Origin of the sequence: Pseudomonas sp. PSE1(2024), from assembly GCF_050990555.1 — a bacterium.
GTDB lineage: Bacteria > Pseudomonadota > Gammaproteobacteria > Pseudomonadales > Pseudomonadaceae > Aquipseudomonas > Aquipseudomonas aphyarum.
In genome coordinates this window covers 4,376,317-4,467,500 of the sequence record NZ_CP158967.1, presented here as the reverse complement: position 1 = coordinate 4,467,500, position 91,184 = coordinate 4,376,317, and the positions used below count along the sequence as shown (strand labels likewise).

74 protein-coding genes and 2 rRNA genes (2 of these 76 only partly in view) are annotated in these 91,184 nt (G+C 60.6%); 52 read left to right on the top strand and 24 right to left on the bottom strand.

Features of this window, described 5'->3' with window-relative positions:
- The 3 genes from ABTV87_RS20210 to mrdA all read left to right on the top strand — a co-directional run.
- Window positions 1–2,707, top strand: a 23S ribosomal RNA gene (locus ABTV87_RS20210); it begins 184 nt to the left of the window's first position.
- Window positions 2,708–2,876: 169 nt separating this feature from the next.
- Window positions 2,877–2,992, top strand: a 5S ribosomal RNA gene (gene rrf, locus ABTV87_RS20205).
- 215 nt (window positions 2,993–3,207) lie between these two features.
- Window positions 3,208–5,100 carry a penicillin-binding protein 2 gene (mrdA, locus tag ABTV87_RS20200; protein WP_433898254.1) on the top strand — a complete coding sequence of 631 codons (1,893 nt, stop codon included), beginning with the start codon at window positions 3,208–3,210 and terminating at the stop codon, window positions 5,098–5,100.
- A 12-nt stretch (window positions 5,101–5,112) separates the two neighbouring features.
- Here mrdA and ABTV87_RS20195 read toward each other — a convergent pair whose 3' ends face one another.
- A complete protein-coding gene (locus ABTV87_RS20195; protein WP_007953130.1) occupies window positions 5,113–6,072 on the bottom strand; it encodes a LysR family transcriptional regulator in 960 nt (319 codons plus the stop codon).
- Between the two features lie 144 nt (window positions 6,073–6,216).
- Here ABTV87_RS20195 and ABTV87_RS20190 point away from each other — a divergent pair, with 144 nt between their 5' ends.
- The 3 genes from ABTV87_RS20190 to ABTV87_RS20180 are packed head-to-tail and all read left to right on the top strand — an operon-like array spanning window position 6,217 to window position 9,196.
- Window positions 6,217–7,518: an MFS transporter gene (locus ABTV87_RS20190; protein ID WP_433898253.1), complete on the top strand. Its 1,302-nt coding sequence runs from the start codon at window positions 6,217–6,219 to the stop codon at window positions 7,516–7,518.
- Window positions 7,515–8,270 carry a class II aldolase/adducin family protein gene (locus tag ABTV87_RS20185; protein WP_085608183.1) on the top strand — a complete coding sequence of 252 codons (756 nt, stop codon included), beginning with the start codon at window positions 7,515–7,517 and terminating at the stop codon, window positions 8,268–8,270. Before ABTV87_RS20190 ends, ABTV87_RS20185 begins: the two co-directional genes overlap by 4 nt.
- Complete coding sequence (locus ABTV87_RS20180; RefSeq protein ID WP_221533852.1) at window positions 8,267–9,196, top strand: 2-hydroxyacid dehydrogenase; 930 nt, start codon at window positions 8,267–8,269, stop codon at window positions 9,194–9,196. Before ABTV87_RS20185 ends, ABTV87_RS20180 begins: the two co-directional genes overlap by 4 nt.
- Here the strand turns inward: ABTV87_RS20180 and ABTV87_RS20175 are convergent.
- Window positions 9,190–10,125: a LysR family transcriptional regulator gene (locus ABTV87_RS20175; RefSeq protein WP_007953119.1), complete on the bottom strand. Its 936-nt coding sequence runs from the start codon at window positions 10,123–10,125 to the stop codon at window positions 9,190–9,192. The genes ABTV87_RS20180 and ABTV87_RS20175 overlap by 7 nt on opposite strands.
- A 162-nt stretch (window positions 10,126–10,287) precedes the next feature.
- Between ABTV87_RS20175 and ABTV87_RS20170 the strand changes: the two genes are divergently transcribed.
- From ABTV87_RS20170 to qhpG, 7 genes are all read left to right on the top strand, one after another.
- Window positions 10,288–11,598, top strand: a complete 1,311-nt coding sequence (locus ABTV87_RS20170; protein ID WP_433898252.1) for an MFS transporter — start codon at window positions 10,288–10,290, stop codon at window positions 11,596–11,598.
- A 22-nt stretch (window positions 11,599–11,620) separates the two neighbouring features.
- Window positions 11,621–12,859: a Zn-dependent hydrolase gene (locus tag ABTV87_RS20165; protein ID WP_221533853.1), complete on the top strand. Its 1,239-nt coding sequence runs from the start codon at window positions 11,621–11,623 to the stop codon at window positions 12,857–12,859.
- A gap of 3 nt (window positions 12,860–12,862) precedes the next feature.
- Window positions 12,863–13,888 carry a histone deacetylase family protein gene (locus ABTV87_RS20160; RefSeq protein WP_221533854.1) on the top strand — a complete coding sequence of 342 codons (1,026 nt, stop codon included), beginning with the start codon at window positions 12,863–12,865 and terminating at the stop codon, window positions 13,886–13,888.
- Window positions 13,889–14,011: 123 nt separating this feature from the next.
- Complete coding sequence (locus ABTV87_RS20155) at window positions 14,012–15,916, top strand: sigma-54-dependent Fis family transcriptional regulator (RefSeq protein ID WP_085608188.1); 1,905 nt, start codon at window positions 14,012–14,014, stop codon at window positions 15,914–15,916.
- Entirely contained in the window at window positions 15,916–17,634 is a 1,719-nt protein-coding gene (locus ABTV87_RS20150) for an ABC transporter ATP-binding protein (RefSeq protein ID WP_085608189.1), read from the top strand. The genes ABTV87_RS20155 and ABTV87_RS20150 overlap by 1 nt, the downstream gene beginning before the upstream one ends.
- On the top strand, window positions 17,624–18,301 hold the full coding sequence (gene qhpE / locus ABTV87_RS20145; protein ID WP_433898251.1) for a subtilisin-like serine protease QhpE: 678 nt from the start codon (window positions 17,624–17,626) through the stop codon (window positions 18,299–18,301). Before ABTV87_RS20150 ends, qhpE begins: the two co-directional genes overlap by 11 nt.
- Window positions 18,298–19,593 (top strand): flavin-dependent monooxygenase QhpG, encoded by a 1,296-nt coding sequence (gene qhpG / locus ABTV87_RS20140; RefSeq protein ID WP_433898250.1) that lies wholly within the window; start codon window positions 18,298–18,300, stop codon window positions 19,591–19,593. The genes qhpE and qhpG overlap by 4 nt, the downstream gene beginning before the upstream one ends.
- Window positions 19,594–19,609: 16 nt before the next feature.
- Here the strand turns inward: qhpG and ABTV87_RS20135 are convergent, their stop codons facing one another.
- Window positions 19,610–21,100, bottom strand: coding sequence for an aldehyde dehydrogenase family protein (locus ABTV87_RS20135; RefSeq protein WP_433898249.1), 1,491 nt, complete (start codon window positions 21,098–21,100; stop codon window positions 19,610–19,612).
- Window positions 21,101–21,456: 356 nt separating this feature from the next.
- Between ABTV87_RS20135 and ABTV87_RS20130 the strand changes: the two genes are divergently transcribed.
- The 5 genes from ABTV87_RS20130 to peaD all read left to right on the top strand — a co-directional run bounded on the left by ABTV87_RS20130 (window position 21,457) and on the right by peaD (window position 26,833).
- Entirely contained in the window at window positions 21,457–21,654 is a 198-nt protein-coding gene (locus ABTV87_RS20130) for a hypothetical protein (protein WP_007953098.1), read from the top strand.
- A 603-nt stretch (window positions 21,655–22,257) separates the two neighbouring features.
- Window positions 22,258–23,838, top strand: a complete 1,581-nt coding sequence (gene peaA / locus ABTV87_RS20125) for a quinohemoprotein amine dehydrogenase subunit alpha (protein ID WP_433898248.1) — start codon at window positions 22,258–22,260, stop codon at window positions 23,836–23,838.
- A gap of 94 nt (window positions 23,839–23,932) precedes the next feature.
- On the top strand, window positions 23,933–25,363 hold the full coding sequence (gene peaB / locus ABTV87_RS20120; RefSeq protein WP_085608195.1) for a quinohemoprotein amine dehydrogenase maturation protein: 1,431 nt from the start codon (window positions 23,933–23,935) through the stop codon (window positions 25,361–25,363).
- A gap of 1 nt (window position 25,364) precedes the next feature.
- On the top strand, window positions 25,365–25,688 hold the full coding sequence (gene qhpC, locus ABTV87_RS20115; protein WP_008016081.1) for a quinohemoprotein amine dehydrogenase subunit gamma: 324 nt from the start codon (window positions 25,365–25,367) through the stop codon (window positions 25,686–25,688).
- Window positions 25,689–25,711: 23 nt separating this feature from the next.
- Window positions 25,712–26,833 (top strand): quinohemoprotein amine dehydrogenase subunit beta, encoded by a 1,122-nt coding sequence (peaD, locus tag ABTV87_RS20110; protein ID WP_433898247.1) that lies wholly within the window; start codon window positions 25,712–25,714, stop codon window positions 26,831–26,833.
- A gap of 122 nt (window positions 26,834–26,955) precedes the next feature.
- Here the strand turns inward: peaD and ABTV87_RS20105 are convergent, their stop codons facing one another.
- Both ABTV87_RS20105 and ABTV87_RS20100 read right to left on the bottom strand, forming a co-directional pair.
- Complete coding sequence (locus tag ABTV87_RS20105) at window positions 26,956–27,360, bottom strand: lysozyme inhibitor LprI family protein (RefSeq protein WP_085608197.1); 405 nt, start codon at window positions 27,358–27,360, stop codon at window positions 26,956–26,958.
- A gap of 58 nt (window positions 27,361–27,418) precedes the next feature.
- Entirely contained in the window at window positions 27,419–28,336 is a 918-nt protein-coding gene (locus tag ABTV87_RS20100; protein ID WP_085608198.1) for an ADP-ribosylglycohydrolase family protein, read from the bottom strand.
- 196 nt (window positions 28,337–28,532) lie between these two features.
- Between ABTV87_RS20100 and ABTV87_RS20095 the strand changes: the two genes are divergently transcribed.
- Entirely contained in the window at window positions 28,533–29,021 is a 489-nt protein-coding gene (locus ABTV87_RS20095) for an SRPBCC family protein (protein WP_007953087.1), read from the top strand.
- Window positions 29,014–29,829, top strand: a complete 816-nt coding sequence (locus ABTV87_RS20090) for an aminoglycoside phosphotransferase family protein (protein WP_085608375.1) — start codon at window positions 29,014–29,016, stop codon at window positions 29,827–29,829. The genes ABTV87_RS20095 and ABTV87_RS20090 overlap by 8 nt, the downstream gene beginning before the upstream one ends.
- Before the next feature lie 289 nt (window positions 29,830–30,118).
- Here ABTV87_RS20090 and acnA read toward each other — a convergent pair whose 3' ends face one another.
- Window positions 30,119–32,860, bottom strand: coding sequence for an aconitate hydratase AcnA (acnA, locus tag ABTV87_RS20085; protein WP_433898246.1), 2,742 nt, complete (start codon window positions 32,858–32,860; stop codon window positions 30,119–30,121).
- 222 nt (window positions 32,861–33,082) lie between these two features.
- On the opposite strand from acnA, the gene rlmM reads away from it, so the two are divergent.
- Window positions 33,083–34,156 carry a 23S rRNA (cytidine(2498)-2'-O)-methyltransferase RlmM gene (gene rlmM / locus ABTV87_RS20080; protein WP_102688096.1) on the top strand — a complete coding sequence of 358 codons (1,074 nt, stop codon included), beginning with the start codon at window positions 33,083–33,085 and terminating at the stop codon, window positions 34,154–34,156.
- Window positions 34,157–34,221: 65 nt separating this feature from the next.
- Window positions 34,222–34,473, top strand: coding sequence for a sulfurtransferase TusA (gene tusA, locus ABTV87_RS20075; RefSeq protein WP_007953079.1), 252 nt, complete (start codon window positions 34,222–34,224; stop codon window positions 34,471–34,473).
- A gap of 50 nt (window positions 34,474–34,523) precedes the next feature.
- On the opposite strand, the gene ABTV87_RS20070 is transcribed toward tusA, so the two are convergent.
- The gene (locus ABTV87_RS20070; protein ID WP_433898245.1) at window positions 34,524–35,933 is read right to left on the bottom strand and encodes an MATE family efflux transporter; all 1,410 of its coding nucleotides are present in this window, start codon (window positions 35,931–35,933) and stop codon (window positions 34,524–34,526) included.
- Between the two features lie 179 nt (window positions 35,934–36,112).
- Here ABTV87_RS20070 and pdxB point away from each other — a divergent pair, with 179 nt between their 5' ends.
- Entirely contained in the window at window positions 36,113–37,255 is a 1,143-nt protein-coding gene (gene pdxB / locus ABTV87_RS20065; protein ID WP_258712117.1) for a 4-phosphoerythronate dehydrogenase PdxB, read from the top strand.
- 57 nt (window positions 37,256–37,312) lie between these two features.
- On the opposite strand, the gene ABTV87_RS20060 is transcribed toward pdxB, so the two are convergent.
- Window positions 37,313–37,492 carry a PA1571 family protein gene (locus tag ABTV87_RS20060; protein WP_085608203.1) on the bottom strand — a complete coding sequence of 60 codons (180 nt, stop codon included), beginning with the start codon at window positions 37,490–37,492 and terminating at the stop codon, window positions 37,313–37,315.
- 259 nt (window positions 37,493–37,751) lie between these two features.
- Between ABTV87_RS20060 and ABTV87_RS20055 the strand changes: the two genes are divergently transcribed.
- Window positions 37,752–39,545 (top strand): ABC transporter transmembrane domain-containing protein, encoded by a 1,794-nt coding sequence (locus ABTV87_RS20055; protein ID WP_433898244.1) that lies wholly within the window; start codon window positions 37,752–37,754, stop codon window positions 39,543–39,545.
- A gap of 105 nt (window positions 39,546–39,650) precedes the next feature.
- Here the strand turns inward: ABTV87_RS20055 and ABTV87_RS20050 are convergent, their stop codons facing one another.
- Complete coding sequence (locus ABTV87_RS20050; RefSeq protein WP_007953066.1) at window positions 39,651–41,579, bottom strand: transglycosylase SLT domain-containing protein; 1,929 nt, start codon at window positions 41,577–41,579, stop codon at window positions 39,651–39,653.
- Window positions 41,580–41,794: 215 nt separating this feature from the next.
- On the opposite strand from ABTV87_RS20050, the gene ABTV87_RS20045 reads away from it, so the two are divergent.
- Window positions 41,795–43,717, top strand: coding sequence for an ATP-binding cassette domain-containing protein (locus tag ABTV87_RS20045; RefSeq protein WP_011335198.1), 1,923 nt, complete (start codon window positions 41,795–41,797; stop codon window positions 43,715–43,717).
- Between the two features lie 76 nt (window positions 43,718–43,793).
- On the opposite strand, the gene ABTV87_RS20040 is transcribed toward ABTV87_RS20045, so the two are convergent.
- On the bottom strand, window positions 43,794–44,231 hold the full coding sequence (locus ABTV87_RS20040; protein WP_007953063.1) for a universal stress protein: 438 nt from the start codon (window positions 44,229–44,231) through the stop codon (window positions 43,794–43,796).
- A gap of 103 nt (window positions 44,232–44,334) precedes the next feature.
- Between ABTV87_RS20040 and ABTV87_RS20035 the strand changes: the two genes are divergently transcribed.
- From ABTV87_RS20035 to ABTV87_RS20005, 7 genes are all read left to right on the top strand, one after another.
- Window positions 44,335–44,772, top strand: coding sequence for a hypothetical protein (locus ABTV87_RS20035; RefSeq protein WP_085608204.1), 438 nt, complete (start codon window positions 44,335–44,337; stop codon window positions 44,770–44,772).
- A 540-nt stretch (window positions 44,773–45,312) separates the two neighbouring features.
- The gene (fadB, locus tag ABTV87_RS20030) at window positions 45,313–47,460 is read left to right on the top strand and encodes a fatty acid oxidation complex subunit alpha FadB (protein ID WP_085608205.1); all 2,148 of its coding nucleotides are present in this window, start codon (window positions 45,313–45,315) and stop codon (window positions 47,458–47,460) included.
- Window positions 47,461–47,489: 29 nt separating this feature from the next.
- The gene (gene fadA / locus ABTV87_RS20025) at window positions 47,490–48,665 is read left to right on the top strand and encodes an acetyl-CoA C-acyltransferase FadA (RefSeq protein ID WP_085608206.1); all 1,176 of its coding nucleotides are present in this window, start codon (window positions 47,490–47,492) and stop codon (window positions 48,663–48,665) included.
- Between the two features lie 99 nt (window positions 48,666–48,764).
- Window positions 48,765–49,001: a DUF1653 domain-containing protein gene (locus ABTV87_RS20020; RefSeq protein WP_007953059.1), complete on the top strand. Its 237-nt coding sequence runs from the start codon at window positions 48,765–48,767 to the stop codon at window positions 48,999–49,001.
- A 114-nt stretch (window positions 49,002–49,115) separates the two neighbouring features.
- Window positions 49,116–51,746 (top strand): type I DNA topoisomerase, encoded by a 2,631-nt coding sequence (topA, locus tag ABTV87_RS20015; RefSeq protein WP_085608207.1) that lies wholly within the window; start codon window positions 49,116–49,118, stop codon window positions 51,744–51,746.
- 171 nt (window positions 51,747–51,917) lie between these two features.
- On the top strand, window positions 51,918–52,442 hold the full coding sequence (locus ABTV87_RS20010; RefSeq protein ID WP_085608208.1) for a DUF6586 family protein: 525 nt from the start codon (window positions 51,918–51,920) through the stop codon (window positions 52,440–52,442).
- Between the two features lie 106 nt (window positions 52,443–52,548).
- A complete protein-coding gene (locus tag ABTV87_RS20005; protein WP_007953047.1) occupies window positions 52,549–52,782 on the top strand; it encodes a hypothetical protein in 234 nt (77 codons plus the stop codon).
- An 86-nt stretch (window positions 52,783–52,868) separates the two neighbouring features.
- On the opposite strand, the gene sulA is transcribed toward ABTV87_RS20005, so the two are convergent.
- Together sulA and lexA are read right to left on the bottom strand one after the other, a co-directional pair.
- A complete protein-coding gene (gene sulA / locus ABTV87_RS20000; RefSeq protein ID WP_085608209.1) occupies window positions 52,869–53,342 on the bottom strand; it encodes an SOS-induced cell division inhibitor SulA in 474 nt (157 codons plus the stop codon).
- Window positions 53,343–53,352: 10 nt separating this feature from the next.
- On the bottom strand, window positions 53,353–53,961 hold the full coding sequence (gene lexA, locus ABTV87_RS19995; RefSeq protein WP_007953044.1) for a transcriptional repressor LexA: 609 nt from the start codon (window positions 53,959–53,961) through the stop codon (window positions 53,353–53,355).
- A gap of 230 nt (window positions 53,962–54,191) precedes the next feature.
- Here lexA and ABTV87_RS19990 point away from each other — a divergent pair, with 230 nt between their 5' ends.
- The 3 genes from ABTV87_RS19990 (at window position 54,192) to ABTV87_RS19980 (ending at window position 56,818) form a co-directional block, all read left to right on the top strand.
- The gene (locus ABTV87_RS19990; RefSeq protein ID WP_007953037.1) at window positions 54,192–54,899 is read left to right on the top strand and encodes a TetR/AcrR family transcriptional regulator; all 708 of its coding nucleotides are present in this window, start codon (window positions 54,192–54,194) and stop codon (window positions 54,897–54,899) included.
- A 158-nt stretch (window positions 54,900–55,057) separates the two neighbouring features.
- Window positions 55,058–56,068 (top strand): beta-N-acetylhexosaminidase, encoded by a 1,011-nt coding sequence (gene nagZ / locus ABTV87_RS19985; RefSeq protein ID WP_433898243.1) that lies wholly within the window; start codon window positions 55,058–55,060, stop codon window positions 56,066–56,068.
- 12 nt (window positions 56,069–56,080) lie between these two features.
- Window positions 56,081–56,818, top strand: a complete 738-nt coding sequence (locus ABTV87_RS19980; protein WP_085608210.1) for an S-methyl-5'-thioinosine phosphorylase — start codon at window positions 56,081–56,083, stop codon at window positions 56,816–56,818.
- 114 nt (window positions 56,819–56,932) lie between these two features.
- Here ABTV87_RS19980 and ABTV87_RS19975 read toward each other — a convergent pair whose 3' ends face one another.
- From ABTV87_RS19975 to mfd, 3 genes are read right to left on the bottom strand one after another with little or no spacing between them, the layout of a single operon-like run.
- The gene (locus tag ABTV87_RS19975) at window positions 56,933–59,623 is read right to left on the bottom strand and encodes a DEAD/DEAH box helicase (RefSeq protein ID WP_085608211.1); all 2,691 of its coding nucleotides are present in this window, start codon (window positions 59,621–59,623) and stop codon (window positions 56,933–56,935) included.
- Window positions 59,624–59,634: 11 nt separating this feature from the next.
- Entirely contained in the window at window positions 59,635–60,201 is a 567-nt protein-coding gene (locus ABTV87_RS19970) for a CsiV family protein (protein WP_085608212.1), read from the bottom strand.
- Between the two features lie 10 nt (window positions 60,202–60,211).
- Entirely contained in the window at window positions 60,212–63,661 is a 3,450-nt protein-coding gene (gene mfd / locus ABTV87_RS19965) for a transcription-repair coupling factor (protein WP_433898242.1), read from the bottom strand.
- Window positions 63,662–64,015: 354 nt separating this feature from the next.
- Between mfd and ABTV87_RS19960 the strand changes: the two genes are divergently transcribed.
- Window positions 64,016–65,479: a glyceraldehyde-3-phosphate dehydrogenase gene (locus ABTV87_RS19960; RefSeq protein WP_007953026.1), complete on the top strand. Its 1,464-nt coding sequence runs from the start codon at window positions 64,016–64,018 to the stop codon at window positions 65,477–65,479.
- Between the two features lie 65 nt (window positions 65,480–65,544).
- On the opposite strand, the gene ABTV87_RS19955 is transcribed toward ABTV87_RS19960, so the two are convergent.
- Window positions 65,545–66,837: an MFS transporter gene (locus ABTV87_RS19955; protein WP_433898241.1), complete on the bottom strand. Its 1,293-nt coding sequence runs from the start codon at window positions 66,835–66,837 to the stop codon at window positions 65,545–65,547.
- Between the two features lie 53 nt (window positions 66,838–66,890).
- Here ABTV87_RS19955 and ABTV87_RS19950 point away from each other — a divergent pair, with 53 nt between their 5' ends.
- Window positions 66,891–67,940, top strand: coding sequence for an FAD:protein FMN transferase (locus ABTV87_RS19950; protein ID WP_433898240.1), 1,050 nt, complete (start codon window positions 66,891–66,893; stop codon window positions 67,938–67,940).
- A gap of 197 nt (window positions 67,941–68,137) precedes the next feature.
- A complete protein-coding gene (gene sthA, locus ABTV87_RS19945; protein ID WP_007953019.1) occupies window positions 68,138–69,532 on the top strand; it encodes a Si-specific NAD(P)(+) transhydrogenase in 1,395 nt (464 codons plus the stop codon).
- A gap of 42 nt (window positions 69,533–69,574) precedes the next feature.
- Here the strand turns inward: sthA and ABTV87_RS19940 are convergent, their stop codons facing one another.
- Both ABTV87_RS19940 and ABTV87_RS19935 read right to left on the bottom strand, forming a co-directional pair.
- A complete protein-coding gene (locus tag ABTV87_RS19940; RefSeq protein WP_007953017.1) occupies window positions 69,575–70,297 on the bottom strand; it encodes a glycerophosphodiester phosphodiesterase in 723 nt (240 codons plus the stop codon).
- A 14-nt stretch (window positions 70,298–70,311) separates the two neighbouring features.
- Window positions 70,312–70,893: a PilZ domain-containing protein gene (locus ABTV87_RS19935; protein ID WP_007953015.1), complete on the bottom strand. Its 582-nt coding sequence runs from the start codon at window positions 70,891–70,893 to the stop codon at window positions 70,312–70,314.
- A 94-nt stretch (window positions 70,894–70,987) separates the two neighbouring features.
- Between ABTV87_RS19935 and ABTV87_RS19930 the strand changes: the two genes are divergently transcribed.
- From ABTV87_RS19930 to ABTV87_RS19920, 3 genes are all read left to right on the top strand, one after another.
- Window positions 70,988–72,238: a lipoprotein-releasing ABC transporter permease subunit gene (locus ABTV87_RS19930; protein ID WP_007953013.1), complete on the top strand. Its 1,251-nt coding sequence runs from the start codon at window positions 70,988–70,990 to the stop codon at window positions 72,236–72,238.
- A gap of 7 nt (window positions 72,239–72,245) precedes the next feature.
- A complete protein-coding gene (lolD, locus tag ABTV87_RS19925) occupies window positions 72,246–72,929 on the top strand; it encodes a lipoprotein-releasing ABC transporter ATP-binding protein LolD (protein ID WP_162831788.1) in 684 nt (227 codons plus the stop codon).
- A 63-nt stretch (window positions 72,930–72,992) separates the two neighbouring features.
- Window positions 72,993–74,237, top strand: a complete 1,245-nt coding sequence (locus tag ABTV87_RS19920; protein WP_064381083.1) for a lipoprotein-releasing ABC transporter permease subunit — start codon at window positions 72,993–72,995, stop codon at window positions 74,235–74,237.
- A gap of 30 nt (window positions 74,238–74,267) precedes the next feature.
- On the opposite strand, the gene ABTV87_RS19915 is transcribed toward ABTV87_RS19920, so the two are convergent.
- Both ABTV87_RS19915 and ABTV87_RS19910 read right to left on the bottom strand, forming a co-directional pair.
- Complete coding sequence (locus ABTV87_RS19915) at window positions 74,268–75,608, bottom strand: heavy metal sensor histidine kinase (RefSeq protein WP_433898239.1); 1,341 nt, start codon at window positions 75,606–75,608, stop codon at window positions 74,268–74,270.
- Window positions 75,608–76,288 carry a heavy metal response regulator transcription factor gene (locus ABTV87_RS19910; protein WP_433898238.1) on the bottom strand — a complete coding sequence of 227 codons (681 nt, stop codon included), beginning with the start codon at window positions 76,286–76,288 and terminating at the stop codon, window positions 75,608–75,610. Before ABTV87_RS19910 ends, ABTV87_RS19915 begins: the two co-directional genes overlap by 1 nt.
- Before the next feature lie 154 nt (window positions 76,289–76,442).
- On the opposite strand from ABTV87_RS19910, the gene copI reads away from it, so the two are divergent.
- Window positions 76,443–76,976, top strand: a complete 534-nt coding sequence (gene copI / locus ABTV87_RS19905; protein ID WP_433898237.1) for a copper-resistant cuproprotein CopI — start codon at window positions 76,443–76,445, stop codon at window positions 76,974–76,976.
- 61 nt (window positions 76,977–77,037) lie between these two features.
- Window positions 77,038–77,868, top strand: a complete 831-nt coding sequence (gene queF / locus ABTV87_RS19900; protein ID WP_433898236.1) for an NADPH-dependent 7-cyano-7-deazaguanine reductase QueF — start codon at window positions 77,038–77,040, stop codon at window positions 77,866–77,868.
- 63 nt (window positions 77,869–77,931) lie between these two features.
- Here the strand turns inward: queF and ABTV87_RS19895 are convergent, their stop codons facing one another.
- Both ABTV87_RS19895 and ABTV87_RS19890 read right to left on the bottom strand, forming a co-directional pair.
- Window positions 77,932–78,195, bottom strand: coding sequence for a DUF4404 family protein (locus ABTV87_RS19895; protein ID WP_179694268.1), 264 nt, complete (start codon window positions 78,193–78,195; stop codon window positions 77,932–77,934).
- Between the two features lie 108 nt (window positions 78,196–78,303).
- Window positions 78,304–78,924: an HAD family phosphatase gene (locus ABTV87_RS19890; protein WP_433898235.1), complete on the bottom strand. Its 621-nt coding sequence runs from the start codon at window positions 78,922–78,924 to the stop codon at window positions 78,304–78,306.
- A gap of 185 nt (window positions 78,925–79,109) precedes the next feature.
- Here ABTV87_RS19890 and ABTV87_RS19885 point away from each other — a divergent pair, with 185 nt between their 5' ends.
- The 3 genes from ABTV87_RS19885 (at window position 79,110) to rssC (ending at window position 81,785) form a co-directional block, all read left to right on the top strand.
- On the top strand, window positions 79,110–79,799 hold the full coding sequence (locus tag ABTV87_RS19885) for an MlaA family lipoprotein (RefSeq protein ID WP_085608221.1): 690 nt from the start codon (window positions 79,110–79,112) through the stop codon (window positions 79,797–79,799).
- Window positions 79,800–80,121: 322 nt separating this feature from the next.
- Window positions 80,122–81,303 (top strand): two-component system response regulator RssB, encoded by a 1,182-nt coding sequence (gene rssB, locus ABTV87_RS19880; RefSeq protein ID WP_273900299.1) that lies wholly within the window; start codon window positions 80,122–80,124, stop codon window positions 81,301–81,303.
- Window positions 81,303–81,785 carry an anti-sigma factor antagonist RssC gene (rssC, locus tag ABTV87_RS19875; RefSeq protein WP_003226553.1) on the top strand — a complete coding sequence of 161 codons (483 nt, stop codon included), beginning with the start codon at window positions 81,303–81,305 and terminating at the stop codon, window positions 81,783–81,785. Before rssB ends, rssC begins: the two co-directional genes overlap by 1 nt.
- Window positions 81,786–81,858: 73 nt before the next feature.
- Here the strand turns inward: rssC and tal are convergent, their stop codons facing one another.
- Both tal and ABTV87_RS19865 read right to left on the bottom strand, forming a co-directional pair.
- Window positions 81,859–82,785, bottom strand: a complete 927-nt coding sequence (gene tal / locus ABTV87_RS19870) for a transaldolase (RefSeq protein WP_258712109.1) — start codon at window positions 82,783–82,785, stop codon at window positions 81,859–81,861.
- Window positions 82,786–82,975: 190 nt separating this feature from the next.
- Window positions 82,976–83,920: a glycosyl hydrolase family 5 gene (locus ABTV87_RS19865; protein WP_433898234.1), complete on the bottom strand. Its 945-nt coding sequence runs from the start codon at window positions 83,918–83,920 to the stop codon at window positions 82,976–82,978.
- 291 nt (window positions 83,921–84,211) lie between these two features.
- On the opposite strand from ABTV87_RS19865, the gene ABTV87_RS19860 reads away from it, so the two are divergent.
- The 6 genes in view from ABTV87_RS19860 to ABTV87_RS19835 are tightly spaced (at most 41 nt apart) and all read left to right on the top strand, a layout consistent with a single transcriptional unit that may run on beyond the window.
- Window positions 84,212–84,652 carry a low molecular weight protein-tyrosine-phosphatase gene (locus ABTV87_RS19860; RefSeq protein ID WP_258712107.1) on the top strand — a complete coding sequence of 147 codons (441 nt, stop codon included), beginning with the start codon at window positions 84,212–84,214 and terminating at the stop codon, window positions 84,650–84,652.
- Between the two features lie 38 nt (window positions 84,653–84,690).
- On the top strand, window positions 84,691–86,913 hold the full coding sequence (locus ABTV87_RS19855) for a polysaccharide biosynthesis tyrosine autokinase (protein ID WP_433898233.1): 2,223 nt from the start codon (window positions 84,691–84,693) through the stop codon (window positions 86,911–86,913).
- A gap of 41 nt (window positions 86,914–86,954) precedes the next feature.
- The gene (locus ABTV87_RS19850) at window positions 86,955–88,031 is read left to right on the top strand and encodes a glycosyltransferase (protein ID WP_433898232.1); all 1,077 of its coding nucleotides are present in this window, start codon (window positions 86,955–86,957) and stop codon (window positions 88,029–88,031) included.
- A gap of 14 nt (window positions 88,032–88,045) precedes the next feature.
- A complete protein-coding gene (locus tag ABTV87_RS19845) occupies window positions 88,046–89,158 on the top strand; it encodes a polysaccharide pyruvyl transferase family protein (RefSeq protein ID WP_007951622.1) in 1,113 nt (370 codons plus the stop codon).
- On the top strand, window positions 89,155–90,387 hold the full coding sequence (locus ABTV87_RS19840) for a polysaccharide biosynthesis C-terminal domain-containing protein (protein WP_433898231.1): 1,233 nt from the start codon (window positions 89,155–89,157) through the stop codon (window positions 90,385–90,387). Before ABTV87_RS19845 ends, ABTV87_RS19840 begins: the two co-directional genes overlap by 4 nt.
- Window positions 90,378–91,184, top strand: the 5' portion of a protein-coding gene (locus ABTV87_RS19835; RefSeq protein ID WP_007951624.1) for a hypothetical protein. It continues 297 nt past the right edge of the window; only the first 807 of its 1,104 coding nucleotides appear in the window; its start codon is at window positions 90,378–90,380; the stop codon falls past the right edge of the window. Before ABTV87_RS19840 ends, ABTV87_RS19835 begins: the two co-directional genes overlap by 10 nt.

Genomic DNA, 91,184 nt, shown 5'->3' with positions numbered 1-91,184 from the left:
AGGGGAACTGAAACATCTAAGTACCCTGAGGAAAAGAAATCAACCGAGATTCCCTTAGTAGTGGCGAGCGAACGGGGACTAGCCCTTAAGTGGCTTTGAGATTAGCGGAACGCTCTGGAAAGTGCGGCCATAGTGGGTGATAGCCCTGTACGCGAAAATCTCTTAGTCATGAAATCGAGTAGGACGGAGCACGAGAAACTTTGTCTGAATATGGGGGGACCATCCTCCAAGGCTAAATACTACTGACTGACCGATAGTGAACTAGTACCGTGAGGGAAAGGCGAAAAGAACCCCGGAGAGGGGAGTGAAATAGATCCTGAAACCGTATGCGTACAAGCAGTGGGAGCAGACTTTGTTCTGTGACTGCGTACCTTTTGTATAATGGGTCAGCGACTTATTTTCAGTGGCGAGCTTAACCGAATAGGGGAGGCGTAGCGAAAGCGAGTCTTAATAGGGCGTCTAGTCGCTGGGAATAGACCCGAAACCGGGCGATCTATCCATGGGCAGGTTGAAGGTTAGGTAACACTGACTGGAGGACCGAACCGACTACCGTTGAAAAGTTAGCGGATGACCTGTGGATCGGAGTGAAAGGCTAATCAAGCTCGGAGATAGCTGGTTCTCCTCGAAAGCTATTTAGGTAGCGCCTCATGTATCACTGTAGGGGGTAGAGCACTGTTTCGGCTAGGGGGTCATCCCGACTTACCAAACCGATGCAAACTCCGAATACCTACAAGTGCCGAGCATGGGAGACACACGGCGGGTGCTAACGTCCGTCGTGAAAAGGGAAACAACCCAGACCGTCAGCTAAGGTCCCAAAGTTATGGTTAAGTGGGAAACGATGTGGGAAGGCTTAGACAGCTAGGAGGTTGGCTTAGAAGCAGCCACCCTTTAAAGAAAGCGTAATAGCTCACTAGTCGAGTCGGCCTGCGCGGAAGATGTAACGGGGCTCAAACCATACACCGAAGCTACGGGTATCACGTAAGTGATGCGGTAGAGGAGCGTTCTGTAAGCCTGTGAAGGTGAGTTGAGAAGCTTGCTGGAGGTATCAGAAGTGCGAATGCTGACATGAGTAACGACAATGGGTGTGAAAAACACCCACGCCGAAAGACCAAGGTTTCCTGCGCAACGTTAATCGACGCAGGGTTAGTCGGTCCCTAAGGCGAGGCTGAAAAGCGTAGTCGATGGAAAACAGGTTAATATTCCTGTACTTCTGGTTATTGCGATGGAGGGACGGAGAAGGCTAGGCCAGCTTGGCGTTGGTTGTCCAAGTTTAAGGTGGTAGGCTGGAATCTTAGGTAAATCCGGGATTCCAAGGCCGAGAGCTGATGACGAGTTGCCTTTAGGCGACGAAGTGGTTGATGCCATGCTTCCAAGAAAAGCTTCTAAGCTTCAGATAACCAGGAACCGTACCCCAAACCGACACAGGTGGTTGGGTAGAGAATACCAAGGCGCTTGAGAGAACTCGGGTGAAGGAACTAGGCAAAATGGCACCGTAACTTCGGGAGAAGGTGCGCCGGTGAGGGTGAAGCACTTGCTGCGTAAGCCCACGCCGGTCGAAGATACCAGGCCGCTGCGACTGTTTATTAAAAACACAGCACTCTGCAAACACGAAAGTGGACGTATAGGGTGTGACGCCTGCCCGGTGCCGGAAGGTTAATTGATGGGGTTAGCTAACGCGAAGCTCTTGATCGAAGCCCCGGTAAACGGCGGCCGTAACTATAACGGTCCTAAGGTAGCGAAATTCCTTGTCGGGTAAGTTCCGACCTGCACGAATGGCGTAACGATGGCGGCGCTGTCTCCACCCGAGACTCAGTGAAATTGAAATCGCTGTGAAGATGCAGTGTATCCGCGGCTAGACGGAAAGACCCCGTGAACCTTTACTATAGCTTTGCACTGGACTTTGAATTTGCTTGTGTAGGATAGGTGGGAGGCTTTGAAGCGTGGACGCCAGTTCGCGTGGAGCCATCCTTGAAATACCACCCTGGCAACTTTGAGGTTCTAACTCAGGTCCGTTATCCGGATCGAGGACAGTGTATGGTGGGTAGTTTGACTGGGGCGGTCTCCTCCTAAAGAGTAACGGAGGAGTACGAAGGTGCGCTCAGACCGGTCGGAAATCGGTCGTAGAGTATAAAGGCAAAAGCGCGCTTGACTGCGAGACAGACACGTCGAGCAGGTACGAAAGTAGGTCTTAGTGATCCGGTGGTTCTGTATGGAAGGGCCATCGCTCAACGGATAAAAGGTACTCCGGGGATAACAGGCTGATACCGCCCAAGAGTTCATATCGACGGCGGTGTTTGGCACCTCGATGTCGGCTCATCACATCCTGGGGCTGAAGCCGGTCCCAAGGGTATGGCTGTTCGCCATTTAAAGTGGTACGCGAGCTGGGTTTAGAACGTCGTGAGACAGTTCGGTCCCTATCTGCCGTGGACGTTTGAGATTTGAGAGGGGCTGCTCCTAGTACGAGAGGACCGGAGTGGACGAACCTCTGGTGTTCCGGTTGTCACGCCAGTGGCATTGCCGGGTAGCTATGTTCGGGAAAGATAACCGCTGAAAGCATCTAAGCGGGAAACTTGCCTCAAGATGAGATCTCACTGGAACCTTGAGTTCCCTGAAGGGCCGTCGAAGACTACGACGTTGATAGGTTGGGTGTGTAAGCGCTGTGAGGCGTTGAGCTAACCAATACTAATTGCCCGTGAGGCTTGACCATATAACACCCAAGCAATTTGCATGCTCCGAGCTGAAAAGCGAGAGAGACCAGATTGCGGTGTGTGAAGACGAAAATGAACCGAAAGTTCGACGCTCACAAAACACCGAAAGCTGTCACATACCCAATTTGCTGAAGCGAGGCCTCTGGTCACGACTCAGTACCCGAATTTCTTGACGACCATAGAGCGTTGGAACCACCTGATCCCATCCCGAACTCAGAAGTGAAACGATGCATCGCCGATGGTAGTGTGGGGTTTCCCCATGTGAGAGTAGGTCATCGTCAAGATTAAATTCCGAAACCCCAATTGCGAAAGCAGTTGGGGTTTTGTTTTGCCCGCAGGAAAGTTCCTGGAGAAACCCCCAGCCGTCGCGATCGCGACCATTGGGGAAATCCCTCTGAAATGACCGCCCGGTTTTTGGTATGGTGCAGCTCGTTTTTTAACGGACTGATGTCACGCCCAAGGATCGGCGCTCATTTTTTGTCAAAGAGTGGCTGCAGAAATGCCCGAACCCATCCCTATCAAGGATCACGAAAAAGAGACGCGACTGGTCAACAAACGCCTGATCGCCTGCGCCTTGTTCGTCTTCGCCGTCAGTTGCGCTCTGGTTGTGCGCCTGTACATCCTGCAAGTCGTCGAGTTCGACTACCACTCGACCATCTCCGAAAACAATCGCGTCCATGTACTGCCGATCCCGCCGACTCGCGGCCTGATCTACGATCGCAATGGCGTATTGCTGGCCGACAACCGTCCCAGCTACAACCTGACCATCACCCGCGAACGCGCGACCGACGTCAACCATGAGCTGGATGAAGTCATCAGTCTCCTGCACCTGCCCGCCGAAGACCGCACAGTCTTCGACAAGGCCATGAAGCAGTCGCGTCACCCGTTTACACCTGTAACGCTGTTCTATGAGCTGACCGAAGAACAGATCGCCATACTCGCCGTCAACGAGTTCCGTCTACCCGGCCTGGATGTCGAGCCACAATTCGTTCGTAACTATCCGCTGGGCGCGCACTTCGCACACTCGATCGGCTACGTCGGCCGCATCAACGAGAAAGAATCCAAGACCCTCGATTCCGTCGAATACCGCGGCACACAATCCATCGGCAAGACCGGTATCGAACGCTTCTACGAGCCACAACTGCACGGCCACGTCGGTTACGAGGAAGTAGAGACCAACGCTCAGGGCCGCGTACTGCGCGTGCTGAAACACACCGATCCGATACCAGGCAAAAACATCGTCCTGAGCCTCGATATCAAGCTCCAGGAAGCCGCCGAAGCCGCTCTGGGCGACCGTCGCGGCTCAGTCGTTGCGCTGGACCCCTCGACCGGCGAAGTACTGGCCATGGTCAGCAACCCGAGCTTCGATCCCAATCTGTTCGTGACCGGTATCAGCTCCAAGGAATATTCAGCGCTGCGCGACTCCATTGACCGTCCACTGTTCAACCGCGTGCTGCGCGGCCTGTACGCACCCGGTTCGACGATCAAGCCGGAAGTGGCCATCGCTGGCCTTGATGCCGGCGTAGTCACGCCTCAAACCCGAGTCTTCGATCCGGGCTATTACCAACTGCCGGACTTCGACCACAAGTACCGCAACTGGAACCACAGCGGCGACGGCTGGGTGGACATGGATGCAGCGATCATGCGTTCCAACGACACCTACTTCTACGACCTGGCGCACAAGCTCGGCATTGATCGCCTGCACGATTACATGGCGATGTTCGGCCTCGGCGAGAAAGTCTCGCTCGACATGTTCGAGGAGTCGCCCGGCCTGATGCCGTCCCAGGCCTGGAAGCGCGCTACGCGCCGGCAAGCCTGGTTCCCCGGCGAAACCGTGATCCTCGGCATCGGTCAGGGCTACATGCAGGTCACGCCGCTGCAACTGGCTCAAGCCACCGCGCTGATTGCCAACAAGGGCATCTGGAACCGTCCGCACCTGGCCAAGACTGTCGACGGTGTGGCGCCGGTGGACGAACACCCGATGCCGAACATCCTGCTCAAGGATCCGCGTGACTGGGAACAGGTCAACCACGGTATGCAGATGGTGATGCACGATGCCCGAGGCATTGCTCGTGCGGCGGCGGCCGGTGCGCAATACCGCATCGCCGGCAAGAGCGGTACGGCGCAAGTGGTGGCGATCAAGCAGGGGGAGCGCTACAACCGCGAGAAAACCCTCGAACGTCACCGTGACAACGCCTTGTTCGTCGGCTTTGCGCCCGCCGAACATCCAAAAATCGCGATCTCGGTGATGATCGAAAACGGCGAGGCCGGTGGCCGGGTCGCAGGTCCGGTGGTGCGGCAGATCATGGACGCCTGGCTACTCGACCAGGACGGTCACCTCAAGCCGCAATACGCGGCGCCGACCAAAGCGCCGGGCGATCCCCACGTGTAATCCGCTGCAGCTTCACAGCACAGGCTCACGCAAGCTGAGCATGTGCTGGAAGCTGTCGATGAACACCGTTTCCGCCTGAGTCATCTTCTGTTCGCGATTCCACAGCAGCTGGATATCGAAATCCACTACCCCATCCTCTGGCGGCAAGCGCCACAGCAAGCCTTGTTCGACATCTCGTCGCACCAGGTGAATCGGCAGACAGCCAATTCCGAACCCCGCACAGATCAGACGATAAATCTCTTCGAAACTGGTGGAGGAGGCGACGATCTTGCCGGTAAATCCCTGCTGGTCACGAAACAGCGTCAACGGCGAAAGATTGCCGCCGAGCTGATCGCTGGTGAAGCTGACAAAGTTCTCCGCGGCAAGCTGTTCCAGCGTCAGATTCTGCTGTCCGAACAGTCGATGCCGCTGCCCGCAAAAGTACGCATAGCGCTCACGAAACAATACTCGTTGTTCCAGCCTCGGCTGCGGTAGACGACACAATCCGACTCCCACCGTAGCGGTCTTCTGCAGCAATGAACTGATGATGTTCGAGCTACCCATCACCTCGACTTCCAGCTCGATTTTCGGGTGAGTTTCGTGGAAGTCCGCAAGAAACTCATCGTAATGCCGCGCCTGAACGCCACTCACGGTGAGGATACGGATCTTGCCCACCACGTCGTCATGGCGGTTTTCGACCACGGTGCCCAAACGAGAAATATCGCCGTAGATATCCGCCGCAATCCGCAGGACTTCTTCCCCGGTTTCCGTCAGATCAAAGCGCCGTCCGCTGCGGGCAATCAACACACAATCCAGTTGTTCTTCGAGACGTTTCAACGCCTGGCTGACCGCCGACTGAGTGATGTGCAGCCGGGCAGCGGCGCGGCTCATGCTGCCTTCCTGACCGATCACCAGATAGGTGCGCAGCAGGTTCCAGTCCAGCCGGTCATTTAGAAAACGCCGGCCGACCCAAGGATTAGCGGATGAGGTCATGTAGTAGCCACGCTAATAGTAAAGATAAGTTATTGAAAATTGACTAATCCTGTCACGGAAGCGATAAAGCCCACAAGCGCCACAGAGCGCGACCGTCAGCCGCCTCGACACCTGCCCAAAACTATAAATACACAGGGTTCTTGCATGCACACCACCGCTCAGCCGCGTCGCGCCGCGGCCGCTGCCTTCATTGGCACGACCATCGAGTTCTACGATTTCTACATCTACGCCACCGCCGCCGCACTGGTGCTCGGGCAAGTGTTCTTTCCCAGCAGCGACCCGGTGACAAGCACGCTCGCCGCGTTCGGCAGTTTCGCCGTCGGCTTCATCGCCCGCCCGATGGCCGGGATGGTGTTCGGTCATTTGGGCGATCGTCTCGGCCGCAAGAAAATGCTGCTGGTGACCATGGCGCTGATGGGGCTGGCTACCGCAGGTATCGGTCTGTTGCCGAGCTACGCCAGCGTCGGCATCTGGGCGCCGATCGGGCTGATCGTGTTGCGCCTGATCCAGGGCATCTCCGTCGGCGGCGAGTGGGGCGGGGCGGTGTTGATGGCCAGTGAACACGCGCCGGCCAAACGCAAAACCTTCTACGCCTCGTTCGCCCAGCTCGGCAGCCCGGCGGGTTTGCTGCTGGCGTTGATCGCGTTCCGACTGGTGACGTCGCTGTCGCCGGAAGACTTCCTCGCCTGGGGCTGGCGTCTGCCGTTTCTCGCCAGCGGCGTGCTGATGATGGTCGGTCTGATGATTCGTTCCGGGGTGCATGAATCACCGGAATTCGCCAAGGCCAAGGACAACAACGAAACCGCCAAATACCCGGTGAAAGACGTGATCCGTCAGTGCTGGCGGCAGATCCTGTTTGCTGCCGCCGCCGTCACCATCGGTTCGGCCGGCTTCTTCTTCACCAACACCTTCATGATTACCTACGTCACCCAATATCAGGGCATCCCACGGGCGACCATTCTCGACTGCCTGTTCCTGGTGACGGTCATTCAACTGCTGTCGCAACCGGTGTCTGCGCTGCTCGCCGAACGCATCGGCGAAGGTCGATTCCTGATGCTGGTGGCGTTGCTGTGCATGGTCACGCCGTACCCGATGTTTCTGCTGGTCGGCACTCAGAACATCCTGCTGATGACCCTCGGCATCGCCGTCGCGGTGGTGATTCTCTCGGCTTTGTACGCGGTGATCGCCGGATACATGACGCAGGCCTTCCCGGTGCATCTGCGCTACTCGGGGATCTCCATCGCCTACCAATTGAGCTGCGCGTTGGCCGGCGGCACCACGCCGCTGATCGGCACGCTGCTGGCCAGCAAGTTCTCCGGACAGTGGCTGCCATTGGCGGTGTTCTTCACGCTGCTGTCTGCCCTGTCTCTGATCGGTGTCTGTGGCCTCGCGCGTCTGCGGGCCAACCCGGTCGTCCTTCATACCAACAAAGAGGTGTATTCGTGAGTAAGCCCGCCCACATTGATCCGATCGAATGGCAAGCCCGTTGCGAGCTCGCCGCGCTGTACCGCTTGATCGCACACTTTCGCATGACCGACCTGATCGACACCCACATCACCCTGCGGATTCCGGGGCCTGAACATCATTTCCTGATCAACCGCTACGGCGTGATCTTCGACCGCATGCGCGCCTCCGATCTGGTGCGCATCGATCAGGACGGACGCATCGTCGACCCAGAATACGCCGGGCATCGGGTCAACGCCGCCGGCTTCGTGATCCACTCGGCGATCCACATGGCGCGCCCGGATCTGAACTGCGTGATCCACACCCACACCGCCGCCGGCATGGCTGTCGCCGCGCAGAAACAAGGCCTGCTGCCGATCAGTCAGCACGCACTGAAGTTCTACGGAAAACTCGCGTACCACACCTACGAAGGCATCGCGCTGTCGCTGGACGAGCGCGATCGGTTGATCGCCGACCTTGGCCCGCATCGCGCCATGATCCTGCGCAATCACGGCCTGCTGGTCGGCGGTTCCGGCGTGGCCCAGGCGTTCCAGGAAATCCATTTTCTGGAGCGTGCCTGCCAGGCCCAAGTGCAGGCGTTGGCCGGTGGCTGCGAACTGCATTTCCCCTCGCCGGAAGTCTGCGCCCACACCGCCGAACAGTTCGACCGCGATGAGCAGGACAACATCATCGACCTGGCCTGGGAGGCCGCACTGACCCTGATCGAATCCCAGCGCGAGTCCTATCTGTCATGAACACCGTTGCACTGATGTCCCGCGACACGCTGTTGCTCAAACAATTGCAGGAAGCCTTTGCCCGCCGCGCGCCGCAGCTTTCGGCGGTGCTGGCCGACGATCCCCGGGCAGTGAATGCGCAGATCGCAGCATGCTGGTTTCCGCTGGCGGACAGTCTCGCCGCGTTGCCCAATCTGCAAGTGATTCACTCGGTCGCCGCCGGTATCGATCACTTGGAACACGATCCTTCATGCCCGGATCTGCCGGTGTGCCGGGTGGTCGATCCCGGTCATCGGCAAGGCATGACCGAGTACGTACGCTGGGCGGTGATTCACTATCATCGCGGCTTCGATCAAGTGCTCGAGCAACAGCGCCAACAGCATTGGGAGCGACCGCTGCAACGCCCGGCACATGAGTTCCGGATCGGTGTGATGGGCCTCGGCTCGCTCGGCAGCGCGATCGCTCAAGACCTGGCCAACGCTGGTTACGAGGTGCGTGGCTGGGCGCGCAGCAAAAAGGATTTACCGGGCGTGCAGACCTTCGCCGGCACCGATACTTTCAACCCGTTCCTCGACGGCGTGGAGTTGCTGATCAATCTGTTGCCGCTCACCCACGAGACTCGCGGCATCCTCAATCACCAGACGTTCGAGCACTTGGCCAACGGTGCGGCACTGGTCAACGTCGGGCGCGGCGGGCACCTGAACATCGAGGATCTGCAACAAGCGCTGGCCCGGGGAAAACTGCGCGGTGCACTGCTCGATGTCTTCGAACAGGAACCGCTGCCCGCCGATCATTCGCTGTGGAAAACCCCGGGCGTGACCATCACCCCGCACATGGCTTCGGCGGCCTCCCACGATTGCATCGCCGAGCAGATCGCCGAGAACTTCCGCCGTCTGAATGCCGGTGAGCCATTGCTCAACAGCGCGGATCGACTGCTCGGTTACTGATCCGCCAGACAGGCCTGCAAGCGTTCGATGAACAGCGTCTCGGCGCGGCTCATGCGCTGGTCGCGGTTCCACAACAGATGAATGTCGACATCGGCAATTCCCTCGTGGGGCGGCAGGCGCCAGAGCAATCCGGCCTCGACGTCCGCCGCCACCACGTGCTCCGGCAGGCAACCGATACCGAACCCGGCGATCACCAGTCGCCGGACTTCTTCCAGGCTTGGCGAGGAGGCAACAATGCGTCCGCTGAAGCCCTGCTGATCGCGAAAAATCGTCAGCGGCGAGAGCATTCCACCAATCTGGTCACTGGTGAAACTGACGAAGTTCTCCCGCTGTAGATCGCCTTCGCCGATGTCCTGTCGGCCAAACAGCGCGTGGTGCTTGCCACAGAAAAACGCATAGCGCTGACGCAGAAACAGACGCTGTTCCAGACGCGGTTGCGGGCGGCGATTGAGGCTCAGGCCGAGGGTCGCGGTTTTCTCCTGAAGGGCGCTGACGATGTCCGAACTGCGCATCACATCCACCTCCAGATCCACCCGTGGATACTGCCGATGAAAGTCGGCGAGAAAGTCATCGAAGCGTTCGGAAAAGATCCGGCTGATGATCAGCAGCCGCACCTTGCCGATCACTTCGTCGGCCGGTTGCTCCAGCAGGCTGCTGACCTGGGACATCTGCCCGTAGATCTCGCCGGCCAGTTCGAAGATCTGCTCGCCGACTTCGGTGAGGGCAAAGCGCGGACCGCGTCGGGCAATCAACTGGCGACCCAGTTGCTCCTCCAGACGCTTGAGCGCCTGGCTCACTGCCGGTTGGGTCAGGTGCAGACGCGCGGCGGCGCGGCTGATGCTCAGCTCCTGGCCGATCACCCGGAAGGTGCGCAGCAGGTTCCAGTCGAGGCGGTCGTTGAGCAGGCGTTGCACATCACGTTCAGCCATGGCGGCTCTCGATTATAAGGTGAGTTAATACTCGGAATAATAAATAGAAAATTGACTAATCATAGCCCCGGGACGATAAATCACCCCACGACAGGCGCCGCCAGAGCGCCTCGGATTTGCGTTTTCCTCCTGCCAAAAAAACAATCAAAGGAGCCCGACCCCATGAAGCCCCACGCTTCGAACCAGCCGCGCCGTGCGGCGGCCGCAGCCTTCATCGGCACCATGATCGAGTGGTACGACTTTTACATTTACGCCACCGCCGCCGCGCTGGTGTTCGGCGCGCTGTTCTTTCCTTCCGACGATCCGCTGTTCAGCACCATGGCTGCGTTCGGCACCTTTGCGGTGGGCTTCTTTGCCCGGCCGTTGGGCGGGATCATTTTCGGTCATATCGGCGACCGAATCGGCCGCAAGAAATCGCTGATCATCACGCTGTTGATGATGGGTGTGGTCACGGTGTGCATCGGTCTGCTGCCGACCTACGCGCAGATCGGCGCGGCGGCACCGGTGCTGCTGATACTGTTGCGTATCGTCCAGGGCATCGCCGTCGGTGGCGAGTGGGGCGGGGCGGTGTTGATGGCCGGCGAGCATGCGCCGAAGGGCCGGCGCAATTTCTTCGCGTCGTTCGCGCAACTGGGAAGCCCGGCGGGTTTGATCCTGTCGCTGCTGGCGTTCAGCGCGGTGACCCGTTTGCCGGAAGAAGACCTGATGAGTTGGGGCTGGCGTTTACCGTTCCTCGCCAGTGCGCTGTTGCTGCTGGTGGGCCTGGCGATCCGACTGGGCGTGAACGAGTCGCCGGAATTCCTCGCCAGCCGCGAGCAGGCCACAAAACAGATCAAGAAAGAACAGGCGCCGGTGATGGAAGTGTTGCGCACCGCGTGGCGTCCGCTGTTGCTGTGCATCGGTGCCAACACGCTGGGCATCGCCGGGGTGTATTTCACCAACACTTTCATGATCGCCTACACCACTCAGCAACTGGCGCTGCCACGTTCGTTGATTCTCGAATGCCTGTTCTTCGTCGCGATTATCCAGTTCTGCATTCAACCGCTGGCGGCGTGGACGGCGGAGAAGATCGGTGCGACGCGTTTCCTGTGTCTGGTGTCGCTGCTGGCGATGGCCTCGCCGTACCCGATGTTCGTGCTCGTGAGTACCGCCCAGGCGCCGCTGATCATCCTCGGCATCGCGCTGGCGGTGGTGTGCATGGCCTCGTTCTATGCGGTGATCGCCGGTTACGTCAGTGGCATGTTCGAGACTCGTGTGCGCTACACCGCGATCTCGCTGGCCTATCAGATCTGCGGCGCGGTGGCCGGTGGGCTAACGCCGCTGATCGGCACGATGCTCGCGCACAAGTTCACCGGGCAGTGGTGGCCGATGGCGGTGTTTTACAGCCTGATCGCCGGCATATCGCTGGTCTGCGTGCTGTCCCTCGCCCGTCGTCACGCCAGTGCCCATCGCGCGGAAATGGCCCGTGCCTAACCCGGAATTTCAGGAGAACCTCATGTTGAAAATCAATGGCGAACGCCTGTGGGCGAGCCTGATGGCCATGGCCGAAATCGGTGCGACAGCCCGGGGCGGCAGCTGCCGTCTGGCATTGAGCGACGAAGACAAGGCCGGTCGCGAACTGTTCGCCCACTGGTGCCGCGAAGCCGGCATGACCCTGAGCGTGGACGCCATCGGCAACCTGTTCGCCCGTCGCGCCGGCACCGATCCGGACGCCGCGCCGGTAATGATGGGTAGCCACCTCGACACCCAACCCGAGGGCGGGCGTTTCGATGGTGTCTACGGGGTACTCGCCGGGCTGGAAGTGGTGCGTTGCCTCAACGACCTGAACATCCAGACCCGCAAACCGCTGGAAGTGGCGGTGTGGACCAACGAAGAAGGTGCACGCTTTACGCCCGCCATGTTTGGCTCGGCAGTGTTCACCGGGATCATGGAGCTGAACGCGGCGCTGGCGGTGCGCGATGTCGATGGCATCAGCGTTGCCGAGGCCTTGCAGCGTACCGGTTACGCCGGTGAACGCCCGTTGGGCGGCGCGGTGGACGCGTATTTTGAAGCGCACATCGAGCAAGGCCCGATCCTTGAAGACAACGCCAAAAGCATCGGCGTGGTCACGGGCGGTCAGGCGATCCGCTGGCTCGACGTGCGCGTGGAAGGCATGGCCGCCCACGCCGGCACCACGCCGATGTCGCTGCGCAAAGATGCGCTGTACGGTGTGGCGCGGATGATTCAGGCGATTGAAGGTCTGGCCGCAGATTTTGCCCCCGAAGGCCTGACCACGGTCGGCGAGTTGAGTATCAACAAATCTTCGCGCAACACCATTCCGGGGCTGGTGAATTTCACCGTCGACCTGCGTCATCACTGCGACGACGCCATTGCCGCCATGGAGCAACAGGTCCGCGCCCGCTTGCAGGCCATCGCCGATGGCCGAGGCCTGAACCTGACGATCACCCCGCACTGGATCAGCCCGGCCACGCCGTTCGACGCCGAATGCGTGGCAGCCGTGCAAGAGGCGGTGGATGCGCTGGGCTACGCTCAGCAGTCGATTGTCAGCGGCGCCGGCCATGACGCGATTCACCTCGCGCGTTACTGCCCGACGGCGATGGTGTTCATCCCGTGCGTGGGTGGCTTGAGCCATAACGAAGCCGAAGATGTGTTGCCCGCAGACGTGAAGCAGGGCACCGACGTATTGCTCAACGCCGTGCTGGCCCGCGCCGGTCGAATCGAACAGGGAGTCTGAACCATGCGCAGTTTTTTCCACCCCGAACAATTGCTCCACCATCCACGCAGCTATTACTCGCGCGGGCAGATGCGTACGCCGCAGGAAGTCCCCGAGCGTGCGCAACGTCTGGTGCAGGCCGCCCATGGCTTGGGTTTCAGTGTCGAGCAACCCGCCGATGCCGGTCTCGCGCCGTTGCTGGCGGTGCATGGCGCGCCGTATCTGACCTTTCTTCAGGAAGCGCATGCACGCTGGAAGGAAATCCCCGAAGACTGGGGCGATGAGGTGATGTCGAACATCTTCGTCCGCGAGCCCAATGCATTGCGCGGCATCCTCGCCCAGGCCGCGCGCTATCTGGCGGACGGCAGTTGCCCGGTCGGCGAGCAGACCTGGCGCTCGGCGTACTGGTCGGCGCAAAGCGCAGTGGCCGGGGCTCAGGCGCTGATCGACGGCGAGCCGGCAGCCTACGCCTTGTGCCGTCCGCCGGGGCATCACGCTCGGGCCGAAGCGGCGGGCGGTTTCTGCTACGTGAACAACGCGGCGGTGGCGGCGCAGGTGCTGCGTGACAAGTTCGATAAAGTCGCGGTTCTCGACACCGACATGCACCACGGCCAGGGCATCCAAGATATTTTCTACGATCGCGATGACGTGCTTTACGTCTCGGTGCATGGCGATCCGACCAACTTCTATCCGGGCGTCGCCGGGTTCGCCGACGAACGTGGCAGCGGCGCAGGGGAGGGCTTCAACCTCAACTTGCCGATGGCTCATGGAGCAAGCGAAGCGGATTTCCTCGGGCAACTGGAAGTCGCATTGAACGCGGTACGCGAGTTCGGCGCCGAGGTGCTGGTGTTGTCGTTGGGCTTCGATATCTATGAGCTGGACCCGCAAAGCAAAGTCGCCGTCACTCGTGAAGGCTTTGCAGCACTGGGCGAGCGGATTCGCAGCCTGGGCCTGCCATGCTTGATCGTGCAGGAAGGCGGTTATCACCTGGAAAGTCTCGAAGACAACGCCCGGGCGTTTTTCGTGAATACCGAGGTGTGGCAGCGCTGAGGCAATCCGCCTGCCGGAACACAAGCGCCCTACGGTGCTTGCCATCGCCCTGACGTTAACGTAAACATTGGCGTCAGGGCGCTGATGTAAAAAAGCGCAAAGCGGACCGCTCCGGAGCGCTTGATGACTCTTATAAAAACAACCGATCCCAAGTCTCACCACGAAGCCCGGCTGGCCCGGGAAAAACTCCATCTCGAAGGGCAGGTCCCGGATGGCGTGTTGCGTGCGGAGATCGATGCTTCGTGGCGGCGCAGCCTGAGCCACGGCGTGCATTTCAATGGCAAACATGAGCTGGCGCTGGAATCGAGCGCGAGTCTCGATGTGTTGCTGGCGAGCAATCGCCTGCTGATCGATGCGGCGATACCGGCCATCGATTACCTGGCCGAGCGTCAGGGCAAGGAAGGCCTGATCATCCTCGCCAATTCCGACGCCACCATCCTCGCGGTGGAGGGACGTGCCGACCGGCTCAAGGGCAGCGGTCTGCAGGACATCACCCTCGGCGCCTGCTGGAGCGAAGCCGCTCGTGGTACCAACGCCCTCGGCACGGCACTGGTCGAAGCGCGGCCCACCCTGATCGACTGCGGCGAACACTACCTCGACCGCCTCACCGATTTTTCCTGCACTTCGGTGCCGATCCATTGCCCCCAAGGCGAAATTCTCGGCGTCCTCGACCTGACCCGCGAAGGCCCGCTCGGCCGCGTCCATGACAGCACCGCGCTGCTGAGCATGGCGGTCAGCCAGATCGAGAGTCGGGTGTTCAACAATAGTTTTCCCGATCAGATTGTCCTCGCCTTCCACAGTCGCCGGCAGTATCTGGAATCGCCATGGCAAGGCTTGCTGGCGGTGAGTCTCGGCGGGCAGATTCTGGCGGTCAGCGCCCAGGCCTGCCAGTTGCTGCGGGCCGAACGTTCGGCGCTGGTCGGACGGCGTTGCGAAGAGTTTCTCGGGGTCGATGGCGTGCAATTGCTGACCCGTCTGCAACAGGGTGGCGTCGGCAGTGTGCAGACCGCCAAGGGTGAATTTTTCTACAAGACCCTGCGAGCCCCGGCGCGTTCGGTCAACCTCGGCGGCCCGCCGCGCAGCGTGGCGAAAACCGCCAAGGCACAGCCGGATCTGGAAGCCCTGGCCGGCAACAACGCTCGCTACGCCCGAGCCCTGCGCATGGCTCGCCAAGGTCTGGCCAATGAATTGCCGGTGCTGTTGCTCGGCGAAACCGGCACCGGTAAAGAAGTGATCGCCCGCGCCCTGCACCTGGCCGGCAGCCGCAGCGACAAACCGTTTGTGGCCGTGAACTGCGCGGCAATTCCCGAGGGCCTGATCGAGTCGGAACTGTTCGGCTATCGCGAAGGCGCGTTCACCGGATCGCGTCGGGGCGGCATGATCGGGCGCCTGCAACAGGCCCACGGCGGCACGCTTTTCCTCGATGAAATCGGAGACATGCCGCTGGCCTTGCAGGCGCGTCTGCTGCGGGTTTTGCAGGACCGCAAAGTCGCGCCGCTGGGTGCCGGGGAAGAGCAGGACATCGACGTCGCGCTGATCTGCGCCACCCACCGCGACCTCAAGCGTCAGGTCGAAGACAAGCAATTTCGGGAAGACTTGTTCTATCGGGTCAACGGCATCAGCGTGATGCTCCCGGCCCTGCGCGAGCGCGATGATTTCAGCGCGCTGGTCACTCGGCTGCTGGGCAAACTCGACGCGCCGAACGCCGTGCTGCACGACGACCTCAATCGCCTGCTCGGCGCTTATCACTGGCCGGGCAACATCCGTCAACTGGAAATGGTCTTGCGCACCGCTTTGGCCATGCGCGAACCCGGTGAAACGGTGCTGACCCTCGATCACCTGCCCGACAGCATGCTCGACGAACTGTCCGTCACCGAGAAACCCCAGACCGGCAGCATTCGCGAGAACGAACTGGAGATGATCCGCCAGTCCCTCGACACCCATCAGGGCAATGTCTCGGCCGCGGCCGACGCCCTCGGCATCAGCCGCGCGACTCTGTACCGCAAACTCAAACAGTTGCGCTCGTGATGCAGCGCCTGTTCGTGCGGCTGATCGACAGCCAGAACCCCGCCGCACTGCAAGCGTCGTTGCGTTGGCTATACGGTTTCGTGCGGCCGCAGCGTCTGGCCATTGCCGGCCTGCTCGGTCTGTCGGTGTGCGCGTCGCTGCTGGTGCTGGTGCAGCCGTGGCTGGTCAAGCTGTTGATCGACGATGGCTTGCTGGCGCGCAATTTTCCGGTTCTGGTGATGATCGCGATGCTGATGATTATCGCGGGACTGCTCGGCACCGCGTTGTCGGGGATCAACCGCTATCTGCACACGCGACTGTCCGGGCGGATTCTGTTTGCCCTGCGCGATGACCTTTACCGGCATTTGCAGAAGCTCTCGCCAAGCTTCTACGGCCAACGGCGGATCGGCGATCTGATGTCGCGGCTCGACGGCGATGTGGCGGAGATTCAGCGCTTTGCCGTGGACTCGTTGTTCTCGGCGGTATCGAGTGTGATCGGCCTGGTGGTGGCGATCGCGATGTTGTTCACGCTGTCGTGGAAACTGTCATTGCTGGCGCTGGTGCTGATCCCGCTCGACGTGCTGTGGCTGCGCTGGATGCGGCGCAAGGTCGAGCGCGATGTGCGGCAGTTGCGCGAGCGTTCGGCGGACATGTCGTCGTTCATGGTCGAGACCCTGCCGGTGATGAAGTTCATCCAGTCCGCCGGCCAGCAACAGCGTGAAGCGCGACGTCTGGAAAGCCTCGGGCAGGGCTACATGAACCAGTTGCTGCGCCTGCAAGTCACCGAGTTTTTCACTCAGGCCGTGCCCGGTACGTTGACCTCGCTGTCCCGCGCCTGTGCGTTTCTGATCGGCGGATATTGGGTGGTGCAGGGCACCTGGCAACTCGGCGCGCTGATCGCGTTTTCCACTTATCTGGGGATGGCGGTCGGGCCGGTGCAGAGCCTGTTGGGGTTGTACGTGGCGATCCAGCGGATGACCGTCAGTCTTGGGCGAGTCATGGAGTTGCGTGGCGAAGAACCCACGGTGTTTTCACCGGTCACGCCGAAACCGTTTCCGACTTCGGGCGAGCTGCGTTTCGACGCGGTGCACTTCAGCCATCCGGGCCGCCCAAGTACGTTGAGCGGGATCGAAGCGACGATTCCCTACGGTTTGAAAGTCGCCTTGAGTGGCGGCTCCGGCGTTGGCAAATCGACGCTGATCGATCTGCTGCAACGGCATCACGATCCGCAGTCCGGGCGGGTGTTGCTCGGCGAAGTGGACCTGCGTGAACTGGAACTGTTCGAACTGCGCCGACGCATCGCCGTGGTCAGTCAGGACATCGTGCTGTTTCGCGGCAGCCTCGCCGACAACCTGGCTTACGCGGTGCCGGACGCCAGCCGCGAAGCCATCGCCGAAGTCGCACGGCTGGCGCAACTCGACAGCCTGATCGCGTCGTTATCCGAAGGCCTCGACAGCCCATTGGGCGAGCGCGGTCAGCAGTTGTCCGGCGGACAGAAACAGCGGATCGCGATTGCCCGGGCGCTGTTGCAGGATCCGCTGATTCTGGTGCTCGACGAGGCTACATCGGCCGTCGACGAAACCACCGAGCGCGAAGTGATCGAAGCCATCGACCGGTTGTTTGCCGGGCGCACGCGGATCCTCATAAGCCATCGTCCGTCGACCCTGGCCGATGCCGATCTGCGCTTTGAATTGCTCGACGGTGTGCTCATTTCGAAAACGGTGCTGCATGAAGCCTGAATTGCGGATTGGTGTGGTCGACAGCGGGCACTCGGCGGCGCAGCGAGTGCAAGTGATTGTCGGGCGGCGGTTCTCGTTGCTGGAGGATGGACTGGCCGAATCCGATCTGCGCGACGATCCCCTCGGGCATGGCAGCGCGGTGATCGAAGCCATCAGTCGTCGGGCACCGGCCGCACAGATTTGCGTGGCCCAAGTGTTCGATCAGCGCGGCGTTACCAGCGCCTTGCAGATCGCCTCGGCCATCGACTGGCTGGTGGCGCAGGACGTGCGGCTGATCAATCTGAGCCTCGGCCTGCGCCAGGATCGCAGCCTGTTGCGCGAGGCCTGCGCGGCGGCGGTGGCCCATGGAGTGTTGCTGTGTGCATCGAGCCCGGCGCAGGGCGCGGCGGTGTTTCCGGCGAGTTATTCGCAGGTGCTGCGGGTGACCGGCGATGCGCGTTGTACCGATGAGCAATGGTCATGGCTCGACAGTGCGCAGGCGGATTTTGCCGCGTGCGTTCGCGGCACTTATCCGGGGCAGTCCGGGGCCAGTCTGGGGTGTGCAGCGTTGAGCGGGCATATTGCCGGCTATCTGCTGGAGCATCCGCAGGCGAGCAATGTCGAAGTTATTGACTGGCTGAAACAGCACGCTAGTTATCGCGGCCCTGAACGGCGTTTCGATCCATGACTTCGATCCTGATTCTCGGTGCCGGACCGGCCGGCGCGGCAGTGACGCTGGGATTACGGCGGTTGGGTTACTCCGTGACGCTGGTCAGCGAATGGCGGCGATTTGCGGCGCTTGAAGGTGTGTCGCAACGGGTGCTGGAGGCGTTGCGTGGGGCCGGATTGAATCACGCTTTGGCGAAAGCCATATTGCCGTCCCAGCGAGAGGTTTCATGGAACGGCCAGCAGCATGCGCAGAACATCGAATTTCTACTGGATCGTCCGACCTTCGATCGCGGCTTGCGTGAAGATTTGCGGGTGGCCGGGGTCGAGGTGATTGAAGGGCGAGTCCTGAATGTTCATTCCTCGGCTGTGGGGCATCGGGTTGAACTCGATGGCGGCCAGACGCTAACGGCGGATTTTCTGGTGGAAGCCCGTGGGCGACAGGCGCCGGCGTCCGGTAAAGGTCTGCGCGGGCCGGAGACGGTCAGCCTGCTCAATCGCTGGCAAGGCGCGCCAAGTGTGACTGCCAGCGCCGTGGAAAGCCTTGAAGACGGCTGGGCGTGGATGGCCCGACGGGACGATGGCCAGTGTTATTGGCAGTGGACGGTGGATGTGGCCAGCGCCCAATTACCGGGCAAGGCGCAGTTGCTCGACTACTGTCGCGCGCGGCGTAAGGCCTCGGATTTTGCTCAAGCCTTCTTTGCCGGCGGGCAGGAGTTGGAGTTGCAACTGCACGCTCGCAGCAGCACGGCGATTCTTGCGCCACAGGTCTGCGGTGATAACTGGATTCGCGTCGGCGATGCCGCGATGGCGGTGGACCCGCTTTCCGGCAACGGGATTTTTCAGTCGCTGTCCTCGGCGTTGCAGGCGCCGGTGGTGATCAACACGCTGTTGCGCAAACCGGAACGAGCGGCGCTGGCCCAGCGTTTTCACCGTCAGCGTGTGGAGCAACTATTCCTGCGTTTTGCGCGGATCGGCCGGGACTTTTATGCCGATGAACAGCGTTGGCTCGATCAGCCGTTCTGGCAGGCGCGGCGGCAGTGGCCAGACGCTGAAGTGGCTCATGCGCAAGCGGACTTTGCCGCGTTGCGCATCGAGCGGATGCCGGTGTTGCGTGACGGGTTTGTCGATGAAGCCGAGGTGGTGATCACGGCGGATCAACCGCTGGGGATCTGGCATGTGCAAGGTGTCGAGCTGGCTCCGCTGGTGCGGCGGCTGCGCGATGAGCCGGCGGATCAGGTGTTGGCGGGATTGACGCTTGAGCAGGGGCGAGCCGTTCGCGGGTGGCTGTTGGCTCAGGGTTTCAAACCCTGAGCCGCAAGCGCAGTCATTACAACTTGATCAACACCGACTTCAACTCGGTGTAATGCTCGATCGCCGCATACCCCATCTCGCGCCCGACCCCGGACATCTTGTAGCCGCCAAACGGCAACGCCGGATCCAGCGCGCTGTGGCAGTTGACCCACACCGATCCCGACTTGATCCGCGGAATCATCCGGTGTACCGCCGCCAGATCGTTCGACCAGATGCTCGCGCCCAAACCGTAAGGGCTGTCATTGGCCATGCGCAGCGCATCGGCCTCGTCATCGAACGGAATCGCCACCAGCACCGGCCCGAAGATCTCTTCCTGCACCAGTGAATGCCGCTGATCGACATCGACAATCACCGTCGGCTTGACGAAGAACCCCGGCCCGAACTGCTCACCGCCGCAGGCGATGGTCGCGCCGCTTTCCCGGCCCATTTCGATGTAGTTGTAGACCCGCTCCTGCTGGCGCGCGGAAATCAGCGGGCCCATATCGATGCTCGGGTCGAGGCCGTTGCCGAGTTTCATCGCATTGGCGATATCGCTGATATCAGCCACCACATTGTCGAAATGCTTGCGCTGCACATACAGCCGCGAACCGGCGCAGCAGACCTGGCCCTGGTTGAAGAAAATCGCACTGGCCGCACCCGCCGCGGCGGTTTTCAGGTCGGCGTCGGCCATGACGATGGTCGGTGATTTGCCGCCCAGTTCCAGGGTGACCCGGGTCATCGAGTCCATGGCGATCTTGCCGATTTGCTTGCCCACGGCGGTGGAGCCGGTGAAGGTCAGTTTGTCGACCAGCGGGTTGTGAGTCAGGGCGGATCCGGCGGTGATGCCGGTGCCGGTGACGACGTTGAACACGCCATCCGGGTAACCCGCCTCCAGCACCAGCTCCGCCAGTTTCAGCGCGGTCAGTGGGGTTTCGTCGGCCGGTTTGAGCACCACGGTGCAACCGGTGGCCAGCGCCGGGCCGAGCTTCCAGCAGGCCAGCAGCAACGGAAAGTTCCAGGCGACGATGGCGCCGACCACGCCCACCGCCTCGCGCCGGATGAAGCTGTGGAACTGATCGCCGGGCATCAGCGGCAACGAAACGTCGACGCTGGAACCTTCGATCTTGGTCGCCCAACCGGCCATGTAACGCAGGAAGTCGATGGCCAGTTGCACGTCCATCACCTGCGCCACCGCCGCGCTCTTGCCGTTGTTCAGGCATTCCAGTTGCGCCAGCAGTTCGGCGTCACGCTGCATCAGGTCAGCGAGTTTCCACAGCAGGTTCTGCCGCTCGCGCGGACGGGTGCGGCTCCAGGCTGAATCATCGAAGGCTTGCCGGGCGGCGAGCACCGCGCGGTCGACATCTTCCGGCGTGGCTCGAGGCACCACACACAGCACTTCACCGGTGGCCGGATTGTGCAGCGGCATGGTCTGGCCGTCGTTGGCTTCGACCCAGTCGCCGCCGATCAGCATGCGTGGCGGGCGCTGGATAAAGGCCGAAGTGGCAGGGAGCAGATAAGGCAGGGGCATGGCGAAACCTCTTGTTGTTCGATGGGGTCGAGAGGGGCTTTCGCAATGGTTGTGCCAAATGCTCGAAGGTGGCGCACAGCCCGGTTGCACGGGCGGAAGGAGGAAGAGTTTGAGTGGCAATGAGGGTGAATTTGTCTCAAAACGCGACACCCGTTGAGATGCAGGATACGCATCCTACAAAGCCAATCCAGCTGTCACGGGGCCTTGGCGAAATCGGGCCGTTTCAGGTGTAGGAAAAGTCGCGCGTCTGACAGTTTTTACCGACTGGTGGAGGCATGAGGTACGAGCTAAGTTGCTTGGTGTATAGGGTTTTCCTGCCATGGATTTGGCGGGTCAGTGTCTTCACAGGGATGTCGATGAACAACTTAACCATTCGATGGCTAACCAATTTTACGATGGGCGTGGGGACTGGATTTCTGGTGACAGGGATTGCGGCGCTATTGATCGGCGACTTGACCGATGTCGATACGATTCGGGCAGGTGCGTGGATGGCTTCAACCAGTTTTTTCGTAATCGTTACCTCATTCGGTGTTGCCATGATGGAGGGGAAATGATGGCGGCTTTAATTGTGGGACTGTGGTGTATGGGCGTCAGTATGCTGCTCATGTACGTGTATCACCGGGATCGTCGAATTCAAGCGGCCCAGCGTGATTCCGCGGCATTGGCAGCCAAGGCCGGCGCCCACTGTGAATGCTCGATGGTTTGCAACCATTGTGGGCGTTACAAGGTTCACCCGGACAACTCCGTTCGCTAGGCGCGGGTCAACAACCAATACAAGAGCCCCGTCATTGGCGGGGCTTGTTTTCGTGTGGGTTCGGCAGGCGTCACTCTCCTGGAGGTTTTTCATGGGGGATGCTGTTAGCTCCGGGTCATCTGTCGCGCGACGCAATGTCGCTGATGCCGCAACAACTATGCTTGTCTCAGACTGCAACAGCTGTCGCGAAATTGGACGCCGGCAAGCACCGCCCGCACCGCCACTTCGCCTTGATCTTCACGTAACTGCTTGATTGAAAAGCTTATCGGCAAGCTGGCACGCTCCGTGTATTGCTCACAGCAGACGTTTCGCTTGCCTCCGTTCGTGCATCGCCACGAACGGCAGAAACCATAAAAACGATAAGCCACAACAATAAGAAAGCACCGTGCGAGGTTCGACGTTGATGAAGAGAAAACTCCGATCAGGCATGAGCGCCAGCCTGCTGGCCGTGGCCGCTTGCGTGGCCCTGCATTCGCCGTACAGCCTGGCAGCCCGCGATGCCCAGACCATCCTCAAGGAAACCTGCCAGGGCTGTCACACCCCTGAAACCGGCGACCAGTTGAGCCGCATCAGCCACCAGCGCAAGACCCCGGAAGGCTGGCTGATGAGCATCGCCCGGATGCAGACCATGCACGGTTTGCAGATCAGCGATGACGACCGTCGCACGCTGGTCAAATACCTCGCTGACACTCAGGGCCTGGCGCCCAGCGAAACCGATGGCGTGCGTTACGCGCTGGAGCGGCGGTTGAACACGGTCGAGCAGTTCGACGAGAAAACCGCGCAGATGTGCGGCCGCTGCCACTCCGGTGCGCGGATCGCCCTGCAACGGCGTCCGGCTCAGGAATGGGAACGACTGGTGAATTTCCACCTCGGTCAATGGCCGTCGCTGGAATATCAGGCCATGTCCCGCGATCGTGACTGGTTCGATATTGCCCGCAAGGTAATGGTCCCGCTGCTGGCCAAGCGTTATCCGCTGGATAACCCGGCATGGCAGTCCTGGATCAAAACCGCACCGAAAGCCGAGGCGCTGGTGGGCGACTGGAGCTTCAGCGGCCATTTGCCAGGCAAGGGTGAACTGGCCGGCACCATGAGCGTCACCGCCGATGGCAGTGACACCTTTAAGGTCGCCGTCAAAGGTCAGTACGCCGACGGCAGCCCGTTCAACGGCGACGGCAGTGCGATCCTCTACAGCGGCTACGAATGGCGCGGCAACGTGACCGTCGATGGCGTGACCATGCGTCAGGTGTTCGCCGCACAAGGCAACGCCATGCAGGGCCGGATGTTCGAGGCCGAGCACGATGAGCGCGGTTTGGACTTTGTCGCCGCCAAACAGGGTTCGCAGCGCTTGCTGGCGGTGCAGCCAGGTTATGTGAAGGCAGGCAGCGAAACCGAAGTGACCCTGATCGGCAGCGGTCTGAGCGGCAAACCGAACTTCGGCAAAGGCGTGGACGTGGTCGAAGTGGTCGAGCAGAACGCCGACCGGATCAAGGTCAAAGTCAAAGCGGCAGCCAATGCCCAGCCGGGTCTGCGCGCGGTCAGCGTCGGCAGCCTGAAAGGCCCGAATCTGTCGGTGTACAACAAGATCGCCTCGGTCAAAGTGGTGCCGGAATTCTCGGTGGCACGGATCGGCGAGGGCGGCGGTTCGACGCCGAAAGTCCAGGGCCGCTTCGATGCCGAAGCCTGGGGCAAGGGTGCGGGCGGCAAGCCGTATCGCATCGGCGTGTTCCCGGCGCAATGGAAAGTCGAAGCCTTCGACGAGCGTGCCAAAGAGGACGAGGACGTCAAGTTCGCCGGTACCATGCAGACCGACGCGGGCGTGTTCACTCCGGGCGATGCCGGGCCGAATCCAGCACGCAAGATGTCCACCAACAATGCCGGCAACCTCAAGGTGATCGCCGCCGTCGACGACGCAGGGAAATCCCTGACCGGCGAAGGCCACCTGATCGTCACCGTGCAACGCTGGAACAATCCACCCATTCCCTGATGTTGAAACGTGAGTTGAGCTGAGCGACAGCGATTCAGACACTTTTCGGAATGACCGCAAGTCCCCCAAGCGGGGCTTGCACAGGAGGTTTGCAATGGGCGCTATCTTGAATCTGGTCGAACGTAATCTGCACGAGGTGCACGTCGACGCCGACCGCATGCTGTTCCACATCCCCAGCAGTTCGCTGTTTGCCAGCGATGAACTGACCGGCACCATCATCGATGCGTTGCGCGGCCCCGGTTGCTCCTCGGAAGACCTGATCCAGCGCCTCGGCGCGCGGTTCAACGGCGAGGAAATCAACGAGACCCTGCGCGAGCTGATCTCGCTGGAGCTGGTCAGCGACGGCTCGCCGCTGACGCCGGACATCGCGGTCAAACGCGTCGAGCGCACGGCGATCAACACCGTGGTGCTCAACGTCAACACCGGCTGCAACCTGAGCTGCACCTACTGCTACAAGGAAGACCTCGACAAGCCGTCCGCCGGCAAGAAGATGGACGTCGAAACCGCCATCGCCTCGGTGGAAATGTTGCTGCGTGAGTCCCCCGACGAAGAACGGTTCACCGTGGTGTTTTTCGGCGGCGAGCCGCTGAGCAATCGCAAGCTGATCGAGTACATGGTCGATTACTGCGAGAAGCGTTTTGCCGAGGCCGGCAAGTTCGTCGAATTCGTGATGACCACCAATGCCACGCTGCTCACCGAAGAAACCGTGGACTACCTGAATGCACACCGCTTTGGGCTGTCAGTGAGCATCGACGGGCCGAAAACCGTGCACGACCGTAATCGCATCACGGTGGGCGGGCAGGGCACCTATGACGTGGTGCGGCGCAAGGCCGAAATGCTGCTGTCGCGCTACAACAGCCGTCCGGTCGGCGCGCGGGTGACCCTGACCACCGGCGTCACCGACGTTGAAACCATCTGGGATCACCTGTTTAACGAGTTGGGGTTTGCCGAGGTCGGATTTGCTCCGGTGACCTCCGGCGATATCAGCAGCTTCAACCTGACCACTGACGAATTGATCGAAGTGTTCGCCAGCATGAAACGCCTCGGTCGGCGTTATCTGGAGGCTGCGCTGGAACACCGCAACATCGGTTTTTCCAACCTGCATCAGTTGATCACCGATATCCACGAAGGCCACAAAAAAGCCCTGCCGTGCGGCGCCGGACTGAAGATGCTGGCGGTCGATCACAAGGGCGAACTGAACCTGTGCCATCGCTTCACCGGATCGTCGCTGCCGACCTTTGGCAACGTCCACAGCGGCGTTAAACAGGTCGAGTTGAACGACTTCCTGTCCCAGCGCCTGGATCGCACCAACACCGGTTGCCATGACTGTCAGATCCGCAACCTGTGCTCCGGCGGTTGCTACCACGAGAGTTATGCCCGCTACGGCGATCCGGCCCACCCGACTTATCACTACTGCGAACTGATGCGTGACTGGGTCGACTTCGGCATCGAGGTCTACACCCGGATCATGGCCAACAACCCTGCGTTCATCAGCAGCTACATCACTCCGCGCAAGGCTCACTGATATGAAACATCTCAAGGCAATCAATAACAAAGCGTTGAAGCTGGATCAGGCCGCGGACGAGAACCGCATCGAAGAAGTGGTGGCGATGAGCTCCGTTGCCGGCTGCGCCTCGACCACCGACCCGGGTTGGGAAATCGATGCCTTCGGCGGAGTGTCGTCGCTGTGCCAGCCGATGGAAGCTGACCTCTACGGCTGCTCCGATCCGTGCTGGTGGCCGGCCCAGGTGCCGGACATGATGAGCACCTACCCGGACTGGAACAAGGATGCCCAGGCGTCCAACGACAACTGGCGCAACCTCGGCACTGTCTTCCCGAAAGACAAGTGATCCCCAAGAAGAAGGATTCCAGCATGCCTAGCCTCAACAAAGCCTGCGGCCTTGCCGCACTCGCGGTTCTGAGCGCCTGTTCGCTCGCGGTTCTGGCCGATGAAAACACCGCGCTGCAAGACGGTCACGAGTACATGTTGACCACCAACTACCCGAACAACCTGCACGTCATCGACCTGGCGACCGACAGCCTGTACAAGTCCTGCAAGATGCCCGATGCCTTTGGCCCCGGCACTGTGCAGCTTTCGCCGGATCGCAAGACCGCGTATGTGCTGAACAACCATTACGCCGATGTCTATGGTGTCGAACTGGACAGTTGCAAGCAGGTGTTCCACGCCAGCATCACCCAGCAGCCGGGGGAAAAGGCGCGGTCGATGTTCGCCTTCACCGTCAGCCATGACGGCAAGGAGCTGTACACCATCGCCAACCCGACCCAGATGCTCAATGACCGATACGAGGTCAAACAGCCGCGTCTGGACGTGTACGCCACCGACGCCGGGATGGACGCCAAACCGGTGCGCAGCTTCCCGGCGCCACGGCAGTTGACGATCATGCAGAGCGGCGATGACGGCACGCTGTATGTGGCCGGTGCTGATGTGTACAAGGTCGATGTGAAGAGCGGCAAGTTCGACGTGCTGATCCCCAGCCGTCACTGGAAACGCCCGAACTACAGCGCGCCGGACGTGCTTTACGTGTGGAACCAGCAGACTTACCGCCACGATTTCTCTCTGCTGTACACCGCCGCCAAGTTCAAGGACAAGAGGCAGGACCCGGCCACCGCTGAATACCTGTACGGCTTGTTCAGCGTCGATCTGAAAACCGGCAAGACCGAAACCACCGATTTCGGCCCGCTGACCGAGATCTACTTCAGCGGCATGCGCTCGCCGAAGGATCCGAACCTGATGTTCGGTGTGCTCAATCGTCTGGCCAAGTACGACATCAAGCAGAAGAAGCTGATTCAGGCGGCGACACTGGACCATTCCTACTACTGCATTTCGTTCAACAAGGAAGGGAGCAAGATCTATTTGGCCGGGACCTTCAACGACGTGGCGATCTTTGATGCCGAGACCATGAAACAGACTGGCAGCATCAAATTGCCGGGTGGGGATATGGCGATTACCACGGCGCAGATTTTTGTTCGGTAATTAGCGGCGTCAGGGATGACGCCTTCGCGAGCAAGCTCGCTCCCACAGGGAATTTGTGAACGGCACAAAACCAATGTGGGAGCGAGCCTGCTCGCGATCAGGCCTTCAAAGGCTCGGAAAAATCAGGCCCCGGGCACCGGGCAGCTCATGTCACCTTCCTCACATTTCAAATATTGCTTGAGCGCCTCGGTTCGCGTCTTTGTCACCGAGGCGATGCAATTGTTGTAGATCAACGGATAAACACTCCCGCCTGCCACGCCGGATGCCGAAAACTTGCACTCGGCATCGCGAAACCCGATCCACGCCCGTTGCGCGCTCACCAGCAGTTTTTTGCCATCAGGGTTGTCCTTCAACCGGGCGGTAATCTGCTGATAAACCGTGTTCAACTCCTTGTCCGCCGCTTTGTTTTCCTGCGCGGCGCACTGATTCATCGTCGCCTGATCGCTGGCATTGGCGCAGTCCACGGCAGCGTGAGCAATAGAAGTGAAAAGAAAGGGTGTCAGGGCCAGAAGCAGACGTGGGGACATGAGTCATCTCGCTTTGATGAATGAACGTGCCGGGCAGTTTAGCGACTTCGTAGCGCCATCAGGGTTTGTGCTGTCTCGATGCGTTGAGCAAGCGTTCGGCGGTCGCGGCAATTTCCTCTCCGTCATGCAGTTTTTCCAGCCATCCGAACGGGATTCCCTGCACGCCGTAATGGGCGCCGGCCAACTGGCCGACGATGGCAGCCGTGGTGTCCGCGTCATCGCCCAGATTCGCCGCTTGAAGGACGGCCGCGGCAAAACTGTCGGTGTGCTGGAAGCACCATAACGCCGCTTCCAGGGATTCGACGCAGTAACCACTGCCGCGAATGTCGCGCTCGGTCTTGTGCAGGTACTCGCCCCGGGCAATTGCCGCCACCTTGGGCTGGCTGAAGGCTGTTGGCGGCAGGGTGCGCAGTTCCGATTTCGATGCACCTTCCAGGGCCTTGCAGAGCAGTTCGGCAAATAACCGGCAGCATTCGATGGCCTCGGGGGCCGCGTGCGTGGTGCGAGAACTGTCGGCGGCGAATCGCCTGATTTGCCGGGCATCGGGGAAATAAAACAGAACCACGGGCACCAGTCGCATCAACGAGCCATTGCCGGCACTGTGCGGGTCAGTAGAGCCGGCAAACGGCTCTCCGGTGTGTTGGTAGCGATCCAGCGCCTGACTCACGGTCATGCCGACATCGAAACATTCGCCGGTCGAACTCAGATAACCCCATTGCCACCAGTTCAGGTAGCGGCCCATCTGGTCAGCGGCATCGAAGCCGTTTTTGTTCAGCAGACTTTCCGCCAGGCACAACGCCATCGAGGTGTCGTCGGTCCATTGACCGGGCTTCAGGCGAAACGGCCCGCCACCAACCATGTCGGTCAGAGGCTGGAAGCTGCCGCGCGGCTGGAATTCGACGGTGGTTCCCACGGCATCGCCGCAGGCCAGGCCGAGCAGGGCGCCACGGTAACGTTCGGGGAGAGAGAGCTGCATGATGACGTCCTTGTGTCGTTCAGTTCGCTGCGAACGTTATCAGTTTCGCCGCGCTGATCCGTGCGCATTCTGACGAACCGGCGCCCTGAAATACTGCCGGATATTTCAATCAGAGCCGACCGTTGCACTGGATTGATACAACTTCGGATTGGACATGTGGTCATACAAGCCTACTGTTCAAAACAGGAGGTGACGTATGAAACCAGTACCCAACAGCTTTGAACGTAAAATCATGCTCAGGTCGCCGCGCTCCCATGTCTGGCGCGCCCTGGTCGATGCCGAGGCGTTCGGCCAGTGGTTCGGCGTTGCGCTGGAGGGCCGGCGGTTTATCGCGGGTGAATGGACGCAGGGGCAGGTGACGTACCCCGGTTATGAACATGTGCTCTGGAACGTGCTGGTGGAACGGGTCGAGCCGCAGCAGCTGTTCTCCTTCCGCTGGCACCCGTACGCGGTGAACCCGAAAATCGACTATTCCCAGGAACCGACCACCCTGGTCAAATTCGAACTGCAGGACTACGAGAACGGCACGCTGCTGAAAGTCTCCGAGTCAGGTTTTGCGCACATTCCCGACGTGCGCCAGAAGGAGGCGTACTACATGGACAGTCGGGGCTGGGAAGAACAGTTGAGTCGACTTGAGCACTTCCTCACGGAGAGCGACCGGGCCCGCGAGCGTGAAGGTGGCTGATCTCGACCTGTTCACGCCGTGGCTGGAACGCTGGGCGCTGGCGCCGGACGGCAAGCCGATCATCACCCCGGGCAGCCGCCTGTTGCCGGTGCGTCAGTGCGATGCACCGGCGATGCTGAAAGTCGCGGTGGACGACGAAGAAAAGTACGGCAACCTGCTGATGACCTGGTGGGACGGCGACGGTGCCGCCCGGGTGCTCGCGCATCACGAAGAAGGCTTGTTGCTGGAGCGGGCGATGGGCCAGCGTTCGCTGATGCACATGGCGCTCAACGGTGAAGACGACGAAGCCACACGGATCATGTGCCGAGCGCTGGCGCGCCTGCACGCACCGCGACCGACGCCGCCACCGCCGTTGGTGGAACTGGCGCCGTGGTTTGCTTCATTACGAGTGGCCGCAGCCCGATACGGCGGCCAATACGCCGAATGCCTGCAAACCGCCCAGGCCTTGCTCGCCGAACCGCAGGACGAGGTGGTGCTGCACGGCGACATGCACCACGACAATGTCCTCGATTTTGGCTCACGGGGCTGGCTGGCCATCGACCCCAAGCGGGTGGGGGGCGAGCGCGGTTACGACTATGCCAACCTGATCTGCAACCCGGAATTGCCAACGGCCAACGACCCTGAGCGCTTTCGGCGACAAGTCGACGTGATCTGCGAAGCAGCGGGAATCGAGCGAAAGCGTCTGCTGCAATGGGTGCTGGCGTTCGCCGGACTGTCTGCCGCATGGTTTCTGGAAGATGACGAGCAAACTGCGGCAAAGGGACAGCTGAAAGTTGCGCAACTGGCGGCTTCTGCGCTCGAAGCCTGACACGTCTAAGGGTTTTCGGAAGGCCCGCTATGGCGAATGTCTTACACGCGATGGTAGCTATTTCGACTATTGCCGATTGGATCCACAGCGTAATCTAGCCCCATCAACTGAAGCACAGGGAGTGTTTCAGGATCACGGATGATCGACCATTAGCAAGGATCGCTGCCGACAGGGAGTCGATAATGGTCTTGGGAAAAACCCGCTTCGGCGGGTTTTTTTTCGTCCGCAGAAAAGTGCCGTGCCCAAACAGAAACACCGCCGATTGGCGGTGTTTCTGCATCTGCAGGTTTTACGAAGCGATCAACTGGCGCAACACGTAATGCAGGATCCCGCCGGACTTGAAGTACTCGACCTCGTTCAAAGTGTCGATGCGGCACAGCACTTCGATTTTCTCCTGGTGCCCGTTTTCACGGGTGATGACCAGCGTCAGGTTCATCCGTGGCGTCAGCTCGACACCGCTCAGCCCCTGAATATCCAGGGTTTCCTTGCCGGTGAGGTTCAGGCTCTTGCGGTTCTGATCCAGCTTGAACTGCAACGGCAACACGCCCATGCCCACCAGGTTGGAGCGGTGGATCCGCTCGAAGCTTTCGGCGATCACCGCTTTCACCCCCAGCAGGTTGGTGCCCTTGGCGGCCCAGTCTCGGCTGGAACCGGTGCCGTATTCTTGGCCGGCAATCACCACCAGGGGCGTGCCCGAGGCTTGATAACGCATGGCCGCGTCGTAGATCGCCAGTTTCTCGCCGGTCGGAATGTAGATCGTGTTGCCACCTTCTTCGCCGCCGAGCATTTCATTGCGGATACGGATGTTGGCGAAAGTGCCGCGCATCATTACTTCGTGGTTGCCCCGGCGCGAGCCGTAGGAGTTGAAGTCCCGTGGCTCGACGCCTTGCTCGCGCAGGTAACGCCCGGCCGGGCTGTCGGCCTTGATATTGCCGGCGGGGGAGATATGGTCGGTGGTCACCGAGTCGCCCAATAGCGCCAGCACTCGCGCACCTTTCACATCGGCGATCACCGGCAAAGGCCCAGAAATGTCGTCGAAGAACGGCGGGTGCTGGATGTAGGTCGAATCCGCCTGCCAGACGTAGGTCGCGGCTTGCGGCACTTCGATAGCTTGCCACTGTTCGTCACCGGCAAACACCTCGGCATATTCCTTGTGGAACATGGCGGTGTTGACCTGATTCACCGCATCGGCGATTTCCTTGCTGCTCGGCCAGATGTCACGCAGGTACACCGGATTGCCCTGCTGGTCATTGCCCAGCGGTTCGCTGCTGATGTCGGTGCGCACACTGCCGGCCAGGGCGTAAGCGACAACCAGCGGCGGCGAGGCCAGCCAGTTGGTTTTCACCAGCGGATGCACCCGGCCTTCAAAGTTGCGGTTGCCGGACAGCACCGAAGCCACGGTGAGGTCGGCTTTCTGGATGGCTTTTTCGATCGGTTCCGGCAGCGGGCCGGAGTTGCCGATGCAGGTGGTGCAACCATAACCGACCAGTGAAAAACCGAGCTGATCGAGGTACTGCGTCAACCCGGCAGCCTTGTAGTAATCGGTGACCACTTTCGAACCCGGAGCCAGCGAACTCTTCACCCACGGCTTGCGGGTCAGGCCCTTTTCCACGGCTTTTTTCGCCAGCAGGCCGGCGGCCATCATCACGCTGGGGTTGGAGGTGTTGGTGCAGGAGGTGATCGCGGCAATCACCACGGCACCGTTTTTCAGGCGATAGGTGTGGCCGTCGTACTCGTAGTCCGTTTCGCCGACCAGATCGGCATTGCCCACCGCGACACCGCCACCGCCTTCGCTTTCCAGACGTCCTTCTTCTTTGCTGGTAGGTTTGAATTGCAGGTCTAGGAAGTCACTGAAGGCCTGGCCGACATTCGGCAGGGAAACCCGGTCCTGTGGGCGTTTCGGCCCGGCGAGGCTGGCTTCGACGCTGCCCAAGTCCAGCGCCAGGCTGTCGGTGAACACCGGTTCCTGACCGGGCAGGCGCCATAGCCCTTGAGCCTTGGTGTAAGCCTCGACCAGTTTCACCACTTCAGGCGGACGGCCGGACAGGCGCAGGTAGTCTAGGGTCACGTCATCCACCGGGAAGAAGCCGCAGGTCGCGCCATATTCCGGGGCCATGTTGGCGATGGTTGCGCGGTCGGCCAGCGGCAGGTCGGCGAGACCGTCGCCATAGAACTCGACGAATTTGCCGACCACGCCTTTCTTGCGCAGCATCTGGGTCACGGTCAGCACCAGGTCGGTGGCGGTGATGCCTTCCTTGAGCTTGCCGGTGAGTTTGAAACCGATCACTTCCGGAATCAGCATCGACACCGGTTGCCCGAGCATCGCCGCTTCCGCCTCGATCCCACCGACGCCCCAGCCGAGTACGCCGAGGCCGTTGATCATGGTGGTGTGGGAGTCAGTGCCGACCAGCGTGTCGGGGAAGGCATAAGTGCGGCCGTCTTCGTCCTTGGTCCACACGGTGCGGCCGAGGTATTCAAGGTTGACCTGATGGCAGATCCCGGTGCCCGGCGGCACCACGCTGAAATTGTCGAAGGCGCTCTGGCCCCAGCGCAGGAAGGCGTAGCGTTCGCCGTTGCGCTGCATTTCGATGTCGACGTTCTGTTCGAAGGCGCTGGCGCTGGCGAATTTGTCGACCATCACCGAGTGGTCGATCACCAGATCCACCGGCGACAACGGGTTGATTCGTTGCGGATCACCGCCGGCCTTGGCCATGGCAGCGCGCATCGCGGCCAGATCGACCACCGCGGGGACGCCGGTAAAGTCCTGCATCAGCACGCGGGCAGGGCGGTACTGGATTTCGCGGTCGGAGCGGCGCTCCTTGAGCCACGCGGCAAGCGCCTTGAGGTCGGCGCCGGTGACGGTTTTTTCATCTTCCCAGCGCAGCAGGTTTTCCAGCAGGACTTTCAGCGACATCGGCAGCTTGTCGAGATCGCCCAAGGTCTTGGCGGCATCCGGCAGGCTGAAATAGTGGTAAGTCTTGTCGTCGACTTTCAGAGTTTTAAGGGTGTTCAGGCTATCAAGGGACGGCATTACGATCACTCCTTTGAGTCCGCACGGCTACGGACTGAGGGGACGGGCAGAGCTATCAACGTAGCCCTGTTTTCAGTAGCTGGCTAATAACTGGACTCTATGGGCAAGTCCAAGGTTCCGACATGGGCTATCATGCGCCGGTTTTCGTGACAGGCTTTGCTTCAACGCAGGGTCTGGGCATCGCGCAGGGGATGAATGATCGCCCTCTGCCCAGGAGTAAGAATGAACACCCTATTCATGCATTGCCGGCCAGGCTTCGAAGGCGAAGTCTGCTCGGAGATTTCCGACCTCGCCGCTCAACTGAACGTGGCCGGCTACGCCAAGGCCAAACCGGCCACCGCTTGCGCCGAGTTTGTCTGCACCGAAGAAGACGGTGCCGAGCGCCTGATGCGCGGCCAGCGTTTCGCCGAGCTGATCTTCCCGCGCCAGTGGGCGCGCGGGTTTTTCATCGATCTGCCGGAAACCGACCGCATCAGCGTGATCCTTGCGCACATGGCTGAGTTCCCGGTCTGTGGCAGCCTGTGGCTGGAAGTCGTCGACACCAACGACGGCAAGGAGCTGTCGAATTTCTGCAAGAAGTTCGAAGGCCCGCTGCGCAAGGCGCTGACCGGCGCCGGCAAACTGGTGGAGGACGCCAGCAAGCCGCGTCTGTTGCTGACCTTCAAGAGCGGCCGTGAGGTGTTTCTCGGTCTGGCCGATGCCGGTAACTCGGCGATGTGGCCGATGGGCATTCCGCGCCTGAAGTTCCCGCGCGAGGCGCCGAGCCGTTCGACCCTGAAACTGGAAGAGGCCTGGCACCACTTCATCCCCCGCGATCAGTGGGAAGATCGCCTGCACAGCGACATGACCGGCGTCGACCTCGGCGCGGCGCCGGGCGGCTGGACCTGGCAACTGGTCAATCGCGGCATGCTGGTCACCGCCATCGACAACGGCCCGATGGCCGAAAGCCTGATGGACACCGGTCTGGTGCAGCACTTGATGGCCGACGGTTTTACCTTCAAACCGAAGCAACCGGTGGACTGGATGGTCTGCGACATCGTCGAGAAGCCGGCGCGCAATGCCGCGATGCTCGAAGAGTGGATCGGCGAGGGGCATTGCCGGGAAGCGGTGGTCAACCTGAAGCTGCCGATGAAGCAGCGTTACGCCGAAGTGAAGCGCTTGCTCGAACGTATCGCCGACGGTTTCAAGGCCCGTGGGATCAAGGTCGACATCGGCTGCAAGCAGCTGTACCACGACCGCGAGGAAGTGACCTGCCATTTGCGCCGCCATGACGTGAAGAAAACCAAAGCCCGCTGAGCGCGCGACAGGTGACCGAACACCCGGCATTGGGCGACAATGCCGGCCAGTTTCAGGAGTGAATCATGAGTGAAATGATTGATACGCCGGTCGACGGCACCCTCGATGCCACGGGCCTCAACTGCCCGGAGCCGGTGATGATGCTGCACCAGCACATCCGTGACCTGGTGCCCGGCGGCCTGCTCAAGGTGATCGCCACCGACCCGTCGACCCGCCGCGACATCCCCAAGTTCTGCGTGTTTCTCGACCATGAACTGGTGGGGCAGCACGAAGAGGCCGGGACCTATCTGTACTGGATCCGCAAGAAATCCGGGTGATCGGAAGGCAAAAAAAAGACCTGCATGTGCAGGTCTTTTTTTATGGCCGGTCAGCCCATCGAACGGCTGATGCGAATGCGTTTGCGTGCACTGCGCGTCAGGCGGATCGACAGCATCAGCGCCGCGCAGCTGAGGCCGACGATCAGGCCTTCCCACAAGCCGCTCGGGCCGCGTGGCTCGCCGAGCCAGTCGGTCAGGCCGAGGGCGTAACCCACCGGCAGGCCGATGCCCCAATAGGCGAACAGAGTCAGGATCATCGTCACGCGAGTGTCCTGATAACCGCGCAGGGCGCCGGCGGCGGTGACCTGGATCGCGTCGGAGAACTGGAACAGCGCCGAGTACACGATCAGCATCGCCGCGATGTGAATCACCATCGGATCCGACGTGTAGATCGCCGCAATGTGTTCGCGCATCAGCAGCATCATGCTCGCCGACAGGCAGGCGTAAGCCAGCGCAGTGCCCATGCCGACACCTGCGGCGAAACGTGCTTCACGGGGTTCTTCACGGCCCAAAGCCTGGCCGACGCGTACGGTCACGGCCATGCCCAGCGAGTACGGAATCATGAACACCAGCGAGCTGACGTTCAGCGCGATCTGGTGCCCGGCAACGACCGTGGCGCCGAGGCTGCCGATCAGCAGCGCGATCACCGCGAAGATGCTCGACTCGGCAAACACCGCGATGCCGATCGGCAGACCGATGGCCAGCAAACGCTTGATCACCGCCCATTGCGGCCAGTCGAAACGGCTGAACAGTTCGCTCGACTTGTAGGCCGGCGCCCAGCGCTCATAACTGGCCAGACCCAGCGCCATCACCCACATCACGATGGCCGTGGCCCACCCGCAGCCGACGCCGCCCATCGCAGGCACGCCAAAGTGGCCATAAATGAACACGTAGTTCAGCGGAATGTTCAGCGCCAGACCGCACAGGCCCAGCACCATCGCCGGGCGCGTGCGACCGAGGCCGTCACTGGTGCAGCGCAGCACATGGTAGAAGGCCACCGCCGGCAGACCGCTGGCGATGCCGTGCAGGTACTGCATGCACGGTCCGATCAGTTCCGGATCGACTTTCATCAGATGCAGGATCGGTTCGGCGCTGATCAGCATGGTGGTCGCCATCAGTCCGACTACCAGAGCCAGCCACAGGGCCTGACGGACGATCGGGCCGATTTCGCTGTGGGTGCCGGCGCCGAAGCGTTGGGCGACTTTCGGCGTGGTGGCCAGCAGGTTGCCGGTCATCAGCAGGAACACCGGCACCCAGATCGAGTTGCCCAGCGCCACGGCCGCCAGATCCTTGGGCCCGACGCGCCCGGCCATCACCGCATCGACGAAGCCCATGGCGGTGGTTGCCAGCTGCGCGATCATGATCGGCAGGGCCAGGCCGAGCAGATTCTTCAGCTCCAGGCGAACCCGGGCAGGGCGGTTGAGGGAAACGGCAGCAGGGCGGTCAGTCACGGAATTCACAGGCAAAGCGTCCACAGGGGTTGATGCGCAAGGCCGGGCATTCTACGCCGCTGACGTTATGGTCAGGAAAAATCCTCTGTTGCGGATTTGTAATCGCCGCGTCCCATCAAGAAATCACAGCCTGCTGGCTCATCGCAGTCCCAGCGCCTACACTGCCGATCCGCCCAAGGAGCCCCGCCATGCTGATTGTTGCCGACGAAAATATCCCGCTGCTCGATGCCTTTTTTGCCGGTTTCGGCGAGATCCGCCGGGTGCCGGGCCGTTCCATCGACCGGGCCACGGTCGAACAGGCCGACGTGTTGCTGGTGCGCTCGGTGACCAACGTCAACCGCGCACTGCTCGAAGGCAGCAAGGTGCGTTTTGTCGGCACCTGCACCATCGGCACCGATCATCTGGATCTCGATTACTTCAACGAGGCCGGCATCACCTGGTCCAGCGCGCCCGGCTGCAATGCCCGGGGCGTGGTCGATTACGTGCTCGGCAGCCTGATGACCCTGGCCGAAATCGAAGGCGTCGATCTGCGTGAACGTACTTACGGTGTGATCGGCGCCGGTGAAGTCGGCGGTCGCCTGATCAAGGTGCTCAAAGGCCTGGGCTGGAACGTGAAAGTCTGCGATCCGCCACGTCAGGCGGCCGAGGGCGGCGACTATGTCAGCCTGGAGCAGATCATCGCGCAGTGCGACGTGATCAGCCTGCACACCCCGCTGACCCGCAGCGGCGACGGCGCGACCTGGCACCTGTTCGACGAGCAGCGTTTGCAGCAGCTCAAGCCCGGCGCCTGGTTGATCAACGCGGCTCGTGGTCCGGTGTTGGATAACACCGCGTTGCGCGAAGTGCTGCTGGAGCGTGAAGACCTGCAAGCGGTGCTCGATGTCTGGGAAGCCGAACCGCAAGTCGATGTGGCGCTGGCCGAGCTCTGTGTGCTGGCGACGCCGCACATTGCCGGTTACAGCCTCGATGGCAAACAGCGCGGCACCGCGCAGATCTATCAGGCGTACTGCGAATTTATCGGTGAGCCCGCCAGCATTCAGCTCGGTGATCTGCTGCCGGCACCATGGTTGTCGGAAGTTTCCCTGCATGCCGACAGCGATCCGGCCTGGGCGCTGGCGATGTTGTGCCGTGGCGTGTACGACCCGCGCCGGGATGACGCGGATTTCCGTCGCACGCTGCTGGGCAGTGTCGGTGAGCAACGTGCCGCGTTTGATCTACTACGCAAACAGTATCCGTCGCGACGCGAGATCGAAGGCTTGAAGGTGCGGATCGAAGGCGATTCGCCGGCCCTGCGCCAGATCGTGACCGCGTTGGGCGCTTTGGCTGTATAAACCGCAGGCAGAAAAAACCCGGCCTCTATGGGCCGGGTCAGGAAGACGGTGGCGATATCACTTTTGTTCGGCAGGCTTGACCAATCGCTTCTCCAGTTCGCTGCAAGCTTCCTGGATCATGTCTTCAGTGATCTCGATTTCACGCCCGTTTTCGTCGATGATCGAGCAACCCAGAGGTTGGCCGGGCTTGGTGCGGATCACTTCAATCTTGTCTTCGCTGCTGTTTTGCAAGGACATGGCCTGTCTCCTCATCAGGTTGTGTGCCTAGATTAAAACCGTCAGGTGACCAGGCTGTGACAACTCCCTGCGGTCGGTCCGGAACGGCATCTCCACTCAAACAGAAATGACCGTCTGTCTCAACCCGGACCTTAGACCAATAGCATCTAGGGGGTAGTCTTGCCGGTCATATTTAACCTGACTCATTGTGATTTACAGAGTTCCTCCCCATTTGAGTCTGTAGGCTGGCCCTATCCATCAGCACACGACGTGAACCTGAATGATCCCGATGCTTTCCTCGCGCCACCGCCGGGCCCTGCGCCTGACCAGTCATTTCCTTGCTCCCTATCGCTGGCCGGCCTTCGGCGCACTGCTGGCGCTGATCGTCACGGCGGGCATCACCCTGTCGATGGGGCAGGGCATCAAGTTGCTGGTCGATCAAGGCTTCATGACCCAGTCGCCGCACCTGCTCAACCAATCCATCGGCCTGTTCATGCTGCTGGTGTTCGGCTTGGCGGTCGGCACCTTTGCGCGGTTTTATCTGGTGTCCTGGATCGGTGAACGCGTGGTGGCGGACATCCGTCGACAGGTGTTCAACCATCTGGTGTACCTGCATCCCGGGTTTTACGAGGACAACCGCAGCTCGGAAATCCAGTCGCGGCTGACCGCTGACACCACGTTGCTGCAATCGGTGATCGGCTCGTCGCTGTCGCTGTTCCTGCGTAATCTGCTGATGGTCATTGGCGGTGTGGTGCTGCTGTTCATCACCAACCCAAAGCTCACCAGCATCGTGGTGATCGCACTGCCGTTGGTGATTGCGCCGATCCTGATTTTCGGCCGCCGCGTGCGTAACCTCTCCCGGTTGAGTCAGGACCGGATCGCCGACATTGGCAGCTACGTCTCGGAGACTCTCGGCCAGATCAAGACCGTGCAGGCCTATAACCATCAGGTTCAGGACGAACAGCGTTTCGCCGGCACCGTCGAGCAGGCATTCGAGACTGCGCGCAAACGGATTTTTCAGCGGGCCTGGCTGATCACGCTGGTGATCGTGCTGGTGCTCGGCGCCGTCGCGGTGATGTTGTGGGTCGGCGGCATGGACGTGATTGCCGGGCGGATTTCTGCCGGTGAACTGGCGGCGTTCGTGTTCTACAGCCTGATCGTCGGCAGTGCCTTTGGCACATTGAGCGAAGTGATAGGTGAGTTGCAGCGGGCAGCCGGCGCCGCCGAGCGCATCGCTGAATTGCTGCGTTCGGAGAACATCATCCAGCCACCGACCACGGGATTGGTGACGCTGCCGGAGCGGGTCAAAGGCGAGCTGGAATTGCAGGATGTGCGTTTTTCCTACCCTTCGCGTCCCGAAAGCCTCGCCGTCGATGGCTTGAGTCTGACGATCAACGCCGGCGAAACCCTCGCGCTCGTCGGCCCGTCCGGCGCGGGCAAGTCCACGGTATATGACTTGTTGCTGCGTTTCTACGATCCCCGGGAAGGGCGGATCCTGATCGATGGCGTGCCGCTGACGAGCCTTGATCCGCTGGACTTGCGTCGCTGCTTCGCGCTGGTCTCGCAAACCCCGGCGCTGTTCTTCGGCAGTGTCGAAGAGAACATTCGCTACGGCTGCCCCGCCGCCACGCTGGAGCAGGTGCGGGAAGCGGCGAAAATCGCCCACGCCCATGATTTCATCGAACAGATGCCCGACGGTTACCAGACCCATCTGGGTGACGGCGGCCTCGGCCTGTCTGGTGGACAACGCCAGCGCCTGGCAATCGCCCGGGCGCTGCTGGTCGACGCGCCGATCCTGCTGCTCGACGAAGCCACCAGCGCCCTCGACGCCCAGAGCGAACACCTGATCCAGCAAGCGCTGCCGAGCCTGATGCAAAACCGCACCACACTGGTCATCGCCCACCGGTTGGCCACGGTGAAAAACGCCGACCGGATCGCGGTGATGGATCAAGGCAAACTGGTTGCGATCGGCACGCATCAGGAGTTGATTGCGAGTAATCCGTTGTATGCGCGGTTGGCGGCGTTGCAGTTCAGTGATGGTCATCAGGCTTCGACCGACCAAGTAACCGACTAAGTAACCGACCATGTAACCGACCCAGTAGAGCGCCATAAAAAATGCCCGCATCTCTCGATGCGGGCATTTTTGTTTACGTCGATCTATCGGCGATACGCGTCTCGATCACTGATCATCGAAATACCGCTCATGCCAGTCCACCAGCGGTTGCGGCGAGTTGAGTTTCTGGCCGTAGATCACCGAGTAGGACAGCACGTTCTGCACGTACTGGCGGGTTTCGTCGAACGGGATGCTTTCCACCCAGACGTCGAAGCTCAGGTGGTCGGCGCCGCGCAGCCACTGGCGCACGCGGCCGGGGCCGGCGTTGTAGGCGGCAGAGGCGAGCACGCGGTTGCCGTTGAACTGGCTGTGCACCTGGCTCAGGTAAGCGGCACCGAGCTGGATGTTTTTATCCGGATCGAGCACCTGCTGTGGCGAGGCCAATGGAATGCTGAACTTGCGCGCGGTTTCCTTGGCGGTGCCGGGCATCAGTTGCATCAGGCCGCTGGCGCCGACGCTGGAACGGGCGTCGTCCATGAACGCACTTTCCTGACGGGTGATGGCGAACACCCAGCTCGAATGCAGGCCGCGCACCTTGGCTTCGCGCACCAGTGTGTCGCGGTGGGCCATCGGGAAACGGATATCCAGATCATCCCAGTACTGCGCCTGACTGATGGTGCGGATGGCCGGGAAATACCATTTCAGGTCGTAAGCCAGTTTCGCCTGGGCGACCATTTCGTCGCGGCTGAAATGCCGGCTGACGTGATACCACTCGCGGCGACCGTCGACGATCTGCCCACGGGCGTGGAACTCCAGCGCACGACGCACGCCAGGGGTGTTGCGCACCTTGTTGATCAGCGCCTGACTGAGCACCAGCGGCTTGTTGTTCAGCGAGTAAGGCGACTGCGAGCGGTCGGCGGCGAGGAAGCCGTAGAAGTCACGCTCCCGCGACAGATTCTTGTACAGCGTCTGCGCTTCCGGATTTTGCGGTTGCGCCAGTTCCAGACTGCGGGCCTGCCAGTAGCGCCAGCGGTTGGTAGTGGCCAGATCCTGCGGCAGACGGCGGGTCAGTTGGTAGGCGTCGTCCCAGCGCGCCAGACGCAACAGCAGACGCAGGCGCCATTCGGACACGGTGTTGTCGCGCAGCTCCGGGTCGTACTTGGTCATTACGTCCAGCGCGCGGCTGTCGAAGCGGCGGGCGAGAGTCAGGCCGATTTCCCGGGCGATCGCGACTTTTTCATCCCGGGAGAAATGCATGCTGCTGGCGTAACCGTCGAGCAGGGCCATGGCCTTGTCCGGGTCCTGACGCGCGAGGCGGCGCAGACCGAGGCTGACCACGTCGGACATCGGTTCATCGGCCGGCGTGAACCGCGAAGGCTGGTTGAGCAGTTCCGGTTTCTGCGCCACGTCCACCAGCAGGCGACCGCGCGGGGCGAGGGTGGTCAGGCCGTTGACCAGGCTGTTGGCCAACGGATAGTTGCGGTGCTGGGCGGCGAGCTTGGCGCGTTCCCAGCGTTTCTGTTCGGTCAGTTGACCCTCGGCGGCCCACATGCCGAACAACGCGTCACAGGCGGCGGGCTGGGATTTGCCGGTCAGCCACAGCTTCTCGGCGTTGGCGTAGCCCTCGGCCTTCTTGTTGTGGCTGATCTGGTACTGCGCGTTCAGGCAGTCCAGCTCGGTGAAATTCAGTTTGGGGTCGTAATACTTGACGAACGTCGCCCAGTCGCCTCGATCGGCCAGCCAACGCAACCAGCGCAACTTCATCCAGTTGGCCTGGGGCAGGTCACCGTGCTCGGCGAGAAACTTTTCGATCTCCGCGTTGCTGGCGGTTTTCAGCCGGGCGGTCAGCTCGTCATAAGCCAGGTATGGCTCCAGCGGATAATCAGCCAGTGCCTGGCTGTAACGGAAATACGGGCCGGTGTCGCCCTTGGCCAGGGCGCGCTTGGCTTCATCGTAATACTGGCGTTGGGTGGACAGGTCCACCGCCTGGGCGGATTGAACGGCAGCGGCGGAAAGCAGCAAACATGACAAAACACTGAAGAGGCGACTGCGCATGAGACATCCGGGCAGAGAAATCATGACAAGTGCCGGCCCAAAACCCGCACTGAATTGTCTGTAGCTTAGCCTTTTGCCAGCAGGCGGCGAAAGCTTTGCCGGCCTTGCAGCACAAGTTCGCAACAATTGTTGTGCAGAGTGCGTCAGCGGCGAAATTGCCGGCCTGCTCGGGCCCCGATTCAGGTAGAATGCGCGCCCGGTTTTTGGAGAAGCTCATGACCCTGCTCAAATTCAGCGATGTGTCCCTTGCATTCGGCGCGATGCCGTTGTTGGACAAGGTGTCCTGGCAGATCGCCCGTGGTGAGCGGGTGTGCATCATCGGCCGCAACGGCACTGGCAAATCCAGCATGATGAAACTGGTCAAGGGCGACCAGAAGCCTGATGACGGCTCGGTGTGGCGTGCCCCCGGTCTGAAAATCGGTGAATTGCCACAGGAATTGCCGGTGGCCGACGAGCGGACTGTGTTCGACGTGGTTGCCGAAGGCCTCGATGGCGTCGGCGCCTTGCTCGCCGAATACCATCATCTGAGCCAGAACATCGTCACCGACGCCGATCTGGACAAACTGATGCACGTCCAGCACGACCTCGAAGCGCGCGATGGCTGGCGCTTGCAGACCCTGGTCGACAGCACCCTGAGCCGCCTGCAACTACCGGCCGACAAGACCCTCGCCGAACTGTCCGGCGGCTGGCGTCGTCGTGTGCTGCTGGCGCAGGCGCTGGTGTCCGAGCCGGATCTGCTGCTGCTCGACGAGCCAACCAACCACCTGGACATCGGTGCGATTGCCTGGCTTGAAGAAGCGCTGAAGGATTTCCAGGGCGCCGTGCTGTTCATCACGCACGACCGTTCCTTCCTGCAAAACCTCGCCACCCGCATCCTGGAACTGGATCGCGGCGGCCTGATCGACTGGAACGGCGACTACGCCAGTTTCCTCGTCCATAAAGAAGCCGCACTGGCCGCCGAAGAAACCGCCAACGCGCTGTTCGACAAGCGTCTGGCCCAGGAAGAAGTGTGGATTCGTCAGGGCATCAAGGCCCGTCGCACCCGTAACGAAGGCCGCGTACGTGCGCTGAAAGCATTGCGCGTGGAGCGCAGCGAACGTCGCGAGCGCACCGGCAAGGCCAACATCCAGCTGGAAACGGCGGAGAAGTCCGGCAAGCAGGTAATGGTGCTGGATAACGTGAGCTTTGCGCATCCGGGCGGTCCGTTCCTGATCCGCGATTTCTCCATGGTGCTGCAGCGCGGCGACCGGATCGGTCTGCTCGGCGCCAACGGTACCGGCAAGACCACTCTGCTGAAACTGATGCTCAGCGGTCTGCAACCGACCAGCGGCAAAGTGGAAGAGGGCACCAAGATCGATGTGGCCTACTTCGACCAGTTGCGTCATCAGCTGGATCTGGAAAAGACCGTGATCGATAACGTCGCCGAAGGTCGCGACTTCATCGATATCGACGGCCAGAGCCGCCACGTGCTGAGCTACCTCGGCGACTTCCTGTTCAGCCCGCAGCGTGCCCGCACGCCGGTGAAGGCGTTGTCCGGTGGTGAGCGTGCGCGTCTGTTGCTGGCCAAATTGTTCAGCAAGCCGGCGAACCTGCTGGTACTCGACGAACCGACCAACGACCTCGACGTGGAAACCCTCGAGCTGCTCGAAGAAGTGCTGCTGACCTTCAACGGCACTGTGCTGATGGTCAGTCACGACCGGGCATTCCTCGACAACGTGGTCACCAGCACTCTGGTCTTCGAAGGTGAAGGCAAGGTGCGCGAATACGTCGGCGGCTATCAGGACTGGATCCGTCAGGGCGGTTCGCCGCGTCTGCTGGGCGTGACCGAAAGCAAATCCGGCAAGGCCGACCTGAACTCGGCGGTGGTCACTGCCGAACCGGCTCCGGTTGCCGCGCCGGTTGCTGCGGCTCCAGCGGCGAAGAAGAAGTTGAGCTACAAGCTTCAGCGCGAGCTGGAAGCGCTGCCGGGCGACATCGACGCCAAGGAGCAGCAGATTGCTGCTGTCGAGGCTGAAATGGCCGAGGCCGGCTTCTATCAGCGTCCGCCGGCCGAGACGGCCAAGGTGATTGCTTCTCTGGAGCAGTTGCAGGCTGAGCTGGATGCGCTGGTGGAGCGTTGGGCCGAGCTGGACGCCTGATTGTTTCAAGGCATGAAAAAGCCCGGCGTCCAGTGATGGGCGCCGGGCTTTTTTAGCTTTTCACAAGTGCCTGGGATCAGCGTTTGACCAAGTGCACCGCCAGCACATCGCAAGGTGCGCCGTGCAGCACGTCATTGGCGGTCGAGCCCAGCAACAGCGCCAGACCATGCCGGCCATGGCTGCCGACCACGATCAGGTCGCATTCCTGTTCCTTGGCGAAATGGTGGATTTCCTGACGCGGCTGGCCGTAGGTCAGGTGGCAGTTGGCGCCTTCAAGCTCGGTGTACTTGTGCTTCAGGCGTTCGAGGCGTTCCTTGGCCTGATCGAACTGCTGTTGTTGCAGTTGTGACAGATCCATCGGTACGTCACCGCCGAAGGCCATGGCCATCGGTTCAACGATATGCACCAGCGACAGCTTGGCGCCATTGCTCACCGACAGCTCTCGGGCGCGGTGGATCACAGGGTCGCACTCTTCGGTCAGATCTACGGCGACCAGGATATGGTGGTAGGGCATGAGGTGCTCCTCGTGAGGGATCAATATTGTTAAGTATGGCTGGTTTCAAGCGCATTGGTTCCAAAGTGACGCAATGGGCTCATCAAGAATCGGGAGTAGAGATATGACGGTCTGGCTGGTGGTGTCAATCCTGCTGGTGGTGTTGAGTCCCCTGGCGTGGTTGCGTCCGTCCCGTGCACAGAGTGGCCGGATAGCCTTGCGCACCGAGGCCCGGCGCATCGGGCTGGCCATGCAGCTGGCGCCCCAGGAGTGGCCGCACTGGCTGAGCCAGGAGCCGCCAAACCCGTGCGCGCAATACCATCGGCCACGCCGTGGCAAGCAGTCGGCGTGCTGGACGTATTGGCAGAAATCCCCGGGTGTTTGGGTGAATCAGTGGCAGGAAGTCTGTGAGGATCCACTGCTGCTGAATCATTTCGAAAAATTGCCGGGCAACGTTTTCAAGGTCGAGGCGGATAAGCAGATGATCGCCCTCTATTGGGGCGAGAAGGGTGAGGCGTCGGTTTTGCTGGAGATTGATGCCACGCTGAAAGCGCTGGCATGACTTGCGGACTTTTCGCGCTGCAACGGTGCGAAACGTCTGGCAGACGCGCAATAAAAAGCCCGACATGATTCATCGGGCGGGGTTGGCCAGGCAGGCCGGAAATTCTTTTTGGCGTTGAACCGGAGTCATCCGGTCAGCAAATCTGCGCCTGTTTTCCTTCGTAGTCCAGCCAGCGTAGCCTGTTAAACAAGGCTTGCGGTGAATTAGGGCGACTTTTCTAACTATTAATCTTATGAATGCCCTCACATGCAAGCGTCTGTGGCCGGGCTGCGTCCTACAGAAATGACCGCAAAGTCGCATTTCAACCCGTATTTAGGGCGATTGACAATTGTCGGAAATTCCGTGAAGGTGGCGTACCCAAATCAAACGGGCGTATGAATTGAGCGTTTGTATTGCAGACTGCTCCTACAGAATCCCGACTATCGCGTTGGCGGGTGTGCCGGGTGGATGAGTGTCAGCATCGACGAAAAAACGTCCTGCCGAGCCATTTGCCTGCGTCCGACGTGTACTGTTCAGCTTCCATATCGTGGAGATCAGTTGATGATTTACGAAGGTAAAGCCATCACGGTTAAAGCTCTTGAAAGTGGCATCGTCGAATTGAAATTCGACCTCAAGGGTGAGTCCGTCAACAAGTTCAACCGTCTTACCCTGAACGAACTGCGTCAGGCCGTAGACACCATCAAGGCAGATGCTTCGATCAAGGGCGTGATCGTCAGCAGTGGCAAGGACGTGTTCATCGTCGGCGCCGACATCACCGAATTTGTCGACAACTTCAAGCTGCCGGATGCCGAGCTGGTTGCTGGCAATCTCGAAGCCAACAAGATCTTCAGCGATTTCGAAGACCTCAACGTTCCGACCGTCGCCGCGATCAACGGCATCGCCCTGGGGGGCGGCCTGGAAATGTGCCTCGCAGCGGACTACCGCGTCATGTCGACCAAGGCCAAGATCGGTCTGCCGGAAGTCAAGCTGGGCATCTACCCGGGCTTCGGCGGTACCGTGCGTCTGCCGCGCCTGATCGGTGCCGACAACGCCATCGAGTGGATTGCCGCCGGCAAGGAAAACCGTCCTGAAGACGCGCTGAAAGTCGGCGCCGTCGATGCCGTGGTTGCCCCTGAAAAGCTGCAGGATGCCGCCCTTGAGCTGGTCAAGCGCGCCGTCTCCGGCGAGTTCGACTACAAGGCCAAGCGCCAGCCCAAGCTGGAAAAGCTCAAGCTGAACGCCATTGAACAAATGATGGCTTTCGAAACCGCCAAAGGTTTCGTGGCTGGCCAGGCTGGCCCGAACTACCCGGCCCCGGTCGAAGCGATCAAGACCATCCAGAAAGCCGCGAACTTCGGTCGTGACAAGGCGCTGGAAGTTGAAGCCGCAGGTTTCGTGAAACTGGCCAAGACCTCTGCCGCGCAGAGCTTGATCGGTCTGTTCCTGAACGATCAGGAGCTGAAGAAAAAGGCCAAGGCCTACGACGAAATCGCCAAGGACGTGAAGCAGGCTGCCGTACTGGGCGCCGGCATCATGGGTGGCGGTATCGCCTATCAGTCGGCCTCCAAAGGTACGCCGATCCTGATGAAGGACATCAACGAGCACGGCATCGAGCAAGGTCTGGCTGAAGCCGCCAAGCTGCTTGTCGGTCGCGTTGATAAAGGCCGCATGACCGCCGCGAAAATGGCTGAAGTGCTCAACGGCATTCGTCCGACCCTGTCCTACGGTGATTTCGGTCACGTCGACCTGGTCGTTGAAGCCGTGGTCGAGAACCCGAAGGTCAAGCAAGCCGTTCTGGCGGAAGTCGAAGACAAGGTCAAAGAGGACACCATCCTCGCGTCCAACACCTCGACCATTTCCATCAGCCTGCTGGCCAAGGCCCTCAAGCGTCCGGAAAACTTCGTCGGCATGCACTTCTTCAACCCGGTGCACATGATGCCGCTGGTGGAAGTGATCCGTGGCGAGAAGTCCAGCGAGCTGGCGATTGCCACCACCGTTGCCTACGCCAAGAAAATGGGCAAGAACCCGATCGTCGTCAATGACTGCCCGGGCTTCCTGGTCAACCGCGTACTGTTCCCGTACTTCGGCGGTTTCGCCAAGCTGGTCAGCGCCGGTGTGGACTTCGTCCGTATCGACAAGATCATGGAAAAATTCGGCTGGCCGATGGGCCCGGCGTACCTGATGGACGTGGTCGGCATCGACACCGGTCACCACGGCCGTGACGTGATGGCCGAAGGCTTCCCGGATCGCATGAAGGACGACCGTCGTTCGGCCATCGACGTGCTTTACGAAGCCAAGCGTCTCGGTCAGAAGAACGGTAAAGGCTTCTATGCCTACGAGGCCGACAAGAAAGGCAAGCAGAAGAAAGTCGCCGATCCGTCGGTACTGGAAGTGCTCAAGCCGATCGTCTACGAGCAGCGCGAAGTCACTGACGAAGACATCATCAACTGGATGATGATCCCGCTGTGCCTGGAAACCGTGCGTTGCCTGGAAGACGGCATCGTCGAAACCGCTGCCGAAGCCGACATGGGTCTGGTCTACGGTATTGGTTTCCCTCCATTCCGTGGCGGTGCGCTGCGCTACATCGACTCGATCGGTGTTGCCGAGTTCGTTGCCCTGGCCGACCAGTACGCTGATTTGGGCGCGCTGTACCACCCGACCGCGAAGCTGCGCGAAATGGCCAAGAACGGCCAGAGCTTCTTCGGTTAAGCGCCCCCAACTAGAGTGAGAGTGAACTTATGAGCTTGAATCCTAGAGACGTCGTGATTGTCGACTTCGGTCGTACTCCGATGGGCCGCTCCAAGGGCGGCATGCACCGCAACACCCGCGCCGAAGACATGTCGGCGCACCTGATCAGCAAACTGCTGGAACGCAACGCCAAGGTCGATCCTGCCGAAGTCGAGGACGTGATCTGGGGCTGCGTCAACCAGACCCTGGAGCAAGGCTGGAACATCGCGCGCATGGCGTCGCTGATGACCCAGATCCCGCACACCTCGGCCGGCCAGACCGTCAGCCGTCTGTGCGGCTCGTCGATGAGCGCGCTGCACACCGCTGCGCAAGCGATCATGACCGGTAACGGTGACGTGTTCGTGGTTGGCGGCGTCGAGCATATGGGTCACGTGAGCATGATGCACGGTGTCGATCCGAACCCGCACATGTCCCTGTACGCGGCGAAAGCCTCGGGCATGATGGGCCTGACCGCTGAAATGCTGGGCAAAATGCACGGTATCACTCGCGAACAGCAAGACGCCTTTGGCGTGCGTTCCCACCAGTTGGCCCACAAAGCGACTGTGGAAGGCAAGTTCAAGGACGAAATCATCCCGATGCAGGGTTACGACGAGAACGGTTTCCTGAAAACCTTCGACTACGACGAAACCATTCGTCCGGAAACCACCCTGGAAAGTCTGGCGGCTCTGAAGCCGGCGTTCAATCCAAAGGGCGGCACCGTAACGGCCGGTACTTCGTCGCAGATCACCGATGGTGCTTCGTGCATGATCGTGATGTCGGCACAGCGTGCACAGGACCTGGGCATCCAGCCTCTGGCGGTGATCCGCTCGATGGCGGTAGCGGGTGTGGACCCGGCCATCATGGGCTATGGTCCGGTACCGGCTACTCAGAAAGCACTGAAACGTGCCGGCCTGGGTATCAACGATATCGACTTCTTCGAGCTCAATGAAGCGTTCGCCGCACAGGCTCTGCCAGTGCTGAAAGACCTGAAAGTGCTCGACAAGATGAATGAGAAGGTTAACCTGCACGGCGGCGCGATCGCCTTGGGTCACCCGTTCGGTTGCTCCGGTGCCCGTATTTCCGGCACCTTGCTGAACGTGATGAAGCAGAATGGCGGCACCTTCGGGGTGGCCACCATGTGCATTGGCCTCGGCCAAGGCATCTCCACCGTCTTCGAACGCGTTTAAGCGTCTCGTCGATGGAAGCCGGGGCCAAGTGCCCCGGTTTTTGTTTTTGCGGATTTATTTTTGTTTTTATTTTGAAAAAATTTGAGTGAGGGCCGAAGCATGCCGATACAACCTGGGCTCTACCAACATTACAAAGGTCCGCAGTACCGCGTATTCAGTGTTGCGCGGCATTCCGAGACCGAAGAAGAAGTGGTCTTTTACCAAGCCCTGTATGGCGATTACGGCTTCTGGGTACGTCCCTTGAGCATGTTCCTGGAGTCCGTCGAGGTTGACGGGGAGCAGGTCCCACGCTTTGCTTTGGTGCAAGCCGAACCGAGCCTTTTTTCGAAGCCGTAAGGCGAGTGCGCGCAAAACCCTGCGCTTGACCTCACCTTGTAGCCACTATATATAGCGGTGCCGCGTCAGGCGCCAACCGCCTTTCACTTCTAGAATTCAGGAATTTTCTGATCCATGGGCAAATCGCTGGTCATTGTGGAATCCCCGGCTAAGGCCAAGACCATCAACAAGTATCTGGGCAACCAATACGTGGTGAAGTCGAGTATCGGCCATATCCGAGACCTGCCCACCAGCGGTTCGGCTAGCGCCAGCAAGGAGCCAGCCGCCAAGCGCGGGAAAGCTGCTGCGGGCGAAGCGCCAGCGCTGTCGCCGAAAGAGAAGGCGCGCAAGCAGCTGGTCTCGCGCATGGGTGTCGATCCCGAGCACGGCTGGAAAGCCAAGTACGAGATCCTCCCGGGCAAGGAAAAGGTCATCGAAGAGCTGCGCCGGCTCGCCAAGGATGCTGACACCATCTATCTCGCAACCGACTTGGATCGCGAGGGGGAAGCCATTGCCTGGCACCTGCGCGAAGCCATCGGTGGTGATGACAGCCGCTACAAGCGCGTGGTGTTCAACGAAATCACCAAGAAGGCGATTCAGGAAGCCTTCTCGGAGCCGGGCGAACTCGACATCGATCGAGTGAACGCGCAGCAGGCCCGTCGTTTCCTCGACCGCGTCGTCGGCTACATGGTCTCACCGCTGCTGTGGGCGAAGATCGCTCGTGGCCTGTCCGCCGGTCGCGTGCAATCGGTTGCCGTGAAGCTGGTGGTGGAGCGTGAGCGCGAGATCCGTGCGTTCAACCCGGAAGAGTACTGGGAAGTGCACGCCGACCTCGGCACCACCAAAGGTTCGACCGTGCGTTTCGAAGTGGCTCGCGAGAAAGGTGAAGCCTTCAAACCGCTGAACGAAGCCCAGGCTACGGCCGCGCTGGAGAAGCTCAAATCTTCCAGCTACAGCATCGTCAAGCGTGAAGACAAGCCAACCAGCAGCAAGCCGTCGGCACCGTTCATCACCTCCACACTGCAACAGGCCGCGAGTAACCGCCTGGGTTTCGGTGTGAAGAAAACCATGATGATGGCTCAGCGTCTGTACGAAGCCGGCTACATCACTTATATGCGTACCGACTCGACCAACCTCTCGGCTGATGCCGTGGCGATGGCGCGCGATTACATCGAAACCGAGTTCGGCAAGAAGTACCTGCCGGAGTCGCCGAACGTCTACAGCAGCAAGGAAGGCGCACAAGAGGCTCACGAAGCGATTCGTCCGTCTGACGCCAACACCACGCCAGCCAAGCTGGCCGGCATGGAGCGCGACGCTGAGCGCCTCTACGAGCTGATCTGGCGCCAGTTCCTGGCTTGCCAGATGCTGCCGGCGCAATACCTGTCGACCACCGTCAGCGTCGCTGCCGGCGACTTCGAGCTGCGCGCCAAGGGCCGCATCCTGAAGTTCGACGGTTACACTCGTGTGCTGCCGCAGATCACCAAGCCTGGCGACGATGACGTTCTGCCGGACATGGCGCAGGGCGACGTGATGAAGCTTATAAAGCTCGATCCGTCCCAGCACTTCACCAAGCCGCCGGCCCGTTATTCGGAAGCCAGCCTGGTGAAGGAAATGGAAAAGCGCGGCATCGGCCGTCCTTCGACCTACGCAGCGATCATCTCGACCATTCAGGATCGCGGCTACGTGACCCTGCACAACCGTCGTTTCTATTCGGAAAAGATGGGCGACATCGTTACCGAGCGTCTGTCGGAAAGCTTCTCGAATCTCATGGACTACGGCTTCACCGCCGGCATGGAAGAGAATCTCGATGACGTGGCCCAGGGTGAACGCGACTGGAAAAACGTGCTGGACGAGTTCTACGGCGACTTCAAGAAAAAACTTGAAGTGGCGGAGAATCCGGAAGCCGGCATGCGTGCCAACCAGCCGGTAATGACCGACATTCCTTGCACCACCTGCGGCCGTCCGATGCAGATTCGTACTGCATCGACCGGTGTATTCCTCGGCTGCTCGGGTTACAGCCTGCCGCCGAAAGAGCGCTGCAAGGCCACCGTCAACCTGGTGCCGGGCGATGAAATCGCGGCGGACGACGAGGGCGAGTCGGAATCCCTGGTGCTGCGCGGCAAGCATCGCTGCCCGATCTGCAGCACGGCGATGGACGCCTACCTGCTCGACGAGAAGCGCAAGCTGCACATCTGTGGTAACAACCCGGATTGCGCCGGCTACGAGATCGAAGAAGGCAGCTATCGCATCAAGGGCTACGAAGGTCCGAGCCTGGAATGCGACAAGTGCGGCAGCGAGATGCAGCTCAAGACCGGCCGTTTCGGCAAGTTCTTCGGTTGCACCAACCCGACGTGCAAGAACACCCGCAAACTGCTGAAAAGCGGTGACGCGGCGCCGCCGAAGATGGATCCGGTGAAGATGCCTGAGCTGAAATGCGAAAAGGTCAACGACACCTACATCCTGCGCGACGGTGCATCCGGCCTGTTCCTGGCGGCCAGCCAATTCCCGAAAAACCGCGAGACCCGTGCTCCGCTAGTGATCGAGATTCTGCCGCACAAGGACGAGATCGATCCGAAGTACCATTTCCTGTGCGAAGCGCCGCAGAAGGATCCGGATGGCCTGCCAGCGGTGATCCGCTACAGCCGCAAGACCAAAGAGCAGTATGTTCAGACCGAAGTCGACGGCAAGCCGACTGGCTGGAAAGCGTTCTTCGACGGTGGTAAGTGGACAGTTGAGGACAAGCGTCCGGCGAAAGCCAAGGCTTGAGCAATCGCTGATCTGAAGGTGCCCTGACTGGGCATCTTCAACACAAAAGGCCGCATGACAACCTTCGGGTTTTCATGCGGCCTTTTTGTTTAATGCTTGCGGTCAGATCGGCTGATCCATGACACTGTCCGGCCTGTGTGAAGCAATTATTTCGTTGTGGAGAGTGCCGACATGGCCCACGAACTTTATACCCGTACCAATCAGAAGATCTATTTCGCGGGTTTGTCGCTGGAAGCGCTGGCCAGGGCCGAAGAGGGGCGGGCGATGAACTCGCTGGCGCTGATTCAGGCCGGGCGCGAATCCGCACTGTTTCATCTCTACGGTGCGTTGTTGGGGCTGTGTCATGAAATCGCCGGCTTCTATCGTTTGCCGCAAGCCAATGCGTCGCGGGCGGAAACTCTGCTGACCCGCGAAGTGCTGGAGTCGATTGCCATTCCTGAGCTGGCGGAGATGATCGAGCTGGCAGGCAATCCGGAGACCTGGCTGGCTAAATTGCTGGCCGCGCACTCGGCGCTGTTTCAGCCGCCACGGGTGCCACACAAGCCGAAGGGCGATGTGACGCAGCCGTTAATTCAGGCGGTGAATCTGGATGAAGAAGAGGCGGTTGAAGAGCTGAGCCGCGAAGAGCTCGAGAGCTGGCGGCAGAACCTCAAGGGGCTGGCGATCCGTTTCCGTGAAGGCTTGAACGAGTGCTGAGGAACTGTGGACTGGCGGCGACGAGAGGCGTGCTGCTGGTCAAGATCCCGAGCGAAGCCTGAATGATGTCTATATAATCCCTGCCTTTCGTGGAGAACAGACCTATATGCCAACGTCCTTTCTAGAAATTGTCGAGCTACCAGACGGCCGAATCGAACTGCGCAGGGCCGAGGACGAGGGTTCTCTGGTAACTCTGGATTTCTCCGAGGATGCCAAGGCGTTTCTGCAAGGCCAGCACGTTGAAATTGCCAAGGCGATGTTGAGCGTCGGCGTGCAAATGGCGGGGCGTATGGTTGAAGGCGAATTCGATAAGGATGAGGGGCCGCGGGTTCTTCATTGATCCGCTGTCTGTCAGTTACTGCTCCAGATCGGCTTCTCTATCCCTGGAGAAGCCCTGCGCTTTACATGGCGCGCATTGTTGCTGAATCACCCCAAACGAATGTTCAGGCTTTGAGCGTCCCCGGTACGGGCGGCGCTGATCAGCTGTTGCCGTGATCCTGCGCTCAATGGATTCAGCCACGTGACGACTGTGTGGCTGCGGCCCAGGCGTAATGCTTCGCAGGCCAATTGCTGAGCGCTTTGGGCGCCGCGCGGTTGCAACAGCAGGATGCGTTCGCGATTCAATCCAGCGTCCCGCAGCCAGGTCTGGGTCAGGCTGGCAGGCGGTGCAATCAGGGTCAGCCAGCGTGCGTCCTGATCCTCGCTCAGTTCGCGAAGAATCGGTGCCAGCAGGCTCAGGCAGTTCCCGGCCGCACCGCGCAGTGACAGCTCGCTGAACGCTTCGGGTTCGGTATTCCACGGCCGCTCGACGACATCCTTGAGGATGGGGGCGATGGGCTGCGCCAGAAACGCTTCGAACAACGGCAGTTGTGTTTGCTGAGGTGCGTGTGGGAACTGCATAAAGCCTCCTTTAGCGGCGGATGACGCCGACACTCAAGCCTTCGATGACCAGTTCCTGGTCTTTCAGGTTGACTTCGATAGGGGCGAACTCGGGGTTTTCGGCAATCAGCCAGACTTTGCTGCCGTCACGCTTGAAGCGTTTGACGGTGACTTCGTCGCCGATCCGGGCAACCACGATCTGACCGTTGCGTGCCTCGCGGGTGGTGTGAACCGCCAGCAAGTCGCCGTCGAAAATACCGATGTCCTTCATGCTCATGCCGTGGACGCGCAACAGGTAGTCGGCGCGCGGATGAAAGAAGGCCGGGTTGATGTTGCAGGACTCTTCGATGTGCTGCTGGGCGAGAATCGGTGCGCCGGCAGCCACTCGACCGATGATCGGCAGCGTGGATTCGTCGACCTTGGCTTCGAAGCCGGGGATGCGAATGCCGCGAGAGGCACCCGGAGTCATCTCGATCGCGCCTTTACGGGCGAGTGCCTTGAGGTGCTCTTCGGCCGCGTTGGGCGATTTGAAACCCAGTTCCTGAGCGATTTCCGCACGGGTCGGCGGGTAGCCGTTGTCTTCGAGGCAGCGTTTGATAAAGGCCAGAATCTCGGCTTGGCGTGGCGTCAGCTTAAGCATATTGATCGCTCTGTCTTTTTATACAGTGACTGGGATTATATACAGTGAAGCAGTCTTGGCAATGATCGTTTTTTGCCATGCCGCCGGACGGTCAGTGACGACGCTGATTAATGTGGCGTCCTTGTTGTGGTTAAATAACTGACCGACCATTCCCAAAACGAACTGGCAGGCTTGACAAGGCATAGGCTGAAACGTATGTTTCAAACAAGTGTTTGTCAGGCGGAGTAGCCATGGCCCAGTCGGAAACCGTTGAACGCATTCTTGATGCTGCAGAACAGTTGTTCGCGGAAAAAGGTTTCGCTGAAACCTCATTGCGTCTGATCACCAGCAAGGCAGGGGTCAACCTCGCTGCGGTGAACTATCACTTCGGTTCGAAGAAGGCGCTGATCCAGGCGGTTTTTTCGCGCTTCCTCGGTCCGTTCTGCATCAGCCTCGACAAAGAGCTGGAGCGCCGCCAGGCCAAGCCAGAGAACAAGCCTTCGCTCGAAGAGCTGCTGGAAATTCTCGTCGAGCAAGCGCTGGTGGTGCAGCCACGTAGCGGCAACGATCTATCGATTTTCATGCGCTTGCTCGGTCTGGCATTCAGTCAGAGCCAGGGCCACTTGCGCCGTTATCTGGAAGACATGTACGGCAAGGTATTCCGTCGCTATATGTTGCTGGTGAACGAAGCCGCGCCGCGCATTCCTCCGATCGAACTGTTCTGGCGTGTGCACTTCATGCTCGGTGCTGCAGCATTCAGCATGTCGGGTATCAAGGCCTTGCGCGCGATTGCCGAGACCGATTTCGGTGTCAACACCTCCATCGAACAGGTGATGCGTCTGATGGTGCCGTTCCTGGCAGCCGGTATGCGTGCCGAAACCGGCGTCACCGACACGGCCATGGCCACTGCGCAGTTGCGACCACGCAGCAAATCCGCGCCGGCACCTGCCAAGGTTTAACCGTCCATGGGTGGGCGCGGCAGCTGACATCCGCTAAGCTAGCCGCCCATGTCGACTCTCGTTCTGAACCCGTTTCTCATTGAAATCACCGACCCGCCGGGCAATGCCCCGCGCGGTGATTTTGTGGGCGACGGGTTTTTCGTTTTCAAGGAATCTCTATGACTGCTGGCCTGCAAGGCTCGTTGATGGTGGACGTCGCCGGTACCTGGCTGACGGCCGAAGATCGCCAATTGTTGCGCCAGCCCGAAGTGGGCGGCCTGATCATCTTTGCCCGCAACATCGAGCATCCGCGCCAAGTGCGCGAGTTGAGCGCGGCGATTCGTGCCATTCGTCCTGACTTGCTGCTGGCGGTGGATCAGGAGGGCGGTCGCGTCCAGCGGCTGCGTCAAGGCTTCGTGCGTCTGCCGGCCATGCGCGCCATCGCCGACAATCCGAACGCCGAGTATCTGGCCGAGCAATGCGGCTGGATCATGGCCACCGAAGTGCTGGCAGTCGGCCTCGACCTGAGCTTCGCGCCGGTGCTGGATCTGGATTACCAGCGCAGCGCCGTCGTCGGCACCCGCTCGTTTGAAGGTGACCCGGAGCGTGCTGCGCTACTCGCCGGTGCTTTCATCAAAGGCATGAACAGCGCCGGCATGGCCGCCACCGGTAAGCATTTTCCCGGCCACGGCTGGGCGGAAGCCGACTCGCACGTCGCGATTCCCAACGACGAGCGCAGCCTCGAAGAGATTCGCGCCAACGACCTCGTGCCGTTTGCCAGACTCAGCAAGCAACTGGCCGCCGTCATGCCGGCCCACGTCATTTATCCGCAAGTCGATGCGCAGCCCGCCGGTTTCTCCCGGCGCTGGTTGCAGGACATCCTGCGCGGTGAGCTGCAGTTCGACGGCGTTATCTTCAGCGATGACCTGTCGATGGCCGGCGCGCATGTAGTGGGCGACGCCGCCAGCCGTATCGAAGCCGCGCTCAGTGCCGGTTGCGACATGGGCCTGGTGTGCAACGACCGAGCGGCCGCCGAACTGGCCCTGAGCGCCGCGCAGCGCATGAAGGTCAAGCCGTCGCCGCGCATCGCGCGCGTGCGCGGTCAGGCATTCGCCAACACCGAATACCGTCAGGATCCGCGCTGGCTGACCGCTGTCGGCGCGCTCAAAGACGCTCAACTGATCGATTAAGGATTTTTCGCTATGACGGTTTACGCAATCATCGGCGGCACCGGCCTGACCCAGCTGGAAGGCTTGAGCATTCGTCAGTCGCTAGCGGTGGATACGCCTTATGGCGCGCCATCGGCCGAGGTTCAGATTGGCGAGTATGCCGGCAAGGAAGTGTTATTCCTCGCTCGTCACGGTCACCCGCATCGCTTCCCGCCGCACAAGGTCAACTACCGCGCCAACCTGTGGGCGTTGAAGCAGGCCGGGGCCGAAGGGATCATCGCGGTCAACGCCGTGGGTGGGATTCATCCTGCAATGGGCACCGGACATTTCTGCGTGCCGCATCAGATCGTGGACTACACCAGCGGTCGCGAGCACACCTATTTCGCCGATGATCTGGAACATGTCACACACATCGACTTCAGCTTTCCCTACAGCGAACCGCTGCGTCAGCAATTGATTGCTGCGTTGGCCGCCGAAGGTTGCGAGTACAGCGATCAGGGCGTTTACGCCTGCACCCAGGGCCCGCGACTGGAAACCGTGGCCGAGATCGTGCGTCTGGAGCGTGACGGTTGCGACATCGTCGGCATGACCGGCATGCCGGAAGCGGCGCTGGCTCGTGAGCTGGATCTGGATTACGCCTGTCTGTCGCTGGTGGTGAACCCGGCGGCGGGCAAGACCACTGAAGTGATCACCATGGCCGAGATCGAGCAGGCGTTGCACGATGGCATGGGCAAGGTGAAATCGACGTTGGCGCGCGTACTCAGGGGCTGAGTCTGGCTCGAAACTGAGTCGAGCCTTTCGCGGGCAAGCCCGCTCCCACAGAGGTCACGCTAAACCTGTGGGAGCGGGCTTGTTCGCGAATCGATCTGATAGCCGACAAAGATCTCAGCGCTTTTCAAACTTGTCCGGCAACGGCGCAAACAGCGCCTCGATATCGTCACTCTGCAACTTCCAGTCCCCGGCCTTGCGCCCATCCAGCACACCGGCCGCCAGGTCGGATTTTTCCTTCTGCAAGTGCTGAATCTTCTCCTCGACCGTGCCCCGGGCAATCATCTTGTAGACGAACACCGGCTTTTCCTGACCGATGCGATACGCGCGGTCGGTTGCCTGATTCTCGGTCGCCGGGTTCCACCACGGATCGTAGTGAATCACCGTGTCCGCTTCCGTCAGGTTCAGGCCCACACCACCAGCCTTCAGGCTGATGAGAAAGATCTGACGCTTGCCGCTCTGGAATTCCTTCACAGGCGTTCGCCGATCACGGGTCTGTCCCGTCAGCAGCGCATACGCGACATTGCGCTTTTTCAGCTCGTCCTCGATCAGTGATAGCATCGAAGTGAACTGCGAAAACAGCAGAATCCGCCGGCCTTCCTCAAACAACTCCTCGAGCATTTCCATCAGGCTGTCGAGCTTGCCCGAGGTGCTGCCGCGAGCGGGCAGGGTAGCGTCGTTGACCAGGCGCAAATCGCAGCAGACCTGACGCAGCTTGAGCAACGCTTCGAGAATGATGATCTGACTGCGCGCCACGCCTTTGCGGGTGATCTCGTCGCGAACCTTCTTGTCCATGGCCAGACGCATGGTTTCGTACACGTCGCGCTGCGCTTCGTTGAGCTCGACCCAGTGGATGATCTCGGTTTTCGGTGGCAGCTCGGTCGCGACCTGTTCCTTGGTGCGGCGCAGCAGGAACGGTTTGATCCGACCGTTGAGGTGCTGAAGTCTGACTTCGCTCGCGCGCTTTTCAATCGGCACGCGGTAATCGGCGTTGAAGCTTTTGACGTCGCCGAGCCAGCCGGGCAGCAGGAAGTGAAACAGCGACCACAGTTCGCCCAGGTGATTTTCCAGCGGCGTCCCGCTCAGGCACAGGCGCTGACGCGCATTGAATTCACGGGCGGCCTGGGCGGCTTTGCTGTTCGGGTTCTTGATGTACTGCGCCTCATCCAGCACCAGTACATGCAGCGGCTGCTGGGCCAGACGTTCGACATCCTTGGGCAGCAGTGCATAAGTGGTGAGGATCAGGTCGTAATCGGCCAGATGCTCGAAATGCTTTTTACGGCTGGCACCGTACAAGGCGACAACCTTGAGCTGTGGCGTGAAGTGCGCCGCTTCGTCCAGCCAGTTGGGAATCAGGCTGGTGGGCATCACCACCATGCACGGGCGATCCAGACGCCCGGCGTTTTTCTCGCTGAGAATATGCGCCAGTGTCTGTAAGGTTTTGCCCAGGCCCATGTCGTCCGCGAGAATCCCGCCGACTTCAAGTTGCCGCAGCGACTGCATCCAGCTCAAGCCTTCGAGCTGATAAGGACGCAGCGTTGCATTCAGTCCCTTCGGTGCTTTGGCGCTGTAGTCGCGGATATCACGCAAGCGCTGGGCGAAGCTGCGAATCTGTTCGCCACCCTCCCAGAGCAGGGGAATGCCTTCCAGCGAATTCAGGCGCGTGGCGTCGGCCTTGCTCAGGCGCAGGGTGGTTTCGCCCGGTTCCTGCAAATAAAACTCGCCAAGGGTCGCCAGCACCGGCTTCAGCCGGCCGAGGGGCAGGGCGACTTGTAACGGTCCGTGCTCGCTGTTGCGTTGCGGAATGTTCACCAAAATCAACTCATCGTCCCGTCGTCGGGCAAGGCGTTCGGGGTTGAGGATTTCCGTGTGCGAGCGCATCAGATTGAGCAGAATCGGCAGCAGGCTCAGACGCTCGCCGTTGACGATGATCCCCAGCTCCAGATCGAACCAGTCGCGCTCCGGCGTCTGCTCGACGGTGGCGTACCAGTCGTCGACGGCGGTCAGGTCGAAACCGAACTCATCGTCGACCAACAGCTCCCAGCCTTGAGTGCGCAGCTTCGGCAGATCGTTGAGGGTGAACGTCAGCCAGGCGCTGTCGTTGACCATCTCGTAGAGTTCGCCGGCGCTTTCCGGCAGGGCCTTGCTCTGGCGGGTGGCGATGCGGAACCCGAGAATTCGCAGCTGCTCGCGGTAGCTCTGTTCGATGTCCGGGTGGCGTTTGACCCGCAGGGTCTGGGCTTCCTGGCGAATCAGAATGTCGCTGTTCTTTTGCCCGCTGACGTATTCGTCGAGGTAGCTGAAGGACAGTGCCGCACGATGCTGGATATAACGCTGCATCTTGCCGTTGCGCGGTTCGAACGCGCTGAACTCGACGCTCGCCAGCCACAAGCGCGGCACCGGCTGCACGTTGTCCACCAGCACTTGCGGCGGCGCCTTCGGGCTGCGGTTTTCCAGCACGGCCTGGAGTTTTTCCAGCAGTTCGGCGTCCTTGGCGGCGGCGGGGTATTCGAGGGTTTCCTGCACTTGCAGCAACACCGCCGCACAGTGTTTGCAGTTGCTGTGCACCGGGCAGGTGCAGGTGGCGTCGACCATCAGCAGCGTGCCTTTGGCTGACTCGCGCAAGTGAATCGTCTGACGGTAGACGTTACCGCCAGAGCCTTCGCAACTAGCGGTAATGGTCGCGTCGCCGACCTGCACGAATCGCACCCGGTTTTCCAGCGCGTAGCGGCGGCCACGCTCCAGGCTTTGTTCCTTGAATCGGCTGACCCAGGAGGAGGCCAGCGGTTTACTCAGTGGCGGGGGCATAAGGACTTCGATCAGTCCGGAACGACTTCAGGCGCTTCCCGAGGCGCGGGCGCCGTCAGTGAAGTGATCTTGATCAGCAGGGCCAGGTGGCCGTTGTCGAGGTAGTTGAGTTGGCCGTTCTTGGTGTGGCTGTCCTGTTTCAGGCGCTCGCTGGCGGTGACCATGCCGTTGGCGTCGATCTGGTTGACCCAGAAGTCGGCGTTCACGTCAGTGAAGCGCCCGAGCTTCATTTCAATCGTGCCTTCGATCGGGAACTGGCCGAACTTCTCCTGACCTTCGCTGACTGCAACTTTCGCCGGCGTCTCGCCGAGAGTCTGCTGCCAGGCTTTATGCATCAGCACGCTGTACTCGCCGCTGGCGGTGAGTTTGGTCACAACGTCGTTCAGCGCCGGGGTGCGTTTGCTGTCATCGCCCAGGCGTTGAGCGCCGGCCGCCCAGTCTTCCGGTGCGGCGCGGCTGACAATTGCCGGCACGGCGTTCTGGCGTACCAGAATCATTTCGACCTGATACAGGTCATCGGCAAACGCCGTAGGTGCCACCAGGGTCAGTAGCAAAGTCAATGAGCGAAACAGGCGCATGCGGCGTCCTTCAAGCAGTTTTCGGGATGAGGCGCTCAAACAGCGCCTCCACAGTATTAAAGCGCTCTTCCGGGCGCTCCATCGGCACCTGGAACTTGAACATAGTGGCGCCTTCGAATTTGTAGCGTTTTGGCTGGCTCTGGATCAGTTTGATCAGGGTCATCGGGTCGACCGGCGTCTGCGCCGCGAACTCGATACGGCCACCTTGCGGGCCGCCATCGACTTTCTTGATGCCCAGCTGCTCGGCCTGCAACTTCAGCGCCGTGATGCGCACTAGATTCTTGGTCGGCTCCGGCAGCAGACCGAAGCGGTCGATCATCTCCACTTGCAGATCCTTCAGGCCTTCCTCGTCGGTGGCCGAAGCGATGCGCTTGTAAAGGATCAGGCGTGCATGCACGTCCGGCAGGTAATCTTCCGGAATCAGCGCCGGCACCCGCAGGTTGACCTCCGGGCCGCCGCCGAGCGGTTGATCGAGGTTCGGCTGTTCGCCCTTGCGGATCGACTTCACCGCGCGCTCGAGCATTTCCATGTACAGCGTGAAGCCGACCGCCTGAATCTGCCCGCTCTGGCCGTCGCCCAGCAGTTCGCCGGCGCCACGGATTTCCAGGTCGTTGGTGGCCAGCACGAAGCCAGCGCCCAGATCCTGAGTATTGGCAATCGCCTCCAGGCGTTTTTCCGCATCGCCGGTGATTTGCTGGCGCGGCGGGGTCAGCAGGTAAGCGTAAGCCTGGTGGTGACTACGGCCAACGCGACCGCGCAACTGGTGCAACTGCGCCAGACCGAACTTGTCGGCGCGCTCGATGATGATGGTGTTGGCGCTCGGCACGTCGATGCCGGTCTCGATGATGGTCGAGGCGATCAGCACGTTGAAGCGCTTGTGGTAGAAGTCGCTCATCACCTGTTCGAGTTCGCGTTCGCGCATCTGCCCGTGGCCGATGCCGATCCGCGCTTCCGGCACCAGTTCGGCCAGGTCGGCGGCGCACTTCTCGATAGTCTTCACGTCGTTGTGCAGGTAATAGACCTGACCGCCGCGCAGCAGCTCACGCAGCAAGGCTTCTTTGACCGTGCTCTTGTTCTGCTCCATGACGAAGGTGCGCACCGACAGGCGTCGTGCCGGCGGCGTGGCGATGATCGACAGGTCGCGCATGCCCGACACCGCCATGTTCAGCGTGCGCGGAATCGGCGTGGCGGTCAGCGTAAGAATGTCGACTTCGCTGCGCAGGGCCTTGAGCTGTTCCTTCTGACGGACACCGAAGCGGTGTTCTTCGTCGATGATCACCAGCCCGAGGTTTTTGATCTTGACGTCGTCCTGCAGCAACTTGTGCGTGCCGATGACGATGTCGATATTGCCTTCGGCCAGTTCGGCCACCGCAGCGTTCACTTCCTTGGCCGACTTGAAACGGCTCATCACTTCCACGGTCACTGGCCAGTCGGCGAAGCGGTCGCGGAAGCTGTTGTAGTGCTGCTGGGCGAGCAGGGTGGTCGGCACCAGGATCGCCACTTGCTTGCCACCGTGCACCGCGATGAACGCGGCACGCATGGCCACTTCGGTCTTGCCGAAACCCACGTCGCCGCAGACCAGGCGATCCATCGGTTTCGGCGCGAGCATGTCTTCGCGCACGGCTTCGATGGTGGATTGCTGGTCCGGAGTTTCTTCGAACGGGAAGCCGGCGCTGAAGGTCGCGTAATCGGCCTTCGGATCGGCAAACGCATAACCTTCGCGGGCAGCGCGACGGGCGTAGATGTCGAGCAATTCGGCAGCCACGTCGCGCACTTGCTCGGCGGCCTTGCGCTTGGCTTTTTGCCAGGTCTCGGAGCCGAGGCGGTGCAACGGGGCCAGTGCATCGTCGCTGCCGGTGTAGCGAGCGATCAAATGCAGGTTGGCCACCGGCACGTAGAGCTTGGAATTCTCGGCGTATTCGAGGGTCAGGAACTCAGCGGCCTGATTATCGATTTCCAGAATCGTCAGGCCGAGATAGCGACCGACGCCGTGGTCGATGTGCACCACCGGCGCGCCTTCACGCAGTTCGGTGAGGTTCTTGATCACCGCATCGTTGTTGGCGTCGGCGCGTTTTTCGCGGCGGCGACGCTGCATCACGCGCTGGCCGAACAGCGGACTTTCCGCGACCAGTGCCAGCGCCGGGTCGTCCAGCATCAGGCCTTCGTCGAGCGGGGCGATGGTGATCGCCAGGCGATCCTTGCTCGCGACGAAATCCGGCCAGCTGTCGACGGTTTTCGGCCGCAGCTTCAGGCGATCCAGCAACTCCAGCAGCACTTCGCGACGACCGGCGGATTCGGCGGTGAACAGCACGCGTCCCGGGAACTCGTCGAGAAATGCCGAGAGCGCGGCCAGCGGCTGGGTGGCCTTGGCTTCGATCGCCAGGTTCGGCAGCGCCTGCGCCGGGAAGCGTTCGCGGCCGGCACCGGTTTCCACGTCCTGCTGACTGGCGACCACGCGCGGCCAGTTCTTCAGGCGGGCAAAGCAGTCTTCCACCGGCAGGAACAGTTCGGCCGGCGGCAATAAAGGACGCGATGGATCGACGCGGCGCTCTTCATAACGATTGCGCACGTCATTCCAGAAGTTTTCTGCCGCCTGCTCGATGCCCGGCAGCGAAAACACTTGGGTGTCCTGAGGCAGGTAATCGAACAGGGTCGAGGTTTCTTCGAAGAACAGCGGCAGGTAGTACTCGATACCGGCCGGCGTGATGCCGCTGCTCAGGTCCTGAAAGATCGGGCAGCGACGGAAGTCGACGTCGAAACGCTCGCGAAAACGCGCCTTGAAGCGGGTGACCGCGTCTTTCTGCAGCGGGAACTCCTTGGCCGGCAGCAGCTTGACCGAATCGACCTTGTCGATGGAGCGCTGGTTTTCCGGATCGAAGGTGCGCAGGGTTTCGATTTCATCGTCGAACAGGTCGATGCGATAAGGCAGTTTGCTGCCCATCGGGAACAGGTCGATCAACGCGCCACGCACCGTGAACTCGCCGTGCTCGTAGACCGTGTCGACGTAGCGATAGCCACTGGCTTCGAGCCGCGAGCGCATTTGCTCGACATCGAGTTTCTGCCCGACATCCAGCACCAGGCTGCTGCCGAGCAGGAATTTGGTCGGCGCCAGACGGTGCAGGGCGGTGGTGATCGGCACCACCAGCACGCCATGCTCCAGCTCCGGCAGTCTATAAAGGCTGGCGATGCGCTGGGAGATGATGTCCTGGTGCGGCGAAAACAGATCGTAGGGCAGGGTTTCCCAGTCGGGGAAATGCAGCACCGGCAAATCCGGGGCGAAGAAGCTCAGCTCCTGCTCCAGCCGTTCGGCACTCTGGCTGTCGGCGGTCAAAAGCAGCGTGAAGCGCTTGGCAGCGCTGGCAGCCTCGGCAATCGCCAGGCTCAGGGCGGCACCGGGGAGGTTGCCCCAGTGCTGTTTACCTGCCGCGGCAGGGAGAAGCGGTAGACGCAGAACAGGCACGGAAGGTTGAGCTCCAGGCGTTGCGACAAAGTCGGTAATTGTAGCGGCGTCCGGTGCCGCCTGTCAGTTGCAGGATGCGTCTATCTGCGCTGTTTGGGAAAAATGTAGTGGTAACCATAAAAACCAGCGCTTTTTTTACGGTTATGTAGTGCCAAATGTCGGTGGTGTTACGGAGGGTTACAGACATCGTCTAACAGTCGTCGAAAAAATGGCTGCGCTGGAAGCCCCGGTTTTACTGGGCTGGCGGGGAGCGTTATTTTTTTGGACGGTTTTTTGTTACCGATTGCGCGACAAGCGCGCATTGCTACAAGAGGTTCTCGGCGGCATAATGTAGCCCCTTTTTTCTGCCCCTACATGTGGAAGGTTACCGTGACTCAGAAGCCCGACCAGTGTCTTGGTGAATGGATCGACCGTGAAGCACTCGCAGAAGCGATGATTCCGCTTATCGGTCAGCTCTACCGCAACAACAACGTGGTGAGCTCGATCTATGGCCGCAGCCTGATCAACCAGTCTGTCATCGCGATTCTCAAAGCTCACCGCTTTGCTCGCCACCGTTCTGCCGACGACAGCGAACTCTCCGTCCACGAAACATTCCCGCTGCTCAAGGCCATGAGCGAGCTCAAGCTCGGCGCGGCCTCGGTAGATCTGGGCAAGCTGGCGTACAAATTCCGCAACGAAGGCAACGGCCGCACCGCCGAGCAGTTCGTTCGCGAAGAAATGGCTGACGTGGTTGGCCAGCAAAACGCTTCGGCACGCAAAGGCACCGACGTTGTGCTGTACGGCTTCGGTCGTATCGGCCGTCTGCTGGCGCGCATCCTGATCGAGAAAACCGGTGGCGGCGACGGCCTGCGTCTGCGTGCCATCGTGGTGCGCAAGGGCGCCGAAAACGACCTGACCAAACGCGCCAGCCTGCTGCGTCGCGATTCGGTACACGGTTCGTTCAACGGCACCATCACCATCGACGAAGAAAACAACACCATCACCGCCAACGGCAACCTGATCCAGGTTATCTACGCGAAGAACCCTACCGAAGTGGACTACACCCAGTACGGCATCAAAGATGCGCTGCTGGTGGACAACACCGGTGTATGGCGTGATGCCGATGGCCTGGGCCAGCACTTGCAGTGCCCGGGTATCGACCGCGTTGTTCTGACCGCGCCTGGCAAGGGCAAGCTGAAGAACATCGTTCACGGTATCAACCACAACGAAATCACTGCTGACGACAAGATCGTGTCCGCCGCTTCCTGCACCACCAACGCCATCGTGCCGGTGCTGAAAGCCGTGAATGACAAGTTCGGCATCATCAACGGTCACGTCGAAACCGTTCACTCGTACACCAACGACCAGAACCTGATCGACAACTTCCACAAGGGCGATCGCCGTGGCCGTAGCGCCGCGCTGAACATGGTGATCACCGAGACCGGTGCTGCCACCGCTGCTGCCAAGGCCCTGCCTGAGCTGGCCGGCAAGCTGACCGGCAACGCGATCCGTGTTCCGACGCCGAACGTGTCGATGGCCATTCTCAACCTGAACCTTGAGAAAGCCGCCTCCCGTGAAGAGATGAACGAGTACCTGCGCTACATGGCGCTGCACTCCGATCTGCACAAGCAAATCGACTTCGTCAACTCGCAGGAAGTGGTTTCGACCGACTTCGTGGGCTCGCGCCACGCCGGTGTGGTCGACGCTGAAGCGACCATCGTTCAGGACAATCGCGTTGTTCTGTACGTCTGGTACGACAACGAGTTCGGTTACAGCTGCCAGGTGATCCGTGTGATGGAAGACATGGCCGGTGTAAACCCGCCAGCGTTCCCGCGCTAAGCCTTAGCTGCAAATGAAAACGCCCCGACTTAGGTCGGGGCGTTTTTGTTTGTGCGCAATTTGCCTTAGCGGGGGATGGCGGCTTGCGCGGTGCGCAGTTCGTGCCTGTTGCCACGGAACAGCACCAGCGTGGCGATCAGGCCCAACACGGCTGCGCCGCTGAGCCAGATCCCCGGCGCTGCTTTGTTGTCCAGCACGTGAATCAGGTAAGTGCAGGCGGCTGGTGTGAATCCACCGAAGGTCGCAGTCGCCAGGCTGTAGGCCAACGAGAAACCGGTCGTACGAACTTCCACCGGCATGATCTCGGTAAGCGCCACCACCATCGCCCCGTTGTACGAGCCGTACAGGAACGACAGCCACAACTCGACGATCAGCAAGTGACTGAAGCTCGGATTCGCCACCAGCCACGACAACGCCGGATAAGCGGTCAGGATCGCCAGAATCGTCGCCGCCAACAGTAGGGGTTTACGTCCAACCTTGTCGGACACCGCGCCCATCACCGGCAGCCAGAAGAAGTTCGACAGGCCGATGCATACCGTCACCAGCAACGCATCGAAGTCTGACAGGTGCAATTCCGCCTTGCCGAACGTCGGTGTGTAAGCGGTGATCAGGTAGAACGACACGGTGGTCATCACCACCAGCGCCATGCCGGCGATGACGATGCCAAAGTTCTGACCGATCGAACGGACGATTTCCTGCAGGGTAGGGCGATGTTTGCGCGCCTGGAACTCCGGGGTTTCCTCCAGCGAACGGCGGATGACAAAAATCACCGGGACGATCATGCAGCCGATCAGGAACGGCACGCGCCAGCCCCATTCGCCCATCTGTTCCGGACTCAGCCAGTGGTTGAGGCCGACACCGAGCAGCCCGGCGAACACTACTGCCGCCTGCTGGCTGGCGGACTGCCAGCTGACGAAGAAGCCCTTGCGGCCCGGCGTGGCGATTTCCGCCAGGTACACCGACACACCGCCCAGTTCCACGCCGGCCGAGAAGCCTTGCAGCAATCGGCCGAACAGCACGATCAGCGGCGCGGCGACCCCAAGGGTGGCGTAGCCCGGCACGCAGGCAATCAGCACGGTGCCGGCCGCCATCAGGGCCAGCGTGATGATCAGGCCCTGGCGCCGGCCGTGACGGTCGATGTAGGCGCCGAGAAAAATCGCCCCCAACGGGCGCATCAGGAAGCCTGCGCCGAACGTGGCCAGGGCGAGCATCAGGGAAGCGAAGGCGCTGTCGGTGGGAAAGAAGGTCTTGGCAATGGCCGTGGCGTAGAAGCCGTAGACCATGAAGTCGAACATCTCGAGAAAGTTGCCGCTGACAACGCGAAAAATCGCCTTGCCGTTGCCGGTCGTGGAGGACATGGGTAGGTACTCACTCTAAATCTTGTAAGAAAGCGTTGCGCTCGTAGCCCATAATGGCCGGCGCGGTTTTGCGGGGAGATGAAGAATTGTTAACTGGACGGTGGTTGATTCTCGTGCTGCTGACCGGGGTTTTGTCCGGCTGCGGCAGCGGCGATTCGCTCGAGACTTTCGGTGGCCCGACGATGGGCAGCACCTATTCGATCAAGTACGTGCGCCATGCCAATCTGCCTGCCCCGCAGGAGGTGCGTGCCGAAGTGGAAAAAATCCTCGCGGCCGTCGACCGGCAGGTGTCGACTTACCGCGCAGACTCCGACATCTCGCGCTTCAATGCATTGCCGGCTGATCGCTGTCAGGTCATGCCCGCGCCGGTCCTTGAATTGATCCGCGTGGGCGAGCAGCTGTCGCAACAAAGCGAAGGCTCCTACGACCTCACGGTAGAACCGCTGATGAACTTATGGGGTTTCGGCCCGCAGGGTCGTGAAGAAAAAGTCCCGGATGCGGCGGCGCTGGCCGAAGTGCGGCAGAGAGTCGGTCATCAACACCTGCGGATCGACGGCGACCGGTTGTGCAAGGATGCGGCGGTCGAGGTGGATTTCAACAGCATCGCCGCCGGTTACGCTGTCGATACCATTGCCGCGCGGCTCGAGGCCCTGGGCATTCATGATTACCTTGCCGAAGCCACCGGCGAGCTCAAGGCCTCCGGCGAGAAACCAGATGGTTCGCCGTGGCGTATCGCTCTGGAAGAGCCGCGCGACGATCAGCAGGTGGCAGAGCGCGTCATTAATATCGATGGCTATGGCCTGTCCACGTCCGGCGACTACCGCAACTATTTTCAGCAGGATGGCCGGCGCTATTCCCACACCTTCGATGCCCGGACCGGTGCGCCGGTCCTACACGACCTGGCGTCGGTCACGGTGATTCATCCTTCAGCGCTGATGGCCGATGGACTATCGACGCTGTTGCTGATTCTCGGGCCTGAAAGGGCCTGGGACTATGCCGAAACACACGACATTGGTGCATTCTTTGTGATTCGTGCCGATACAGGTTTCGTCACACGCACCAGTCACGCTTTCGAACGGCTCAGTGGCGCAAAAGTTGACTGAGAACAGTACGAAAGCTGGCGTTGTAGTGCAGGCAAAAGTAGCCTACGACGCGACCAAGGGTTAATGTGCGCGGCGTTGACGCTTCTATAGACTGTGTCCGGGTTTTCTACTGGCCCCCAATTGTTCCTTCGCGCCGTCGTTCGGCGTGATTTAGCCGCCGGTGCTGCTGGCACCGCGGCCTGTTCTGAGGAGTACGCATGGCTGTCTACAACTACGACGTGGTGGTGCTGGGTTCCGGCCCGGCGGGAGAAGGCGCGGCAATGAACGCCGCCAAAGCAGGGCGCAAGGTGGCGATGGTCGACAGCCGTCGTCAGGTCGGCGGCAACTGCACCCACCTGGGCACCATCCCGTCCAAGGCCCTGCGTCACTCGGTGCGGCAGATCATGCAGTTCAACACCAACCCGATGTTCCGTGCGATCGGCGAGCCGCGCTGGTTCTCCTTCCCGGACGTGTTGAAAAGCGCCGAGAAAGTCATTTCCAAACAAGTCGCTTCGCGTACCGGCTATTACGCCCGTAACCGCGTCGACGTGTTCTTCGGCACCGGCAGCTTCGCCGACGAGCAAACCATCGAAGTGGTCTGCGCCAACGGCGTGGTCGAGAAACTGGTGGCCAAGCACATCATCATCGCCACCGGTTCGCGTCCTTATCGCCCGGCGGACATCGATTTCCACCACCCGCGTATCTACGATAGCGACACCATCCTCAGCCTCGGCCACACCCCGCGCAAACTGATCGTTTACGGCGCCGGCGTGATCGGCTGTGAGTACGCTTCGATCTTCAGCGGTCTGGGCGTGCTGGTCGAGCTGGTGGACAACCGCGGTCAGTTGCTGAGCTTCCTCGACTCGGAAATCTCCCAGGCGTTGAGCTACCACTTCAGCAACAACAACATCACCGTGCGTCACAACGAAGAGTATGACCGCGTCGAAGGCGTGGACAACGGCGTGATCCTGCACCTGAAGTCCGGCAAGAAGATCAAGGCCGACGCCTTGCTCTGGTGCAACGGCCGTACCGGTAACACCGACCAGTTGGGTCTGGAAAACATCGGGGTCAAGGTCAACAGCCGTGGCCAGATCGAAGTCGACGAGAACTACCGCACCTGCGTGCAGAACATCTACGGCGCCGGTGACGTGATCGGCTGGCCGAGCCTGGCCAGTGCCGCCCACGACCAGGGCCGTTCGGCCGCTGGCAGCATCGTCGACAATGGTAGCTGGCGTTTCGTGAATGACGTGCCGACCGGCATCTACACCATTCCGGAGATCAGCTCGATCGGCAAGAACGAGCAGGAACTGACCCAGGCCAAGGTGCCGTACGAAGTGGGCAAGGCGTTCTTCAAGAGCATGGCGCGTGCACAGATCGCCGGCGAGCCGCAAGGCATGCTGAAGATCCTGTTCCACCGTGAAACCCTGGAAGTGCTGGGCGTTCACTGCTTCGGTTATCAGGCGTCGGAGATCGTGCACATCGGTCAGGCGATCATGAACCAGCCGGGCGAACTGAACACTCTGAAGTACTTCGTCAACACGACGTTCAACTACCCGACCATGGCCGAAGCCTATCGGGTAGCGGCGTACGACGGCCTCAACCGGCTTTTTTGACGGGCTCCGGCCGGTGGCCTGAGCCGGCCGGGGAGACCGATTTCAGCAATTCCCGAGGGTGGCAGTGGCCAAACCGGGAAAGTCTGTAATCAGGCTGTCAACGCCGAAGTCGGCGAGTCTGCGCATCAGCGCAGGCTCGTTGACGGTCCACACCGACACATGCAGCCCCTGACGCTGCGCCTTTTGCAGGCGTTCCGGCGTACACAGCGTCCAGTTCAACGCCAGAATCTCGCAACCGTAGCTTTGCGCGACCTTCAACGGGTCGAGCCAGGCGTATTCGGCCACCAGGCCGCGTGACACGTCGGGCACCAGATCCAGCGCAGCCTTCAATACTTCCCGCGAACTCGAGGTGATCGTCACCTTGTCGAGCAGCCCGTGCCTGACCGCCATTTCACGGATGGCCAGCACGGTGGTCGCGGCGCGGGTGCGCGAAGCGCTTTTGACTTCAAGCTGCCAGTGCTCGAAATCGCACTTTTCGAACAGCTCTTCAAGCGTCGGAATCGGGCAGGGCTTGATCCAGCCCGGGCCGCCCTTGCGCGCGTCGTAGGTCACCAGATCGGCGGCGGTGTGCTCGACCACCTTGCCGCGCCGGTCGGTGGTGCGCTTGAGGGTCGGGTCGTGGATGACCATCAGCTCGCCGTCCTTGGACAGGTGCAGGTCCAGCTCGCAACGGCGCACGCCGTGCTTGAGACATTCCTGAAAACTGCTCAGGGTGTTTTCCGGTGCTTCGCCCTTGGCGCCGCGGTGGCCGTAGATAAGGGTCACGGTTCTTCCTTAATTTAAATGCCTGATTCGTTCTGTTCGCGGGCCAGACGTCGTTCCTGGGCCTGCTTCTGCAAGATATAGCGGGCGAGCAACTGGCGCTGGGCGTCGGTCAGGTGTTCGAACTCGGTGCCGACGTCGTAGCCGTCGCCCTTGCGGTCGCAATGGGTGACGCGGGCGCGCAGCAACAGGCCAAGCGCCTGGGGCATCAGCACCAGTTTCACCGACAGGTGGGCGCCGGTGGCGATCGGCGTCGGGTGCTGAAAGTCGATGCCGCCCTCGGAGATGATCACCGGTTGCGGCTCGCCGATATGGCCGAGCACGGTCAGGGCGACCACCTGGCTGAGCAGGTCGATGCGTTTGTTCTGGGATTTCAGGAACGCCGAAATGGCGCGGTCGCGTTCGCTGATCTGGCGCAGCAGGTGCTGCGACTCGAATTCGCTCAGGTGCAATTCGCTGAGCAGGTTGAACAGTGGAGAAGCATCCTGCAACACTTCCTGGCCTGCGGCTTCGGGAGCGGACAGGGGCCGAATTTCCAGTGCGATCGTGTCCTCGATACGGTAGTATTCGCGGCGATCTTCTTCATCTAATGTCGACATGGCGAACCCATGGTAGCGGCGGTGGTCTGAGTGTAAAGCTGGTTATCGACCCCCGCCACAAGGACGTTCCTTTTCCCTCCGAACAAGCCCCGACATGTTCAGACCTCTCTTCGTATTTATCGGCACGCGTTATACCCGTGCAAAGCGTCGCAATCATTTTGTGTCATTCATTTCCCTGACTTCGATGATCGGGCTCGCCCTTGGCGTGGTCGTGATGATCGTGGTGTTGTCGGTGATGAACGGCTTCGATCATGAGATGCGCACCCGCGTGCTGGGCATGGTGCCCCACGCGACCATCGAGTCCGGTGAAGCCATCAACGACTGGCCGAGCCTGGCCGCCAAGGTCAAGCAGAACCCGCAGGTGGCGGCCGTTGCGCCGTTTACCCAGATGCAGGGGTTGCTGACCAACAACGGCCAGGTGTCCAAGGTGTTGCTCAATGCCATCGATCCGGCGCTGGAACGCAACGTCTCGATCATCGACAACTTCATGAAGCAGGGCAAACTCGACGATCTGACGCCGGGCAGCTTCGGCATCGTGATCGGCGACAAGGCCGCGACCAAACTCGGTGTGGGCCTCGGTGACAAGGTCACCTTCGTCGCGCCGGAGGTCAGCGTGACCCCGGCCGGGATGTTCCCGCGCATGAAACGCTTCACCGTGGTCGGCATCTTCCATGTCGGCGCCGGTGAACTCGACGGTTACCTGGGCGTCACCAACCTGCAGGATCTGGCGAAGATGCACCGCTGGAAACCTGATCAGGTGCAGGGCCTGCGCCTGAAGTTCGACGATCTGTTCCAGGCGCCGCGTGAAGCATGGAACATCGCCCAGCGCCTCGGCGAAGACCGTTACTACGCCCGCGACTGGACCCGTACCCACGGCAATCTGTATCAGGCCATCCGCATGGAAAAAGCCATGATCGGCCTGCTGTTGCTGCTGATCGTCGCGGTCGCTGCGTTCAACATCATTTCCACGCTGGTGATGGTGGTGAACGACAAGAAGGGCGACATCGCCATTCTGCGCACACTGGGCGCCACACCGGGCACGATCATGCGCACGTTCATGGTGCAGGGCACGGTGATCGGCGTGGTCGGCACGGCCATCGGCGCCGTGGTCGGGATCTTCGCCGCGCTCAACGTCAGCGCCGCGATTTCGGCCCTCGAAGGCGTGATCGGACACAAATTCCTCAACGCCGACGTGTATTTCATCGATTACCTGCCGTCGCAGGTGCAGAGCCAGGACGTGGTCATGGTCTGCGCCGCTGCGTTGGTCCTGAGTTTCCTCGCCACCCTGTATCCAGCCTGGCGTGCCGCGCGCACCCAGCCGGCGGAGGCGCTACGTTATGAGTGAGTCGGGCATGAGTGAAAAAGCAATCTTGAGCTGCCGCAACCTGGGAAAATCCTACGAGGAAGGCCCGGAGTCGGTGGAAGTGCTGGCCAACCTGCAGCTGGAACTGCATCCAGGCGAGCGGGTGGCGATCGTCGGCAAGTCCGGTTCGGGCAAAAGTACCTTGCTCAATCTGCTGGGCGGTCTCGACACGCCGACCAAGGGCGGTGTCTGGCTCGACGGTGAAGAACTGTCGGCGCTGAGCGAGAAGAAGCGTGGCCTGCTGCGTAACCGCGCCCTCGGGTTCGTGTACCAGTTCCACCACTTGCTGCCGGAATTCACCGCGCTGGAAAACGTCTGCATGCCGCTGCTGATCGGCAAGACCGCGATCCCGGAAGCCCGTCAGCGTGCCACGGCGTTGCTGGAGCGAGTGGGTTTGGGCCATCGCCTGGAACACAAACCGGCAGAACTGTCCGGTGGCGAACGCCAGCGTGTGGCTATCGCCCGTGCGCTGGTGAACAATCCGGGGCTGGTGATGCTCGACGAGCCGACCGGCAACCTCGACTCCCATACCGCCGAAGGCATTCAGGATCTGATGCTGGAACTCAGCACTTCGATGCGCACGGCGTTTCTGGTGGTGACTCACGACATGAACCTGGCTCGCCAGATGGACCGCGTCCTGCAATTGCAGGAAGGTTGCCTGACCCCCATCTGACGGCTTGAAACCCGGTGCCTGAAAAGGCATCGGGTCTTTTATTTTTATACGGTGCCCCAGCGAATGTTCAGACCGTTATCGATCTTTATCGGCACGCGCTATACCCGCGCCAAGCGCCGCAATCGCTTTGTTTCGTTCATTTCGATGACCTCGATGATCGGTCTCGCCCTCGGCGTGCTGGCGATGATCGTGGTGTTGTCGGTGATGAACGGCTTCCAGCGCGAAATGAGCTCGCGCATCCTCGGCATGGTGCCTCACGCGACCATCGTTGGCGTCAAGCCGATCGACGACTGGCAGCCAGTGGCCGCCGCCGCGATGAAGAACCCGGAAGTGACGGCTGCCGTGCCGTTCACCGAGATGGAAGGCATGCTGTCCTACAAGGGCATGATGCAGCCGATCCAGATCAGCGGCGTCGATCCGGCTCAGGAAGGCAAGGTGTCGATCGTTGCCCAGCACATTGTTCAGGGCCGTCTCGATGCCTTGAAACCGGGTGAGTTCGGCGTAGTGCTGGGTGAAATCACCGCCCGGCGTTTCCGCCTCAATGTCGGCGACAAGATCACCCTGATCGTGCCGGAAGTCAGCACCGCACCGGGCGGCATCACCCCGCGCATGCAGCGGCTGAACGTGGTCGGCGTGTTCAAGGTCGGTGCCGAACTCGACGGTTCCATGGGCCTGATCCACGTCTCCGACGCCGCGACCATGCAGCACTGGGAACCGAATCAGGTGCAGAGCGTGCGTCTGGCGGTGAAGGATCTGTACGCCGCACCGAAGGTTTCGTCGGACATTGCCACCGGCCTCGGCGCCGATTTCAAGGCTGACGACTGGACTCACACCCAAGGCAGCCTGTTCAGCGCGATGAAGATGGAAAAAACCATGATCGGCCTGTTGCTGCTGATGATCGTCGCGGTGGCGGCGTTCAATATCATCGCGACCCTGATCATGGTGGTGAACGACAAGGGCGCGGACATCGCAATCCTGCGCACCATCGGCGCCACACCACGACAGATCATGGCGATCTTCATGGTGCAGGGCACGGTGATCGGCATCGTCGGTACCATCATCGGTGGCGTACTGGGCGTGATTGCCGCGCTGAACGTCAGTGAGATGGTGGGCTGGGTCGAGCGCGTGACCGGGCAGCACATCTTCAGTTCGGATGTGTACTTCGTCAGCAACCTGCCATCGGAGTTGCAGGGCGGCGACGTGCTGCTGATCTGCTCGGCGGGCTTCATCCTCAGCTTCCTGGCCACGGTTTACCCGGCGTGGCGGGCGGCGAAGATCGAACCGGCGCACGCGTTGCGCTATTCGTAAGTTCCCCCATTGAGGCCGGCACTGCCGGCCTCAATCGTTTTTCGGCAACTCAATCACAAACCGCGTCCAGCCCTGAGCCGATTCGCAATGAATCTGCCCGCCATGGGCCCGGATGATCGACTGAGTAATCGCCAGCCCCAATCCCGCATGCTCGCTGCTGCCTTCCTGTCGCGCCGGGTCCGCCCGGTAGAAGCGGTCGAACAAACGCGGCAACAACTCGGCAGAAATCCCCTCGCCACTGTTCTCCACCGTCACCCTCAAGGATTTCGCCTGCTCGGCCACCCGCACGCGCACTTCGCCGTTAGCAGGGGTAAAGCGCAACGCGTTATCCAGCAGGTTCGACAGCGCCCGGCGCAACATCGCGCGATCACCCGCAAACCGCCCCGCACCGTCACGGCTGAGGCTGACCTGAGCGTCTTCGGCCAGCGGCGCAAAAAACTCCAGCAACGCATCGGCTTCTTCCGCCAGCTCCAGCGGTTCACGCTTGGGCACCAGCAAACCATGGTCGGCCTTGGCCAGATAAAGCATGTCGTTCACCAGTTGCGCCATCCATTGCAGCTCTTCAAGGTTGCTGTGCAGTGCCTCGCGATAGTCTTCGAGGGGGCGAGGGCGGGTCAGGGTGACCTGGGTGTGGGTTAGCAGGTTCGACAATGGGGTGCGCAGTTCATGGGCGATGTCGGCAGAGAACGCTGACAGTCGCTGAAAAGAGTCATCGAGGCGTCCGAGCATGGCGTTGAAGCTGTGGGCCAATTCCGCGAGTTCTGCGGGCATCCGGGCTTCCGGCAGTCGGGCATTCAGCGATTGCGCCGAAATCCCTCGAGCTACGGCACTCATTCGTCGTAGCGGGCGTAAACCGCTGCGAGCAGCCCACGCGCCGAGCAGCGCAGTAGCCAGCGCTGAAAGGCCGACGGTCAGCCAGATCAGATGCTGCATGCGTTGCAGGAAGTGCTGGTGGTGGGTGATGTCCAGCAGCAAGGTCAATTGCGGGGAACCAGGTTTTTCCGGTTCAAGTGCGGCGTTGAGCAGGCGATAGTCGGTGCCGTTGTCGTTGATGGTGGCCAGACCGGGTTGCTGCGGCAGGTTTGCCGGGGCGTGCAATGAGCGGCCGAACCAGCGTTGCCCCTCAGAGCTGCTGATGCGCAGCGAGACATCGCCCTGCTGGCTCAACTCATCGGTGATGTGCGCGGCGTCGCTACCACTCAGCAGTGTCTGACGTACGCTGAGCAGTTTTCCTTCGAGCAGTTGCTGGTCGAGCTCGATGAAGTGACCTTCGCTGGCCCGATTGAAAACGACCCCGGCGACCAGCGAAACCACTGCGGTGCAGCCGGCGAACAACAGCGCGAGCCGACCGCTCAAGGACAGTCGGCGCATCAGTCGGCACGCTCTTCAAGGACGTAACCCATGCCGCGCACCGTGTGAATCAGCTTGTGGGGGAAGTCGTCATCGATCTTCAGGCGCAGTCGACGAATCGCCACTTCGATCACATTGGTGTCGCTGTCGAAGTTCATGTCCCAGACCTGCGAGGCGATCAGCGATTTGGGCAAAACTTCGCCCTGGCGGCGCAGAAGCATCTCCAGCAGAGCGAACTCTTTGGCGGTGAGGTCGATCCGTTGACCGCTGCGTTCGACCCGGCGGCGGATCAGGTCCAGGCTCAGATCGGCCAGGCGCAGGCTGGTGTCCTGGGGCGTGGAGCTGCCGCGGCGCAACAGGCTGCGCACCCGCGCCAGCAATTCGGAGAAGGCGAACGGTTTGACCAGATAATCGTCGGCGCCCAGTTCGAGGCCGTGAACCCGGTCTTCAACGGTGTCCTTGGCGGTCAAAAACAGAATCGGCGTTTCCAGACCGGCGTTGCGCACCGCTTGCAGAATCTGCCAGCCATTGCGGCCGGGCAGCATTACGTCGAGGATCAGCAGTGCATAGTCGCCACTCAACGCCAATTGCTGGCCGGTGGTGCCGTCGGCCACCAGTTCGGTGTTGAAACCGGCCTCGGTCAGGCCCTGGCGCAGGTACTGGCCGGTTTTGGGTTGGTCTTCGACGATCAGCAGTTTCATGGGCGACTCGGGTTGCGGGAACGAGGACGTTATACCGTGGGCAAACGCGGTGAGCGCCAACCTGACAAAGTTGTAATCTGCCTGTCAGGTCGCTGCCAGCGCAGGCGGGCTAGAGTTTCCCACAGGCTGAACCTTGATTTGTTGGAGTACGACTATGTTTTTGCGTAACCGTCTGGCCCTTGCCGCGTGCCTGCTGGCGCTCGGTTCGCCGCTGTGGGCATCGCCGGCGCACACTTATGACTTCGGCCAGCCGGCCCCGGCGGCCAAGGCCACCCGCAGCATCGAAGTGGTGATGGGCGACATGAGCTTCGATCCGAAGGCGATCGAGATCAAGGCCGGTGAGACCGTTCGTTTTGTGCTGGTGAATAAAGGCCAATTGCTGCACGAATTCAACCTCGGCGACGCAGCGATGCATGCAAAACATCAGCAGGAAATGTTGCAGATGCAGCAAAGCGGCATGCTGACGCCGACCGGCGTGAAGGAAATGTCCCACGACATGGCGGGCATGGATCACGGCTCGATGGGGCATGGCATGAAGCATGACGACCCCAACAGCGTGCTGGTGGAACCGGGCAAGACCGCCGAGCTGACCTGGACCTTCAGCAAAGCGGTGAACCTGGAATTTGCCTGCAACATTCCCGGGCATTACCAGGCCGGAATGGTCGGCAAACTGACTGTCAGTCAGTAAGCACTCAAAGGCGGGAGCAAAGGCTGGTAGAATCCGCTGATTCTTCAGTCAGGTTTCCGCCATGCATCCCGCAGCCGAACATTCGCCGCTGGGCAAATCCAGCGAATACATCGCCACGTACACGCCGTCCCTGCTGTTCCCGATTCCGCGCACCACGAAATGGGCCGAGCTGGGCCTGACCGCCGAAACCCTGCCGTATAAAGGCGTGGATTTCTGGAACTGCTTCGAGCTGTCGTGGCTGCTGCCGTCGGGCAAACCGGTGGTGGCGATCGGTGAATTCAGCATTCCGGCGGACTCGCCGAACATCATCGAATCCAAGTCGTTCAAGCTGTACCTGAACTCGCTGAACCAGACGCCGTTTGCCGACATCGCAAGTCTCGAAGCGACGCTGGTCAAAGATCTGTCCGCTGCTGCCGGCAAACCAGTGGGCGTGCGGGTTCGCAGCCTGAAAGACGTCGAAGCTGAAGGCGTCGTGGCGTTGCCGGGCGTGTGCATCGACGATCTGGATATCAGCGTCAGCAACTACGAACATCCGCGTCCCGAACTGCTGCGCTGCGACGATTCGCGGGTGGTGGAGGAGAGCGTGCACAGCCATCTGCTCAAATCCAACTGCCCGGTGACCAGTCAGCCGGACTGGGGCAGTGTGGTGGTGGAGTACCGTGGCGCGGCGCTGGATCACGCCAGCCTGCTGGAATACATCGTCAGCTTCCGCCAGCACTCGGACTTCCACGAGCAGTGCGTGGAGCGGATCTTCCTCGACCTGCAGCGCCTGCTGAAACCGGAAAAACTCACGGTGTTCGCGCGTTACGTGCGCCGGGGCGGGCTGGACATCAACCCGTACCGCAGCACTGAAAGCGTGCAACTGCCGAACCACCGTCTGGTTCGTCAGTAACCCGCCTCGCGGACATGAAAAAGCCCTGCCAGTGATGGCAGGGCTTTTTTGCATTCGCGGGTTTCAGATGCCCATGCTGACCAGGGAATTCATGATGTTGCGCAACGTGCCGGCAATGGCGGGATGTTCGAGTTCGAAGCGATCAACTGCCAGATTCACTCCATCGGCAATGCTGGAGTCCTGTGTCTTCGTTTCCAGTTCAAGTTCCAGTTCAATCTGTTCCATCAGTGCATGTAGATCAGCGCGCTCGGCTTCGGTCAGCGGAGGATTTTGATCCAGTTGCTCGCGCAGGGCATTGAGCTGTTTTTGCAGTTCTTGAGCGGGCATGGTTGTTTCCTTTTATCGAGAGGCACTGGCATAGACCGCAGCCGTGCGCCAAAGGTCTATGGCTCTCCTTAAGACTAATCCACTCTGGGCCAACCTGCATGATCCCGGTCAGGGCTTTTCGCCTTTGAGACGACGCAGACTGATGTCCGCCAGACAAGTGTCGAGTTCGCCCAGATGATCGATCACCGAGTGCACACCCAGGCCGAACAGTTGCACCGTCGCCTTGCCGCGCAGCTGTTCGCGTTCCTTCTGGCTCAGGGCCTGCCATTCGCTCGGCGCCAGCCCGCACAGTGAGCCGCAGGACGCCAGGCCAATGGTCCAAAGCCCGGCATTGAGGCCCGATTGCAGCAGGCGCGGTTCGCCGCTGACCAGCACGCAACCGTCGAGACGATCGACATTCAGGCTCATCAACGCTTGCCAGCAGGCATTGGGCGCCGGCCACGGATTGATTGTTGCCGAATGTTGCGGCGATTTGATCCAGTCGGGCAGCGCCGATGAGAGGACTTGAGTGCATGCCGTGGACAGCTCATCGAGCCAGGCACAGGGAATTTGCTGGCGTTGCAGGCTGCGCAGGCTGTCGAGGGCACCGGGTGTGACGTCGGCGTGTTCCGGGCCGACGCTGGCGTGATGACGGGCGCGGGCGCCGAAGTCCACCAGACAGCCGCTGAGTCCGAACAGCACGGCGGTCAGCGTCGGTGCCGCGAGGGGCAAGGCTTCGGCTTGAGGCATGGAAAACGTCCCTGAAATAGCGATCAGGCTAGGCAACATCGGTGACAGTTGCATGACAGGCCAATGACGAAGCGTCCTACAGAGGGATTCACCGGGGAACTGCCTAAAGCAGCGTTTCCGTCTTATACTGACGCACTTATCGTCGCGGCCCAGGTGCTGCGTCCGTACTATCCAAGGAGTTTTCTATGCGCTGGAGCCATCCTCTTGCTCAGCTTTGTGTATGTGCCAGCGTGATGCTGGTGCCGTTCGCCGCTCAGGCCGCAACGGAAGAAGACCCTTGGGAAAGCGTCAACCGTCCGATCTTCGAGTTCAACGATTTCGTCGACACCTATGCGCTGAAGCCTCTGGCGCAGGGCTACGAATTTGTTACTCCGCAATTCCTGGAAGACGGCATCCACAACATGTTCCGCAACGTCGGTGATGTCACCAACCTGGCGAACAACATTCTTCAGGCCAAACCGGCCGCCGCTGGCGTCGACACCGCGCGCCTGATCTTCAACACCACGTTCGGCCTGCTCGGTTTCTTCGACGTCGGCACCAAAATGGGCCTGAACCGCAGCGACGAAGACTTCGGCCAGACCCTCGGCTACTGGGGCGTTGGCAGCGGTCCTTACGTGATGCTGCCGCTGATGGGCCCGAGCACCCTGCGCGACGCGCCGTCCAAGTACGTCGACAGCTTCACCGGCCCTTACCGCTACATCAACGATGTGCCGGTGCGTAACTCGATTTTCGGCCTGAACATCGTCGACACCCGCGCCAGCCTGCTGTCGAGCGAGAAGCTGATCAGCGGCGACAAGTACACCTTCATCCGCAACGCCTACCTGCAGAACCGCGAGTTCAAGGTCAAGGACGGGCAGGTCGAAGACGATTTCTGATTTCGATTGATCAGTACAAAAGGGCGACCGCGAGGTCGCCTTTTTTGTGGGCGCGACCAATGATTGGGTTACCGAAGAACCCGTTCTTATAACTGCGAGTGATTTGACAAACAAAGTCTCCAAGCGACCATCGGCGCATGCTTGAAACGCTCGAAGGATGGGAGTACCGTCTGCGCCTTAGAAGGGCACCTCTGGTGCAACCGTGTGCGGGGCAAACGCTCCGAAGCGGTGCAGCAGAGAGGCTAGAAAGCGAATCCAGTAGTCTGCGCCGGGCCGTTGCCCCGCCTGCTACGCCAACCTAATTCTGGCGCCGTTTGCCCACATGCCAAAAACCAGTGCCACGCTGCTGATAATCGATGATGACGAAGTAGTGCGCGCGAGCCTCGCGGCCTATTTGGAAGACAGTGGTTTCAGCGTCTTGCAGGCCAGTAACGGCCAGCAGGGTCTTCAGGTATTCGAGCAAGACACGCCCGACTTGGTCATCTGCGATCTGCGTATGCCGCAGATGGGCGGTCTCGAACTCATCCGTCAGGTCACTGAGCGGTCACCGCAGACACCGGTGATCGTGGTCTCGGGCGCTGGCGTGATGAACGACGCGGTCGAGGCCCTGCGCCTGGGCGCGGCGGATTACCTGATCAAGCCTCTCGAAGATCTGGCCGTGCTCGAGCACTCCGTGCGCCGGGCCCTGGATCGTGCGCGTCTGCTGCTGGAAAACCAGCGCTACCGCGAGAAACTGGAAAAGGCCAACCGCGAACTCGAAGCCAGCCTGAACCTGCTCCAGGAAGACCAGAACGCCGGTCGCCAGGTGCAGATGAACATGCTGCCGGAAAGTCCGTGGAGCATCGACGAATTCAGGTTTGCGCACCAGATCATCCCGTCGCTGTACCTGTCGGGTGATTTTGTCGACTACTTCCGGGTCGACGAGCGCCGGGTAGCGTTCTACCTGGCAGATGTTTCGGGTCACGGCGCTTCTTCAGCGTTCGTCACCGTGCTGCTGAAGTTCATGACCACGCGCCTGCTGTTCGAATCCAAGCGCAACGGCACGTTGCCGGAATTCAAGCCTTCGGAAGTCCTCGGTCATATCAACCGGGGGCTGATCAGTTGTAAGCTGGGTAAACACGTCACAATGGTCGGTGGAGTCATCGACGAGGAGACCGGTTTGTTGACCTATAGCATCGGCGGCCATCTGCCGTTGCCTGTGTTGTACACGCCTGACAGTGTTCGCTACCTCGAGGGGCGCGGTCTGCCCGTGGGGCTTTTCAACGAAGCCACCTACGAAGACCACGTGCTCGAGCTGCCACCGACGTTCAGCCTGACGCTGATGTCTGATGGCATTCTGGATCTTTTGCCAGAACCCACACTCAAAGAAAAAGAAGCCGCCTTGCCCGAACGGGTCAAGTCGGCGGGCGGCAGCCTGGATGGTCTGCGGCAGGTTTTTGGATTGGCCACGCTAGGGGAGATGCCGGATGATATCGCCCTGTTGGTGTTGAGCAGGAATCTTTAATGAGTACCGGTAGAATCCAGTTCGCCGAGCAGGACGGCACCTTCGTCCTGAAGTTCGTCGGTGAAGTTCGCCTGACCCTGTGTTCGGCGTTGGATGCGACTATTGAAAAAATCTTCACCGCGCTGAATTTCAACGCGATCGTGATCGATTTGACCGAAACCCGCAGCATTGACAGCACCACCCTGGGCCTGCTGGCCAAACTGTCGATCCTTTCGCGGCAGAAGGTCGGCCTGCTGCCGACCGTGGTCACCACCCACGAAGACATCACCCGTCTGCTGCAATCGATGGGTTTCGAGCAGGTGTTCAATATCGTCAACCATCCCGTGCCGTGCCCGGAATGCCTCGATGACCTGCCGGATCAGGATCAGTCGGAAGAGGTGGTGCGGATCAAGGTGCTCGAAGCGCACAAGATCCTCATGGGCCTGAACGATTCCAACCGCGAAGCGTTCCATGACCTGGTGAATGCCCTCGAACGGCACTGATCAGCCAGACCGCGAGGCACAAAAAAGGGCGAACCTGTGAGGGTTCGCCCTTTTTGCGTTTGCGCTTCGCCGATTACAGCTTGGCTTGCAGCAGCGCCTCGAGTTTTTCCTGGTCGCGGGCAAACTGACGGATGCCTTCGGCCAGTTTCTCGGTGGCCATCGCGTCTTCGTTGGACAACCAGCGGAATTGCGCTTCGTTGAGGCTCAGGCGCGCTTCGCCGGCATGGCCCGGAGCGAGTTTGCGTTCCAGCTTGCCGGTGTCGGCTGCCAGTTTCTCGATCAGGTCCGGGCTGATGGTCAGGCGGTCGCAGCCGGCCAGTTGCTCGATCTGGTTGAGGTTACGGAAGCTCGCGCCCATCACCACGGTCTTGTAGTCATTGGCCTTGTAGTAGTTGTAAATGCGCGTCACGGACTGCACGCCCGGATCGTCGGCACCGGTGTAGTCGTTGCCGTTGGCCTTCTTGTACCAGTCGTAGATGCGGCCCACGAACGGCGAGATCAGGAACACGCCGGCATCGGCGCAGGCCGCGGCCTGAGCGAAGGAGAACAGCAGAGTCAGGTTGGTCTGGATGCCTTCCTTTTCCAGGATCTCGGCAGCACGGATGCCTTCCCAGGTCGAGGCGATCTTGATCAGCACGCGGTCACGGCCAACGCCGGCCTTGTCGTACAGTTCGATCAGACGATGGGCGCGCTTGAGCACCGCGTCCTGGTCGAACGACAGGCGCGCATCCACTTCGGTGGAAATGCGGCCCGGAATGACCTTGAGGATTTCCTGACCGACCGCGACGCCGAAACGGTCGCTGGCCAGGCCGACATCGCCCTTGCAGTCGCGCACGCTGGCATTCAGCAGTTCGGCGTAGGCCGGAATGGCCGCTGCCTTGAGCAGCAGGGAAGGGTTGGTGGTGGCGTCGACCGGTTTGACCCGGGCAATCGCTTCGAAGTCGCCGGTGTCGGCCACGACGGTGGTGAACTGTTTGAGTTGTTCCAGCTTGGAAGTCATGAGCGTGCTCTGTCCTATGGGTCTGGTGACATTACCCGAGCGTCGGCAGCCACTCAAGGGCATGTCGGCGTATCGAGCGCCCCGCTGGCAACAACCTGAAAACGGCTGTTTGAAAGGCGGGGCGCGTTATCGATCAATACGATGCCAAAAAGGACCACAGGTTCAAAGCAACCGACCCGGTGCGCAGCGCCTATTCGGCGTTGAGCTGGGTCGAAGCCGCCGTTTGTGCCGGTTTCGACTGGCCGTCGGAGGTCAGCAGGCCGAAATTCTTCTCCCGGTCGTTGCTGCCCGACTCGCTGTTCTTCCATTCGTAAATCGACGTCAGCGGGATGTTGAGTTTTTTAACATCGGCGATGAACGCAGAGATTTTGGTTGCTTGCCCGTCCGGTCCGCCGTTGGAGGCGAGCGCCGAGATGCCCCATTCACTGATAACGCCCGGCAGATGGAAGTTTTGCTGGATGAAGGTCTGCGCGTTGCTGATCTGCGTCGCGGTCATCCCGTAAGGGTGATAGGAAATGGCATCCAGGCATTGAGGATAAGTGCCGAGGATGCTGTTGAGTGCCACGGTCGAGGCGGAGCCGGCCGTCGGCGGGCGGGCGAAACCGAATCCCACCAGAGGCGTCGATTGCGGCTTGCCCTGCAGCGTCTTGCACATGGCCGTCATGAACGGCACGAAGGTGTTTTTGAAGTCTCCGGTGGGCCAGTAGGTGTCGAGATCCGGTTCATTCCAGATTTCGATCCCCACCAGTTGTGTGCTCCAGGCTTGCTCAAGCCCGCTCACCGCGTTGGCGAACGCTTCACCGGCGGTTGTCAGGTCGCCGGTCAACGGCTTGGTGGCGCGCACAGTCATCAAGACTGGTAATCCGGCGGCTCGCGCCGCCGCGAACGCATCGCTGATCTGTTTCTGATAGGCCTTGGCGCCGAGGCTGTCGCTCCAGACGCCGAAGCGCACAAAGCTGAATCCGGCAGCTTTGATCTGCTCGGCGTCGGCCGGGGTGAAGTTCTGGATCTTGACCTGAACGCCGATGGTTCTGGCGGGCAGTGACGGGAACAACGCGCTGGCGTGAACCTGCGCGGTAGCACTGAGCATCAACAGGGCGGCGGCACCAAGATGTTTGAGATGTGCTGATTTCATGTCTGCTCTCCTGATGAGAATGACATCTAGCCAATAGTTATCTCGTTGCCTGTATTTCGATGACGAAGAGGGCGCGAAGTGCATGAATGTTATTTTTTGTCGGAAAACTTTCGCCCGAAAATCACAGTTATTTTTAGTCCGGTAATTCTGGTTGGGGGACTTTTAGAGGCCGTGGTACTTAATGCACCGGTATTAACGGGTGAATCTATTTCCGAGTGAAGGAAGGTCTTGCGGGTTCATTCGAATGTGCAAGGCATGTTGGCCGATTGACATTACACGGGAAAGTAAACCTTGTTCAAAAAGATTCTTGTCGTTTGCGTAGGCAATATCTGCCGAAGTCCGACAGCGGAACTTCTGTTGCGCAACGCGCTGACCCCTTCGGCGATCAGCGTGACCTCCGCAGGCCTGTCTGCACGGGTCGGCGAAGGCATGGAGTCGACCGCACGCCAGGTTCTGGAAGACCGTGGGCACAGTGCCGACGGATTCAAGGCACGGCAACTGACAGCGGACATCGTCAATGAATCAGACCTGATTCTGGTCATGGAAAAACAACATGTTAATCAAGTACTGAAGATTGCCTCTCACGCCAGGGGCAAAGTGTTTCTGCTGGGCAAGTGGCAGAGCGAACGAGAAATACAGGACCCGTATCGTCAGGGGCAAGCCGCTTTTATTCATGCCCATGCATTGATTGAAGATGCTGTTAGCTCATGGGCGCAACGCCTGGCGCGTTGATGAATATTCTTCAGTTCAGTGAATGGTAAGAAAGACTTATGCAGTTACCGTCAGTAATCGGCACCCGCGACAACGATCAAGACAGTATTGATCTTCTCGGCATCTTCGGCAGCCTGATCGATCAGAAATGGTTGATCGGTGCGTTCACCGGCGCGTTCATGATGACCGGTGTGGCTTACGCGATCTTGGCCACGCCGGTGTATCTGGCCAACGCGCTGGTGCAGGTCGAGCCGAAAAAGAACGACATGCTCGGTTTTTCCGACCTCAACAGCATGCTCGGCGGACAATCGCCGTCGGTGACCGAAATCGGCATCATCAAATCCCGCGCGGTGATCGGCAAGACGGTCGACGATCTGCGCCTGGACATCGACGTCACCCCCAGCACTTTTCCGCTGATTGGCGGCTTTCTTTCCCGGCGCTATCGCGGCGAGACCGAACTCAGCGTCGCGCCACCGCGTTTCGGCCTGAGCAGCTACGCCTGGGGCGGTGAGCGCCTGGAGTTTGCCAAGCTCAATCTGCCCAAGGAACTGCTGGGCAAGAAACTCACCCTGATCGCCGGCGAACAACATCGCTTCCAACTGCTCGACGACAACGACAACCTGCTGGTCGACGGCGTGGCGGGCGAAGCCTTCGCGCAGGACGGCGTAGAAGGGCAGATCACGCAGCTGTTGGCCAACCCCAGGACCCGTTTCGAAGTGGTGCGCTACCCGCGAATCGTGACCATTCAGGGTTATCAGGACGCGCTGGACATCTCCGAGCAAGGCAAGGAATCGGGGATCATCCGTCTGGCCCTGGCCAGCAGCGATGCTGCCGAAGCAGTGAAGATTCTCAACAAGATCGCTTCGCTGTACGTGGATCAGAACGTACGCCGTACCTCTGCCGAAGCCGCGCAGAGCCTGGCCTTCCTGCAAAGCCAATTGCCGCAGGTCAAGCGTGACCTGGCCAAGGCCAGCGATGCGCTCAACGCCTACCAGACCCACGGCAAGACCGTGAACATCTCGCTGGAAACCCAATCGGTGCTCGGCCAGTCCGTGGCGCTCGAAACGCGGATTTCCGAGCTGAAGCTGCAACAGGCGGAGATGGACCGCAAGTTCACCAAACAGCACCCGGCCTACCGCGCGCTGATGACCCAGATCGGTGAACTGACCCAGCAACAGCGCTCGCTGGAAGACAAGGTTCAGGACCTGCCGGCCACGCAGCAGGAATTGCTCAACCTGACCCGCGACGTCGAAGTCGCCTCACAGATCTACACCCAGTTGCTGAACAAGTCCCAGGAACTGGACATCATCCGCGCCGGTGCCGTGGGTAACGTGCGTCTGGTGGATACGGCGGATGTCGACCTGACCAGCCCGGTCAAACCGAAAAAAGCCCTGATCGTGCTGATCGCTACTTTCCTCGGCGCCTTTGTCGGCGTGGCGCTGGTGCTGTTGCGCAAATCCCTGAGCAAGGGCCTGGAAGGGCCGGAAGCCATCGAACAGCTCGGCTTGCCGGTCTACGCGTCGATTCCCTACAGCGCCCTGCAACAGGAGGAGGACAGCAAAAAAGTCCGGGCCAAAATCGCGGCAGACACGCCGGCATACCTGCTGGCCCTGCGCAACCCGACGGACCTGTCCATCGAATCGATCCGCAGCCTGCGCACCTGCCTGCACTTCGCGGCGCTGGATTCGACCAACAACCGCATCATGATTTCCGGCCCTAGCCCGCAGGTCGGCAAGACCTTCGTCTCCTCCAACCTCGCGGCGGTCATGGCCCAGAGCGGGCAGCGCGTCGTGCTGATCGACGCCGACATGCGCAAGGGGCATCTGCACAAGACCCTGAACACGCCGATCACCAACGGCTTGTCGGATCTGCTGGTCAAGCGCTGCACCCTCGATCAGGCGATCAACAAGGTCGAAGTCGACAACCTGCACTTCATCAGCCGTGGCCAGGTTCCACCGAACCCTTCCGAACTGTTGATGCACGCCAATTTCCGCGAACTGCTGGCGCAACTCAGCGAGCGCTATGACGTGGTGATCATCGACACGCCACCGCTGCTGGCCGTGACCGATGCGGCGATTGTCGGTCGCGAAGCCGGCATCAGCCTGATTGTCGCGCGGTTCGGGGTGAACCCGGCCAAGGAAATCGAAATGACGATCCGTCGTTTCGCCCAGAACGGTATCGAGTTGAAGGGCGCGGTGTTTAACGGCGTCGAGAAGCGTGCGGCCAGCTATTACGGCAACGGCAGCTATTACAACTACGAATACGCGTCCGACCAGTCCTGAATTTCAGCGACGGTCCTTACAGGCATGAAAGTGGGTGGGTTGTGAAAAAAATACTGCACGTGGCGGAAACGATCAAAGGTGGGGTGGCGACGGTCATCCGCACGATTTCGGCGGCTCCGGAAGACGGGCGCTATGAGCTGGTGTACCTGGTCCCGCTCGACCAGAAGAAAGAGCTGCACGGCATCGATGCACAGCAGATCCGCACCTTCGCCCGAAGCGGGCGGAATGTGCCGTCTCTGCTGCGTTTTGCCTGGCAACTGGCGCGGGTCCTGCTCAAGGAAAAACCCGATGTGGTGCATCTGCACAGCACTTTTTCCGGGGTGATCGGCCGTTGCGTGTGTGTGCTGCTGCGGCCGTGGCGCAAGCCGAAAATCGTCTACTGTCCCCATGCGTTTTCGTTCCTGATGGAAAGCTCGCCGGTCAAGCAGAAAGTCTATGCGTGGATCGAGCGGGTGCTGCAGAAGGTCACGGACAAGATCATTTGCGTCAGCCAGTTCGAGCTGGACAAGGCCGCGAAATTTGGCATCGAGCGCCAGCGCATGACGCTGATCTACAACGGCATCGATCACAAGCATGACGAACGCAAGGCCAACGATCCGGCACCGATTCATCTCCTGTTCGTCGGTCGTCTCGACTATCAGAAAGGCTTCGACGTGTTGCTCAAGGCCTACAGCGAAGCAAAACGCAGCGACCTGAAACTGACGGTGGTGGGCAGTGCGGTGAACGAGGACGTCGTCGAATGTCCGCCGCTGGACGGGGTGGAATACCTGCCCTGGGTGACGCCAACCGAAGTGCACGCGCTGTATCAGCAAGCCGATGCGCTGATCGTGCCGAGTCGCTGGGAAGGCTTTGCCATGGTGCCGCTGGAAGGCATGGCGCTGGGTCTGCCGGTGATCGCCAGCGACTGCACGTCGTTGCCCGAGCTGGTCACCCATGGTGTCTCCGGTTACGTGTTCCCCGCCGGTGACCACCAGGCCCTGGCCGATCGCCTGAAGAAAATCCAGAAGCCTGCGTTGTCGGCCCTCGGCATCGAAGGTCGGCGCATCGTCCGCGAGCGTTTCAGCGCCGCGTTGATGATCCGCCAGACCTACGACGTGTATTCCGCTCCCTCTTATTAAGTAGAACTCCGCTCATGAACGTAACGATTTTGCATGGCTACAGTGCCTCCAACTCCGGCGATGGTCTGCTGGTCGATCTGGCCATTGCGCTGGTGCAGCGCAACTTTGGCGAAGACACCGCGATCAGTGTCGTGGCGTCCGATCCGGACTCTTTCAAGTACCTACCGCACCCGCGCTTCGACGCGCCGGTGATGGCGGCCAAGGGCCTGGGTCGGGTCAAGGAAGCGGTGTTCCTCAACCAGTCCTACGCGGGGCTGGCGGATCTGTTGAAGAAAACCGATCTGATCGTCGGCGTCGGTGGCGGCTACATGCGCTCGAAAAGTGCCTTCGAGCACATCAAGCTGAAACTCGGCCACGCCAAGCAACTGGAAACCGCGATCCTCAGCAAGGTGCCGTCGGTGTACCTGCCGCAAAGCATCGGGCCGTTCCACGGCGACAGCGACAAGATCGTCGGCCACTACGCCAGCGCCGATGCGGTGTTCGTGCGCGATAACCGTTCCTCGGCGCTGTTCGATGCTTGCGAGAATGTCTACCGCGCACCGGACCTCGCGGTGCAGGCGCTGGCCGGCAAGATCCTTCAGCAACCCAAGTTCACCCGCTGCGCCTCGACGCCGGCCACGGTGTGCGTGGTGCTGCGCAAGCCGCCGGCATGGAGCAAGGAAAAGAAACTTGCCTACGTGGCCAACCTGAAAGTGCTGCTGCAGCGTTTGAAGAACAAAAGCAAAGTGGTCTGCGCCGTACAGAGCGCCGTGCGCGGTAACGATGACGGCGCGTTCTATCGCGAACTGGGCATCACCGAAGACCTGCTGCCGCTGAAGGCGACGCTGGCCAAATACCAACCGGACCTGGTGATTTCCGTACGCCTGCACGGCGCGATCGAATCGCTGCTTTCGGGGGTGCCGGCGTACCACATCAGCTACGAACGCAAAGGCTTCGGCGCCTATCAGGACATGGGCGTCGAGGACTGGGTCATCAACGGCGGCGACATCAATGTCGACACCATCATAGACACCGTTTACGCGCCTGACGCGCTGTCGAATTTCGGCAAACGCCTGACCGACACCTGCCGCGAGATCGAGGCGAAAACCGTGGCCATGGACGACATCATCAAGGGCGTCATTCGATGATATTCCGGCTGTTGCTGCGAGGCGGGGCACTGGGCGCGAAGTTCCTGCTGGTGCTCGCCATCACCCATTACCTCGGTTACGAGGCGCTGGGTTTTTACGGCGTGGTGGTCGCGGCGTCGTTGATCGCGTCGAAGTTCTACAGCGTCGGTTTCAGTTCCGAGATCAATCGGCTGATCAGCGTAGGCGGCAGTTCGCGCCGGGTCGTGGACAAGGTGCTGCTGCTGTACCTGGCCGTGGGCCTGGCGCTGTCGGTGCTGACGGTGCTGATTTATTCACTGTTCCAGTCGGTGGAGGCGACCACCGCGCTGATCGCTTGCGTGACGCTGGTACTGCTCACCGAACACCTGTCGTTCGAGATCAACTCGTTCGTGTTTTCCGCGCAGAAAGCCACGGCGGGTGCGCTGTTGTTTTTCATCAAGACCGGGCTCTGGGCATTGCTGGCCGTGGGCGGCATGGCGCTCGGGTGGGTGTCTGGAATCGCCAGCGTGCTGTGGCTGTGGGTCATCGCCAACGTGCTGGTGATCGTCGCCGGTTACCTGATCGTGGTGAACGTCCATCGCGGGCGGGAAGAGGGGACGCTGGCCACCGCCGCCGTGTGGAAAGCCGGGTTGCCGTTTTATCTGGGCACTGGCCTGATCGCGCTGAGTCAGTATGCCGAGCGCTTTCTGATCATCGACCTCGAACCCTACGCCAGCCTCGGTAAATACGTGTACGCGTGGTCGGCGGCCAACACCTTGCAGGCGCTGTCCTACGCGGTGGTGGCGGTGGTCGGGATTCCGCTGCTTGCCAAGCGTTATCAGGCCGATCAGCAACCGTTCACGGTCCGGCAGTTGTTCGTGAACAAGTGGGTCGCGCGTTCGCTGGTGGTGTCGGCGGCGGTCGCGGTGGGCATTTATCTGTTCTTCAACGTGGTGCTCGATTACGTCGCCACCAGTGTTCCGCGTCCGGACAACGGCATCCTCGGCGTGCTGATTTTCTCCTTCGCCCTGCGTGCCATTGGTGACATCGTCTGGGGCGGGTTGATCGCTTCGAAAAACAGCCGGGTGTCCCTGGCCAGCGCGGCCATTTGTCTGTTGGTTTCAGTGCCGGTCAGTTACCTGCTGATCAAGCACTGGTCGATCTACGGCGCGGCCTGGGGCAACGTCTTCGCGATCACCGTGCAGCTCGCCGTGATTGCGCTGCTGACTCGTGCCACGCGGGCGAAAAAGGCTGTCGTGTCATGGGCCTGAAACTGCCGTGCATCGAGTTTCGCGGCCGCCGACTCGACTCCTCGCTGTCGTTCCTGATCCTGTTCACCGGGCTGTTTCTGTCGGTGGCGATGCCGCTGCTGATTCCCCGCGATCCCGGCCCGGATGCGATGACTCTGTGGTCGTCGTATGCCCGGGCCGACAACTGTAATTTCTGGAACCCGTTCTCGCCGGATCGCTCGTCCTACGAGTGTTCGGCGTTCCTGTTGCGGCCCACCGGGATCAACCTGACCAACGCCTGGGCCTACGGGATGTTCTGCAACTTTTTCCTCACGGCGATTCCCGTGGTGGTGTTCCGGCGCATGCCGCTGACCATCTTCGGAACCCTGTGCCTGTGGGGCATCGTGCGTTCGTTCTTCCTGGAAAACCTGACCAAGGAAATCATCGTGTCGGTGGCGGTGCTGAGCATTCTGTTCAGCTCGTTGACGCGCAAATATCGCGGCGGATTTTTCCTCTCGGCGGTGATCTACGGCGTGCTGATCCGGCCCTACTGGATTCTGTTTTCGCTGTCCTGGGTCGGCGTCTGCGTGATGAAGAAATACGTCTCGCGCACGACCTTCTTCCTGATGCTGTTCCTGTTCTATCTCGCGGTTGCGATGGCGATCCAGCTGGCGCTGGGCTTTCCGGTGTCGTCGATTCGCGCCAGCAACAACGAACTGCGCACGGCGGGCGAAGAGGGTTCCAAATCGCTGATCGTGTCGTGGCTCAGCGGCAGCGACTTCGTCTCGCAGGCCCTGGACTCGATGATCATTTTCTTCCGGTTGTCGTTCCCCGTTGAG

Excerpts from the sequence above, each read along its gene's own strand:
- mrdA (WP_433898254.1), top strand. The coding sequence starts at position 3,208 with ATGCCCGAACCCATCCCTATCAAGGATCACGAAAAAGAGACGCGACTG.
- ABTV87_RS20195 (WP_007953130.1), bottom strand. The coding sequence starts at position 6,072 with ATGACCTCATCCGCTAATCCTTGGGTCGGCCGGCGTTTTCTAAATGAC.
- ABTV87_RS20190 (WP_433898253.1), top strand. The coding sequence starts at position 6,217 with ATGCACACCACCGCTCAGCCGCGTCGCGCCGCGGCCGCTGCCTTCATT.
- ABTV87_RS20180 (WP_221533852.1), top strand. The coding sequence starts at position 8,267 with ATGAACACCGTTGCACTGATGTCCCGCGACACGCTGTTGCTCAAACAA.
- ABTV87_RS20175 (WP_007953119.1), bottom strand. The coding sequence starts at position 10,125 with ATGGCTGAACGTGATGTGCAACGCCTGCTCAACGACCGCCTCGACTGG.
- ABTV87_RS20170 (WP_433898252.1), top strand. The coding sequence starts at position 10,288 with ATGAAGCCCCACGCTTCGAACCAGCCGCGCCGTGCGGCGGCCGCAGCC.
- ABTV87_RS20165 (WP_221533853.1), top strand. The coding sequence starts at position 11,621 with ATGTTGAAAATCAATGGCGAACGCCTGTGGGCGAGCCTGATGGCCATG.
- ABTV87_RS20160 (WP_221533854.1), top strand. The coding sequence starts at position 12,863 with ATGCGCAGTTTTTTCCACCCCGAACAATTGCTCCACCATCCACGCAGC.
- ABTV87_RS20155 (WP_085608188.1), top strand. The coding sequence starts at position 14,012 with ATGACTCTTATAAAAACAACCGATCCCAAGTCTCACCACGAAGCCCGG.
- ABTV87_RS20150 (WP_085608189.1), top strand. The coding sequence starts at position 15,916 with ATGCAGCGCCTGTTCGTGCGGCTGATCGACAGCCAGAACCCCGCCGCA.
- qhpE (WP_433898251.1), top strand. The coding sequence starts at position 17,624 with ATGAAGCCTGAATTGCGGATTGGTGTGGTCGACAGCGGGCACTCGGCG.
- qhpG (WP_433898250.1), top strand. The coding sequence starts at position 18,298 with ATGACTTCGATCCTGATTCTCGGTGCCGGACCGGCCGGCGCGGCAGTG.
- ABTV87_RS20135 (WP_433898249.1), bottom strand. The coding sequence starts at position 21,100 with ATGCCCCTGCCTTATCTGCTCCCTGCCACTTCGGCCTTTATCCAGCGC.
- ABTV87_RS20130 (WP_007953098.1), top strand. The coding sequence starts at position 21,457 with ATGAACAACTTAACCATTCGATGGCTAACCAATTTTACGATGGGCGTG.
- peaA (WP_433898248.1), top strand. The coding sequence starts at position 22,258 with ATGAAGAGAAAACTCCGATCAGGCATGAGCGCCAGCCTGCTGGCCGTG.
- peaB (WP_085608195.1), top strand. The coding sequence starts at position 23,933 with ATGGGCGCTATCTTGAATCTGGTCGAACGTAATCTGCACGAGGTGCAC.
- qhpC (WP_008016081.1), top strand. The coding sequence starts at position 25,365 with ATGAAACATCTCAAGGCAATCAATAACAAAGCGTTGAAGCTGGATCAG.
- peaD (WP_433898247.1), top strand. The coding sequence starts at position 25,712 with ATGCCTAGCCTCAACAAAGCCTGCGGCCTTGCCGCACTCGCGGTTCTG.
- ABTV87_RS20105 (WP_085608197.1), bottom strand. The coding sequence starts at position 27,360 with ATGTCCCCACGTCTGCTTCTGGCCCTGACACCCTTTCTTTTCACTTCT.
- ABTV87_RS20100 (WP_085608198.1), bottom strand. The coding sequence starts at position 28,336 with ATGCAGCTCTCTCTCCCCGAACGTTACCGTGGCGCCCTGCTCGGCCTG.
- ABTV87_RS20095 (WP_007953087.1), top strand. The coding sequence starts at position 28,533 with ATGAAACCAGTACCCAACAGCTTTGAACGTAAAATCATGCTCAGGTCG.
- acnA (WP_433898246.1), bottom strand. The coding sequence starts at position 32,860 with ATGCCGTCCCTTGATAGCCTGAACACCCTTAAAACTCTGAAAGTCGAC.
- rlmM (WP_102688096.1), top strand. The coding sequence starts at position 33,083 with ATGAACACCCTATTCATGCATTGCCGGCCAGGCTTCGAAGGCGAAGTC.
- tusA (WP_007953079.1), top strand. The coding sequence starts at position 34,222 with ATGAGTGAAATGATTGATACGCCGGTCGACGGCACCCTCGATGCCACG.
- pdxB (WP_258712117.1), top strand. The coding sequence starts at position 36,113 with ATGCTGATTGTTGCCGACGAAAATATCCCGCTGCTCGATGCCTTTTTT.
- ABTV87_RS20060 (WP_085608203.1), bottom strand. The coding sequence starts at position 37,492 with ATGTCCTTGCAAAACAGCAGCGAAGACAAGATTGAAGTGATCCGCACC.
- ABTV87_RS20055 (WP_433898244.1), top strand. The coding sequence starts at position 37,752 with ATGATCCCGATGCTTTCCTCGCGCCACCGCCGGGCCCTGCGCCTGACC.
- ABTV87_RS20050 (WP_007953066.1), bottom strand. The coding sequence starts at position 41,579 with ATGCGCAGTCGCCTCTTCAGTGTTTTGTCATGTTTGCTGCTTTCCGCC.
- ABTV87_RS20045 (WP_011335198.1), top strand. The coding sequence starts at position 41,795 with ATGACCCTGCTCAAATTCAGCGATGTGTCCCTTGCATTCGGCGCGATG.
- ABTV87_RS20040 (WP_007953063.1), bottom strand. The coding sequence starts at position 44,231 with ATGCCCTACCACCATATCCTGGTCGCCGTAGATCTGACCGAAGAGTGC.
- ABTV87_RS20035 (WP_085608204.1), top strand. The coding sequence starts at position 44,335 with ATGACGGTCTGGCTGGTGGTGTCAATCCTGCTGGTGGTGTTGAGTCCC.
- fadB (WP_085608205.1), top strand. The coding sequence starts at position 45,313 with ATGATTTACGAAGGTAAAGCCATCACGGTTAAAGCTCTTGAAAGTGGC.
- fadA (WP_085608206.1), top strand. The coding sequence starts at position 47,490 with ATGAGCTTGAATCCTAGAGACGTCGTGATTGTCGACTTCGGTCGTACT.
- ABTV87_RS20020 (WP_007953059.1), top strand. The coding sequence starts at position 48,765 with ATGCCGATACAACCTGGGCTCTACCAACATTACAAAGGTCCGCAGTAC.
- topA (WP_085608207.1), top strand. The coding sequence starts at position 49,116 with ATGGGCAAATCGCTGGTCATTGTGGAATCCCCGGCTAAGGCCAAGACC.
- ABTV87_RS20010 (WP_085608208.1), top strand. The coding sequence starts at position 51,918 with ATGGCCCACGAACTTTATACCCGTACCAATCAGAAGATCTATTTCGCG.
- ABTV87_RS20005 (WP_007953047.1), top strand. The coding sequence starts at position 52,549 with ATGCCAACGTCCTTTCTAGAAATTGTCGAGCTACCAGACGGCCGAATC.
- sulA (WP_085608209.1), bottom strand. The coding sequence starts at position 53,342 with ATGCAGTTCCCACACGCACCTCAGCAAACACAACTGCCGTTGTTCGAA.
- lexA (WP_007953044.1), bottom strand. The coding sequence starts at position 53,961 with ATGCTTAAGCTGACGCCACGCCAAGCCGAGATTCTGGCCTTTATCAAA.
- ABTV87_RS19990 (WP_007953037.1), top strand. The coding sequence starts at position 54,192 with ATGGCCCAGTCGGAAACCGTTGAACGCATTCTTGATGCTGCAGAACAG.
- nagZ (WP_433898243.1), top strand. The coding sequence starts at position 55,058 with ATGACTGCTGGCCTGCAAGGCTCGTTGATGGTGGACGTCGCCGGTACC.
- ABTV87_RS19980 (WP_085608210.1), top strand. The coding sequence starts at position 56,081 with ATGACGGTTTACGCAATCATCGGCGGCACCGGCCTGACCCAGCTGGAA.
- ABTV87_RS19975 (WP_085608211.1), bottom strand. The coding sequence starts at position 59,623 with ATGCCCCCGCCACTGAGTAAACCGCTGGCCTCCTCCTGGGTCAGCCGA.
- ABTV87_RS19970 (WP_085608212.1), bottom strand. The coding sequence starts at position 60,201 with ATGCGCCTGTTTCGCTCATTGACTTTGCTACTGACCCTGGTGGCACCT.
- ABTV87_RS19960 (WP_007953026.1), top strand. The coding sequence starts at position 64,016 with ATGTGGAAGGTTACCGTGACTCAGAAGCCCGACCAGTGTCTTGGTGAA.
- ABTV87_RS19955 (WP_433898241.1), bottom strand. The coding sequence starts at position 66,837 with ATGTCCTCCACGACCGGCAACGGCAAGGCGATTTTTCGCGTTGTCAGC.
- ABTV87_RS19950 (WP_433898240.1), top strand. The coding sequence starts at position 66,891 with ATGGCCGGCGCGGTTTTGCGGGGAGATGAAGAATTGTTAACTGGACGG.
- sthA (WP_007953019.1), top strand. The coding sequence starts at position 68,138 with ATGGCTGTCTACAACTACGACGTGGTGGTGCTGGGTTCCGGCCCGGCG.
- ABTV87_RS19935 (WP_007953015.1), bottom strand. The coding sequence starts at position 70,893 with ATGTCGACATTAGATGAAGAAGATCGCCGCGAATACTACCGTATCGAG.
- ABTV87_RS19930 (WP_007953013.1), top strand. The coding sequence starts at position 70,988 with ATGTTCAGACCTCTCTTCGTATTTATCGGCACGCGTTATACCCGTGCA.
- lolD (WP_162831788.1), top strand. The coding sequence starts at position 72,246 with ATGAGTGAAAAAGCAATCTTGAGCTGCCGCAACCTGGGAAAATCCTAC.
- ABTV87_RS19920 (WP_064381083.1), top strand. The coding sequence starts at position 72,993 with ATGTTCAGACCGTTATCGATCTTTATCGGCACGCGCTATACCCGCGCC.
- ABTV87_RS19915 (WP_433898239.1), bottom strand. The coding sequence starts at position 75,608 with ATGCGCCGACTGTCCTTGAGCGGTCGGCTCGCGCTGTTGTTCGCCGGC.
- ABTV87_RS19910 (WP_433898238.1), bottom strand. The coding sequence starts at position 76,288 with ATGAAACTGCTGATCGTCGAAGACCAACCCAAAACCGGCCAGTACCTG.
- copI (WP_433898237.1), top strand. The coding sequence starts at position 76,443 with ATGTTTTTGCGTAACCGTCTGGCCCTTGCCGCGTGCCTGCTGGCGCTC.
- queF (WP_433898236.1), top strand. The coding sequence starts at position 77,038 with ATGCATCCCGCAGCCGAACATTCGCCGCTGGGCAAATCCAGCGAATAC.
- ABTV87_RS19895 (WP_179694268.1), bottom strand. The coding sequence starts at position 78,195 with ATGCCCGCTCAAGAACTGCAAAAACAGCTCAATGCCCTGCGCGAGCAA.
- ABTV87_RS19890 (WP_433898235.1), bottom strand. The coding sequence starts at position 78,924 with ATGCCTCAAGCCGAAGCCTTGCCCCTCGCGGCACCGACGCTGACCGCC.
- ABTV87_RS19885 (WP_085608221.1), top strand. The coding sequence starts at position 79,110 with ATGCGCTGGAGCCATCCTCTTGCTCAGCTTTGTGTATGTGCCAGCGTG.
- rssB (WP_273900299.1), top strand. The coding sequence starts at position 80,122 with ATGCCAAAAACCAGTGCCACGCTGCTGATAATCGATGATGACGAAGTA.
- rssC (WP_003226553.1), top strand. The coding sequence starts at position 81,303 with ATGAGTACCGGTAGAATCCAGTTCGCCGAGCAGGACGGCACCTTCGTC.
- tal (WP_258712109.1), bottom strand. The coding sequence starts at position 82,785 with ATGACTTCCAAGCTGGAACAACTCAAACAGTTCACCACCGTCGTGGCC.
- ABTV87_RS19865 (WP_433898234.1), bottom strand. The coding sequence starts at position 83,920 with ATGAAATCAGCACATCTCAAACATCTTGGTGCCGCCGCCCTGTTGATG.
- ABTV87_RS19855 (WP_433898233.1), top strand. The coding sequence starts at position 84,691 with ATGCAGTTACCGTCAGTAATCGGCACCCGCGACAACGATCAAGACAGT.
- ABTV87_RS19845 (WP_007951622.1), top strand. The coding sequence starts at position 88,046 with ATGAACGTAACGATTTTGCATGGCTACAGTGCCTCCAACTCCGGCGAT.
- ABTV87_RS19840 (WP_433898231.1), top strand. The coding sequence starts at position 89,155 with ATGATATTCCGGCTGTTGCTGCGAGGCGGGGCACTGGGCGCGAAGTTC.